Genomic DNA, 115,343 nt, shown 5'->3' on the forward strand with positions numbered 1-115,343 from the left:
TGCAGGTCATCCCCGCCGTATCCGGCGGCATGCCGGGCTACGCGTTCACGGACACGCTCCGCTTACCGCTGGTCTGGGTTCCACATGGCCACAACGGGTGCAAACAGCATGGCCCGGACGAGCATCTGCTGATCCCCATCGCGAGAGAGGGGGTCGCGGCGTTCGTCGGGTTGTGGTGGCGCCTTGGGGATTTGGACGGTGGCGACACCGCAAGCACGAGCGCCCCGGGCTGAAGGGGCGCGTCAGGTAGTCGGCGCGGACAGTGCGTCGACATACTCGAAATTCTCCAACCATCTGCTCAGTCGATAATTTTCACGCGCGTGCAGCCTTGTCTGAACGAAATCGGCGCGCGACAGGGCGTATGGCCGGATACCCATCGAAACACGCGACACAGCAGTGATTACAACAGCATAGAGACAGGAAAATTCTTCGCTATATTCAGGACGCGATCGAAATTCTTTCCTTGGCGACGACTTACGTCTGTAGCCATGCTCACGCGATTGGCTACGACGGGGTCTGCGCCTGCCTTTTGCCACATATCGCGTCAGTTTTATGGCTGGACACCTCATTACCGACGCCGCAAGAATGAAAAGCCACACGGATCGTTCGCCACTTCAGCCGTTGTTATGAACCTGGACAGGCGTGTCGATATTTTACTTCCTCGCGATCGGCCTCAGCGCAGTCTGCTTCCTCCCACCGCTCGGGCCCGCCTCATACGGGCGACAACGCCGCTGGAAATATCTTTTCATTTGGAAATCGGCGTCTGTAAATAATTTACAGAAATACATCATGCGCCGCTGTTTCAGCCTTCCAGCCCTGCGCCAATACCGTTAAGCATCTGCCAGTCACGCTTCCACAGAGAAGGGAAACCGCCAGATGTCATACCAGGATTCGGCAACCGCGAAGCTCAAGCAGATCATTCAGGCTCAGAACGGCGCGTGGGATGCGATCGACCCCGAGTATGTCGAGCGCATGCGCTCGCAGAACCGGTTCCGGACTGGTCTCGACATCGCTCGCTACACGGCCGGAATCATGCGCCGCGACATGGCCGCTTACGATGCCGACCCCACCCAGTACACCCAGTCTCTGGGCGCCTGGCACGGGTTCATTGCACAGCAGCAGATGATCGCCGTGAAGAAGCACTTCGGATCGACGAAGCGCCGTTACATCTATCTGTCAGGCTGGATGGTGGCGGCCCTGCGTTCGGAATTCGGCCCGCTTCCCGACCAGTCGATGCACGAGAAAACCTCCGTGCCCGCTCTGATCGAAGAAATTTACACGTTCCTGCGTCAGGCCGACGCGCGCGAACTGGGCATGCTTTACCGTGATCTCGACGCCGCCCGCGAGGCTGGAGAGACCGGTCGTGCGGCCGAAATTCAGGCGACGATCGACGGGCACCAGACCCATGTCGTGCCGATTATCGCAGACATAGACGCGGGTTTCGGCAACGCCGAGGCGACGTATCTGCTCGCGAAAAAGATGATCGAGGCGGGCGCCTGCGCGCTGCAGATCGAAAATCAGGTGTCCGACGAAAAGCAGTGCGGCCATCAGGACGGCAAGGTCACGGTACCGCACGAGGACTTCCTCGCGAAAGTGCGCGCCATCCGTTACGCCTTCCTTGAGCTGGGCGTCGAAGACGGCATCATCGTCTGCCGCACCGACAGCCTTGGCGCTGGCCTGACCAAGCAGATCGCCTTCAGCCGCGAGCCGGGGGATCTTGGCGACCAGTACAACGCTTTCCTTGATTGCGACGACGTAACCTCCGGCGGAAGGCAGGACGGCGACGTCATCATCGCCCGTGAAGGCAAGCTGCTGCGTCCGAAGCGTCTGCCGAGCAACCTGTATCAGTTCCGCCCGGGCACCGGCGCCGACCGTTGCGTGCTGGACTGCATCACAGCGCTGCAGAACGGCGCCGACCTGCTGTGGATCGAAACGGAAAAGCCGCATGTCGAGCAGATCGCCAGCATGATGGACCGCATCCGCGAAGCCGTGCCGCACGCCAAGCTGGTTTACAACAACTCGCCGTCCTTCAACTGGACGCTGAATTTCCGCCAGCAGGTTTACGACACATGGAAAGAAGACGGACGCGACGTCTCGGCCTATGACCGGGCACGCCTGATGTCCGACGCCTACGACTCCACGCCGCTGGCGGAAGAAGCTGATGCCCGTATTCGCACGTTCCAGCACGACGCCGCCCTACGCGCTGGCATTTTCCACCATCTGATCACCCTGCCGACGTATCACACGGCGGCGCTGTCGACCGACAATCTGTCCAGCCGCTACTTCGGCGAAGATGGAATGCTGGGCTACGTTCTGAACGTGCAGCGTGCGGAAATCCGTCAGGGCGTCGCCTGCGTCAAGCATCAGAACATGGCTGGCTCTGACCTCGGGGACGACCACAAGGAGTATTTTGCAGGAGAAGCGGCCCTTAAGGCGGGCGGCAAGCACAACACCATGGGACAGTTCTCCTGATCAGGAAGTCCTGACCGTCCAATAACGGTCAAGGACGGCGGCTAATAAAAATAAAAACAGAGTCGCCGGCCCGAAACCCGGTCTTCCGCGTGAAGACCGGGTTTCCTGTCGTTTGCATAAACGACGAACGGAGCTGCATGCACGCCCATACCTGACGGTATGCGGCGTACCCTCGTTTTACACGCCGCATTCCAAAGCACTTGCAGCATACATGTGTCCCACGCTGCCCGGATGCCCGCGCACCACCAGCCCCCCCTGTGCGCTTACCCCGCAATACCTTCGAGAAAAGCAAAGGCGCTTTCGGGAAGAACGATAGACGCCGCTGCGAGATTCTCCCCCAGATGACCGGGCGACGATGTGCCGGGTATCAGCAGGAGGTTCGGCGCGCGCGCCAGAAGCCATGCGAGCGCGACCTGCATCGGCGTCGCGCCAAGCTGTTTCGCCACATCATGCAGCTTATCCGACTGAAGCGGGGAAAAGCCGCCCAATGGGAAGAACGGCACGTAGGCGATCCCCTGCCGCCCCAGCTCCGCAATAAGCGGCTCGTCCCCACGATGCACGAGATTGTAATGGTTCTGCACACACACCACTGGCGCGATTTTCTGCGCCTGAGCAACCTGGGCCGCCGTCGCGTTACTGAGGCCAAGATGCCGGATCAGTCCCTTTCTCTGCAGGTCAGCGAGAGTCGTGAATTGCTCTTCAATCGAACCCTCAGCAGGGCCATGAATGTCGAACATGAGCCGCATGTTCACGACGTCCAGCACGTCCACGCCAAGATTGCGCAGATTGTCGTGAACTGCATCGACCAGTTCCGCCGGACTCCGGGCGAGATTCCATGAAGCGTCGGAGCCCCGTTTGGCGCCGACTTTCGTGACGATCACGAGATCGTCCGGATAGGGTGACAGCGTTTCGCGAATCAATTGATTGACGACATGCGGGCCGTAGAAATCACTGGTGTCGATATGGTTGACGCCCGCTTCCAGCGCGGCACGCAGAACGGCTCGGGCAGTTTCGACATCCCTGGGCGGGCCGAACACACCCGGCCCCGCGAGTTGCATCGCCCCATACCCCATACGGAACACCGGGCGGTCGCCCAGCATAAATGTTCCAGAGTTTTTGATATCCGTCATTTTTGTCTCCAGACAAGAACGTGGAGAAAACTATGCTTTCTTTCCGATTGCTCGATAATACGGCATAACACGCACGGGCTGTACGGAAATCAGGACAATGACGACCGAACTTCAGGACTTGCAGGCGTTCGTGACAATCTGTCGGGCAGGAGGATTTCGTGAAGGCGCGCGCCAAAGCCGCCAGTCCGCTTCCTCCCTTAGCGAAGCCATCCGTCGCCTTGAAGACCGGTTAGGCCTGCGGTTACTGCACCGGACGACGCGCAGCGTAACGCCGACCGAGGCGGGCGGGCGCCTCCTTGAACGCCTGGCCCCGGCGTTGGGAGAGGTCGAAGCGGCGCTTGACGGACTCGGCAGCTTTCGGGATCGGCCGGCCGGGACCCTCAGGCTCAATGTTCCCGCCAGTGCGGCTCGCCTGATTTTGCCACAGATCATAACGCCCTTCCTGAAAACCTACCCTGACATCAAGCTTGAGATCATCGTCGAGGAAAGCTTCGTGGACGTGCTGGCGGCGGGATGCGACGCAGGCATTCGCTATGACGAGCGTTTGGAGCAGGACATGATCGCCGTGCCAATCGGCCCGCGCGCCCAACGCGTGGCGACGGCTGCGTCACCAGCCTATCTGGCGGAACGCGGACGCCCTGAACGCCCGAGCGACCTGCTCGGCCACGCATGCTTGCGCGGCCGTTTTCCGAGCGGCCACACTCCATTATGGGAATTCGAGAAAGACGGCGAAATCGTCACTATCGATCCGAAAGGACCTCTGCTCGTCCAGATCAGTGGCGGCGTTGACCTCGCTGTCGACGCCGCCGTGCGCGGGCTTGGCGTTATTCATTTTTTCGAAGACTGGCTACAACCATATTTCGACAACAAGACTCTGGCGCCCGTTCTCGAACCGTGGTGGCAGAGTTTCAGCGGCCCCTACCTCTACTACCCTGGACGGCGGCGCCTGCCTCCGCCTCTTCGCGCTTTTGTCGACTTCATTCGTACGGGTCCGTGCGGATCACGTTAACGCCCCCGTTACGAGGAATCGACAAATAACGTGGCGTCACGCCAACAAAGGCCGAGGTCCAATCGATATCGTCTTCGCGTCAATCCACACGCCTGGAGTCTCCGCATAATCTGAAAGAGAATACTGAAACAGTATCTTTCTTTCGACGGAAGACTTTATACCCGCCACTTTCCACCTGAGACCTCCTTCCTCATAAGCAACAGCACGAAGGTCAAAATGCCCACTATTTATAATCTCATCACCAGAGATTAATCGTACAAACATAAACCCCTTCCAAGGAGAGGGCAGGCAATAGTGAATCCATAACCAAAACGATATAAACGCCTTTGGATCATTAGAAGTGATATGCCCATGCAATGTGCCTATCAGGATATCTTTTCCGCTCTTCTCCGTTCGCACATCTTCGCAGCAAATAACGTTGCATTCTCGCAGCCTGATAAAATTTATCGACATCGATCACCGTTCAGGAGAACATAAGGACAATAACCTGAAGAAACCTCTCCCATAATAAATGCACATCAAGGACGGGTGTCAAAACCTTGGGGTTAGCGACCGACCTCCTCGCGTCTCAATCCACCCAAGCACCCGGCACGCACTTTGCCTTGCGGCAGATCATTCCCCCGACGATTTGAAACGGATGTCCGCCGCAAAAGCGTTTTCACAAGCCGGATGAGCGACCGGCTTTACAATTTTCTCGCTGCGTCGCGTATAAAACCAATGATTATCCCGGCAGGATGTACAGCAGCAAAGGCACGATGATCGCAGTCACCAACCCGTTCAACCCGATGCCCAGCGCCGCAAACGCCGCGCCAACCGGATCACGTTGCGCCACCTGCGCAGCGGCGATGCCGCTACCCGCTATCCCCGCAGCAAGCCCATGAGCGCGCCAGTCATGGATTCCAAGGCGACGTAGCGTCGTTTCTCCGATCATGGCCGCGATGATCCCGCCAAGGATAGCGAAGGCGGCGGTGAGTGCGGGCGTGCCGCCGATCTGCTGTGTGATGGCTATGGCTATGGGCGTTGTCACGGCTTTCGGCGCCATCGACAGCGCCACTTCATGGCTGCCTCCAAACGCGACGACCAGAAGAACGCCGCTGACCACAGACGTTACTGAACCAGCGAGCAGGGCCAACACCATCGCAGGCAGGCTTCGCGTCACCTGCCGGATGGAGTCCGCAAGCGGAATCGCCAACGCGACCGTCGCGGGACCGAGAAGAAAATGGATGATCCGAACACTGCGGAAATAGACGTCGTACGGAGTTTTCGTGATAAAAAGCGCCGTCGAAACGACAACTATCGCGAACAGCACCGGGTTTGCCCACGGCGCGCGTTTCAGACGGATCTGGATCCGCATGCCGACCACGAAGGCGACGATCGTCGCGCACAACCAGAACAGAGTCTCTGTGTCAGGAGATGGAATCGCCTGCGCGTAAACATTGTGAATGAATGCAAAAAACCTGTCCGCCATAAGTCAGAGCACCTGCCCGTCGGCATCGGAGACCCGCTCCGGCGCAGACGCATCATGCGTCGCCCGGTGCATGACGAAGGCCGTCACCAGCAGCCCCAGCACCGTCGAGCCAAACAGGGACGCTACTATCGGCACTGCGTTGACGCCCAGAACCGGAAGTTCGGTGACCAGACCGACCCCCGCAGGAACAAATAGCAAGCCAAGACAGGCAATCAGAGACCGCGCCAGCGCCGAAAGCGCTGGCGACGCAGCCGGAGCGTCAGCGGCAACCTCACCGTCTGGAGCGTTCTTCTGCCTCGCCTTGCGCCAGAGCAGCATCCCTGCAAGCAGAAACATCCCGATCACCGGTCCCGGTATCGGAAGAGCCAACGCACGCTGCGCGACGACGCCCAGAAACTGAAACAGGAGGAGGGTAAGAAAGGCTTCCGGCATGGACCATTTCACGGCTGACGTTGGCGTCCCGAGACCCGCTATGCGGCGCTCGACTGGCCCCACAGCCGAGCGATCACGACGGAAGCCAATGAAGTGACGAAGGGGCCTCCAGCACTGTCGCGCGACAGAGTCGCCAAGGCAATCGGAGAGGCCCCGCCTGGCCCCGACCAGCCGGAGCGATCAATCTGCGGCCGTCAGGTTTAACCTGCGGCGAACCCGACATCCTCGCGAGAAGTGGCCTCCAGAGCGTCACGACGTTTCGCCTCCCGGCGGCGGCGGTGCAGAATCGCCTCCGTGTATCCATTCGGCTGCTCCGCTCCGCGAAACACGAGGTCTTTCGCCGCCATAAACGCAGGCCCCTCGGCATTCGCCGTCAGCGGGCGATAGCCGGGTTCGCCCTCATTCTGCTGGTCGACGATGCGAGCCATGCGTGTGAATGCGCTGTCAACCTGCTCCTGCGAGACGACGCCGTGCATCAGCCAGTTTGCAACGTGCTGCGCGGAGATACGAAGCGTTGCGCGATCTTCCATAAGCCCGACATTGTTCATGTCCGGCACCTTGGAGCATCCGACGCCCAGATCCACCCAGCGCACCACGTAGCCCAAAATGCTCTGCAGGTTCGTATCGAGTTCGTGTGCGATCTCCATCTCGGACCACGACCGGCCTCCCGCCAGCGGCAGAGTCAGAAGCTCGGACAGCGGCGCAGCGGGCGCGTGCCGCAATTCGCGTTGCGCGGCGGCGACGTCGACCTCGTGGTAGTGCAGCGCATGTAATGTGGCGGCTGTCGGCGACGGCACCCAGGCGGTGCATGCGCCGGCGCGGAGCTGCGCGCCCTTTTGTTCAAGCATATCCTCCATGCGATCAGGCATGGCCCACATGCCCTTGCCGATCTGCCCGTGGCCGTCAGGACCGACGGTCAGGCCGCTTTTGATGCCGATCGCGACATTGCGCTGCTCATACGCCTTGATCCAGGCGGTGGTTTTCATGTCTCCTTTGCGGACGACGGGGCCTGCCTTCATGCAGGTGTGGATCTCATCGCCCGTCCGGTCGAGGAAGCCTGTGTTGATGAAGACAACCCGTTCGCGCGCGGCGTGCAGGCACGCTGCGAGATTGACGCTGGTGCGACGCTCCTCATCCATCACGCCCATTTTGATCGTGTTGCGCGGCAGCGACAGCATGTCTTCTATCGCGGCGAACACGCCATCGGACAACGCGACTTCCTGCGAACCGTGCATCTTTGGGCGCACAATGTAGATCGACCCGGCGCGACTGTTGCGCGTCGCGCGCTCACTGCGAAGATCGTGCAGGCCGATCAAAGCCAGCACAGCGGCGTCGATCACGCCTTCCGGCGCCTCGTCCAGTCCTGAATCCAGAACCGCGTCGGTGGTCATATGGTGTCCGACCGTGCGGGCGAGCAGCAGGCTACGACCCGGCAGCGTGAACGGCGCGCCGTCCGTGCCGATATAGGTGCGATCAGCAGCAAGTCTGCGCGTCACGACCTTGTCGCCGCGCGGCACGTCCGCGGTCAGTTCACCGCGCATCAGACCGAGCCAGTTGCGATAGACGTGAACCTTGTCCTCAGCGTCGACAGCGGAAACACTGTCCTCACAATCCATGATTGTCGTGAGAGCGGACTCCAGAATCACATCCGCGACGCCAGCCTTGTCCGTTTTGCCAACAGCCGAGGTTCGGTCGAAGCGCAGTTCTATGTGCAGCCCGTGATTGCGCAGCAACACAGCGGTCGGTTCGCCCGCCTCCCCTGCGAATCCCGCGAACTGGGTGGGGCTCCGCAGCCCCGTGGTGCGACCGCATTCGAGCTTCGCGTGCAGTTCGCCATGACGGACATAATAGCTCGTCACATCCACATGGCTTCCGAACAGAAGAGGCGTCGTCTCATCGAGAAACAGGCGCACGCGCTGCACAACTGCGCGGCCACGCAGTTCGTTATAGGCCTTGCCAGGAGTCAGCGGCGCTGACTGCGACAGCGCGTCGGTTCCATAGAACGCATCATACAGGCTGCCCCACCGCGCATTTGCGGCGTTCAGCGCGTAACGGGCGTTATTCACAGGCACGACGAGCTGCGGTCCGGCCACCCGCCCGATTTCATCATCGAGACTGTCTGTCGACACCGTAAAATCGTTGGGCTCGCGCTCGATATACCCTATCTCGCGCAGAAATCCGATCTGACTGTCGGCCTCGGCGTTAGGGTTCTCCCCCAGGAACGCATCGATTTTGTCCTGCAATTGATCCCTGGCATCGAGAGCCTCCCTGATTTTAGGCCCGAAGGTCTCGACCAAACCAGCCAACCCGCTCCAGAACTCCGCCGCCGAAACGTCGGTTCCTGGCAGGACTTCGGTGTTGATGAAGGCGTGGAGCCCCTGGTCCACGCTAATCGAACCGATCTCGATACGGGTCGTCATGTCAGATTCTCCCACTGACAGCGCTGGTTTCGTGCGCCGGAATTCAAAAAGCCATTGAAACGGTTACCGACCGACCCCGCTGGGATCGGCCGGACCGGGATGCAAAGACACAAATTTCACCCCCCACCGCGTTACACGGAACGCAAGCAGGGAGGGCGCTCCGTTAGTCCGGAGTCTTGTCCTTTCCGGATGCAGCCTTCCTGCGAAGTCGACCGCTTCCGATGGAGCCATGCATGACGGATGTCCAAGACGTTCCGCCGCTGGCGATTGTGGCGACCGCGTCAAGTGGGCCATCATGGATTCTGCGCATGCAGTGCATCGTTATGCCGTCCATGACGCCGCCGCCTATTCCTGCCCGCCACGTGGCCGGATCGCCAGCCCGCGACCTTCCACGTAACGGTTTCGGCAAGCGCGACGCGCCTGCCTGCGCAAAAGTTCGTCCAACCTCAAGGAAGCCTGCGACTCCAAGCGCGTTGCCTGCGGCATGGCCGACGCCTTGCCCCAGATCATCCGCCCAGACCTTGCCACTCTGGATCGACATGACAGCCGCTCCCCATTGATCGTTCGTGACGTCAGTTAGGATGAACGCGGCGAATACTTCCAGATAGAAAGGTCATTTGGTCCGTGAATGTTGTAAACATCTTTACAAACAACCCTGAACATTTGTAAATCAACCCATGAGCAGCAGTCCCGGAACACGCATCGGTCGCATCGTGCGACGCCTTCGTCTCGAAAGAGGATTATCCCAGCAGGCGCTCGCCGCACGCCTGGGCATCTCCGCCAGCTACCTGAACCTTATCGAGCACGACCAGCGTTCCGTAACCGCGTCGCTGCTTATCAAGTTCACCCGCGCGCTCGACGTCAACATCGAAACCCTTTCGGGAACAGAGGAACAGAAGGTCGAGAACCTTCTGCGCGAAGCCCTGTCAGATCCGGAACTGGGCACCGATCTGGAAGGCTCCGCCCACGAGATCACGACCCTGGCGGCGCAGCCGACAGTCGCACGTGCGGTGTTGACTCTACATCAGGCGTTTCGCGCCGCGCGACACGATGCGGAGTCGATCTCACTGCCCGGGGGGCGGCGCGTCATTCTTCCTCAAGACGAAGTTCGCCGGATCTACGACGAACGGATGAATTATTTTCCCGAACTGGAAGCCGTGGCGGAGGCCGTTCGCGCCGACATGGCCCGTGAACTTGGCTTCTCTGCGGGAGAAGCGTTACCCCAGGCGGAAACTAACCACGCCATAGCGACCAGACTGCGCCAACGCCACGGCGTCATCGTCCGCGTCCTTCCCGTAGACGACGTGCTGCGCCGATACGACCCCTCTTCACGCGTCCTGATCCTTTCCGACCTCGTCCCCCGCGAGAGCCGCGGGTTTCACCTCGCCTTCCAGATGATGCTGTTCGAAGCGCGTGAAGCGATCGAGAGCGTCATAAAGGATGCAGCGCCAAGCTCCGAGGAGGCCCGAACCTTCCTGCACATTGGCCTTGCAAACTACGCTGCTGGCGCGTTGCTGATGCCATACACAGCGTATCTGAATGCTGCGGTCTCCCTCCGTTACGACCTCGACATCCTTACGGTGCGTTTTGGCGTTTCGTTCCAACAGGCGGCGCAAAGACTGGCCAGCCTGCAGCGGCCAGGCGCACGCGGCGTACCGCTCTTTTTTGCGCGCCTCGACCCCGCAGGCAACATCACGAAAAGCTTCTCCTCATGCGGCTTTCCTATGCCTCGGCAAGGCAACCCCTGCCCTCAATGGAATGCCTGCACGGCCTTTTCGACGCCTGGAGAAATTCAGGTTCAGATCGGCTCCTTCACCAATGGCATGAGCTACCTGTCCGTAGCGCGCACCATCTCCAGCGGCGTATCCCGTTGGGGCGAACCCAGGCCGAGGCAGACCGTCGCCATCGGCTGCGATGTCTCCCGCGCCAAGGAACTGGTCTATGGAGAGCGCCTCAATCTGGAGGCTAAAGCGACGCCAATCGGCATCTCCTGCCATCTTTGCGACTGGGTGGATTGCCGTTCCCGCGCCTTCCCGCCCCTCGCGCACAGGTTGACGCCGGACGTCAACCAGCGAGCCGCGCTGCCTTTTCCATTTGAGGAAAAATAGAGGCATACAAGACGATCGCCTTCGCGACCTGAGGGCAGACCTGCAATTTCATTTCCGAAAACACAAAAACTCTCTGATCAACTCCAATATTTTATCTGCAGTCAGGTGCGATAGCGCATAGTTTCGACAAACGCTGCGAAAGCGGGAGAGTGTAGTTTTCGACTGGGATAATAGAGATGGTAGCCCTCATAGTCGGGGCACCAGTCCGATAACGCTTCCATAAGTCTGCCATCGTCCAGATAAGGCTTGGCCAGAATATAAGGAACGTATCCGAGGCCCAGCCCATCCAGGGCGCCTTGCAAGACCAGCATAGCGTTACTGAAAGTAGCCTGCCCGGAAACACGCAATGCGAAATCTTCGCCTTCGGGACTACGAAATTCCCATCTAAGGTTTCCTCCAGCAGTCGCCATCCGCATGTTAATGCAGTTGTGGCTCCCAAGCTCTTGTGGTGTTTCTGGCGCAGAGCGTCCTTCAAAATATGTCGGGGCTCCGACGACGCAGAAACGCCAGTCAGGACCGATACGCGTAGCAACCATGTCGCGTTCTATGGATTCACCTATGCGCACGCCAGCGTCGAAACGCTCGGCAACAATATCGACGAACGCATAACTCATGCTGATTTCAACACTTATGTCGGGATACTGCCGAAGAAATTCAGCCAGCCTTGGACGAAATATGAGCTCAATCGCCACATCGTCGCAGGTGATCCGAATGACGCCTGCCGGCTTATCGCGAAGCGACGTAATTGAATCGAGTTCGGCCGACACCTGCTCAAACAACGGTCCCAGTCGCCGCATCAACCGTTCACCAGCGTCAGTGGTGGCCACATTTCTTGTCGTGCGAGAGAGTAGCCTAAGCCCGAGTTTTTCCTCTAAACCTCTGACGGTATGGCTCAGGGCCGAGGGCGTAACGCCTAATTCGGCGGCAGCTCGCGTGAAGCTCCTCTCCCTGGCGACGGTCAAAAAGGCAGTGATTTCGTTTATATGATCGCGTGGCATTGCTGAGCTTATTTCAATGATTCGTAAACCTTATCGGCCCTAATCACGGACCACAAGCTGCGCGTATTTTCCTGTCCACAAGCCGTTTCATCCGCATGAGACAGACAGGAGGACAAGATGGAAATTTTCCGCGCCGGGCATAAGCCTTCAATGAAAGGTCCGACCGACTGGTTTACGGGTACCGTCCGCGTTGATCCCCTTTTCAATCCCGCAGCCCCGGATCGAGTGCAGGGAGCAACCGTCACTTTCGAGCCCGGCGCGCGTACCGCGTGGCACACGCACCCGCTCGGCCAGACCATCGTCGTCACGTCGGGCATCGGGCGCGTGCAGCGCTGGGGCGGCGCTCTCGAAGAGATTCGTCCGGGCGACGTCGTGTTCTTCGCGCCCGGAGAAAAACATTGGCACGGCGCCGCGCCTGCCACAGCCATGACCCATATCGCCATTCAGGAAGTCGAGAATGGCAAGGTCGTCGACTGGCTGGAGCAGGTTTCGGACCAGCAATACGGCGCCTGACAAGACAATTTTCGCGAGATAAAAAACATGATTGAAAACAAGGTCGTCGTAATTACGGGAGCGTCTTCGGGCATTGGCGAAGCAAGCGCCCGCCTCCTGGCGCGTCAGGGGGCGAAAGTCGTGCTCGGCGCCCGGAGAGAAGATCGCCTCAAGGCTATAGCCGAATCTATCAAAGCCGAAGGCGGCGTGGCCGCCTACGCCGCCATGGACGTGACCAAGCAGACTGACAACGACGCGTTAATTCGCCTCGCTGAAGAGAAGTTTGGCCGTGTCGACGTCATCTTCCTCAATGCGGGCCTGATGCCCACGTCGCCGGTTTCAGCCTTGAAAACGGACGAGTGGAACGCATGCGTCGATATCAACATAAAGGGGGTGTTAAACGGCGTCGCAGCTTCCATGCCCCTCTTTCTGGCGCAGAAATCGGGGCACGTCATTGCAGTTTCGTCTGTCGCAGGCCTCAAAGCCTATCCGGGTAGCGCTATCTATGGAGGCGCCAAATGGTTCGTTCGCGATTTCATGGAAGTACTTCGCATGGAATCAGCCATGGAAGGTTCCAACATCCGCACATCGACCATCTACCCGGCAGCGATCAATACGGAACTGCTGGGCGGCATCTCTGACCCAACCGCGGCCGCAGCGATGAAAAGTCTTTACAGCCAGTACGCCATCTCTGCCGAACGGGTTGCAAGTGTGGTTTCGTTTGCGATCGACGCGCCTGAAGACACCAACATAAACGAATTTACGATCGGTCCGACCAGCCAACCCTGGTGAGGTGATTTATGCCGCATATCATTGTGAAACTGTGGCCCGGACAATCCGAGCAAAAGAAGCTGCGGCTCGTCGAAGCCATAACGGAAAATGTGACCACCATCCTTGGTTACGGAAATGACGCGGTGTCAGTCAGCTTCGAAGAGGTTCAGCCCCCTGATTGGCGCGATCAGGTTTACCGGCCTGACATCGTTCAGAAGGCAGGCAATCTCTACAAAAAACCTGGCTACTCCATGTAGCCGGGTTTCAGAACATCATAGCGCCCTCTTTTGCAAGGGCCTGAAACAGCCTGCCATCGAGCCGCTTAGGACCAATTGCCGATTACGAGCCAAGCCATTCCTTAAACCTTGCCGACGTCTTGCGCCGCTCACCAGATAACGGTCAGCGGCGTTAAAAGACCCTGTACCACCGTCTGATGCACGTGACGGAACAGAGCCGACTCCGCCCGTCCGGCGCTACGTGCCAAAACAAGTTATAGAATTCCGATGACTTTCACGCCCAACACTGCCGCGTTCGGAATACGGCTTGTGCCGCCAGGTCGAAAAACATATTCGAATTCTGGCTGAACCAGCAAGCCATGCATGGCGTCAATGCCGTAGTTCACCTCGATCACCGATGTCGTTTTTTGCGGCCCCGCGACGGTGGCGCCCAGACTGAATCCTGCATCCTCACGAATACGCTGGCCGGCCTCCAGCCTCGGGCTGACTCGATAATAGTTGTATAGTACGCCGAGGCGATCGTGATTTCGTCCCGGGATCAACCCGGCGAACGACGCTCCTGCCCACGCTTCATCCGAATAAATCGAGTTACGGGGCGTGTTGTGGACATACCCGGCCAGAACATAGGCGCCGTCCATCTGCGTCACGCCACCGCTGCGATAAATCATCTGGTCAAACAGCACCCAGACCGAATCTCTTTGCGATGTCCGCGCGAACACACCATTCGCCTTCGCCAGAGCGGGCGAAAGTTTCCCGATGTTATCGGCATAGATCGAGGTGTCGTGCATATAGCCGACCTTGTAATGCCCGACGAGTTTTTTCGAACCGAAAAACGGTTGCCACGTGAATTCGACGGGGAACGCCGCACCGGTAGTCTCTTCGCCAGCCCACGCCCAACCGCTGATGTCGCTTGCGGTCGGGCGCACCTGATACGCGCCGAATTGAAGAACTGTATCGCGCGTCGGACGCATCCGAATACGCGCGCCCCATGACGCTTTCGGATAGACACTGAGACCCGCGTCGAGCTTCAATGCAACCGGAGCAGAGCAGAGCAGCATGAAGGTGCAGATCAGCGGAGACGTCGCAAAATCGGTGCTAAGCGGCATGCGGCCAAAAATAATATCTACCCGATTGTTCAGGAACCGTTTTTCGGCGTAGAGAAACCCAAGATGCGCCACCGAATTTCCTGAAAGACCGTATATCTCTCCATAATTTATGTAATAATCGCCGAGCTTTTGCTTGCCGACAGAACGTCCTGCGCGCTCCAGGATCAGGCCATGTACGGACCAGCCATCGAGGCCCAGCATTTTCTTTAAATCGAGGTCCACACGAAAATTGACCTCGTGTATATACTCCATGCCACGTTCTTTACCGCCGCTGGCGACGCCAAGCGCCTCGGCCTTGTAAGACATCTGAAATCCGACGCCGTAATTGCCCAATCTCTGCCTGAATCCGTTCAAAGACGGCAACAGATGCTGGGTCGTCGGAGACGGCGCGAAATACTGGTCTTCCAGCAACGTATTGCGGTGCGCATCCCATTGCGGCGGAAAAAATCCCGAAAAAACTTCGGGAGAAAACATGGGAGCCACTTCAATTTTATTCGGCGGTTGCCCCGGCGTGGTCGACGGAATCGTAATGATCCGCGTGACGCGCTCTCCGGATAATGTTCGTGCCGGGCTGGCTGGATCATGATCGACAGGGCCGGTAGCCCATGAGGTGTGAGCATGCACGGCAAGGTCCGTGCTTCGACCTGCGACGGGGACTGCCCCCTGCGCCTCTGCGGCTCCTGCGAATAGCCCCATCGCAGCTACGACGGTTTGGATAAAACGCGGACGTGCGAGAACACTGCGATCCGGCTGCTGGCTCGCCGGATACGGATCTCCAGCGGCGAGGACACCGATTTCCGTTTTCATTTCTGGCCTTGCGCCCATTTTTTGGGCTTGTTGCTTGTTAACTATTTTTCCGCATACGTCAGATAAAGTTTCATCTCAATTGCGTGATTGCGTTGAACATCCATCCACATTACGTATATGTAATGGCGTCACAGCCGCCCCACTTATAAAGTCAAAAATCTGAAATACTTTGACGTAAATATGACAAATATAGAAAAATTTACTTCCTTAAAAATAAACCGTTTTGACTCTCTTACCCGCTGGCGATTGAACAGACCCAAAACCATCTCTTCAGGCGCCGGAAGGTGAACTTCCTGCAGATGGATCATAAGCAGCTGCTTCCCCCCCGCTCGAAAATCTATTTCCAGGGCCTCATTGACCGCGTTCGTTCCGTGCAAGGCGCACACGAAGCCAACGACCGCGCATAATGATCGCCCCATCTGGAACGGGAAGCTTTACTGTCTGCTTGCAGCTTCAAGACTTACCCTCAAAAAAATCGAGCGATTTACCCGCTCCACCCGCGCGGCGGATACAACTCTGTTTTTAATAACCGTCATTCAATCGTGCGACGCCGTATGATCGGGTAAATCTCTACAATGTAGCAGCGACAATTCGATGCAATACCAGTCGCTGCGACAGATCGATAGTTTCCGAGACGTCTCCGATCAGCGAAACGACCGTTGCCTCATCGGCGCTCAATATCTGAATCCTTACAATCCGCGGAACGACGCCCTCGCCATGTAAAAGCGCGCGATCTCCCGAGTGCAAAGCGGCGTCGGGCGCGATGACGAGTAAGCTGCTGTCGCGAAATACCGGCTCATAATCTACCGTGTTCAGGCGCACTGCGTAATCGTGGGGGCCGCAACCAGTGATCGGCGCAGCGATCTCACCCCATGGAGAGGCAGACGCGTCAAGCCGACGACGCGCCACGACACTCCCACGAGGCCGCCCTGCAGGCAGAAACGCGCGATCAAAAAGTCCTGTGACCGCGAGATGCGAGAACGACGTCGCGCGCAGCAAGGCGTATTCCGGCAACGCGGTCTGCGCGCCTGGCTTGACGTTTCCTCGCGCCGCACCTTGCTCCATTGCTTCGGCGAACCTCGCCAAGGAGATCTCCGCGATATCGAGCAAGCGAAACACCGTATCCATCCGCAACCAGCGTCGGCGGCCATCAGGGGCAAAACGCTTTGACGGATTCAACGCAGTGGCGTCCAGCCCAGCGGCCTTCGCCAGGCCAGACACGCTCAGTCCACATTCAGCCGCCGCCAGATCAAGCAGCTCCCAGAACGCCTCCCAGCGTATGTCTTCCGCCGCCTGCGGGATCTCGTCTCTCTCGCATTCTCCGGCGCTGCTCCCGAGCCGCCGTTCGGTCATGAAGCGAGTTTCAGAATTTCGGACCGGCGCCGGGCCTCGCCCTCAGGCGTGACATGAAATCGTCCATCCGCGTCTGTGCACGCGAATCCGAGTCCCTCAAGGCGCTCAAGACAAGGCTGGTCCCTCAGACCAGTCGGCCTCCCCAGAGAACCGGAGAGGCAGAGCCGATGCAGCGCCGATCGGCAACAGGTTTCAAGGTAAGGTTCGTCCCACATGCCCGGAACATCCGAAATCATACGGCGATAGGCAACTGGCAATCTCGCCGCGCCAACTTCCGGATGAGGGTCGTCTCAAAATTAAATATAAATTACAACAAAACATGTCAAACTTGGCGCGGAAATAGCAGTTGATAGTGTAAAACCGTCAGCAGACCCTCCGGCGTGGAGCCGTCGCGGAAGGAAGGGAGCCACTCTCCGTGCTTTCAAAAACATCTCTCAAATCTGTTCACCCTGGAGCGGTCGCCGCTCTGGCGCTGGGCCTCGCCACGCTCGCCGCCTGCGCCTCCCCTCAGGAAATCGTCTCTTCCAAGGAGGACCACCTTTCGGCCGCAGGATTCATCGACCAGCCTGCGAACACGCCTGAGCGACAGGCGATGCTGCGCTCGTTACCGAGCCACCGGTTCGTTCGCCGCGCCAAAGGCGATTCCGTGTTTTACGTCTATGCCGATCCGACCGTCTGCGCCTGCCTGTATGTTGGCAGCCAGGACGCCTACGGGCGTTATCGCCAGTTCCAGCAACAGCAAAATCTGGCCGATGAGCAGGCGATGTCGGCGCAGGAATACAACGACGCCAGTTGGAACTGGGGCGCATGGGGACCTGGATTTGGTCCGGGGTTCATGTATGGCCCCGGCTTCGGCTGGTGACGACGACCAGGCGCCCGTCATGCCTGACGGGTGCCGTCAGACGTCCCCGGCGATATCCCGCCAGGCCCGCTCAAGCTCCTTCGCGAAGCGCCTGAGCACGTAACGCTCGGTCAGAAGGCCAACAATCTCTCCTCCACACGGCCCGCCCAACACCACGAGCGCTGGCGCGCGGATGCGTTCAAAGGTCGCAAGCGCATCGCGAACAGGCTCATGCGGTCTGAGCACGACGCCCGGATCTGTAAGCAAAAGCCCCAGCAACTCGCTTTCCGGCAGGCCGATCGCGTTGTAGGCGTCCGCTGCGACAAGCCCCGCATATTTTCCGAGTTCGTCCGTGACGACGACATGTCGGGGCTGAAGCCCCTCAAAACGTCGGCGCGCTTCGCCAACAGACGCGGTCATGGCGATAACCGGCGGGACTTTCTGCATGACGTGTTCGACGGTCAGACTGCGCACCCGCCCCACGTCCACGGCGGAGCGGATGCTCTCGCCCCGCAGATGAAACCGCCAGGTGGCGAATGAATAACCAAACCAGCGCCGGGTTGCGAAAGATGACGTCAGCGCCGAGATCAGCACGGCGACGGTCAAGGGAAAGCTACCGGTCGTCTCCAGAGCCAGAAAGATCATCGTCATCGGACCACCGATGACGGCCACTGCCAACGCGCACATCCCCGCCATTGCACAGACCTGCACCGACACCGGATCGATCCCGATCAGGGCCAGGACGTCGCCATACATCGCGCCGTTCAGCACGCCCAGATAAAGCGACGCGAAAAACAGCCCGCCGCGAAACCCCGAACCTATGGACACCGCCGACGCCAGAGCTTTCAGAAGAAACAGCCACGACGCTCGCCCAAGCGTCAGGCTCTCCATCAATCCGGCTCGCATGGCCATGTGACCGGACGACAGCACCGTTGGCGATAACAGCGCCAATCCACCAATGACCGCGCCGCCCAGCGCGGGGCGGCTCCAGACGGGCAAACGGGTCCGGTTGAACCCGCTCTCGATCAGCGTAACCACACGCATCAACGCAATGCCAGACAGCGCGCAGAACGCGCCCAGACCGGCGACGGGCAGGCAATCGCGCAGCCGCAGCGCCGACGGCGGCGCTAAATGTAGTGGAGGAATGACGCTGCACGCGACCGTCGCAACGCCTGTCGCGCATATCGACGCAAGCGCCACAGGAGCGAGATTGGCCATCGTGTAGCTGCCGATCACCAATTCGAACGCATAAAATGCGCCAGCCAGCGGCGCGTCGAATGCGGCGCCTATGGCGCCAGCCGCACCGCACCCGACCAGCAGCCGCATATCCGCCCGATGCACACGTAAAAAGCATCCCAGCCGCGCGCCCGCTGCAGAAGCCAGTTGGGTGAAACCGGCTTCCAGCCCGATCGAGGCGCCCGCGCCATTGGAGATAATTGTCTGGATCGCGATCAGCACACTCTGTCGAAGCGACATCCTGCCGCCATGAAGCGCGTTCGCTTCGATGGGATCGACCGGGCGCAGCGGCAGGCTCCGCCTGATCGCCATGCCGAACAGCCCGAGACCCAACCCGCCGACCGCCGGGACAAGGCAACGCCATGGCGCCAGCGCCGTCAACCCGGATAAGCGTCCTCCCGGCGCCCCGAACAGCACGACGTGCGCCAGCAACGTCGCATGTGTCATCGCCGCGACGACCAACCCGGCCAACGCCCCGACCACCGCCGAGAGAGCAAGCAACCAAAGGGAATCGACGCGCACCAGACATCGAATATTGCGGAGCGTACGGGCGCCGGGGACGAAGTAAACACCAAGCGTACGCTGCGCCGCGCCTGAGCGTCGGCCAGGACGACCGGCCGAAGGCCCGATCGAACTCTGGCAGCTCTCTTCCTCATGCAGAAGGGCCGTCGCGTCGCCTGCCTCTGTTCCAACCTTCGCGGCCATACCCGCTGCTTCCCCGCACTGCATTCGCGGGCCATCTCAATTGGAGTTCGTAATGATGGCCTCCGCCCGGCTCCTCGCCGCGCACGCCACCCCTCACATACACTCTCGTTCTGACGGACGCACCTTGTTGTTGATCCTGAACGGGTTAGCGTCCCGGCGAATGTACAATGACGCTCCGTTTATGTGACGTGACATATGCTCCCGGAGAGGCACAATCGCATCTTCGCCCAAACGAGAGCTCCGGGTTTTCGACGATTCCTTACCGCTGACCGGCAGGACGCCTGATCATGACAGCCACTCCCACCATCCCCCCGACCATGCAAGCCATCGTGCTCGACCAACCCGGCGGCCCGGAAGTCCTGGATCTCGGAGACGAGCCTGTTCCGACGCCTCGCCCCGGCGAAGTGCTGGTGCGCGTGTTCGCCAGCGGCGTGAACCGACCGGACGTCATGCAACGTCAGGGCATTTATCCGCCTCCGCCGGGAGCCAGTCCCCTGCTCGGCCTCGAAATCGCAGGCGAAGTCGTAGCGCTCGGACCGACTGCGGACGATGCCCCGCCCCCGACGCTTGCCATCGGCGACCGCGTCTGCGCCCTGGCCAATGGCGGTGGCTATGCCGATTACTGCGCCGTTCCGACCGGTCAGTGCCTGCCCTGGCCCAAAGGGTTCGACGCAGTGCAGGCCGCTGCCCTGCCAGAAACGTTCTTTACGGTCTGGACAAACCTGTTCATCACAGCAGGGCTTCGCTCTGGAGAGCGCGTTCTGATCCATGGCGGCTCCAGCGGCATCGGCACCACAGCGATACAAATGGCGCGCGCTTTCGGCGCGGAGGTCTACGCTACGGCTGGCAGCGCTGAAAAATGCGCCGTGTGCGAAACGCTCGGAGCCAAGGCGATCAATTACCGCAACGAAGACTTCGTTGAACGCATCGGCGCACTGACGGGTGGAAAGGGCGTGAACGTCATTCTCGACATTGTCGGCGGCTCGTATCTCGATCGCAACCTGCGCTGCCTGTCAGAAGAGGGACGGATCGTAATCATCGCCCTTCAGGGCGGAGCAAAGGCGTCGGAGGTCGGGCTCGCCCGCTTGATGACAAAGCGCCTTACCATCACCGGCACGACGCTTCGCCCCAGAGATTCGGCGTTCAAGGCGCGCGTAGCGCAGGAATTACTGAAAAACGTCTGGCCCAAACTTGACGCGGGCGAAATCGCACCGCTGATACATGCGACATTCCCGCTCGCTCAGGCGGCGGCGGCGCACAGGATGATAGAAGACGGAGCACATTCCGGAAAAATCGTCCTGCTGCATGAAACGGAGTCCTGAGAACCATGCTGCTTGACGTCATCGAACGGAAACCTGAATCAGGCGACGGCTTGTCTAAGCCTCCGGTCGTATTTCTGCACGGGTTGTTTGGGCGCGCCAGAAATTTCGGCTTTTTTCAACGACGAATAGGGGAATTCAAACGAACTCTGGCGCTCGACCTGCGCAACCACGGCGACAGCCCCCACGGCCCCGCAAATTATCCCACGATGGCCGAAGACGTCTTCGAGACGCTGACGGCGCATGACGCAGTGCCCGCCGTGATAGTCGGACACTCGATGGGTGGCAAAACGGCCATGATGTTGGCGCTTCGCCATCCAGCGGCCGTCGAGCGCCTGCTTGTGGCGGATATCGCCCCAGGCGCAGGCGGCTTTCAACAGAGCCACACGCTGGCTGCGGATCTGGCTGCCCTGCCCTTTCCCGCATCGTTGAACCGGGCCGAAGCAGACACGCTTCTGTCCCGTGTCATTCCGGAAGCCGATGTGCGAAATCTTATGCTTCAGAATCTCCGTTTGGGTGAAAACCCGGGATGGACGATCGGGATACATGAGATCGCGTCAGCCATGCCCGAGATCGTCGGATGGCCATCCATACCGGAGGAGACGACCTTCACGGGACAGACGCTTTTTGTCGCTGGCGGCAGATCCCGTTATATACAGCCGACGAATTACCCTGAAATGAAGCACCTTTTCCCGCATTATCGTCTGGAAACCATTCCAGAGGCAGGGCATTGGCTTCACGCTGAAAAACCAATAGAGTTTTTAAGTATTCTTGAAAATTTCCTGAACGCACCCTCTCCCTAACGCTTCATGTATTCCAAAATCGGAGCCCCTACCGTTCGAGCTATATACCTCCGCCGCGTTGCCCCCCTTGTCCGTTCAAACCGGGTCGGGCGGTAGCGGCGCAGCACTTGGCACGGGGCGTCAAGTCCCGCGCAATGCTCCTTCCAGGGGTGTTCCGATGAGGCTTGTGTAGCCACTTTTCAGCGATCTACGCAGATCGGTTCGTGTCGGTAAAAACATAGCGTATTCAAATAGCCCCTACGTGAACAAAGAATATAAGCAGAGGGAAGCGGCTGTCGTCTTTGCACGCGGTTTCACGGTCTAGGACACGACCCTGCGCAGGCAGCTTTCGCTCTTCCGAGAGAGAAAGCCCTCAACATTTTCATCAATTACATGAATTTTTACGTTGTTTCGGCCAGCACGTTTTGCTTCATACAAAGCGCTGTCGGCTTCTGTGTACAAACGCTTGATATCACTCGACAGAGCGCCCGGCGTCAGCCCTATACTCACTGTCGCCCGAAGTCTTCCTGACATATTGTCGCGACAGTGGGTTTCAAAATTTTTGCGAATTTTTTCGCAGATTCCGTAGGCTTCAGGGATAGTGACACCGTACATCAAAATCGAAAACTCTTCTCCGCCGAACCTCGCAGCGATCCACCTGTCGTATAGAGTATCACGCACGACGCAGCCGAACGCCGCAATAACCGCGTCGCCGACGCCATGGCCAAATGTGTCGTTAATCCGCTTAAAATGGTCCAGATCCGCTATCACTAGCGCGATTGGTTCATCCTTGTCTCTCTCCGCGTCTCTCAATGTCTGCAAAGCGTGATCAAACCCGTGTCGATTCAGAAGACCAGATAACTTATCGGTATTCGCCTCTCGCCGAAGTTCCATCATCTGATCAACTGCGATGGCAATAAGAAGATTAAGCGCCACTGCAACTGAAATCATAATTTGGGCAAAAATAGTTGTTGCCCAGTATAGAGATTCATGAAATGCAGAAAAATTGTCCGAAAACAGCACACTCAAAAGAACTGGGCGAATAAAATAGTTTGCTGAAACCAGGAAACACAAAGAGAACAATATATTATCTATGACATGCCTTCTTTGAGCTTTACTCATCTTGAAAGCCGTCAATAAAGAAACAGAGCCTAACGCAAAGTTCACGTCGTAAAGCCTGCAAGGCAAACAATTATCAACAAATGACACCATAGAATAAGAAGAAACCATCAACGTAAATATCAGAGAATATAAAAAAAATGGTATTCCAACTTCGTATCGAATTATTATAGACGCCGACATAAGTACAGATGAAAGAAGAAATCCTATATTTGCCACGAAAGACAGAACGCGATACTCTGGGCCAATCAATTCTGCCAAAACAAATGCCGCCGTCATTACGGCGTAGCAATATGCTGCCAATTTGGGGTATAGCTGTGAGCGGTTATGTCTCCACAAGAGGCCGAATGCTACGGCGAGCAGGAGACTTACGCCAGGATTCAAAAGTGAGGCGAAGAAATGTGCCCCAAGGCTAGGTGGCATGGCCGGACTGTGCTCCTGCAGAACAAGCCCTAGACACACGCTTCATGCCCAAAGCGCAAGGCCGAAAGCGGCACGGAATGTCAATACGTTACAAATTCAAATCTAAAAATTCCAAATTTATATAATAAGCAAATAATATGAACTTTGATGCGATAAGATTTTATTTTCGATTATCGTGAAAATAAATACGAACAGATAGATAACAGAAAGAAGTCGGTGCAACCTGATTCTGCTGCATTTTGTCTGAATAAAATTACACGCTCAAATCGAAAAAAGCTCAATATAAAAAAGCGGCGCATCGTAATGCGCCGCCCCAAAATCCATAAAAAAACAAAGCGAATGTCACCACCAGAACATTAAAAATGAAGCGCTCCGTCGTAGGCCGCCAACACCGCCTCGTGCATGGATTCTGAAATGGTCGGATGCGGGAACACCGTTTCCTTCAACTCCGCTTCCGTCAACTCTCCACTCCGAGCAATCACGTAGCCCTGAATCATCTCGGTGACTTCCGCTCCGATCATGTGAGCGCCGAGAAGTTCACCCGTCTTCGCGTCGAACACAGTCTTCACCAGCCCGTCGACTTCGCCCATGGCGATCGCCTTGCCGTTACCGATGAATGGGAAGCGGCCGACCCGGACCTCATAGCCCGCCGCCTTAGCCTTTGCTTCCGTGTAACCCACTGAAGCGATCTGCGGCCGGCAATATGTGCAGCCAGGAATTTTCGTGGCGTCAATCGGGTGAACATGGCGACCGGCAATCGCTTCCACACACATCACCGCCTCATGGCTGGCCTTGTGCGCAAGCCATGGCGCACCCGCGACGTCACCGATGGCGTACACGCCCGGCTCGCCAGTCCGGCACAATTCGTCGGTGACGATGTGTGTTTTCTCGACCACGATCCGGGTGCCGTCAACGCCGATATTCTCGACATTGCCGACAATTCCAACAGCCGAGATCACGCGATCGAAGGTCAGGCTATGCGTCTTGCCGCCCGCTTCGATATCGACGCTGACTTCCGAAGCGCCCTTCTTCAAAGGCCCAACCTTGGCGCTCGTGAGAACCTTCATTCCCTGTTTTTCGAAAGCCGTGCGCGCCAGCTTGCTAATCTCTTCATCCTCGACAGGGAGAATGCGATCAGCAACCTCGACCAGCGTCACCTCGGAGCCCATGTTGCGGTAAAACGACGCGAATTCCGTGCCGATCGCACCTGAGCCGATAACCAGCAATCGCTTCGGCAACTCATCCGGCACCAGAGCCTCACGATATGACCAGACGAACTTGCCGTCGGGCTCCAGTCCCGGCAGCGCGCGCGCGCGCGCGCCCGTCGCAAGAATTACGTTGGTCGCCGTCAGAACGGCTTTCGCGCCGTCCTTCAACGTTACTTCAATTTTGCGCTTTTTACCAGAAACGCCTGAAAGCTTTGCAAACCCGTCGAAAACGGGAACCTTCGCTTTCTTCAACAGATGAGCCACGCCTCCAGAGAGCTGCTTCGACACAGCACGAGAGCGCGCGACGACCTTTTGGAAGTCAAAGCGAGGATTGTCCGCGGCGAACCCGAATTGCCCAAGGTCATGCAGCAGGTGGTTGATTTCTGAAGCGCGTAGCAGCGCTTTCGTCGGGATACAGCCCCAGTTAAGGCAAATGCCCCCGAGGTGATTGGCCTCCACAACGGCGACCGACAGTTTCAGTTGCGCCGCGCGAAGGGCCGCGACGTAACCGCCGGGGCCGCCGCCGATGACGACAAGATCGAACTCGGTGGTGCTCATGCCTGTTTCCTGGCTGCTTCTTGAGAAAACGGGATCGGTTGATATCCCTGCCCCGGGCGTCGCTTACAGCACGACGCCCGGGGCCACTTCATGTTCAGATGACGAGCGCAATCGGATTCTCGACGATCGAACGCAACGTGGACATCCATTGCGCTCCCAACGCCCCGTCCACCACACGATGGTCCGCGGACAGGGTCGCCGTCATGACCGTCGCGACAGCCAGAGCGTCTCCCTTGACCACGGCGCGCTTTTCACCGGCAGCAATCGCCAGAATTCCAGCTTGTGGCGGGTTGATGATTGCAGAGAACGACGTGACGCCGAACATGCCCATATTGGAAATCGAGAACGAGCCTCCCTGAAACTCTTCCGGTTTCAGCTTGCCTGCACGGGCGCGGGCGACAAGGTCCTTGGTCTCGTTGCTGATCTCGCGGAGAGTCTTTTTATCAGCCTGCCGAATGATCGGAGTGATCAGACCGTCAGGGATCGAAACCGCGATCGAGATGTCGACGTCATTGTACTGAATCAACGCATCTTCCGTGAAGGACACGTTCAATCCGGGAACACGACGGAGCGCGAGAGCCGCCGCCTTCACCAGCATGTCGTTGACCGACAGCTTGAACGCATCCGGCCCATCCTCTGGAGAGGCCTTGTTCAACTGCGACCGCAGCGCTAGGAGCGCGTCAAGCTGCATGTCGATCGACACATAGAAATGCGGAACTGTTGTTTTCGATTCAGTGAGCCGTCGCGCAATCACCTTACGCATCGACGACAGTGGCGTGCTGGTGAAACCACCAGGCGCGGCAGGAGTGGCGGCCCCTTTTGACGCCGCGACCGGGGCTGCTTTCGCAGATTCAACGTCACGTTTTACGATGCGTCCGTTCGGGCCGGAGCCCTTCACGCTCGCAAGGTCAATTCCAGCGTCTTTCGCAATCCGCTTCGCCAGTGGCGACGCAAAAACCCGCCCCTCAGGAGCAGATTTCGCGGGCGCGTTCGACGCAACCTGCGGTGCCTTGGCCGCAGGCGCCGCAGCCGCCTGCTCAACGACAGGCTTTTCTTTTGGAGCCTCGGCCGCAGCGTTGCCCGACGGCGTACCGTCGGGAACGGCTTCGCCGTCGTCTACGAGAATAGCGATCGGCGCATTCACCGCCACGCCTTCGGTGCCGGCCGGCACAAGGATGCGGCCTAGCACGCCCTCGTCAACCGCCTCGACCTCCATCGTCGCCTTATCGGTTTCGATTTCCGCGATAACGTCGCCAGAGGAGACCTTGTCGCCCTCCTGCTTAAGCCAACGCGAAAGCTTGCCCTCCGTCATGGTCGGCGAGAGGGCCGGCATCAGGATATCGGTAGCCATGATGTCTCCTCAGACCAGCTTGCGGACGGCGTCCACAACCCAGTCAGGCTGCGGCAGCGCGAGTTTTTCCAGATTGGCGGCGAAAGGCATCGGCACATCGACTCCCGCAACGCGCACCGGCGGCGCATCCAGCCAGTCGAACGCGTGCTCGATGATCTGCATGACGATTTCCGCGCCGATACCTGCGAAGGGCCAACCTTCCTCCACCGTCACCAGACGGGAGGTCTTCTTCACGCTCTCCACGATGGTCGCGATATCCAGCGGACGGATGGAACGCAGGTTGATGACCTCCGCATCAATCCCCTGTTCAGCCAGAATATCCGCCGCAGCCATGGCTGTTCCAACGGAGATCGAGAAACCGACCAGCGTGACGTCCTTGCCGGGCCGCTCGATTTTCGCCTTGCCGATCGGGAGAATGAAATCCTCATCGACGGGGCACTGGAATTTGTGCCCGTAGAGCATCTCGTTTTCCAGCACGATCACCGGGTTCGGATCGCGAATGGCCGCGCGCAGCAGACCTTTCGCATCCGCCGCCGACCATGGGGCGACAACTTTCAGGCCAGGAACATGCCCGTACCAGCTCGCATAACATTGCGAATGCTGTGCGCCGACGCGCGACGCGGCGCCGTTCGGAGCGCGGAAGACGATGGGACAACCCATCTGTCCGCCTGACATGTACAGCGTCTTCGCTGCGGAATTGATGATGTGGTCGATGGCCTGCATCGAGAAGTTCATCGTCATGAACTCAACGATCGGACGCAGCCCCGTAAGCGCCGCGCCCGTCGCCATGCCCGTGAAGCCGTGTTCGGTGATCGGCATGTCGATGACGCGCCCTTCGCCGAACTCATCAAGCAGTCCCTGCGACACCTTGTAGGCGCCCTGATACTGGCCGACTTCCTCACCGATCAGGAACACGTCCGGATCGCGTCGCATTTCCAGCGCCATGGCGTCGCGCAGCGCTTCGCGAACCGTGATTTCACTTGTCTCGCCCCAGTCCTTTTCAGGTTCAGGCGCTGACGGCGCAACCGTAGCGGTTGCGGGTTTGGACGACGTGGCGGACTCTGCCGCAGCTTCGACTTTCTCCGGCGCGACAGAGGGCGCAGCTGACTGTGCGGCGCCACCGGCTTCGGGAACGCTCTCCCCGTCGGCGACCAGAACGGCGATCGGCGCGTTCACAGCCACGCCCTCAGTTCCTTCAGGCACAAGAATGCGGCCAAGCACGCCTTCGTCGACAGCCTCGACCTCCATCGTCGCCTTGTCGGTTTCGATTTCCGCGATCACGTCGCCAGACGATACGGCGTCGCCCTCTTTCTTGAGCCAACGGGCAATCTTGCCCTCGGTCATGGTCGGCGAAAGCGCCGGCATCAGAATATCGGTGGCCATTACGCTTACGCCTCTACCAGCACGTCTGTGTACAGTTCCGCCGGATCAGGCTCCGGGCTCGTTTTCGCAAATTCCGTGGCGTCAGCGACGACGGCCTTGATGCCATCCTCTACGGCCTTCAGTTCGGCTTCCTCGACGCCCGAAGCCAGCAACTGGCTACGAACGTGGTCGATCGGATCATGCTTCTGGCGAATCTCGTCGACTTCGCTGCGCTGGCGATACTTCGCCGGATCGGACATGGAATGACCGCGATAGCGATACGTCGACATCTCCAGCAGGTACGGCCCATTGCCTGCCCGGCAGTAGGCGACAGCCTCCCGTGTCGCTGCGTTGACGGCGGAAACATCCATGCCGTCAACCTGCTTTCCCGGAATACCCCAGGGTTCGCCATTGCGCCAAAGATGCTGAGACGCCGCCGAAGACCGCTCGACGCTCGTCCCCATGCCATAGCGGTTGTTTTCGATCACGAACACGCAAGGCAGTTTGTGCAGGGCGGCGAGATTGAAGCTTTCGTACACCTGCCCCTGATTGGACGCGCCTTCGCCGAAATAGGTCATCGAGACCTCATCCGTGCCACGATACTTGTTGGCGAAAGCGAGACCTATGCCCAGCGCAACCTGCGCGCCCACAATGCCGTGGCCGCCGTAAAAATTCTTCTCGCGCGAGAACATGTGCATCGAGCCGCCCTTGCCGCGCGAATACCCGGTCGCGCGGCCAGTCAGCTCCGCCATGACGCCGCGCGGGTCCATGCCCGCCGCGATCATCTGACCGTGGTCACGGTACGACGTGATAATCTTGTCGCCTTCCTTGAGCGCCATCTGCACGCCGACGACGACCGCCTCCTGCCCGATATACAGATGGCAGAATCCGCCGATCAGCCCCATGCCGTAAAGCTGGCCAGCCCTCTCTTCGAAGCGACGAATCAGAAGCATATCGTGGAAGGCGCGCTTGAGACCTTCCGTGTCGAGCGAGGGGTCGTTCCGTCCCGCTGCCAGGTTGGACGTGGGGGTATCAGCCATAAAAAACGCTCCACTCGTCAAAATATATCGTGCGGGCGACGCAGCACGCCGCCCGCCTGTCGGGATTTTCAGGAACCCGTAAAATCGCCGGACCGTCCGCCAGATTTTTGCACAAGACGTATATCGCCGATACGCATTGAGCGATCCAGAGCCTTGCACATGTCATAAACTGTTAGTGCGCTGACGCTTACGGCAGTCAGTGCCTCCATCTCGACCCCGGTTTGACCACAAGTTTTGGCCGTCGCCTCGATTTCAACTGCCCCCGACATTACCTCAAGCGTCACCTTAACCGAGGTCAACATTATGGGATGGCAAAGCGGAATCAGGTCCGAAGTGCGCTTCGCAGCCATCACACCTGCGATACGGGCCGCCGCAAGCACGTCGCCTTTCGGCATTTCACCCGAAGACAAAAGCCGCGCGACTTCCGACGCTATGCTCACCCGGCCACGGGCTACCGCGACGCGTACGGTCTCCTGCTTCCCTGAAACGTCGACCATGAGAGCCCGCCCCTGCGCATCGAGGTGCGTGAACCCGTCCGGGTCAATCCCGGATTCGGAATGATCTGAAGACATTACGCCAGCGCTCCGCCTGACGGGATCTGGGCGACGCCGCGCCGGTCAGCCCTGACCAAGCAACGCTCGCGCGGCGACGCCAGGATCCTCGTGACGCAACAACGATTCACCTACGAGGAAACCGCTGGCGCCAACCGATCCAAGACGGACGACATCCTCATGCGTGCGGATGCCGCTTTCCGACACGATAATCTTGTCAGGGGGCACCAGCGGCGCAAGCCGCATCGTCGTTTCCAGATCCGTGCGAAGCGACTTGAGATCCCGATTGTTGATCCCGATCAGGGAGGTGTCGAGAGCCAGAGCACGGGTCAACTCCTCCTCGGAGTGCACCTCGACCAGCACATCAATGTCGAGGCCGCGCGCATGATCCACAAGGTCGGCGGCCTCGACGTCCGTGAGGATCGCCATGATCAGCAGTACGCAATCGGCGCCGATCAATCGCGTCTCGTAGATTTGCCACGGGTCGAAGATGAAATCCTTCCGCAACACCGGAAGGTCGCAGGCCGCCCGGGCGGCCTTCAGATCCTCCATATCGCCGTGAAAGCATGAGCTCTCCGTGAGTATCGAAAGGCACGCGGCACCCGCCGCTTCGTATGACCTGGCGATGGCGACCGGGTCGTACGGATCACGCAACAGTCCGGCAGACGGCGACGCTTTCTTGATTTCAGCGATCAACCCCGGAAGCTGGTCCGCCGTCTTCTCCTTGAGAGCTCGACCAAAACCGCGAGGCGCAAATTCCGCCTCACGCGCCTTTGCCGAGATGTCTTTCAGCGACATCAACGTCGAACGATGCGCCACCTCAATCCGGGAGCGCGCGACAATGCGGGCCAGAACGTCTGGCAGTGAGGAATTACCCTCCCCCGACGCCTCAACAGGCGCCTCATTCGGCGTCTCGTTCATCATGTCCCTGATCTCGCATTTGAAACTGTAATTCGGGCCGAGCGCGGCACGAAACCGCTCTCCCCCATAGCGAAAGTCGCGTCACCAACCGTCACGAACCGCTCCCGCTCCGGTCGCTGGCGGCCTCAGCCCCTCCGTTACGGGCAGCCTGAAGCCTGGATAACGCCGCGCCATTGTCGATCACATGCGCCGCAAGCGCAACGAGTTCCCGTAAAGCCTCCGGGACTATGCGCCCTGCCTGCAGCGCCACGCCACGCCCCGCCACATGCAAGGCGCACGCCGCGTTGAGCAAAACAGTGTCCCTGTAAGGCCCGTGCGCGCCCTTGAGCAACGCTAACAACGCTTCCGCGTTTTCGACCGGACCACCGCCAGCTATCGCTGATATGGGCGCCGAAGGCAGACCCGCCATATCCGGCGTAAGAATCGTGCGAATAATTTCGCCGTTCTCCAGAGCCGCTATCTCCGTCGGCCCTGATAGCGTGACCTCATCGACGCCTCGCGACGGAACGCCCGGCCCGGCGCCCGTGACCTCACCGCAAACAGCCCATACACGCTCCGACCCAAGGTCACGCAGGGTCGTCACGACCGGCTCGAGCCACACAGCCTCGGGAACCCCGACGAGTTGCCGCGTCACGCGCGCCGGGTTGGCGAGCGGTCCGACGAGATTGAACAGGGTTCGCACGCCGAGCGCCCGCCGTGCTCCTGCGGCATGACGCATGGCCGGATGGTGGGATGGCGCCGCCATGAAGATGAGCCGCCGCTCGCGCAGTTCCGCCCCGAGAGTCGCGCAGTCGCTTTCCAGAGGCACTCCGAGCGCGCCCAATACGTCCGACGCGCCAGACAATGAGGACAATGCCCGATTACCGTGCTTGGCGACGGGAACGCCCAGGGCCGAAACGACGAACGCAACAGCCGTGGATACGTTAAGCGTCCCGTGACCGTCCCCGCCGGTGCCGCATACGTCGATGGCGCCCGGCGGCGGCTCCTCGATCGCCAACATTCGCGATCGCACCGCAAGAACCGCGCCGAGCAGTTCCTCCTGACGCTCCCCGCGCACCCGCAGCCCCATCAGGAACGCTGCGATCTGCGCCTCGCTCGCCGCGCCATCCATGATCAGACCGAAGGCGTTTCGCGCCTCGTCCACGGAAAAGGGGCGCCCGGTGGCCACGGCGGCCAAAACCGGGCGAAAGGGATCGGCGTCCGTGGCCACAACGTGAGTCGCGCCGCTCATGCAGGTTGCACGATGACGGTTCGCCGGGATCGAAACTCTGACATTACCCGCGCAGCCTCACGCCGCCTTCCGCGTCGCGCGCCATCCGCGCGCAGACGCGAGAAAATTCGCCAATATGTCGCGGCCATGTTCCGACGCGATGCTTTCGGGATGGAACTGCACGCCATGGATTGGCAGCACGCGATGGCGCAATCCCATGATGACGCCGTCGTCAGTCCACGCGGTTTTTTCAAGCGCGTCGGGGAACGTAGCCGGATCGACGGTCAGGCTGTGGTAGCGGGTCGCAAGGAAGGGGCTGGGCAGGCCTACGAACACATCGGCCCCGTCATGAAACACCTTGCTCACCTTGCCATGCACCGGGCTCGGAGCCCTGACGACGTCTCCGCCGAAGACCTGACCAATCGCCTGATGGCCCAGACACACGCCGAATATGGGAATCACGCCCCCGGCCTGACGGATCAGGTCGCAGCAGACGCCCGCTTCGTTGGGGGTGCACGGACCGGGAGACAGCACGATCGCCTCCGGCGCCAGCGCAATCGCCTGCTCGGCGGTTAGCGCGTCGTTGCGGCGGACGTCGCAGACTTCACCCAGTTCGCCCAGGTAATGGACGAGATTGAAGGTGAAGCTGTCGTAGTTGTCGATCAACAGGATCATGCCTTTATGATGGCGATCCGTCGGCCTCCGGTCAAACCCCTCCCCAACGCAGCGCACGTCATGCCAGAGGTTGACAGAATCTGATCAGGCGATCGCATTGATTGGGATCACCTGCTTCGGAAATGAGTCCCCCCGCCGTGCCGACGAAACCTAAATCCACCAGTCACCGCCCCCGCGTGTACCTTGCAGGCGATCTCGTCTTCCGCCCCGCCCCGGAGAGCCTGTTCGCCACCCTGAAGGCGGTATGCGCGGCGCACGGCCTGGAAGGCGTGGCGCCACTGGACGGACAGATCGACCTCAGCGGGCTACCTCCCGGACTGGAAACGACGCTGTCCATCGTCACAGCCGATCGCAATCTCATGGATTCATGTGATGCGGGGATATTTTGCCTCGACCCGTTTCGCCGCGCCGCCGACATGGACCCCGGCACCGCCGTCGAGATCGGCTACATGGCGGCGCAGGACAAAGCGCTGGAAGGCTATACCGTCGACGGCAGATCCTATCCCGATAAAGTACGGGACTACTGCGCCCGAGCATGGGGCGAAGGCCTGCGCCTGCGCCAGATCACGGGGGGCAGCGGGTCATTAGAGGATGCTGACGGCCTGATCGTGCATTCGGAAGGGATGGTTCAGAACGGCATGACGGAAGGCTTCATTCGCCTCTCCGGCGGCTCCGTTCATGTCGCCACAACGCTTCCGGAAGCGTTGGCTCTTGCAGCTGCCGCCCTAGCGAAGCGCCTTGCAGGCTGACCAAACGTCGATACGATCTTACAACAGATTATAGCCGGTATGTATAAACCGATTATCTGTCATTGAAAAATTTCATATAAATCCTGATGCTCCTGCGCCGTCGGCTGGCGGAGGATCAGCGCGGATTTTTAACAAATGACCACCGCTCAGGACGACATCCCAAGAGGCCTGACGCTCTGCGCCCTTGGCTATCTGTGTTTTTCCATGCAGGACGCGACCGTGAAGTGGTTGGTCGCCACATACTCGGTGCCGGAAATCCTGCTCTTTCGAAGCTTCGTCGTCGTGGCGATCGCCTGCATCATCGGACGACGGCAAGGCCTAGCGCTGCTCAAGCCCCGCAACCCGAGCGCCATCCTCGCCCGCGCATCGCTTATGCTGATGGCGTGGTTCTCATACTACTCGGCAGCACGATCGCTTGGACTCGCAGAACTGACGACGATCTACTTCGCCGCGCCAGTCATCACGGTCGCGCTGTCGGTCTTTGTGCTACGCGAGCATGTCAATGCAGAGCGATGGGCGGCCGTGCTCGTCGGCTTCGCTGGCGTTCTGACGGCCGCAGCGCCGCATGGCGACATCTCCGGCCTGAAGCCAGCGCTGGCTGCGTTTTTCGCAGCGATCTGCTGGGGCATGAGTTCGATTTTGATCCGCGTCATCAGCCGCTCTGATTCGACGGCAAGCCAGATCGCCCTTACGAACGGCTTCTTCGCAGTCACATGCGCACTTGCACTGCCATGGATGTGGCGGACGCCGGACCTTGCGGCTCTCGCCATGATGCTGGGCCTTGGCGTTGCTAGCGGCTTCGGCCAATTCCTTCTCTACGAAGGCTTCCGCTACGCGCCCGCGTCCGTGGCCGCCCCTATGGAATATACGGGACTGATCTGGGCGTTCATCTACGAGTATCTGATCTGGAACGACGTTCCTCACGCCAACGTATTTGGCGGCGCACTGTTGATCGTCGGCGCGAGCCTGACGCTGGTATGGTCAGAGCGCCAGCGCAAGCGCGGCTTTCGCGGCGCGACGGTATCCAGTCCTGACACTGCGCCTCAATGAGGCGTTTTTCGTTTCATCAGACACGGGCCTGGGGGCGGCGCACGGTCAACCATTGGCGGCAAATCGACGCAACCGCGTCAATGACCGTTGCCCTCTGCCTAAATTATTTTTCCACGCAAATTAAAGCTGAACTGACAAACGCCTTAGAGCGAAGCATAATGCCGCACGGAATCAGCACCACATCCATAATGAAAATCAACCTGTGCTATACTAGGAATGTACCGACACTCTCGCACTCTTTCATTCAGTCAGTGCAACCATCATCCAGCATAGCCATCAAAATTTCCAGTTACGGGAAACGCGGAGTGATAAGGCGAAAAGCAGCCTTTAACTTTCTCAATCGCACATCGTAGTGTTCGCTGAATACGATCATTCGCCTGACGAATTACGTCAACGCTCTATAAACGCCCACACACTTGAATGTTTGACGGAATTTTATAAGAAATCGCTGAAAGAAATATAAAACTTAAAAACAACCAACTACCGCGCCTACATTGACGCCCAAGCCAAACCACGCGCTTAAGCGCGTCACAGCTTTCAGAACGCCAGAGATTATTTCTCACTATATTTCGAAAAATTCACGCTACGCCAACATCTTCCGTCAGGGAGACATAGCGAACCAGCACGCACTCCTCTATCAGGAGCGGAGTGAAGCCCCGCCCCTGCAAGCCATGACGGGCGCGTCAAGATCCCCCGTAACAGGAAATGCTGTGAAGGCACACAAACTATCTCATCATCCCGAGGGGGATTGTTGAATGCGCCCACTCCAGCGCCACACGTCAAACGATCCGGATCGACGAAGTAGCACAACCTGGCAACAATCGCGTCTGCCGCAGCCCCTCCGGGCTGGACCTCACTCCTGAACAGCCGTGGCGGGCGCGCGCTCCAGAACGGCGGCAAAAAACCCATCAGTGCCGTTCATGCCCGGCGACAGGGACAGGATAGGCGACCCCGCCAATACGTCCGGCACATCACGCGCATCGGGAGAGATGAGACGGAACGCCGGATTGCGTGCGAGAAATGCATCGATCTGGTCCTGGTTTTCAGCATCCAGAACCGAACATGTGGCGTAAACCATACGCCCGCCCGGTTTCACCAGAGCCGCAGCGCGATCAAGAATCTCGCGCTGTTTCACAGTCAACTCGGTAAGGTCCGCCTCTTCCAGCCTTACGCGAGCATCCGGGTTGCGCCGCCACGTCCCCGTCCCGGTGCATGGCGCGTCCACCAGCACGCGGTCGAAACTCGCAGCCCGACGTTTCGCCCACTTGTCGCCCGGGACAAGCAGATGTCTCTCGACATTATGCACGCCGGCGCGACGCAGGCGACGCACCGCCCCCTCCAGCCGTGGCTCGGAAACGTCGCACGCCACGATGTGCCCCTTGTTCGCCATCGTCATGGCGATGGCCAGCGTCTTACCGCCCGCGCCCGCGCAATAGTCGAGCACCCGCATGTCCGGCCCGGCTCCGAGCATCGCCACGACAAGCTGACTGCCTTCGTCCTGAATTTCGACAAGCCCATCCTTGAAGGCGGCGCTGCTCGTTACCGGCAGACGGCCCGGCAAGCGAAGGCCCCACCGAGACAGTTCGGTCGGGTCAGCATGCAGCCCGTCTCGCGCCAGCGCCTTGCGCGCGGCCTCCCGGTCGCCCCGTAACGTATTGACGCGGAGGTCGAGCGTCGCCTCCCGCGCCATCGCAGCAAGCTCCGCCTCAAGCGTATCGCCGAACCGCTGCTCCAGATGCGGCAGCAGCCAGTCCGGAATTTCAAGCCTTACAGCGCGCGGCGCATTCTCAAGCGGCGCGGCGGCGGGCTGCGTCAGCTTGTCCAGCGCGTGGCGTTCGTCCGCGCTCAAGGCGCCGGGCGCGAACCGTCCCTCGACGAAGCCCTGGGACAACGCGCCAAGGCTGTCCCCCTGTTCCATCCGCCGGACGGCGACACGCAGACGCGGCGTCGCAGCAGCCCCAACCTGTTCAAGGCGCCAGGCGACGCGCCGCCAATGCCGCAGCACGTCCCACACGATCACGGAAATGGCACGCCTGTCTCCCCCGCCGATAAAGCGACGCTCGCGAAAGAACGCGTTGGCGACGGCGTCCGCCGGACGGCGCGGCGTGGCGTCCATGGCGGTCAAAAGATCAATGGCGGCGGCGAGCCGGGCGGAGGGAGTCATGAATATCCTGCAACAGAAACTGGCGCCGACGCCACAAACGTCAGAAACGCGGCCAACGCGCGTCCCGCAAAACCCGGTTTGTCCGCGCGCGCCCTACAAGACGCCGCGCGCGGACGCGGAAATCAGTCGCGCCGGTAATTGGGCGCTTCACGCGTGATGGAAACGTCGTGGACGTGGCTCTCGCGCAGCCCCGCTCCGGTGATCCGACGGAACCGCGTGCGCGTCTGAAGGTCCCGTAGATGGGCTGAACCCGTGTAACCCATGCCCGCCTTCAGGCCGCCGACGAGCTGATGCACCACCGCACCCATCGCGCCCTTGTAAGCCACCCGCCCCTCGATGCCTTCCGGCACCATCTTGTGGGTGTCCTTGACTTCCTGCTGGAAGTAACGGTCTGCGGATCCACGCGCCATGGCGCCGAGGCTACCCATGCCGCGATAGGATTTGTAGGAACGCCCCTCATAGAGGAACACCTCGCCCGGCGCCTCTTCCGTGCCGGCGAGCAGAGAGCCCACCATCACCACGTCAGCGCCCGCACCGATCGCCTTGACCAGATCGCCCGAGTTCCGGACGCCGCCGTCGGCGATGGCGGGCGTGTCGCGGCCATGACAGGCAGCCGCCGTCTCCAGCACAGCAGAGAACTGCGGCACGCCAACGCCTGCCACAATACGGGTCGTGCAGATGGAGCCCGGCCCGATGCCAATTTTCACGCCGTCAGCGCCGACGTCGATCAGCGCTTCAGCCGCTTCCGGCGTCGCGACGTTGCCCGCAATGACCTGAACCGAGCTATCAACGGACTTGATCCGTTCGACCGCGCGCAGCACGCCCGAAGAGTGACCGTGCGCGGTGTCGACCACCAGCACGTCCACGCCAGCCTCTATCAGCAGCCGCGCACGGCTGAACCCGTCCTCGCCCACGCCCGTCGCCGCAGCGCAGCGCAAACGGCCGAGACCGTCCTTGATCGCCAGTGGATGAGCGACCGCCTTGTCCATGTCTTTTACGGTGATGATGCCGACGCAACGGTTGGAATCATCAACCACCAGCAGCTTTTCGATCCGATGCTTGTGCAGGAGCTGACGCGCAACGGCGGGGTCCGCGCCATGCCGCACCGTGACCAGATTTTCATGCGTCATCAGCTCGGCGACGCGTTGCTTGGGATCAGTCGCGAAGCGCACGTCGCGATTGGTCAGAACGCCGACCAGAACCTGCGTGCCGGGCTCAACCACAGGCAGGCCGCTGATCCCGTTGCGCGCCATGATCGTCCGCACTTCTGCGAGCGTCTGCTCGGGACCAACCGTAACCGGGTTGACAACCATGCCGGACTCGAACCGCTTGACGCGGCGGACATGCTCGGCCTGCTCTTCGGGGTCCAGATTCTTATGAATGACGCCAAGACCGCCTTGCTGCGCCATCGCGATCGCCATGGCCGACTCCGTAACCGTGTCCATCGCGGCGGAGATCAGCGGGATGTTCAGATCGATGGTGCGGGTAAGGCGCGTGCGCGTGTCGGCGTGCGCGGGCAGCACGTCGGAGGCCGCCGGAACGACGAGCACGTCGTCGAACGCCAGCGCCTCGGTGATACGGTCATAGAGTGAGCCGAATTGTGTGCCTCTGGTCGCCATGGCGCGGGAACCCCTCTGAGTGAAGCGGGCGACCCAACTGCATGACAGGCCCAAGCCTGCCGCCCCGTGCGTTCGGAAAGTCGATAGCGCAAAACACGCCGCTCGTTTCCGGACGTCTCTTCAAGGGCAGGCCGCTTTTACGGCTCGCCTCGGGTCCCCGACCGTTGGCGCACCCTCATAAGAGCAAGCGGGACGCCTGACAAGCAGAACCATGCGGATGACTGCGTAGCAGAGCCAGAAATGTAGAAGTCGGAGCCGGAACAAATAACAAACCGCAAGCAAAGCCACTTGCGGCGCGCCCCTCGGCGCTGAACTTCACCGACGTCGTTTTTACCGACCGAGCAACTGCCGCGACAGCTCGACATGGCGGTCGGCGTAGACCTGCGAATTCACGACCGTCTTCATCCGCGCCTGCGCATTAGCCACCATGCGCACTCGCAAACCGGGGTCGGCCGCGATCTCGTTGATCGCAAGAGTGAGTTCATGCGCGTCGCCTGGCTGCACATAACGAACTGCGGTCTCGTCGAAATATTCGCGCAGGCCGCCAACATCCGTCGCAATGACCGGGAGACCCATCAACGTCGCCTCCTGAACCACCGTACAACCGGAAGCGTGCAGGTTCGGCAGCAGCGGCACGACGACAATGTCCGCCCACTCGTATTGGGCCCACAATTCGTCGTTGTTCTGCACAGTCACGACCGACGCGCCCGCTGTGCCGGCGACCGCGTCAGTCGCCGTCTTCGCCCGCGACACGATCCTGACCTCACCCGGGATTCGGCGTCCGGCCGCAACGAGCGTTTTCCAATCCCGGTGCTCATCGTTGCCGAGAGACAGGATGCGCACGTCACGCGCAACCTCCCTGAACGGGTGCGAGCGCACCGTGTCGGCGTTGATGCCGAAGAGAACCACCTCCGTGCGGCGGGTCGGAAACATCCGGGCCGCCACGGAACGGTTGTCCGGAGAATGGAAAGTCAACAGGTCCGCCCTGTTAAGCAGAAACCGATACAGAGCTTTCTGAAGGCTATTGCGCTGCGGCCACCGATCCACGAGCCACACCGACTGGGCGAGCAGACGCGGCTTGTGTCCACGCGACAGCAGCAAAACCATCGCCGTGGCGAGACTCTGGGCCTCCGTATGCGTCCAGACGATATCCGCCTTGCGTATCCCGTGACGATTGCGCCAGGCGTGCACGAAATCGAATCCGAGAAGCAGCCGCGCTACATATCGGACTGCCTTGGACGGCAACGTTTCGACCAGATCCTCTGATTGTTCGATGACGACGTCCGGCCCGGCCGCGCGGTAATATCCATAGGCGTATTTTTCGTTGACGCCGATGACCTTGCCCCGGGTCCAGAGGTCATGCCAAACCCGCGCGCCATAACCGTAACTCAGTTGGACAAAAACCTGCATCGCGCTCTCGATCATCTGCCACGCGCCACGCCGGCCGCGCCGTAAGGTCGCACATAGGTAATGTCGAAAGGTCAAAAAAAATCAATAGCGCCAATAATTGGACTTGCGTTCGATCGCCTCCGGATTTTCCGCGAGATTAAAACCTCGCGCTATGTCACATTACCGATCATCGACCCCGAACGACGACGATAAAACAAAAGCAGCGACAAAAACGACAACCCAGGGCGCGAGCCCGGAACGGGGCGGAGATTTCAGAGTGACGAAGCTCTTTCACGATCGGAACCGCAGCAACGAACCGACGCTGCCGCCTGACCGACCCGACGCCCTGATCGGCGTCGTTCTCGCATCCGCGCTCGACACCGCAGCCGATGCAAATCCGGCGCGTCAACGCGACCGTGAACAGGCGATCGTGGACCTCTGCCAGACCGCACATTTCCGGCCCGTAGGACTTACCGGACCGTTCATTCTGCACCTTTCCGTCAGCGGCCATCAGGGACTGGTCTTCGACGTCCGCAGCGAGGAAGACGAACCCCTCCACGCGCAGCTTATATCCCTGACGCCGTTCGGTCGGCTTCTCAAGGATTACGCGCTGATGATCGACAGCTTCGAAGCCGCCATGGAAGAGGGCAATCGCAGCAAGGTGCAGGCGATCGACATGGGCAGACGCGGCATTCATGACGAGGCGGCCGATCTTCTGATGGAGCGCCTCGACGGGAAAATCGCCATGGACCGCCCCACCGCCCGACGGCTTTTCACGCTGATCTGCCTGTTGACCCAGCGCGGCTGATTTCCACGTTCAGTCCGGAACGGTCGGAACACCGCCGCAGCGGTTCCTCGACCTGATGGCCGCGCCGACCGGGCTGGATCGGGTTGCGCCAATTCGCTAGAGCATCGTCCGACCGGACGGAAACGTCTGACAAGACAAAGATATTCGCCAAGACAGCAGTTTACGGCGTGATCTGTGCGACTGGACGAAACTCTGACGCCGCTTAGCCGGTTGCGTTGGCCAGACCTGAACCCGGCGGAGAACTTTATGACTGTGCAACGGCCTGACGGGCCTCCTGCGCCGGACAAACGGGAAATCCCGTATAACGAGGCGCTCCTCGGCGACACCGAGACCGAAACGCCATCGTCCGGGGCGGACGCCGAAGACGACGCGTGGTTCCCCCTTGTCCTGCGCCTCGGCGGCGGCGCCCGCGCCCTTGTGGTCGGCGGCGGCGCCATAGGCGCGAACAAGACAGCGCTGCTCGTCGCCGCCCGCGCGCATGTCGTCGTTCTGGCGCCTGAACTCTGCCCGGAACTCGCGCGACTGCATCGCGACGGACGCATTGAGCACGTCGCGCAAGCGGTCAGCGAAACCCTGCTGGAATCTCTGCTTCCCGGCTCCCGCGTCGTCTTCGCCGCCACCGATGATCGCAGTGTCAACCGTATGGTCGCCCGGATCGCCAGCACGGCGAATATCCCTGTCTGCGCAGTGGACGACCCGGAGGCGTCAACCTTCATCACGCCCGCCATCGTACGGCGGGGGCCAGTGCAGGTCGCGATCTCCACCTCCGGCGCAGCGCCGGTTCTTGCGCGCCGTCTGCGCGAAAAGATCGAGGCGATGTTGCCCGGCCGCCTCGACGCGCTCGCGCGATTCATGCGCGCCCGCCGCCCCGCGATGAACGCCCTCCATCCCGCAGCGGATACGCGGCGACGCGTGTGGGAGGCGTTTCTCGACGGGCCGGGAGCCGAGCAGGCGCTCGCCGGACAGGAAGACCTTGCCACGCAAACGCTGGAGCGGCTGGCTCGTGGCCAGGGCGAGCGGATGGGCGAAGTCTGGCTTGTCGGCGCCGGGCCGGGGGACCCGGACATGCTCACCCTCGGCGCCCTTCGGCTGATGCAGAACGCAGACAGCGTGCTCTACGATCGCCTGCTTCCGCCCGAAATCCTTGAACGCGTGCGACGCGACGCCGAGCGAATCTTCGTCGGCAAGGCGCGCAGCGACCATGTGCTGCCGCAGGACCAGATCAACGAGGAACTGGTGCGGCGCGCCCGCACCGGAGAGCGCGTCCTTCGCCTGAAAGGCGGCGACCCGTTCATCTTCGGACGCGGGGGGGAGGAAGTTGAGGCGCTGATGGCGGCTGGCGTCCCGTTCAGGATCCTGCCCGGCGTGTCGGCTGCGAACGGATGCGCTGCGACCGCTGGCATTCCCCTCACCCATCGCGATTGCGCACAGTCCTGCCTGTTTCTGACGGGACACGCCCGCGCCGACGGCGAACTGGATCTGCCATGGGACACAATAGCCCGGCATGGACAGACAGTCGTGATCTACATGGGCCTCGGCGGCCTCGCCTCCCTGTCCACGCAGTTGCAGACGCACGGCCTGCCGGCAAGCTGGCCCGCCGCGCTGGTGGAGAACGGCACGCGTCCAGAACAGCGCGTGATCGTCGGCGACCTCGCCACCCTTCCCGCAAAAGCTATCTCTGAAAATGTGAAGAGCCCGGCGCTGATCATCGTCGGTGAGGTCGTACGCCACCGCGTCGTGTCGCCGCATGGCGAGGGCGATCGCACATCCTGAAACCAGCAGCGAACGCTAACGAGGAGCCGCCGCGCCCCCTTAATCTTTTCAAGGCTGTTGGCTAGAGTACGGCGGCCGCTCCAATGGAGCGGAGTCAGCACCGGAGCACGATTATTTCCGACATGTTTTCCCTCGCCGCCGTCACCGCTCTCGCTCAGGTGGTGATGATCGACGTCACGCTCGCTGGCGATAACGCCATCGTCGTCGGCCTCGCCGTTCGTCGCCTCGCCGCCGAACAACGACGTGTCGCGGTCATCGTCGGCGTCGCGGCGGCGGCCGTCATTCGACTGGGCCTTGCCCTCATCGCCACGCAGATGCTTGCGATCATCGGCCTGCGTCTGGCCGGAGGATTGCTGCTGCTCTGGGTCTGCTGGCGTATGTATCGCGAATTGCGCGGCCCGGATCATCATACTGACGACGCGGCTCCGGCGCCCGGCGCTCTACGATCGGCAATCTTCCGAATTATCGTCGCCGACCTGTCCATGAGCCTCGACAACGTGCTCGCGGTCGCAGGCGCCGCAGCGGAACATACGTGGGTGCTCGTCACCGGCCTCGCTTTTTCGGTCCTGCTGATGGCCGTCGCGGCGTCCCTGATAGCACGCCTGCTTGAACGTTTTCGCTGGATCGCGTGGCTGGGACTGCTGGTCGTGCTCGGCGTGGCCATCGAACTAATTATCCGTGGCGGTAACGACGTGTGGGGCGTGGTGCATTGAAGAAATTTTTTCTTCGCGCCGGGATAGCCAGCGCGGTCCTTCTGTCGTCCTGCGCCGGGGCGCCCGACCCCGCTGATCCCCCTGCCTACTCCGCTCCCGCCGTAACGCCCCCGACGACAGCTTCGACGCCGCCTGTCGCTGCCGTGTCGATGAAGCTGACAGATCGTCTGACCGTCTGGCGGCAGCTTGTCGCTCCGTCTCCCGGGGAGATTCCCGCGACGACGTACGCGCAGTTTCTCGGCACCAGACCGGTCTGGCCGCATTGGAAGCTGATCGAAACGCGCTTCCAGAAAGCGCTGGCCGACGAACCCGACGACGGCGTCGCCCGCTCGCTCTGCGCCTCGACCTCACTCAACGCCGCCCGCGCCCTGTCGCGGTGCGTCGCCGTGCTGGGCGTGACGCCCGCATTGCGGACGGCGGGGCGCGCGGCGTGGCGCGATGCGAACGACGGCGCGCAGGACGCGGCCTTGCTGCGATCCCTCTTCGCGACCGACCTGTCGGCGCACGATAGCTGGGCTCGGTTTCAGCGCGAGGAAAGAACGGGGCAACTGACGGCGGCGAGCCAGACGGCGCAGCTTCTTCCCGCCGACCTGGCGGCGCTTGCGACCGCACGGGTCGCTTTCCACCGCAACGATCCCGGCGCGGAGGCGCTGCTCGCCAACGTGCCCGCAGCAAGGCGCAGCGACCCGGTTCTCGCACTCGACCGCCTGCGTTGGCTGCGTAAGGCAGAGCGCCTCGACGATGCGTTGGCGCTGTGGAAATCCGAAGGCATGACGGCGGAGCGTCGCGCCAGCGAAACCGGCGCAACGACAGCGTTCTGGACTGAACGAGACGCCCTCGCCCGAGCGCTGCTGGCGCAGGGCCGCGACGCCGACGCTTTTACGGTCGCCGACGACGCAATGCCCGCGACGGACGTCCACAGCGCTGACGCGGCATTCCTGAGCGGCTGGATCGCATTGCGACGACTCCACGACGCGACGACGGCCACACAGCACTTCACGACCGTCGCGCAGTCTCGATCGCTGATCGTTCGCAGCGGAGGCTATTACTGGCTCGGCCGCGCGCGCGCGGCGGCGGGCGACGCTGCGGGAAGCGAGGCAGCATGGCTGCAGGCGTCGCAATGGCCGCAGACGTTCTACGGACAGATGGCGATCTCGGCGCTGGCCCATGACGGCGCCACCCTGCTTTCTCCCGGCTCCGTGCCCGCGTCCGTCAAGACGGCCCTGCAGCGGTTCGATGCGTCCGGAGATCCGGTTGCGTCGTCCGTCGCCGTGCGGACAATCGCCAGCAGCGAGCTGGCGCAGGCTGCGCGCATTCTCGTCGCATGGGGCGACAAAAGACACGCGCGCGAATTTCTGACGATGCTGCTCGGGCAGACGACGAATGCTGGAGAGCGCAGCGCTCTGGCCGCTTTCGCGACGCGGTTCGGGTTGCAGGACGTGGCTGTCGCCGTGGCGCGGCGGGACGGACGAGAGGGCCTCGCCCTTCCCGCTCTGGGCTGGCCCGCGCCAGTGACGCCGCCGCCCTCCTCCCTCCCCCCCGGTTTCGCGCTGGGCCTGATGCGGCAGGAAAGCAGCTTCGACCCTGAAATCGCCAGCGGTTCCGGGGCTATCGGCCTTATGCAGCTTCTGCCCGGCACGGCGCGCGACATGGCGCGGCTTGTCACGCGCAACGGCGGCGGTTCGATCGCCGTAGACGGCGGCACTCTGCGCGACCCATCGGTCAATATGCAGCTTGGCACGACATATCTCGGGCAGATCTACGACAAGTTCGGCGGGGTCGCGCCTTACGCCGCCGCCGGTTACAACGCTGGTCCGCACCGCGTCAGCCAATGGCTGGAATCGGCCGGAGACCCGGCGCGAACGGGCGGCGGTCAGGACGAGATGCTCGACTGGATCGAGACCATTCCTTACGCGGAAACGCGCGGCTACGTCATGCGCGTGTGGGAAAACATGACGATATACGCGGTCAAGAACCCGGCATGAAATCACCGCGCACGACACGGGCCGCTCAGGAGGCGGTCATGGCGGAAGCTGACGTTCAGACCAACGCCGAGACGGAAAACGCAACGCAACGTTCCGGTCGACGGGCCTCAAGGCGTCCCTCCGAACAGGCCGACGACGACGCCCCCGACCATGCGCGTGAGGACGTCCCACCGATGACGCGCCACCCCGGCCGCCCAAGCGCCGAGGGCGCGTCGCCCGCGATGGCCCAGTGGTTCGCTCTGAAGTCTGAAAACCCTGACATGCTGCTGTTCTTTCGCATGGGGGATTTCTACGAACTGTTCTTCGACGATGCGGCGGCAGCGGCGGCGGCGCTGGATATCGCGCTGACCGCGCGCGGCTCCCACGCAGGCGCGCCTATCCCCATGTGCGGCGTGCCGGTCGGCGCGGCGTCGGCCTATCTGTCCCGGCTGATCCGGCGCGGCTTCCGGGTCGCCATCGCCGAACAGACGGCGGAAGCGCCCAAAGCCCGCGCGGGCAAGACGCCCGCCCAGAAAGGCCCGCTGCCTCGCGCAGTCGTCCGTCTGGTGACTCCCGGCACATTGACAGAAGACGAACTTCTGGAAGCCGGGCGCTCGAACCTGCTGGTCTCGCTTGCGAGCATCGCCGCTCGCAAAGGCGCCGCCACGTCCCAATGGGGTTCGGCATGGATCGACATTTCAACTGGCCAGTTCGAAACCGCCTCATGCGATGCCACGGATCTGGAGCATCTTCTGGCCCGGCTCGACCCAGCGGAAATCCTCGCCCCGGCTGATCTGTCCCTTGGCGATTACGAAGCGCGCCGCGCCAGCGCGTTCCCTGCTCCCGCCGCACACACCGCGCGGGCGCGGCTCGCTGAAGCCTTCGGCGTAGCCAGCCTCGACGCCTTCGGGACGTTTGGAGACGCCGAAGCCGCCGCCGCGATGGCCGCCGTCGATTATATCCGCCGCTCGCAGGCGGGCGCCCTGCCCCGCCTCGGCCACCCTGTTCCACAGTCCGAACGCGGGTCCCTTGGCCTCGATCCGGCGACGCGCGCCAGCCTCGACCTGCTGCGCGCGCGCGACGGCGGGCAGGAACATACGCTCTTCGCTGCGGTCGATCGCACCGTCACCGCGCCGGGCGCCCGCCTTCTCTCACAGTGGATCGCATCGCCGCTGACCGATGTCTCGTCGATATCCGCCCGGCAGGAATGCTGGGACTGGATGCGCCACGCCACAGGCAAGCCCGAAGCATTTCGCACCGTCCTGCGCGGCGCGCCCGATATCGACCGCGCGCTTGGCCGCCTTTCTGTGGGGCGCGGACAGCCACGCGATCTGGCCGCCCTGCGCGACGGCGTCCGCGCCGCGCACGAGGCCGCAACCCTGGCTCCTGAAAGCAAAAGCGCAGGAAAGACCGTTCCGCCGCTGCTTGCCGAAGCGTTCAAAGCGATGCGCGGATGCGTCGCGCTGTTCGAACGGTTCGAAGCCGCGCTGTCGGAGGAGTTACCCGCGCGGATCGACGACGGCGGCTTCATCGCCACCGGATTCGACGAAGAGCTGGACGCCCATCGCAGCCTGCGCGACGACTCACGGCGCGTCATCCTGTCGTTGCAAAACGAGTATGCGCAGCGTTTCGGCGTCGCCAGCCTGAAAATCCGTCACCACGCCCAACTGGGCTACGTGATCGAAGCGCCCACCGCTGCAGCCGCGAAACTGCGCGACGTGCCGGAACTCTCATTCCGGCAGGGCACGGCGAGCGCCGCCCGGTTCTCAACAGCGGAACTGGCCGACCTCGACTCCCGCATCTCCGAAGCCGCCGAGCGCGCCGCCGCACGGGAGCGGCAGATTTTCGCCGCCCTGACGCAGGAGGCGCTGACCGATCCGGGCCTGCCAGCACTCGCCGCAGCACTCGCCCTGCTCGACGTCGTTCAGTCCTGCGCCAGCCTCGCCGCTGGCGGCGCATGGAGCCGGGCGAAGGTCGAGGACGGAGAGGCATTCGAACTCGAAGCGTGTCGCCACCCGGTGGTGGAGGCGGCGCTGGGCTCCGGCGTCCGCTTTACGGCCAACGCGTGCTCCCTCGCTCCGGAACGCCGGGTCATGCTGCTGACCGGCCCGAACATGGCGGGCAAATCGACCTTTCTGCGCCAGACGGCGCTCGCGGTCATACTGGCGCAGGCCGGGTTGCCCGTTCCCGCGAAATCGGCGCGGATCGGCGTCGTCGATCGTCTGTTCTCGCGCGTCGGCGCCGCCGACGACCTTGCGCGCGGACGATCAACTTTCATGGTCGAGATGACCGAGACAGCGGCGATTCTGAATCAGGCAGGCCCACGCTCTCTGGTCGTGGTGGACGAAATCGGACGCGGCACCTCCACGCTGGACGGCCTGTCCATCGCCTGGGCTGTGCTGGAGGCCATGCATTCCACGCTGCGCTGCCGTGCCATTTTCGCGACGCACTTCCACGAACTGGCCCAGCTCGCGGAGACGCTTCCGCGTCTTTCCCCGCACACCATGGCCGTGCGCGACTGGAAGGGAAACGTCGTGTTCCAGCATGAAGTCGTAGCCGGAACCGCCCGTAAAAGCTGGGGCGTCCACGTCGCGAAACTGGCCGGCGTGCCCGGCCCCGTGGTCGACCGCGCGGCCCGGCTGCTGCGTGAACTGGAGCAGGATCACTCCGTCGGGCAGCGTCCCCTGCCTCTGTTCGAAGACCTTTCGCCGACGCCCGCAGCCCCCCCGGCCAGTTGCGAGGACGACGACGAAAGGGCAGATGAGGTCCTCGCGTTGCTGTCGCGGATGGACCCGGATTCCATGAGTCCGCGGGAAGCGCTGGACGCTTTATACGAGATCAAGAAAGCAATGCTTGAAGCCAAGGGCCATTTGACCCGAGGATAACTTTCCACCGTGCGCACCGGGCATTCGCCCACCCCCGCCGATAGCCCGAGACCGATCCCACCTTGACGTCGACCTCCCTGAGCGATCCGTTCCCAGTCGCCGACATTGCGTCGGCCGCCCGCGACACGCTGACCCCGCAAAGCTTCGCCGCTGGCCTCGCCTCGGCCTTGCGCGAGGCTGCGCCTGGCGAACAGGCGACGCCCGGCCGCGAAGCCGCGCTGGCGATCTTCCGCCGCCATCTCGGCCGCTATCAGGCCGAGATCAGGACGCGGTTCGAAAGCCGGGAAATCAAGGGCGTGCCCGCCGCGAAACAGCTCGCGGCGTACGCCGACGAACTGGTGCGCGCGCTCGCACGCTTCGCCAGCGAAACACTGGCGCCGGACGACGACCTGCTGGGGCAGATCGCCATCACGGCCACTGGCGGCTATGGCAAGCGTCTGCTGGCGCCGTTCAGCGATATCGACCTTCTGTTCCTTACCCCCGAAGCGCCGTCGCCCGAAGTGCTCGCGCTGGTGGAATACGTCCTCTACTTCCTGTGGGATCTCGGTCTGAAAGTCGGGCACGCCACACGTTCGATCCAGCAATGCATCGAACAGGCCGAAGCCGACACAACCGTCCGCACCGCCCTGCTCGACGCGCGCCTGCTGATCGGCAATCCCACGCTGTTCGCGATGTTCGAAGCCCGCTTCATCGTGGCCTGCGTCGAGGCCGGGTCCGCCCGCTTCGTCGCCGACAAACGCGCGGAACGCACCGAACGCCACCGCCGGTTCGGCGACAGCCCTTACATGGTCGAGCCGAACATCAAGGAAGGTCGCGGCGGCCTGCGCGACATGCAGACGCTATACTGGATGTGCCGGTACAGCTTCGGCACGCGACACGTCTCCGACCTGCTGGCCCCGGACTTCACGCGCCTCGGCCTGCTGACGGAACAGGAAGCCGCACGCGCCCGCCGGTCGTGGGACTTCCTGTGGACCGTGCGCCTACACCTACACTACGTCGCCGGGCGCGCCGAAGATCGCCTCACTTTCGACATGCAGCCCGTCGTAGGCGGGCGCATGGGATACACGCGCCACGGCCGCCAGAACGGCGTCGAGCGCTTCATGCGCCACTACTTCCTGACCGCGCGCGAGGTCATGCGGCTGACCCACGTGCTGGAGCCGACGGTCATGCGCCTGTCGCTCGGCCCCGCCGCCAACACCATGAAGGCGGACGAGGCGATGCGCGACGCCGGGTTCACGTTGCTGGACGGGCAGATTCTGCCCGCGAAAGGCGTGTCCTTCGACGAAGAGCCGATCCGGATGCTCGAACTGCTCGAATGGTCGCGCAATCGGCATATCCCGATCCACCCCCTCGCCCGGCAGCAACTGATCCGCTGGGAGCGCCGCGCCGCGTCGCTGCGCGAAGACGCACACGCCTCTGACATTTTTCTTACGCTGCTGTGCGGCGACAGGCCGGACGAGCGCCCGCATCGCGCCCGACGCCCCGGCGCAAAAGAAGAAACACCGGATCAGCCGGAGAAAAAGCAGCTCGACCACGCGCACTGGCTGCGCATCCTCAACGAAACCGGGCTGCTCGGCGCGCTGATCCCGGACTGGTCGCGCATCGTAGGCCAGATGCAGTTCGACACGTACCACGTCTTCACCGTGGACGAGCACACGATCGAGGCGATCCGCATCCTCGGCTGCCTCGAACGCGGCAAGATGGCGGACGAAATCTCCGTCGCCTATGACCTTGCGCGCGATATCCAGTCGCGCCGCGCGCTGTATATGGCCGTTCTGCTGCACGACATCGCCAAGGGACGCGGCGGCGACCACTCGGAGCTTGGCTCCGAAGTCGCGCTGGAGCTTTGCCCCAAGCTGGGACTGTCGGGCGAGGAAACCGAAACCGTCTCCTGGCTGGTCCTGCACCATCTGCTGCTGAGCCACACTGCGTTCCAGCGCGATATCGACGACCCGAAAACCATCCTCGACATTGCCGACGTGGTTCAGTCGCCGGAGCGTCTGCGCCTGTTGCTGCTGCTGACCATCGTGGACATGCGCGCCGTCAGCCCCCGCGTGTGGAACGCATGGAAAGCCACCCTGCTACGTGAACTCTACACGCGCGTCGCGGAAGTGCTGGAAGGCGGCCTCGCCACGCCCGAGCGCGATGCCCGCGTGGCCCACAGCAAGGCGATGCTCGCCGAGCTGATGGAAGAAGACGGCGTCTCCCAGCCTGATATCGAGCACTTCCTCGGCCTCGGTTACGCCAGTTACTGGCTGTCCTTCGATCAGGAGACGCAGCTTCGCCATGCGCGCCTGATCCGCGAAGCCGACGCATGCTCCGCCCCCTTCGTCATCGAAACACAGCCTCTGCCCGCGCGCGGCGTGACGGAAGTGACGATCCACACCGAAGACCACCCCGGCCTGTTCTCGCAGATCGCAGGCGCCATGGCGCTGGCGGGCGCGTCCATCGTCGATGCGCGCATCCATACGCTGACCAACGGCATGGCGCTCGACACGCTGTGGATTCAGGACGCGTCGGGAGAAGCGTTCGACAAGCCGGAGCGTCTGGCGAAGCTGTCCCACAGCGTGGAGCGCGCATTGCGCGGGGATCTGGACATTCGCGCCGCCATCGCCGAGTCCGCGCCCGCGCAGATGCAGATGCGAACCCGCGCCATCCATGTGCCGCCACGCGTGGTGATCGATAACCGGGCCTCGAACTCCTACACCGTTATCGAGATTAACGGGCGCGACCGTCCCGGCCTGCTGTTCGACGTCACCGGCGCGCTGAATGAGCAGAAATTGCAGATCGCGTCAGCGCATATCACGACCTACGGCGTGCGCGCGGTGGACGTGTTCTACGTTAAGGACCTGTCGGGCATGAAAGTGACTGACGAGCGGCGCCTGCACGATATCCGCGAGCGGTTGCTGACGGGATTGCGGCATGTGGAGGCGAAGCTGACCACGGGGTATGCGGCTTATGATATGGTGCGGGCGATGCAGGCTTGAAGGAATACCAGCGTCTGTTATTTGAGGACGATCCTTCATTCTCAAAACATAAACCATGTGATCCAACCAAGAAGAATACGACCCAATGATGGCTAAAATACCTACGAGCATCATCGGATTATTAAGTCAGATTTTTCCAAATCACTACACACAGGCAGAAATCAACTCCTTTTTTTGTATTGCGGCGCTCCAGAACCCATCCCCGACCAGAGCAAAGCCAACAAAATTCAATCATGGCTACGAGCCATCAACACAGAATCAGAATCTCCTTTAAGAATATTAGAACTAATAATCAATGATTTCATGGAAAAGACATACTCAGAAAAACCGTTCTGGGCGAGTGGAAATACGGACTTCAGTCAAAAATTGAATGAAGAAAAACAGAAAATCAAAGATACTCTCTCACGAGAAGGATTAACATATACTTGCGGTAGTTTACTTGTTAATTCTTGAGCATCTTCTACGATGTCCCTCGAGGACACCGTAAAGCGGCTTGGCTTATCTGGTGTGGACACTGAAATACGACGCGCCCTATCACAAGTAGAAACCGATCCTCATGCCGCGGCGCAATATGCCGCCAACGTCTTGGAAGCCACCCTCAAAGCTTATCTTGAAAAAAAGAAAGAAACGTTCAATAGCAATGATACCTTATCTGATTTATGGAAAACAGCCTCCGGGCTAATCGGTTTACGTCCAGTCGACTGGGACAATAAAGATCTAAAGAAAATTGCGTCCGGATTAAATAATATTGTCGATGGAATCATGCATCTTCGCAATAAAAAAAGTACCGCACACGGAAGATCCGAAGAGGAAATAAGAAATTTCGTTATAAAGCCACGACATGCACGATTGGCCATACACTCCGCTCACACTGTGTCGGCTTATATATTAGAGTTAATGTAAAAAATTGATTATAGTTTTGCCTTTCTAAGTTAACCAGATTTGAAAAATTTTACCATTCTTTGAATAAACGATGGAGGAGGCGATGGAGTTACAGACGGGAACTCCGCAGCCTCATATGCTAACTGCTCATCGGTGACATCATATCTAAAAGCGATAGATTGACGCCATTCAGGTGAAGCCTCCCAACGGTCCAGATATTCATCCTTCTGCGCTCTCGTTAATTGTCGCCAAAAGACAATCCATTGGCTCATATATGCATCTGCCAATCCCTGAGTTGTCGGATCATCCGGCCCCAACCGGGGCACAGCAATCCAAGGCGGGGGATATTCTGTGTCACTCATTAGTTTTCTCCAACTACCTTGGTTGCAGCGAAATACCCCGCGGCGCCGCCAATCACACCGCCGACAGTCGCACTAATGAGTGCGCCCGGCCCCGTTTCAATTCCTACGGCGGCGCCAGCCAAAATCCCTGTTTGCATTCCCGACCATGCGCCTAGCCAACCGCCAAATTGGCGGGCTGTCTCGTGTGCGAGAGGCCTAATTGAGTGTGTTTTATACGACTCTTTAGTCGCCACGCCCAAATCTACTGCGGTAATAACAAACGAAAGAAACTGAACGACTTGCATCGCACGCGTTGCGCGCATCAACTCTATGCTTTTGATTGCCGAGGGCTCTACGCGACGCTCAATCAAGTATTCTGAGTCTCTTTTAACGTCAAGCATCGCCTTTTCTATCTTAGCCAGGCTCGAAGGGTCAGAAAGTTTAAGTTTTGTTATTTCCAATTCTTTAAGAATATCTTCTGTCGTGTATATCTTGCCACCAGACGCCCTCACACGCGCAGCATCGATCCAAAATGGCTCTCCTACAAATCGATCCGCCCCACGGGGTCTCAAACTGGAAGCGGAAATATAAATACTATTATTCATTCCGCTGACATGACGCCATATTTTAACATTTGAATTTAAATCGTGCCCAGAAAATCCAAGTTTCTCCGGCCCAGGATGTACCCTTATACTTCTTCCAAGATCATCTGCCATCTTGCGAGCAATTTCTGGGTCGACAATAACACGTCGGATTATTTTTTGTCGGAAGGGATCAATTTCATCTGCAAGTATAAATACGTGCAGATAGCCCGGAACTTGTGTCAAATCTTGTGATTTATTTTGACTCTGCGAATCGCTCATTTTCAATCAACACCACAAAACGACCACTTAGTCTTGTATATAAAAAATACATCGTCAACAAAAATAGCATTGTACGAGTTTCTATCCCTAATTCTTCACAACACACCATCAATAATCACAAGAAACTCGAGCCCCCACAAACCGGGTCTCACCCGGCGTATACATATACACCGTCAGCGCCTGCCCGCCGGTCTCGTAATAATGCCGGTTCAGGATATTGCTGGCGTAAACCGTCGCCTGCCAGCGCCCGGACGCCGGGCGGAACGTGGCGTGCGCGCCCAGCAGGAAATACGGCGGCAGGCGATAAAAGCCCGTGCCGCCGGGCGTCATCGCCTGACTGCCGCGATATGACCAGTCCGGGCCAAACTCCAGCGCGTAGTCACGCGTCAGTTGCTGCCGCCATTCCGCCGAGCCGTTCAGCGTAAGCTTCGGCTGCCCCATGTCCACGCCTGAAAAATTGTCGTTGATAGCCTTCCACACGCCGTATTTCTTGTAATAGGCGTTGGTGGCGGCGCGGTTGGTCGTCGGGAAGTTCTGGAACGTTCCGCGCTGCCAGCCGATATTCTGCGTGATGAACAGTTGCGGCAGAGGCCGCGCCTCGATCGTGGCCTCGAACCCCCAGCTTTCGGATTTCGGCGCGTTGGTGATCTCGCTCAGCGGCCCGTAATCGGGAATCAGCACCGTGCCCAGAATCTGCTGGTTGTGATAATCGTTGTAGAACGCGGCGGCGTTGATGCGCAGCCTGTTCGGAATCGGATCGCTCTTGATCCCGACTTCATATGTCAGAACCGTCTCCGGCTTGAACGGGTCGAGCTGCGCCTGAATCTGCGTGTTGTTCGCGGTGAAACCACCGGGTTTGAAGCCCTTGCTCATCTTGTAATAGAGCATGGCGTGGGCTGCGACCTGCCATGACACGCCGACCTGCCCTGCGAACTGGTTGGACGCCGTGTTCTGGCTGTGGAAGTTCAGCGTGCTTCCACCTGCGCCATAGATGACGGATTGCAGGCCGGTGACGCCCCGATCATCCAGCGCATGCAGCAGCCCGGCCCATATTTTGACGCCGTGCGGCAGGCGATAGCTGACATTGCCGAATTCCGACGTGCTTTCCTGATTGATGCCGAAGCTGGTGCCGGACATATAACCGCGCGCGGAATAATCCGTGTAATCGAAGAAAAATTCCTGATTCATCCGGCTGCGCTGATAGATCGCGCCGACGACCCATTGCAGCCGGTCTTCCGGGTGGGAGGATTGCAGACGCGCTTCCTGCGTGAAGGTGTTGGCGTCGATGTTGCGATAGGTGTCGCCCTCCGCCCGCATCGTCGCGTCCTGATCGGTGTACTCGCCCTCGCGTTCGGTCTCGAACGCGCTGATCGTGGTCAGGGTGACGGGGCCGAAATCGTGGACGATATGCAGGTCCGCGCCCCAGAACTGATCATGTTCGCTGGGCTTCAGGCTGGCGCTGCGCCCGACCAGCTTGGCGAAGGCGGGGCGGATGTCCCACTCCGACTGTTTCCAGCCGACATTCGGCAGGGAGCCGGAGCCGAGCAGGCGGTTGATCGGGATCGCGCCGACGACCTGGCTGTCGTCCTGCGTGAAGTGGCCGGACAGGGTGACGGTCGTGTGGCTGTCGGGTTTCCATTGCAGCTTGCCGCGCAACGCCCACAGATCGGCGTCGCCCAGATGCGCGCCGTTGACCGGGTTGGTCTGCCAGCCGCCGCCGTGCTGCGTCTGTCCCGAAAGACGGAAAGTCAGGCCTTTGGCGAGCGGCCCGGAGATATAGGCCACGCTGCGGCTGCGGGCGTAGGAGGCGATGTCCTCGCTCGCCCCCGCGTGCCATGTGCTGGTGGGGTCGGCGGTGCGGAGCATGACCTCGCCGCCTGTATCGGACAGGCCATGCGTCGTGCCGACCGGGCCGGGCGTGACGGTGGCGCCGGCCAGGTCGAACATCATGCCGTTCGTCATGGTGGAATAGATGAACGGCACGTCGTCGTAATAGGTCAGGACGGGGCCGGTGTTGTTCTGCGTGAAGTCGTTGAAGCCGACGCCGCGCAGGTAGAAATTGGTGGAAGCCGTGCCGTTGATGCTCTGGATGGTCAGGTTCGGCGCGACGCGCTCCAGCCCGCGCAGGGTGACGACGCCGCGTTCGATCAGGCGCGCGGCCGTCAGATGCGTGGAGGCGTCTGCTTCCTGCTGCGCTTCGGGGTAGTTGAAGTCGCGGCGCTGCCCTGTGACCTGCACCGCTTCGTGCGCGGGCGGCGCGTGACGGGCGGCCGTGGCGGGCTTTATGGCGCGGACTGGCGATTGCGTCTGTGCGGCGCGGGTCGTGGGCTGGCTTATCGGTCGCCGCGCTTCATGGCTGCGGGCCGCGTGCCTGTTGACTGCCTGAACACGATGGACCGAGGCGCTCGGCGATGCTGCATCAGGGCTCGGGGCGCCTTGGCTCGCCACGCTTTGGGCCGCTGCCCCCATTGTGATCAGGGGCGTCCCGGCGAAGACCGCAGCCGTCAGGAACAGGGCGTGACGCCTCAGGTTTTTCTGGCGGGCGGGCGTGACGGAGCGGCGCCGCTCGTCCTCAATGCGATAGGGCGCTGGCGTCACAGTTTTTTTGTCCTTTTTCACCGCTCGAAAAGGCGCGTTGCGCGCGCGTGTCGGAGCGGCCTTAGAGCCTGTCTGGAAATGTGCGCCGGGAGCCAGTGCGGCCCGCCTCCGGCGCGTGTTTCCGGGCATCGGAGCGGAGCGGCCTTGAGGGCCGCACGCACCGAAGCACAGGAAACGCGCGCTGGATCGCCACCAGCGTGCATTTCAAAAACGGGCTCTTACACCATATCCGGCGAACCGTCAGCGGCGCACGCTCACTATGGCGCCCAGGTGTCGCATCTCTGCCTCGGTCGGATCAGAAATCGACGGTCATGGAGAACTTGAACGTTCTGGGCATGCCTTGCAGCAGGTAGCCGTTGAAAGCGGACGACCAGTAGCTTTTGTTGGCGATGTTATCGACGCCAAAGCGCGCCGTGATCGGTTTTTTCCCTGCGAGGAACGTGTAGCGCGCGGCGACGTCGAATGTCGTCCAGACCGGCAGATGCATGGTGTTGCCGACATTGACCATCTGCTTGCCGGTGTTGACCACGCGCCCGACGACTGTCGCGCCTTTCAGGAACGGCAGGTCGTATTCGATGTTGCCGTTGATGGTGTAGTTCGGCACGCCGATGGCGGTGTGGCCGTTGTTCGCGCCGTTCGCCGTGCGGCGCAGGTCCGCGTCGGTCAGGGTGAGGCCGCCGTTGAAGCGCAGACCGGGGAGAATTTCGCCGTTCAGCATCAACTCCATGCCGCGATTACGCTGCATGCCATCGACGCGGAAAATGTTGTAACCCGTGTTTCCGTAGGCCTCTGTGTACGAGTTGGGTTGCGATATCTGGTAGAATGCGATGGTCGCGGCCAGACGGCCGATGTCGTATTTCGCACCGACTTCGTACTGCACGCTCTGATACGGCGAAAAGACCTGCCCCAGATTGATCAGGTTCGTGCCGGTCGCCTGCGGCCCTGCGGACAGTCCTTCGATACGGTTGAAGTAGATAGCAGTCTGCTTCGTCGGGTGGATCACAAGCCCTACGACCGGCGTGAACGCGCCCTTGTCGTACCCCGTGGCGAGACTACCGTTTCCTGCGTAGCTGTAACTGTTTTCAAGAATGTCCTGATAACGAAAACCAGCGGTCAGGGCGATACGGTCATGCCAGAACGTCATCGTGTCTGAAAAATACAGGCTGTACATCTTGGTCCAGGCCGATTTCAACGGGTCCGAGATGTTGCCGCCGACCAGATTCTCTCCGGGTTGGGCTATCTGCTGCGTGGAGTACAGATTGCTGCGCAGGGGCACGGCGTTATTGTAATACATGGCGTAGGCCGTGTTTGCCTGCTCCCAGAGAGCCGAACCGCCTGCGTTGATCTCATGGTGAATCGGGCCAGTGTCCACATGGGCGCGCACACCGGCCCGGGTGCTTTCATTCTGTTCCTGATACGGCACGTACATGCTGCCGATCGTGCCTGCGCCCGTAGTTGCGTCCGTGACTGTCAGTGACGAGTAGTTTCCTTTCTCACTGCTGCCGAGAGACCCGAAAGCGCCATATACGGTCACATGTTTACCGAAATCGTGTTCAATGTTCATCATGCCGAACAGGTAATTCAGGTCCGCATATGTCCAGCGCTGGCCGAAATTATGCGACGCCTTCGCCGGGCGCGGAACCGACGTCACGCCGGAGCCAAGAAACACGCCCCCCCTGCCCCACTGCACGTTCTGGTTCTGGAACGCCATGTCGAGCGTTATGCGGGTAGCGTCGTCATGCCAGTCAAAATCGCCGCCGACGACAGCGTCATGCCGGTGTTCGTGGTCGATGGAAGTCTGGCCGTCCATGCCTGCGGCGTTCAGACGAAACCCATAGGCCTGATCGCGCCCGAACCTGCGACCGAAATCGACCGCGCCGCCGCCCTGCCCGCTGCTGGTGTAATCGGCGGTCAATCTGTTCAACGGCGCGACCTCCGCGTGCTTGAACATCAGGTTGATGTTGCCGCCGATCGCCGATCCGCTCGGCGCCGCGCCATTCAGAAACGCGCTGGCGCCGTTGAGCACCTGCACCTGATCGTAAAGCTGCGGGGAGACGAGCTGCCGGGGGATGATGCCGTAGAGGCCGTTCGCCGCCACGTCGTCGCCGTCCACAGGAAAGCCGCGGATGACGAACATTTCGGAGAAATTGCCGTAGCCCATGGTGGTGCGGACCGACGGGTCATTTTGCAGCACTTCGCCCAGCGTCTGCGACTGCTGATTCAGAATCAGACTGGAGTTATAGCTGCGGATGTTGAACGGAACGTCGATGCCCTTCTTGTTCCCCAGCGCGCCGAGTTGCCCCCCGCTGCTGACCAGCATGCGGTTGCGTCGCTCCGCCGTCACGAGAATGTTCTCGCGAGCGGTCGCAGCGACGCCCGCGCCCGCCGGGCCGCCCACAGGAATTGCTGCAGTCGAGACGTTCGGGGACGGGGCGTTCGTTGGCGTGACGGCCGCGGGAACAACCCGCGCTGGCGCTGCTTTCGCCGCGTGCGTCTTTGATTTCGCGTGATGATGATGCGTATCAGCGGCCCATGCCTGCGTGACGCTCGCTCCTGCGAGCAGAAGGCTCGACAGGCAGAGGCGTCTCAGGGTGCTTCGGCTGGACATCGTGGACATGACTCGACGCGCTTTCGGAAAGGGGACCAATCTGCGCGATGCGTTAATAAGAATAACTCTCACTTGCAAGCGCAGTCTGACCCATATCCGACCGGCGACGTCCGCAGTCCTGCGTCTGCGGCATGAAGGCAACACTTCCCGCGCTGGTTGGACCTCACTTTTCGAAGGCTCGGCGCCCGATGTGCGGCGGCGACGTTATTACCGGATACGTTTGAGGCCAATGCGGCAAGCTTCTATGAACCGGGTGACGTCTTGCATGACCGCTGCGACGGAAACCCTCACAAATCGGGAAAGGCACCCATCACCATGGCAAAAATGATTCACTCTATGATCCGAGTGCTCAACGAGCAGGCGTCCCTCGAATTCTATGACAAGGCATTTGGTCTAAAGGTCGCTGAACGGTTCACATTCGACGATTTCACCCTCGTCTACCTGTCAAACGACGAGCAGAGCTTCGAACTGGAATTGACGATCAATAACGACCGCGACCGCCCGTACGAACTCGGCGATGGTTATGGGCATCTCGCGGTTTCAGTCGCTGATCTGGAGGCAGAACACGCACGCATAGAAGGCGCCGGGCTGCAGCCGTTGCCCATCAAGGAGCTTTCCTGTGGCGATCGGTTCGTCGGGAAATTTTTCTTCATTTCGGATCCCGACGGCTACAAGATCGAGGTTCTGCAACGCGGCGCACCCGGGCGCTCACTCTGAGAGCGTAATTTCCGTCATGGCGCTGCTTCAGGCCTCAATCGCGAGGTCTGAAGCATTCGGCACTCCCGTCGAACAGGGAGACTACGTCACGCGACCAGCGGCGGCTATTCCTGCCGCCTGACAAATGCGCCCACTCAAAACTCGGCTGACAGAGTAAAATGATAGACGCGCGGCAGTCCGGCGTAGAGGCTGGAGGCCGCGCCAGACGTGCCGCTCGGCGCGCCGGTGTAAACGGAAGCCCAGTACCGTTCGTTTGTGACGTTGCTGACGCCGAAGCGCACGACCCACGGGAAACGATACACGTTGAAGGCGTACCGCGTGCCCAGTTCCAGCGTCGTGTAAGATCCGGTGTGCAGCGTGTTGGTGACGTTCGCCGCGCGGTTGCCCATGTAGTGGACGCCAGCGTTGAAGGCCCATCCGGATGCGAAGGCGCCCAACGAGGCGGGCAGTCGATAATCCAGCAATATACTGGCCTGAAGCGGCGCAGCGCCGACGATTTCTTTTTTGTTGAGAGACGGGGACGACGCCTTGACCAGTTCGGCGTCCAGCCAGGTCATCCCGGCAAGAACGGAGAGGTTAGGCAGCACTTCGCCGGAAATCTGGGCTTCGACGCCGTAATTGCGTTGCGTGCCGCCATATTCGTACGTCTGGCAATTGCTCCCTGCCGCGCAACCCGTTGGGTTCGATGCGGAAACATACAGGGCGTAAGGCGACGTCATCCGAAAGCCGTCAATATTGACCTGCATGTTCTTGTATCGAAGCTTGTAGCCAACTTCGTATTCTTCGGAATGTGCGATGGGGAGAGCGATGTTCGTATTGGTATAGCTGGCGCTGTTCGGCGTGACGGGACCGGCTTCAACCGATTTCCCATAGGTGAAATAGAAGGTCTGATTTTTAGTCGGCTTGTAAATCAGGCTGGCTGTAGGGCTGAAAGCTGCGGAAGTATCAAACGTTTTCCTGAGCGCGCTCTGGGCGTTAAGCGCGCTTTCCTGATTGATCCAGCTCCACGAAAGGGTGCCCATGATCGACCAGTGTTCATTGAATTTAATAGTGTCGCCAACGATAAAAGACTGGCTGGTCACGCTGCTGGATTTATAGCGCCCACGATAATACGGCTGAGAACCCCTGTTCGCCGTGGTCTCGTACAGGTTTCCAAAACCCAGGTTCTGCGCGCTGGTCACCCCGGCCACCGGGTTGTAATTCCCCATCATGTAGCCGTTGGTGCCTATGACGAGGTCATGCTGGATGGGACCAGTGTGAACGCGCCCATTAATATAGGCCATGTTGCTGCCGACACGAAAATCATCCGCAGTGGTGGTGGCGGTCGCCCTCGAACTGTACCAGCCATCGCTGCCTTTTCGTCCGCCGCAGGTGCTGCTGCCGTCGCACAACGTGTCGGTTACGCCGAAAGACTGCCGCGCCGCATCCTGATAAAGGCCGCCGAGCGTAAAGCTCCAGTTCTCATTGAATTCATGCTTGATTTTGGCAAGAAAGGTATTGGTCTCCATGTGATAGCCGCTCCAGTCCGGAGCCAGACGCTTGCTGAGGTCCGGGGCCTCAGGCAATTTATCTCCACCAACGCCTGTCGCCAGAATGCCGAACGCGGGCGCCCCGCCGCGCTGATCATACGTGTAATGACTGGCGTCAATTTCAATAACTGTTTTTCTGTCAAGGTGAATATCGAAATCACCGCTCACCATGTCGCGACGCAGCCAACTGCCCTGCGCGTATGACGTGCCGTTCGCGTGCAGCAGGTTCAGACGATATCCGAACCAGCCGTTCCGACCCACGCGGCCTGAGATATCTCCATTGACCGTAGGCGTTCCGATGGAATCCACGCCAATCGAGAACCGTTCCGTGCGACGGTCGGTAGGGCGTTTCAGCGTATATTCGAAGACGCCAGCCGGATTCTGGGGTCCGTACATGGCGCCGGCGAGGCCATTCAGAACTTGCAGGTTATCGACCTGCTCAGCCGGATATGGCGTGGTGGAAACCACGTTCAGGCCGTCAAGCCGGGAGTTGGCGACCACATCAGCCTCAAAACCGCGCGACTGCGGACGTGAGGTATTGGGGTCGCCTCGGATCTCCAACTGCACGGACGGCAAATATTGCGCAATGTCGTTCAGGTTGCGGATTTGCTGATTGATGATGACGTCGTGCGGGACGCCCATGACGGAATAAGGCGTATCCAGCGTGTCGCGGTTACCCAGCGGTCCCAGATAGACGGTTTTATTCATATACCTGGCGTGGGCGCCGTCGGCCACATGATGACCATGAACCGTGACCGTTTCGCCGCCTGAACCGTCAAGCGTCCCCGCGATCGGGGTCGTGGAAGCGGATTTTGGTCCCTGGGCGGCCTTGTTCACGCCGACTTTTGCCGTGGCTGACTTGGCTGGTTGTACCTTCTTTTCAGGAGCGGAAGCAGGAGCCGGCGCAGCAGCCAGCGCTGACGTTGTCAGCAGGAACGTGGCAAGCATGCCGATACAAAACGGATTGTAAGAACGGTCGTGCATAAGTGGGCAGAGTCCGCGACTGAGCTGGGAAAGGAACAGTTCAACTCTCTGCCAAGCGCGCCTCGGGATGTCTATATACAAACAGACACATTTCTGTATCGGACCGTATACAACCGTAGGGTGATGCAAAAATAATACAGCCGACCACACGTCTCTTGAGACGTGCGTCGATTCATTTCGGCGAGAGCCCCGACGGGCTTTGCCCCTGCCGAAAGGTTGTTTTCTGGGCGTAGCGATGTTCCGGCCCCCTCGGGTTAACAAGGAAACGCTCATTGATTTTCATATCTTACAAAGCAGCGAGATATTTTTCCGAAGATTCCCGCAGTCCGTTTTTGGCGCAATAACCGCTTTGTCCGCCGCTCCCGAAGCTTATCAACAATAAGTTCGTCGCTCTGCCCCTTGCCAGCGACGACGGTCAGAAACCGACTTCATCACGTGAAGCCCGGCTTTCATGAGGTCCGCCCTCAGACCGGCGGGCAGCGACGCCGCCTTCCGCGCCGTCGACAATGACACAAATTTCCGACTTTATTTCGATATCGCACACGGACAGATGTCGTTGTCGCCTGATGAGACAGGCCTCATTCCCGACGCGCGTTAGCCGACCAGATACGTCATCCAGAATGGATGCTTCGCTAGGTCAGATAACACCCGGAAACCACAGACGGGCGAAAAACGCCGCCGTCACGAGAGCAGTCGCAACAATGGTCATCGCGCGAACGACGCCTGACGGCAGACGACGCCCCAACCGTGCGCCCAGCACGCCACCCAGCAATCCACCAAGCAGGGCTACAATCACGCCGGGCCAGCTTATGGCTCCCGCAACGATGAAGGCCGCAATGGCGGCTGTGTTCGCCAGCGTGACCATTAAGGTTCGCGGTCCGTTAAGCGATTTGATGTCCCGCTCGCCAAGCAACGACCATGCCGCCAGCATCATCAATCCGACCGCGCCCCCAAAATAGCCGCCGTAGACGCCCAGCCCGAACTGAATCAGCAGAATCGGACCGCGACGCAGTTTGCCGTGCAGCGCGTCCCCCACCCTCCTGCCAAAGGCCAGCGCGAGCGTCGCCAGAAGCAGCAGCCACGGCACGATCTCGTCGAACGCCCTACCCGGCGTGAAAAGCAGCAACAGACCGCCAGCCAATCCGCCGACAAGGGTGACGGGCGCGAGGCGCTGGAGCGAAACCCCGCACACCGGATGGAGCCCGGCGCGATAGGTCCATGCGCTGGCGACTCCTCCAGGCCACAGGGCGACCGTGCTGGAGGCATTGGCGGTAACGGGCGGAAGTCCGGCGGCCAGAAATGCGGGGAACATGACGAACGAGCCGCCGCCAGCCAGCGCATTCATCGCGCCAGCAAGCGTCCCCGCAATGAACAACAACGAAAGATGGTCCATCGCCCGACGCTGCGCCCGGCGGAAACGCGGTTCAAGATCGCGCAGATCGGACGCGCGACAACGTGAAATCCGCGATCAGCGATCCATCTTGAGGGCGGCGAGGAATGCGCTCTGCGGGATTTCGACCTTGCCGAACTGCCGCATACGCTTCTTACCCTCTTTCTGCTTCTCCAGCAGCTTGCGTTTACGCGAGATGTCGCCGCCGTAGCACTTGGCGGTGACGTCCTTGGACATCGCGCCGATCGTCTCGCGCGCGATCACCCGCGAACCGATCGCCGCCTGAATAGCGATCTTGAACAACTGGCGCGGGATCAGGTCTTTCAGGCGTGCGCAGATCGCCCGCCCCCGGCTTTCCGCCGCCGAGCGATGCGCGACGAAAGACAGCGCGTCCACCGGCTCCTGATTGACCAGAATAGAGATGCGGACGAGATCGCTCTCTTCGTATCCGTCCATCTGGTAGTCGAAGCTGGCGTAACCACGCGTCAGGGACTTCAGACGATCGTAGAAGTCGAACACCACCTCGTTCAGCGGCAGGCGGTAAACCGCCATCGCGCGGTTGCCGACATAGGTAAGGTCGACCTGCGTCCCGCGCCGCTCGGAGCACAGCGTCAGGACCGACCCCAGATACTCGTCCGGAACCATGATCGTCGCCTTGATCCAGGGCTCGTCGATCCGCTCGATCAGCGACGGATCCGGCATGTCCGCCGGGTTGTGCAGATCTTCGGTTTCCCCGTTCGTCCGCGTGATGTGATAAACGACGGACGGCGCCGTCGCGATCAGATCGAGGTCGAACTCGCGCGACAGACGCTCCTGAATGATCTCCAGATGCAGCAGCCCAAGGAAGCCACAACGGAAACCGAACCCGAGCGCGGCTGACGTCTCCGCCTCATAATGGAACGACGCATCGTTCAGGCGCAGCTTCGCCAGACTGTCGCGCAGCTTCTCGAAATCGTCGGCGTTCACAGGGAACAGGCCGCACCACACCACAGGGATGGAAGGCTTGAAGCCGGCCAGAGGCTCATCGGCAGGTTTGCGGTCGTCCGTGATCGTATCGCCGACATTGCAGTCCGCGACGGTTTTGATCGCAGCGTTGATGTAGCCCATCTCGCCCGGTCCGAGATCATCCACCGCGACCATGCGCGGGGCGAAGACGCCGACCTGATCGACCATATGCACGGCGCCGCTGGACATCATCCGGATACGCGCACCCTTGCGCAGGCGGCCTTCCTTTATGCGGACCAGAATCACGACGCCGAGATACGGGTCGTACCAGCTGTCGACCAGCATCGCCTTCAGCGGCTTCTCCGCGTCGCCAACCGGCGGCGGCAGGCGCGTCACGATGGCTTCCAGCACGCCTTCGATATTCAGGCCCGTCTTGGCGGAAATCTCGACCGCGTCGTCGGCTGGAATGCCGATCACTTCCTCGATCTGCGCCTTCACCTTCTCCGGCTCGGCCGCCGGAAGATCGACCTTGTTGAGGATCGGCACGATCTCGTGGCCTGCGTCGATGGCCTGATACACGTTGGCCAGCGTCTGCGCCTCGACGCCCTGCGAGGCGTCGACGACCAGCAGCGATCCCTCGCACGCCGCGAGCGACCGGCTGACCTCATAGGCGAAGTCGACATGGCCAGGCGTGTCCATCAGGTTGAGGACGTACGTGTTGCCGTCCTTCGCCGGATAGGTCAGGCGCACGGTCTGCGCCTTGATGGTGATTCCACGCTCGCGTTCGATGTCCATGTTGTCGAGGACCTGGTTGGTCATCTCGCGCGCGGACAGGGCCCCGCAGGCCTGAATCAGACGGTCGGCCAGCGTCGACTTGCCGTGGTCGATATGGGCGATGATCGAAAAGTTACGGATCAACTGGAGCGAGGTATCGGTCATGCGCGTCCCATAGGCGATAAACCGGGAAAAGTCAGCCATCCAGATGCGCAAAGATTCACCTGCTGAACCCATGCCCGGCTCCTCGCGAGCAAAGTAATGAAGAGGCGCCCCGCCGCGTGGTCTCGCCTCCTGTTTGAGGCCGCGCTACAGTTCCCGCATGGCTTATGAATTTTCGCGCCCCCATCGCGGATCGACCGCTGACTCCCGCTTCTCTCCAGACGGCGCGAACGGCCCGTCGGCGCGCCTGAACGACGGCGAACCGCCGCGTTGGGACCTTTCCGATCTCTACGCCGCCCCCGACTCGCAGGAACTCGTCGCCGACAGGACGCGCGCAGCCGAAGACGCCCGCGCGTTTCAGGACACCTATCGCGGTCGCGTCGCGAGCCTGAGCGGCACGGAACTCGCAGCGGCGATCGAGACCTACGAAGCCATCGACGAGACCCTTGGCAGGATCGGCTCCTTCGCGTCCCTGTCGTTCTCGGCCGACATGTCGAACGCGGGCGTCGCCAAATTCAACCAGTCGGTGACGGAGACCCTGTCGGACATCTCCTCCAGCCTGCTGTTCTTCACGCTGGAACTGAACCGGATCGAGGACGCGGAACTCGAACTGAAGCTTCAGACGCCGGAGTTGGCCCTCTGGCGTCCCTTCCTTCGCGATCTGCGCATGTTCCGCGCCCATCAGCTCGCCGACGACATCGAACAGGTGCTGCTGGAAAAATCCGTCACCGGCGCGAGCGCATGGCGCCGCCTTTATGACGAACATCTCGCTGCCCTGCGCATACCTTTCGACGGCGCCTCCCTGACGCTCGGCGATGCGCTCAACCGCATGTCCGACCCAAGTCGCGCCGTGCGTGAGCGGGCCGCCAAGGCGGTCGGCGCCGCGTTGCAGGACAACCTGCGCCTGCTCTCTCTGGTCACCAACACGCTGGCCAAGGACAAGGCGATCTCGGACAAGCTGCGCGGTTACGCGCGCCCCGAATCCTACCGCAACGTCTCGAACATGGTCGAAGACGAAGTCGTCGACGCCCTGGTCTCCGCCGTCGTCGCCGATTACCCGCGCCTCTCCCATCGCTATTACGCGCTCAAGGCGAAGTGGCTCGGGCTTGAGAAGCTGGAGCATTGGGACCGCAACGCGCCGCTGCCGGACGTGAATGAGAGCGACATTTCCTGGCTCGAGGCGACGCGCATCGTGCGACAGGCGTATGACGGCTTTGATCCCCGGCTTGGACGGATCGTCGGCGAATTTCTCGACAAGCCGTGGATCGACGCAGCGCCCGTGCCGGGCAAATCCTCCGGCGCCTTCGCGCACCCGACCGTGCCGTCCGCGCATCCCTATATCCTGATGAATTTCCGCGGCCGCACCCGCGACGTCATGACCCTTGCGCACGAAATCGGACACGGCGTGCATCAGACGCTCGCCGGGAAGCAGGGCTATTTCATGTCCGCAACCCCACTGACGCTGGCCGAGACCGCCAGCGTCTTTGGCGAGATGCTGACGTTCCAGCACCTGCTCGACGCCGAGAAAGACCCGACGCAACGACGGCTGATGCTCGCGTCCAAGGTCGAGGACATGCTGAACACGGTCGTCCGGCAGATCGCCTTCTATCGCTTCGAGAGCCTCGTGCATAACGAACGCCGCGACGGGGAGCTTCTGCCGGAGCGGATCGGCGAATTGTGGCGTCAGGTGCAGACGGAAAGCCTCGGCCCGGCTTTCAACTTCACGTCGGATTACGACACGTACTGGTCATACGTCCCGCACTTCATCCATTCGCCGTTCTACGTCTACGCATACGCGTTCGGCGACTGCTTGGTGAATGCCCTGTATGGCGTGTATCGCGAAAATAGCTTCGGTTTTCAGGACAAATACGTCGACATGCTGCAAGCAGGCGGCACGCTGCGTCACAAGGAGCTGCTCGCGCCGTTCGGACTGGACGCCAGTGACCCTGCGTTCTGGCGCAAGGGGCTGGACGTGATTTCCGGCTTCATAGATCAGTTGGAGAACGCCTGACATGGCCGGGCGCGATCTCGACGATAGCGGCCTTTTCGGCGAACTGCGGCGCATGGTGCGCACGACCGGCACGGTCGGCGGCATAGCCGCGCGGATAGCCGGTCACCGCATCGGCATCACCGGCGGCAGCGCCGCGCACGCAGAAGATCTGAAAGGCGTTCTCGGCGGCCTCAAGGGGCCGCTGATGAAAGCGGCTCAGCTTCTCGCAACGATTCCGGGCGCGCTGCCTGACGATTACGCGCTTGAACTGTCGCAACTCCAGTCAAACGCCCCGCCCATGGGGTGGAGTTTCGTACGTCGCCGCATGAGCACGGAACTCGGCCCGAACTGGCAGCAGCGCTTCAAACAGTTCGGACAGGAAGCCGCAGCCGCCGCCAGTCTGGGACAGGTCCACAAGGCCGTCCTGCCTGACGGAAAAATCGTCGCCTGCAAGCTGCAATATCCAGACATGACGACGACGGTCGAGGCCGACCTCAAGCAATTCCGTATGGCGATGGGCGTCTACCATCGCCTCGACAACGCCATCAGACAGGATGACGTCATCGAGGAGTTGACCGAGCGCCTGCGCGAAGAGCTGGACTACACACGGGAAGCCGCGAACTTGCGGCTCTACGGCGTGATGCTCCGGAACTCCGAATCCGTCACCATACCACGCACAGTCCCTGATCTTTGCACACGGCGTCTGCTGACCATGCAATGGGTGGATGGACGCTCCCTGCAGTCGGTGCTCGACACAAACCCGTCACAGGAAGAGCGCAACGCCATGGCGCGCGCGTTGTTCGAAGCCTGGTATGTGCCGCTCTATCGCTACGGGGTGATTCATGGCGACCCGCACATGGGCAATTTCACCGTCCGCGACGATTTCGGATTCAATCTTCTGGACTTTGGCGCAATTCGTGTGTTTCGTCCGCGCTTTGTCCGCGGCATCATCGAACTTTGCGAAGGTTTGCGGGTCGGCGATCTCGATCGGACCGCGCACGCTTATGAGATGTGGGGCTTCCGCAATCTGTCGCGTGACACAATGACTGTGCTCAACGAGTGGGCCAGCTTTCTCTACGAACCCCTGATGCAGGATCGTGAGCGCGCCATTCAGGAGGACGAGGGATCGATCTTCGGTCGTGATATCGCCGCACGAGTGCACGCAGGATTGCAACGCACGGGCGGCGTGAAACCGCCGCGTGAATTTGTTCTGGTGGACCGGTCGGCCATCGGCCTTGGCTCGGTGTTCATGCGTCTGGGCGCAAAGCTGAACTGGCACAGAATGTTTCAGGACCTGATTGCGGATTTCAATGAAGATGACCTCGCACGTCGTCAACAGGCGGCGCTTCAGGAGGCTGGCGTAAAAGTCGGCGCGTAAGCCAGTGTGCTCAGACATACACGACTGTCTTTTGCCTGCTCCTGCGGCGTAGTGCCCGCACGTCCATCCGTGGCGCACGTGCATAGCCTCCGAGTTAACGCCCCCCCAAAGTTGCACTCGCGAACGACCCGGCTGACGCGCGTTCGGAGTATACCGTCTCCACCGCCATCAAGCGCAATCGTCGCTCTGGCCGGGCCCCAGCATTTTTCATCTCCGAAACCTAGGCTGCTGCCCGTACGCTTGTGCGACGCGCCGAAACCGTTCGTAACGCGTCAAAAGCAAAATATGTGATATACAGAGCGCACAGGACATTCCTGTTTGTCTCCCATAACAGGATAAACCCGATGAACGCCCTCCGGACGTCGACTCCCGGCGCGCTACCGTGCCGCCCGGCTCGGCGCGCGCGTCCTGATCTCTCCAAAAATTCCCACAAGCATCGTGTGAAGTCATGAGTTCGGATATCGCGTTGCCCCGAAGTCGCCGCTTCCGGGCCTATATGACGGAAATGAGTTTCAATGGAGCGGTCGGTCTGATGCGACTTATCGGTCCGGCTCATGCCTCTTACGTCGGCGCGAAACTTGCCGGATTTATTGGTCCTTTTCTCTCATCGACGAGAACCGGGATGCAGAATCTGGCAATCGCCTTCCCTGACATGGAAGACAGGGAGAGAAGGCAGGTCGTTCGTGGAGCCTGGGACAATCTTGGCCGCGTAATCGGAGAGTTTTCCCACCTCCGAAACTTCGCTCGCACCTCCAGCGGACCGGGCTGGGAAATCGCGGGAGAGGAACACATCGCAGCCGCGTGGCGGAATGGACAGCCTCCGATTTTCTTTTCTGCCCATGTCGGAAATTGGGAAATGATTCTTCCGATTGCTGGCGCTTTGGGATTGCCGGTCGGCGGGGTTTATCGCGCGGCGTCGAATCCGATCGTCGAGCGCCTCGTTCAGGGCATCCGCCATGAAGCGGGGAATGGAACGTCTATGTTCCCCAAGGGATCGCGCGGCGCCCGATCCATCGTCGGACACATGGCTTCAGGCGGGACAGTCGGTCTTCTTGTCGATCAGAAAATGAACGATGGCATCGCCGTCCCTTTTTTCGGCAGGGATGCGTGGACCGCGCCTGCCCTCGCGCAGTTGGCAATGCGCTTCCAGCGCGACATCGTGCCCATCCGCGTCGTACGGCTTGGCGCCGCACGTTTTCAGCTTATTTGTGAACCTGCCCTGACAATTACAAAGACAGGGGAGCGCGCGGCGGACGAGCTCTCCATCATGAAGCTTGTCAACGCGCATGTTGAACGGTGGGTCGCGGAAGAGCCACATCAATGGCTGTGGTTTCACCGCAGATGGCCCAAGCACGAGACCACTGCAACATCACACTGAGGGACGCGACCACCCATTCACTCTTTCGCTTACATGAGCAAATTTTTTGTACAGCCGCTTTGAAAAACTCCAGCCCGCGTTTGCGGCGGAGCGTTCTCACGCGTAATCTCGACGGACTCTGGGCCCGCTGCATCCTGCCAACATCAGGCTTTAATTCAACTGACGGTCTCTGCCCACGACCCCGCACGAGAGAGCTCAGACAATGGCTTTTTCAGACGACGCCATCGAACATCTCGCCCGACGATTGCTCGATTACAGCCTTCCAAAACAGGAGTGGACGCATGAAGCCCACTTTGCAGCAACCTTGTGGCTTTTGAGAAAACGTCCTGACCTCACGACCCCAGACGCGCTACGCACCCTCATCACCACTTATAACGACGCCACCAACACACCGAACACCGATGTCAGCGGCTATCATCACACCATCACGCAGGCGTCCCTGAGAGGCGCGCGGCATCATCTGACGACACACACGCCGGACACGCCCCTGCATATCCTGCTCAGCCACACCATGGCGTCGCCCCTCGGACGCTCTGACTGGCTTCTGTCCTACTGGACACGCCCGGTTCTTTTCAGTCCAGTCGCCAGACATACCTGGGTAGAACCCGACTTTTCCCCTCTTCCTTTTTGAATTCCACTTCGCGTCAAGCGCCGCTAACGCGGCCGCTCTCATTTTCTTGATCTCACTCTCCTGTTTCGCAACTTGTTTAATTAGACGATCGTCTACAATATTGCGCCATGGACGCAACCGCCCCTATTCGACGCAGAGGACGCCCCCCTGGACGTTCCGACACGCACGCAGCCACGCGCGAACGACTTTTGCGGGCGGGCGTGGCTGCGCTGACTGAACAGGGGTTTCTTGGGACAGGTCTGGACGCGATCCTTAAAGACGCAAGCGTGCCTAAAGGTTCTTTTTATTACTACTTCGACAGTAAGGAGGCGCTGGGGTTGGCCCTGATCGACTCCTACGCCGACTATTTCAACGCCAAACTCGACAAATGGCTGACAGACAGAGATGCCCCTCCCTTGGAGCGGGTGGAGAATTTTGTCGCCGACGCAGCCGCCGGCATGATGCGGCATGACTTTCGGCGCGGTTGCCTGATCGGGAACCTCACGCAGGAATTCTCATCCGTTCCCGAGAGCCTCCAACTGGCGTTGCAGAACGTCATGCGCGAGTGGGAACGACGCCTTGCCGTCTGCCTCGCAGAACTCGACGCCGGACGAGCCCAAATCTGGGCGACATTTTTCTGGATCGGATGGGAAGGCGCCGTGCTCCGCGCACGTATGGAACGTTCGTCTCACCCTCTCGACATTTTCTCAAACGGCTTCTTCGCGCTCGTTCGCGGCGAACCATCGCCATTCGACCAGACAGCCGACGCTTCACCAGCTTTCTGAAGGGGATTCTCCAATGTTTGACGCCCTGTTGATAGAAAAATCTCCTGACGGACAGCAAAGCGTTCATGTCCGGCAAGTCGATGAAACGTCTCTCCCCGACGGGGACGTAACCGTTCGCGTCGAATGGTCGACGCTCAATTACAAGGACGCGCTCGCCATCACAGGGCGGGGACCCATCATTCGGCAATTCCCCATGGCGCCCGGCGTCGATTTCGCGGGCGTCGTCGAAAAATCGTCCAGCTCCGCCTACGCCCCCGGCGACCGCGTGCTGCTCAATGGCTGGGGAGTCGGAGAGAGGCATTGGGGAGGACTCGCGCAGAAGGCCCGCGTGCCCGCCGAGTGGTTGACGCCGCTTCCATCTGCGTTCTCCACCCGCTCGGCCATGGCGTTGGGAACAGCAGGTTACACGGCAATGCTCTGCATTCTCGCGCTTCAGCAGCAAGGCGTTACGAAGGAAAGCGGACCTGTGCTCGTCACGGGCGCGTCCGGAGGCGTCGGAAGCGTCGCGGTCATGCTTCTTGCCCGCCTTGGCCATCACGTCGTCGCCGTAACTGGACGGGAGACAGAACGCGACCACCTTACGCAACTTGGCGCTGCTGAGATTCTTCCCCGGGAGGACTTCAGCAAACCCGGAAAGCCACTGGAGAAAACGCGGTGGGCTGGCGCTGTCGACGTCGCCGGCGGTCAGGTTCTGGCCAATGTCTGCGCTTCCATGAAGCCTGGCGGCGTAGTTACGGCGTGCGGCCTCGCCGCAGGAATGGATTTTCCGGCGACCGTCGCCCCCTTCATCCTGCGCGGCGTCACTCTTGTCGGCATCGACAGCGTGATGTGCGATCATGGCCGCCGGGTGAAAGCATGGGACGCGCTTGCGGAACTTGTCGACATGGAGAAACTCGACAGCCAGACAAAAGAAATTACGCTACGGGATGCAGCCGAAGCGGCGACGGCGCTGCTTGACGGAAAACTGCACGGCCGGGTCGTCGTGAAGCTGGACTGATAGCGGCGTTTTTTGCCAGCTTATCGTCCAGACACTCTAGCAGTGCAGACGGCAAAAGGCGATAAGTCCCCCCTCTCCCGCCAGTTCAGCGTAGACTGATATCCAGCAAAACTCGACCCGCCGGGATCGTCCCCCGGCAGCAGGCAAGCGGCAGGACGCATCGTAACTTTATTCCCTAATGGACTTCAGGCACACAGATCGTCGCAAGCGCTTCTCATCGATAGCCAAATTGAACGCACGAGCGTTACAATCGTGCGCCCGGTAAGGAGCGCCGTTCGTGCATCGCGCGCATAGTTACAGAGATGCGCTTTGCAACTATGGTCGTGTGTGTTGTTACGCAGTTCTTCTTGCCCACCCCCCTCTGGCTGAGCTTTGATCCGCGCATGAATTCCCGCCTCGCCCTGCCGACACTCGCACTCGCCGCACTCCTCTCAGCGTGCGCGACCACTCCGGATGGTCCGTCCGTTCCCGTGATGCCGCCACCGGGTAAAAGTTTCGCGCAGTTTTCGCAGGAATCGGGCTTCTGCAAATCCCAGGCGACGAACGCCGTCCATGGACAGGCGGAAAACGCAAACCACCGCGCCATCGTCGGCGCCCTGATCCCTACCGCTATCGGAGCCGGCCTGGGCGCAGCAATCGGATCGGCTTACGGAGATCCGTGGCATGGGTCCTATGCGGGCACCGGCGCAGGGATCGGCGCAGGGTCTGGCGTCGCCGTTGGAGGCGCCATGGGCATGGCCTCGTCCAGCCGGGCCCAGGGCGGTATTCAGCAGCAGTATGACAACGTCTACGCAGCATGCATGCTGACTTACGGCAACCTAATCCCCGGCATGACCCAACGGCCGTCCTACACACCGAGCGGCGCAGCCCCTCCCATGGGACCGCCCCCCGGATCGGCGCAGCCTTATGGCGGTTATGGCTATGGCGGAGGTCCAGGGGGCTACTAGCCTGCTGGATCGAGACTGTGGCGGCGAGTTGAGGCCGACTCAGGCGGACTGCTCGCGTAAAGCACGCGCAAGATCAGCGATACGCTGACGCGCAGAGGGTAATGGGCGATGGAGTGGGCCAAACACGTCACGCCATAAAAAATGTCCCGTGAGCCGCAAACCTTCGCTCCATTGCTCCGGCGTTCCAAAATCCGACGGGTCCATGAACAACGCCGGCAACGGTAGAAGCCGCTGTGCCCATATCCCCGCTGCGTCCCGCGATACCGCGCGGCCCGTGCGTGGAGAGACGTAGGCCAACCCCTCTCGCTCGCCCGTTGCTGCGCAAGCCGAAAGATCGAGCGCAAACCCCAGGTCAGCCAGAAGCGCCATTTCCCAACGGAGCAGATTTGCAAATGCGTCTTCCTCCCGAGGAAGAGCGGACAGCACCGCTACCGTATCGTCGAACAGATGCGGATGCGGTTGCCGCTCCGGCAGCGCCAGATCCGCGACGGCGCAAATAGAGGATAAGCATGAGAGGGCGATACGGGACTGGATGGCGCGGCCCGCGATTGCCGCGACGGCCTCACCAACAAGCGAACCGAGTTGCTCGGCGGAACGCGCCCGCCATTGCGCATGAACCAGATTGCCCGGTTGCCACATGGCCGCATTGCGCCGGGCGCCGCCGCCACGCGCAAGACCATGCACGACACCATGTTCTGCTGAAAACAGGTGGACGAGAAGATCGGCCTCGCCAAACGGGGCCGTAGAAAGAACAAGGGCGGGCGCCTCCCATTCCAGGGAAGCCCCGCCCTCCTTCGTCACCGGAGAGAGACCGACCTCAGCCGCCAGCAGCCTTAGCCACTTCTGCGGCGAAATCGCTCTCCTCCTTCTCGATGCCTTCGCCGAGGTGGAAGCGGTCGAACGCAGCGAGCTTGACGCCAGCCTTGTCGAGGATCGCTTTCACGCGGCTCTCGCCGTCATGCACCCACACCTGCTCCAGAAGAACGACTTCCTCGTAGAACTTGCGGATACGGCCTTCGATCATCTTCTCAATGATCGCTTCCGGCTTGCCGGACTCACGCGCCTGCTCCTTGAGAACTTCACGCTCACGCTCGACCGAAGCCGGGTCGATGCTGCTGATATCCAGCGCAGCCGGACGGGTCGCCGCGACATGCATGCCAACCTGACGACCCAGAGCGACGATCGCGTCGCCAGCCGTCGGCGCTTCAACCGCAGCCAGAACGCCGATCTTGCCGAGGCCCGGCTTCAGGGCGCCATGGACATAGGTCGCGACCTCGCCCGACGGGACTTCCAGAACGCGCACGCGGCGGATCGACATGTTCTCGCCGATCGTCGCGATCAGGTGCGTCAGCTCTTCGGCGACCGTACGACCGGTCTCCAGAGCAGCGGCCTTCACGGTCTCAAGGTCATCGCCAACCTTCAGAGCGACCTTCGCCACGGACTCGACAAAGCCCTGGAAGGCCTCGTTGCGCGCAACGAAATCGGTTTCGGCGTTGACTTCGACCATCGCGCCACGACGGCCTTCCGACACGACGCCGACAAGGCCTTCGGCCGTGACGCGACCGGACTTTTTCGCTGCCGCGGCGAGGCCCTTCGTGCGCAGCCAGTCGATGGCGGCTTCAATGTCGCCACCCGCCTCGTTCAGCGCCTTCTTGCAGTCCATCATGCCTGCGCCGGTCTTCTCGCGAAGATCCTTCACCAGCGCTGCGGTGATTTCCGCCATAGTCCCATCTCCAGAATAGCGGCAAGCACGTCGCCATTGCGGGACGTGCTTGCGTTCATGCTCAAAATCGTGCGCGCTCCGGATTATCCCGGAGCGTCGTCATCAGGCTGCGGGAGCAGCCTCTGCGGCGGCCAGTTCGGCAGCTTCGATCGCGGGATCGATCGGCGCTTCTTCGGACGCGCCGATGTCGCGGCCAGAGGCGCTCAGCTCGGCGGAAATGCCGTCAAGAACGGCGCCCGACACGAGGTTGCAGTACAGCTCGATCGCGCGGATGGCGTCGTCGTTGCCCGGGATCGGGAACGTCACGCCTTCAGGGTTCGAGTTGCTGTCGAGGACCGCGATGACCGGGATGCCAAGCTTGTTGGCTTCCTCAACCGCCAGCTTCTCCTTCGTCGTGTCGATGACGAACAGGATGTCCGGAAGGCCGCCCATCTCCTTGATTCCGCCGAGGGAGCGCTCAAGCTTCTCCTTGTCGCGGGTGATGTCGAGGACTTCCTTCTTGGTCAGACCATGGGTGTCGCCAGCCAGCATGTCTTCGATCTGACGAAGGCGCTTGATGGAGCCCGTGATGGTCTTCCAGTTCGTCAGCATGCCGCCGAGCCAGCGGTGGTTGACGTAATACTGGCCGCAACGCTGCGCAGCTTCGGCGACCTGATCGGCCGCGGCGCGCTTCGTGCCGACGAACAGGACACGACCGCCGCCAGCGACGGTGTCACGCACGGCCTTCAGGGCGCGGTCGAGAAGGACCACCGTCTGCTGCAGGTCGATGATGTGGACCTGGTTGCGCACGCCGAACAGGTACGGCGCCATGCGCGGGTTCCAGCGGCGGGTGTGGTGACCAAAGTGAACGCCGGCTTCGAGGAGCTGACGCAGGGTGAAATCGGGCATCGCCATGATGCGGTATCCTTAGGTTCCGGTTATTCCTCCGCAGCGCATCGGCCCGACAATGCCGGACACCAGGAATCGCGCCGCGTGCGTAGTCCCGCGCGTCTCCACGCGGACGCGCCGCATATGGCGGTTTCAGGCCGAAAAAGCAACCCTTCGCGTCACTCCGTCTGGCGTCGGACATGACGAGCCTGCGTCACCGTGTCAGAGGGAGGTCCTGACCGTCGGGACGCCGGAGCAGATCAACAGATCCCTCAGGTTGCGAACCACCGGAAACACCTCGACATTATGGTCGCCTCCCAGTTCGCGCCACGCCTGCTGCTCCATCTCCACGACTTCCTTGTCTTCGTGGAAAATCCGATCGGTGAATACGCCAAGAACCGGCCACGCCAGATCCAGCAGAAACTTCCACTTCGGGCGCTTCACGGACAGCAGGCCGAATGTCTGCGTTGTCAGTTGATCCTGCCCCTGAGGCACGTAGGCAACCCAGAGATCCATCACCAGATCCCCATCCTTGTCGTGAATTTGCAAGGTCTGGTAGGGGTAAGAGGTTCGCACGGTCACGATTTCGTCGACCGGCTGCTGGCTGACGTCGATATCCTTGTGCTTGCCAAACAGCAGACGCTCCGCGAGCGGCTGGTCGCCGCCCTTGCGTGCAAAGCTGTAACGCGCCTCGACAAAATCCTCGCCCTTGCCCTGCCCCATGAAACGCGCAGTGATCTGCCCCATCTGGCGGCGGTGCAGGAACTGATGGTTCATATCCATCAGGTTCTCGTGCATGAAGCTGTAGTGACATTCCACGCGCGGATCGAAACGACGCGTCCTGAACTCCGAATTGTCCACCTGACATGGCTGAGGCACAGGCGTGCGGGCTGCAAGTTCCGGATTTCCGGGAAACACGAACACGAGCCCTCCGCTCTCGCGACACGGATACGCACGCACGCCACGTCCGTTTCCGGGCTTATTGAGATAAGGGACCGTGACGCAGGACCCTTTCCGATCAAAGGCCCAGCCGTGATAGCAACACCGGATCGTCTCGCCTTCGATCTTGCCTTTGCTCAGCGGAACCTGACGGTGGGCGCACCGATCTTCCAGCGCATAGAGCGGACCAGTCTCAGGGCGTATGAGAACCAGAGGCTCGCCCGCATAACGCGCCGCGAACGGCCTGCCCCGCCTGACCTGATGCGACCAGGCCACGGGGTGCCAAAAGTCGGGATTGAGATCGATACGTCGAAGATCGGGGCCGCTACGCGCGATATGATCGCTGGTGACGCCTGAACGTGGATCGTTCGGCGCATCAAATTGACGACTTTCCTGCAGCATGGCTTCAGATGTCCCTCCACGCGACGTCACGGCGCTAAAGGGTGAGGATCGAACCTGTTACAGGATGTTGCAAGTGCGCCGGGGCATGGCAGCCACGTAAAACATTCGAAGGCCGATGGAACGACTACCTATACAGAAAAATTCAGGACGCCTGATGCAGTCCGTAGAGACTGTACTGCTCCATCATTCTGGCGGTCGGGTACTGGTCTTCGACAACGCCGTTCGTACCGTAGGTCTCGACAACCACGATGCCTAGCGCCGGGTCGATATGAGAGGCCGGATTGAAAAGCGGCGTGTCTGCGGAAACCGACGTCTTTTTCTCCGCAGCTACGCCTGAAACATGCGCCGTCACATGGCCCTCGGAACCCTCATAGGTTGTAGACGTCGTCTTGGCTAAAGCGTTGCTTAAGATTTGCATGTCACACCTCGGACAAATACAACCATAAAAATATTATTTTGGCAACAATTTTTCAACCCTGGATTGAAGACCCAATTTCCACTTTCGTAACACCCATCACGCTCTTCAGCGCCTGCCCCACCACCGGACTGACGCGGTAACCGCCGCGCAGGCGAAGCTCCACGTCCCTGCTGTCTCCGATCGCCGGAACCAGCACCACCCTCCCAACGCCGCCGCGTTGCCGGGACAGGATCGCCTGCACGCCGGACACCGCGTCTTCACGATCCAGCCAGATCCGCATCTCTCCACCGGCCTGCGAGGCTACATCCTCCAGCGACTGCAGGTCGGTGGCCGTTATCCGAACGGCTTCCCCCTCGACCTTGAGTTCGGCAGTCACCATCACCGCCTTGCCCGCGACCAGCAATTCTCGGGTCCGTCCCAGAATTTCGGAGAACAACGTCACTTCGCATCCGCCGGTGGCGTCCGACAGCCGCACCCACGCCATCTTGCCTCCACTACGCGTCGGGCGCTCCTTGCGATCGATCACGCAGCCAGCAATTTTCGCGCGCGTCACCCCGCTCTCCGCCGAAGTCGTCAAGCGGGCCATCGGAATTGCGCCAAGACGGCGCAGCGTCGCTCGATATGCGTCGAGCGGATGGCCAGACATATGGAAGCCGATCGCGTCGGCTTCGTAAGAAAGCTTGTCGAACTCCGGCCATTCAGGGTCCTGGCTCAACCGCAATGGCTCTGCTTCCGGCGCATCTCCGAACAGTCCGACCTGCCCGCTCGCTGCTTCCTGCGCGCGCATCTGGGCGCGACGCAGAATGCTCTCGACCGACCCGAAAACACGCGCCCTGTTGGGCTCCAGCGTATCGAAAGCCCCTGCCCTGGCCAGATTTTCCAACTGCATCTTGTTAAGTTGCTTCGGATCGACCCGCGCTGCGAAATCAGCGAGGCTTTCGAAGGCCTTGCCTCCACGCGTGTCCACGATGCCGCACATGGCCGCGAGACCGACCTTCTTCACAGCCGCCAGAGCGTATCGAATGCCGAGTTTGCCGTCAGGCAGATGCTCAACGGTAAAATCCGGTCCAGACCGATTGATGTCCGGCGGCAACACCGCAATGCCCAGACGCGTCGCCTCCTGCCGCAACGCCGCCAGCTTCTCCGTACGCTCCCGCGCCAGCGACATGCACGCGGCCAGGAAGGAGACCGGGTGATTCGCCTTCATCCACGCAGTCTGGTACGACACAAGCGCATAGGCTGCCGCATGAGACTTATTGAAGCCGTAGTCAGCGAATTTCGCCATGAGGTCGAAAACTTCGACCGCCTTGTCCTTATCGACGCCTCGCCCCGTCGCACCCTCGGTGAAAATCTCGCGCTGCTTGTCCATTTCGGCGCGGATTTTCTTGCCCATCGCACGACGCAACAGATCGGCGCCGCCCAGGCTGTAGCCCGCCATCTTCTGGGCGATCTGCATGACCTGCTCCTGATAGACCATGATCCCGTAGGTCTCTTCCAGGATATCGCGGATTTCCTCGTGCGGCGGCTCCCACGCCTCTCCATGTTTTCTGCGGCAATAATCGGGAATATTCGCCATCGGCCCAGGGCGGTACAGCGCCACGGCGGCGATCAGATCCTCAAGCCGCGTAGGACGCATCTGCTTGAGGACGTCGCGCATGCCCGCGCCTTCGAACTGGAACACCCCCGCCGTATCGCCACGCGACAGCATTTCGTAAGTCGGCGCGTCGTTAAGGGGAATTTTCGAAAGATCGACTTCTACGCCAAGACCTTTCAGGAAGTTCACGCCGCGCTGCAGAATGGTGAGCGTCGTCAGGCCGAGAAAGTCGAACTTCACCAACCCCGCTTGCTCGACGAACTTCATGTTGAACTGCGTGACCAGCATGTCGCTTTTCGGATCGCGATACAGCGGGACCAGTTCGACAAGACGCCGATCGCCGATCACGACGCCCGCGGCGTGGGTCGAAGCGTGTCGGTAAAGCCCTTCAAGCTGCTGCCCGATCTCGAGCAGACGCCGTAGCGCCTCGTCCGTATCGCGCATTTCCTGCAAACGCGGTTCGCCGTCCACCGCCTGCTTCAACGTCACGGGGTTCGCCGGATTGTTCGGGATCAACTCCGCGACCTTGTTGACCATGCCGTAAGGCAGACCGAGCACGCGCCCGACGTCGCGAACAGCTGCTCTTGCCTGCAATTTTCCAAACGTGATGATCTGTGCAACCCGATCCGCGCCGTATTCCCGACGCACATAGGCGATCACTTCGTCCCGACGGTCCTGACAGAAATCGATATCGAAGTCGGGCATCGACACGCGTTCCGGATTCAGGAAGCGCTCGAATAGAAGGTTGAACGGAATAGGGTCGATGTCTGTGATCGTCAGCGCCCACGCGGCAAGCGACCCTGCGCCCGATCCACGTCCCGGTCCCACCGGGATGTCGTGCGCCTTCGCCCACTGAATGAAGTCCGCGACGATCATGAAGTAGCCGGGAAAACCCATCTTCGAGATGATATCGAGTTCGAACTCCAGACGCTCCTCATACGTCCGACGCGTCGTCTCGTCAGGCGACAGAATCTCCATGCGCGAGGCCAGCCCCTCACGCGCCATGGCGCGAAGAGTCTCGTCCTCCGTCGAGCCCTCCCGCACCTTCGGGCAGATCGGCAGAAGCGGTTTGCGCGTCTCGACCTTAATGGCGCAGCACTGGGCGATTGCGAGCGTGTTATCGCAAGCGTCCGGCAGATCGCTGAAAAGCTCGCGCATCATGGCCGGAGGCTTGAACCAGTGCTCCGGCGTGACCTTCCAGCGATCCTTCTCCGCCATCGTCCGCCCCTGTGCGATGCAGATCAGCGCGTCATGGGCTTCGTAAAATTCTGGTTTGGGAAAGAAACATTCGTTCGTCGCGACCAGCGGCAATCGCATCCGGTCCGCCAGCGAGATCACGCCCGGCTCCACCGCCTGCTCTATCGGCAAACCGTGGCGATGCAACTCCACGGCGACGGAATCGCCGAACGCCTCACGCATCCGCGCGAGCCACGCTTCGGCCTCCGCCTCCTGCCCCTCCGCGAGCATACGGTACAGTGGGCCGCGCGTACCTCCCGTCAGCAGGAAAAGTCCCTCTGCATGATCGGCGAGAACGTCCAACGTCACGAACGGATCGCTGGCGTCGCTATCCAGAAACCCGGCTGAGGAAAGAAACTGAAGATTCGCAAGTCCGGCGGCGTTCCGCGCCAGCAGCGCTACGGGCTCCGACTGCGCGCCGGGGCGGTCGTCGCGCGAAGGCAAACCGATCTGGCAACCGATAATCGGCTGCACGCCCTTGCCGCTGCAATATTGGGAAAATTCAAGAGCGCCGAACAGGTTACCCGTATCGGTGATCGCCACGGCGGGCATGTCCATGCCGCGCGCGAGGGCCGCCATCTCAGGGATCCGGATCGCTCCCTGACTGAGCGAGTAGGCTGAATGGACGCGGAGATGGACAAAATCGGCGTAGGGCATCCGGCAAGGATAACACGCCGTCGCCCATCCGACATCCGGTGAGGCGGCGATTCCGCCAGCACGACGAAACCCGCCCGGGCCTCAGCCGCCCCGGATACCTTCCTGGCAGAGGAACCGGGGCGGCTGCATGGTCACTGCAGCAACGCGCGGCGAACCGCGACGTGCCAACCGTCGATCATGGTCTTGCGTTGAGCCGCATCCATTTTTGGCTCGAACAGGGCGTCACGCTCCCAGGCGTTGGTGACGTCTTCCAGCCCGGCCCAAAGTCCGACCCCGATGCCAGCCAGATAGGCTGCGCCGAGCGCCGTCGTCTCGATCTGCTTCGGGCGCTCGACCTTGGCCTGCAACATGTCCGCCAGAAACTGGCAAAACCAGTCATTAGCCGCCATGCCGCCATCTACACGCAACGTATCCGCCGCGCCCCCGCCGTCCTGCGTCATCGCCGCAACAAGGTCCAGAGTCTGGAAAGCCACTGATTCCAGCGCCGCACGCGCGATATGCGCCTCCGTGGCGTCGAGCGTCAGGCCGCAGATCAGCCCACGCACGTCCGGCTCCCAGTGCGGCGCGCCGAGCCCCACGAAACCCGGCACCATATAGACGCCGTGGCTGTGCGAAATACGGGTCGCCATGTCGTCCGTCTGCGACGCATGCGTGATGAGATGCAGTCCGTCGCGCAGCCACTTGATGGCGGCGCCCGCGACGAAGATCGACCCTTCCAGCGCGTAAGCGGTCTTGCCGCCGATACGATAGGCGATGGTGGTCAGCATCCGGTTGCTGGACTTGACCGGCGTGTCGCCGGTGTTCAGCAGCAAGAAGCAGCCCGTTCCGTACGTCGACTTCGCCGTTCCCGGGCGGAAACAAGCCTGCCCGACGACTGCGGATTGCTGATCACCCGCCATGCCAGCGACTGGGATCGCCTCTCCGAACAACGCCGGGTCGGTCTCCCCGAACACGCCGCTGTTGTCCTTGACCTCTGGCAGAAGGGCTTCAGGCACATTGAAGAGCTTGAGAAGATCCTTGTCCCAGACCTGCTTGTGGATATCGAACAGCAACGTGCGGCAGGCGTTGGTGATGTCGGTCGCATGGACCCTCCCACCAGTGAGGCGCCAGAGAAGGAAGCTGTCGATCGTGCCGGCGGCAAGTTCGCCCTTCTCCGCGCGGGCGCGGGCGCCGTCGACGTTGTCGAGAATCCAGGCCAGCTTGGTGCCTGAGAAATACGGATCGAGCAGAAGGCCCGTTCGCTCCGTCACCAGAGCTTCCGCGCCTTCCTTTTTCAATTGCGCGCACAGTTTGGCGGTGCGGCGGTCCTGCCACACGATGGCGTTATGGATCGGCTTGCCGGTGGCCCGATCCCACACCACGATGGTCTCGCGCTGGTTCGTGATGCCGATCGCAGCAATACGGTCGACGCCGCCGGATCGCTCGATAGCTTCTACCGCGGTGCTCTTCGCGTCTTTCCAGATATCCTCCGGGTCGTGCTCCACCCAGCCCTGCTGCGGATAGTACTGGCGAAACTCTTCACGCGCCACGGACAACTCGGCGCCAGTAGCGTCGAAAACGATGCTGCGGGTGGACGTCGTGCCCTGGTCAATGGCCAGGATGCGATCCTTCTTGATCATCTTTTCAACTCCTTTTGGTCTCAGAGACGGTTCGGCTGCTGGCCGATCACGCGACTGGGCGGGGCATGAAGGGTTTCAGAAGCGACTGGTAAAGTCCGGCGCCGACCAGACCGCCAATCAACGGTCCGGCGATCGGCACCCACCAGTAGTTACCGGGAGAGGGGATGGCCGCAGGGCCCCAGCCAGCCAGGTAGCAAAACAGACGCGGTCCAAAGTCACGGGCGGGATTGATCGCCCATGCGTCAAGATAACCGGCGGAGGCGCCAATGATCGCGACCAACAGGCCAATGATCAGCGCGCCCGCATTGGCCTGCGGCGCCATGGTGTTGAACTCGCAGGTAATCGCGAAAATTCCAAACACCAGAATGCCCGTCAGCACGATCTGCACGAAGAACGAATGCATCGGCGTCACGTAATCACCCGGATGGGTGAAGAACACGCCCGCGGCAGCGCCGTCATGCATGAAGTCTAGATGCTGCGCCGCCGCGAAATGCTCAATGACCGGAGCGAACAGGGCGTAGACGACAGCGGCTCCGAGAAAACCGCCGATCACCTGCGCGACGATATAGGGAGCGACCTTACGCCAAGGGAAGCCCCGGAAGGTCGCAAGGGCGACCGTCACGGCCGGGTTCGCGTGCGTTCCGGAAACAGCGCCAGTGGCGTAAATTGCAACAGTGACGCCTAAACCCCAGACAATGCATACGCCCCAATAGGCGGTCTTGTACGGGCTGGGGTCATACAGGCTGTACATTGCGGCGACTGAATCGCCGAAGAGGATGATGATAAAGACCGCCACGCACTCGGCGATCAACTCTCCCAGATACTTTTTCTGCTCGCTCATGACAGGTCCGCTTTTCATTATTTTGTTTCGGAAACCTTGAACGACGACGCAACACCCGGCGAAACCCCGCTTCAGTGCTGACGATCGGCGATATACCTCTCCACCTTCGTCCTCTGTTCCTGCGTCATATGCAAGCCCAGCTTGCTACGACGCCAGAGTACGTCCTCCGCCGTGACCGCCCACTCGTTGTCGATCAGATAATCGACCTCCCGCGCGGTAAGATCAGCGCCGAAATTCTCTCCCATATCCTCCAGTGTTCCAGCCGCTCCCACAACGTCGTAGGCGCGCGAACCATAGGCCCGCGTCAGACGCCACGCATGCGTCAACGACAGGAACGGCGCGGCGTCGCGCAGGCGCTTCAACGCCGCCTCGAACCCGCCGACGCCGAGATCGCCGCCCGGCAGGGCGGCATCCGCTGTCCAGGATTGACCGGCGAGAACCGGCATCTCCGGGATCAGCTTCTCGATCGCATGCTCGGCCAGCTTGCGATACGTCGTAATCTTGCCGCCGAAGATCGACAGCAGCGGCGCGCCGCCCGTCGTATCGAGATCGAGCACGTAATCGCGCGTCACGGCGGAAGCATTGGCCGCGGCGTCGTCATACAACGGACGCAGACCAGCGTAGGACCACACGACATCGGACGGCGAAACCGGCTTTTCGAAGTAACGGTTCACGCTCTCGCAGAGATACGAGACCTCTTCCGGCGAAATTTCCACACGCCCCGGCGCCTCGCCCCACGCTTCGTCCGTCGTTCCGATCAGCGTGAATTTCCGCTCATAAGGGATCGCAAAGACGATGCGCTTGTCCGGGTTCTGGAAAATATAGCACTGCGGCCCCTCGAAAACGCGAGGCACCACAATGTGGCTGCCCTTGACCAGCCGAACCGACTTGGAGTGCGGCACGGCGAGTTCGTCGGACAGCAGGCGCGCGACCCAAGGCCCCGCCGCATTGACCACAGCTCGGGCGCGAACGGTGCTCGTCTCGCCCGAACGCTTGTCCTCGATCTGCGCTTCCCACACGCCGTCCACCCGCTTCGCCGCAGCGAGGCGCGTGCGAACGCGAATGTCCGCGCCCCGCGCCGCCGCATCCATCGCGTTCAGAACGACGAGGCGGCTGTCTTCGACCCAACCGTCCGAATAGACGAACGCTTTGGAATATTCAGACTTCAGCGGCTTGCCCGCGGAGTGATTGCGCAAATCGATGCCGCGCGATTTCGGCAACTTCATATGAGGCGCAAGGTGATCGTAAAGGAACAACCCCGCTCGCAACATCCAAGCCGGGCGCACCAGCTTCGAGTGCGGCAGCACGAAACGCAGCGGCCACATGATATGCGGCGCGATCGCCAGCAGGCGGTCACGCTCTATCAGCGCCTCGCGCACAAGGCGGAATTCGTAATATTCCAGATAGCGCAGGCCGCCATGGATCAGCTTCGTGGACGAAGAGGACGTGTAGTTCGCCAGATCGTCCTGTTCGACGAGAAGCACCGAGGCGCCGCGCCCGCTTGCGTCGCGCGCAATGCCCGCCCCGTTCACGCCGCCGCCGACGACCAGCAGGTCGAACACATGCGACGACTTCTGTTCCTGAGCGACCATACCTCGCACCCCCGTCCGTAAGATGATGACGCCGCATATTCGTATCCGAACATGGCGACATTTAGCAATGGCTCCCTATATCCAAGAACCATACCTCGTCATCATTATTACGTCACAACGTTATGTTCGTTTCCGAACATTCGTATCAACCACATGCAGCCCCACCCCACTTGCCGCCAGCATGTCGCGAATGCCGGCAGGGGGCGGCGCATCGGTGAAGAAGGCCGTAGCCTCGTTGATATGACCGGCACGCACGAGCGGCCGACGCGCGAACTTGGTATGGTCTGCCAGCAGAAAGACACGCCGCGAGTGTCGGCGAATCGTTTGCGACGCCAGTATTTCCTCAGGGTCGAAATCCAGCAGCGTCCCGTCGTCATCGACGCCGCTTATGCCAATCACGCCGTAATCGGCCCGGTACTGCTCCAGCATCGATTGCGCCGCCAGCCCGAGAATGCCGCCATCGCGCACCCTGACAGCCCCGCCCGCCACGACGACGCGGCACCCGTCCCCTCCCGCGAGCAAAGAGGCGACGTGAAGATTGTTCGTGATGACCCGCAGCCCCCGCCGCCCGATCAGTGAGCGCGCGAAGGCTTCCGTCGTGGTGCCTATATTGATGAACAACGAGGCCCCGTCCGGAATTTCGGCGGCGGCGCGGCGGCCGATCGCCTCCTTCTCCCGATGATTGAGAATCTGCCGTTCGGAGTAGGCGATGTTCTCGACGGAGGACGGCGCGCTGGCCCCGCCGTGGTGGCGCACAACCTCCCCCGCATCGGCCAGACGACGGATGTCCCGGCGGATCGTCTGCACGGCGACGTTAAACGTCCGAGCAAGATCCTCGTTCGCGACATAGCCGTGCTTGCGAACAAGCGCCGCGATCTCCATCAGCCGGGCGGACGGTCCGTCCTCGCCCGAAACGCCGCTCACGCCGCGCGTCCCACATCCAACAGCGTGCGCAGCACGGCCTCTCCATAGCGATCGAGCTTGGAGCCGCCGACGCCTTTCACGCGCCCCAGCTCGGCAAGAGAGCCGGGCTGCTCCAATGCGATGTCGCGCAACGTCGCGTCGTGGAAGATCACGTAGGGAGGAATCTCCTGCTCCCGAGCCTCCGCCCGGCGCCAGAGTTTCAACGCGTCAAAAATACGACGCGCGTCTTCCGGCAGGTCGTCCGCAGGGGAATCATTGCGACGCTCCCCTTTACGCCCACTCTCCGCCTCGATCGCGTCCTCGCGCAGCATCACCGGCTCGTCGCCACGCAGGATCGGGCGTGCGACCTCGTCGTTCAACGCCAGGCCGCCATGTTCGTCGCCCATCCGCAAGGCCCCGCGTGCAATGAGCTGCCGCACAACGCCACGCCAGAACGTCTCGCTGCTGTCCCTGCCGATGCCCCAGACCGACAGCTTGTCATGGCCATTGCGGCTGGCGGAATCCGACGCTTTGCCGCGCAATACGGAGATAACGTGAAGGGCGCCGAACCGCTGCCCCGTGCGATAGACGGCGGACAGCAGCTTGCGCGCAGCCTCGGTCCCGTCAAACGTCGGCGCGGGAGAGCGGCAATTGTCGCAATGGCCGCACGGCTCGGGCAAGACCTCCCCGAAACACGCCAGCAGCGCCCGCGTGCGGCAAGAAGTGGTCTCGGTCAGGGCGATCATCGCCTCCAGCCGCCCCTTCATTACCCGCTTCTCGCTCTCCGGAGCCGTCGACTGGTCCAGCCAGTAGCGCGCGCGGGTCATGTCCTCCCCGCCATAAAGCAGCAGCGTGTCAGACGGCAGGCCGTCTCGACCCGCGCGACCGATCTGCTGGTAATAAGCCTCCGCCGAGGACGGCATGTCGAGATGAACGACCGCCCGCACGTCGGGACGGTCAATCCCCATGCCGAAAGCGATGGTCGCAACCATCACGATCGGTTCGCCAGAGCGAAAACGATGCAACGCCGCACGCTTTTCCTGCGGAGAGAGCCCCGCATGGTAAGCGCAGGCAGGGAAACCCTTGTCCCGCAACGTCGCAGCCGTGCGTTCCGTTCTAGCGCGGGAGCCGCAGTAGACGATGCTCGCGTCGCCGCGCCGCCTGTCCAGAGCGGCGATGAGCTGCTTCGTCTCGCCGCCCTTGGGGCGTGCGGAGATTATCAAATTCGGTCGGTGAAAACTGGCCGAGAGGACCTCAGCATGCGGCATCGCCAGCGCCGAGAGAATGTCGTCGCGGGTGCGGGGGTCAGCTGTGGCGGTCAGCGCGATGCGCGGCACGCCGGGAAAATTACGCGGCAGACTTTCGAGGGCGCGATACTCTGGACGAAACTCATGGCCCCAGGCGGAAATGCAATGAGCTTCGTCGATCGCGATGACCGAAATGGACTGCCGTGTCAGCCGGTCGAGCGTCCCGGGCGAAAGCAATCGTTCGGGAGATACGTATAGGATGTCCAGACGACCGTCCGCGAGATCGGCGCGAATCTGGAACGCCTCGTCCTCGCTCAGCTCCGAATGCAGCGCCGCAGCGTTGACGCCAAGCTGTCGAAGGGCGGCGACCTGATCGTCCATCAAAGCAATCAGCGGCGATACGACAAGCCCCATGCCCCGACGACACAGGGCGGGGATCTGGTAGCAGACGCTCTTGCCTCCGCCGGTCGGCATCAGGACCAGCGTGTCCGCGCCAGCCATCATCCGCGCAACAGCGTCGCCTTGCAGACCGCGAAAGGCCGGAAAGCCGAACACGGTCTTCAAGACGTCAAGCGGCTCAGCGCCGACGAAACGATCTCGCCCCCCTACGGATGGCGCATCGCTCCCGCCCTCCTCATCACGAAAGTCCGGATCGTAGATGTCGTCGTAGGAGATATCCTCATATGGAATATCCGCGTCCGGTACGCCCCCGACCGGCGGCGCTTCCTTCAACCCGGACACGTCGAATGTCCGAGCAGCAACATCAGCGGCTTCTGAGCGTACGTTGACGGCTTCGTTCCCAACATCCCTGCCTTCAGTGTGAAACGAACTCGATCTCCACGCGACGAGCGCCGACCGTGCCATCCGCATTAGAGGGCGCGCGCGGGTGCTGAGAGATGCGACTCGCTGCGACGCCATCGTCGGAAAGTTGCTGCGCGACGAGCTTGGCGCGGTCGATCGCCAGCGCAGAGTCGGCGGAAAGGTCGCCGTTGGCTCGGGCGTAACCCTCGACGCGCACGTCCGCCTGCGGATACTTTGCAGCCATCGCCGCCGCTTCCGAAATCACGTTCTTCGACGCGTCATCGAGTGTCGTCGAGCTTTCGCTGAAAAACACGACATATTTTCGCCCGGGTCCCGTGGTGCAACCGGCGAGCAGGCAAAGAGCTAAGGCAGGAAACAGGCGGCGCATCAGGCGAACTCCGAAAAAACGCGAATCGTCGTCCCGATCAGGATGTTCCGGGACACGAACCTGAAAAATATTTCGTGCCCCCATCGGTCGGGCTCCGTCAACTGCGCAGAACTGTCCAGGCGCTCAGGCGGTGGCCGCTGTCGCCTCTCCGCCCGAAATTCTCCACACCCGATCCAGCTCCTCCACCCCTGTGAGACGATGGGCGATCAGAAGCACTGTCCGATGTGCGGCAACGGTGTTGAGCGTCGTCAAAAACTCCTGCTCGACAGTCGCATCCAACCCGGTTGTCGGCTCGTCCAGCACGAGAATTGGCGCGTCGGCAAGCAGCGTTCGCGCCAGCGCGATGCGACGCCCCTGCCCGCCGGAAACCTTGACCCCGCCCTCGCCGAGCCAGGTGTCCAGCCCCTCCGGAAGAGCGCGCACGAAATCGCCGATAGCGGCGTCGTCCAGCGCGCGCCAGAGCGCCGCTTCGGGCGCGTCGGGGTTAGACAGCAGCAGGTTGCTGCGAATGGTGTCGTCGAACAGATGCGTCGCCTGCGACAGCCACGCGACCCGGCGACGCAACCATTCATCGGGGATCGTCGCGATATCGACGCCACCAAGCAGCACGCGTCCGCCCTGTGGCCGCACGGCCTTGAGAAGCAGCGCCGACAAGGTGGATTTGCCAGCGCCGGACGCCCCAAGCAAAGCGACCCGGCTCCCTTCAGCGATATCGAGCGAAAACTCTTCGAACACAGGGGCGCGATTCGAAGCCCAACGAAAATCGATCGCCTCGAACCTGATGTCGAAACGCGTCGGAAGCCTTGTCGGGGAAGACGTCTCGCCTGATGTGGCGGACGACGCTTCGACCGTTGAAACGCCCGCCGCCGACACCACGCGCGACGCGGCCGCGCCCATGGCGCCCGCCAGCATGCCCGCACGGGTCAGACCCGCCACACCTTCGAATGCCGTCAGTGTCAGAAACAGTAACCCCACGCCCTCGACCGCCGGTATCCGCACAAAACCGGCGCCCACGACAGCGGCAAGCAGAAACAATACGGCCAGTTGCGTGCAAAGCTGCGAAACGCCGCCGACGAGGGCCATGCGTGCAGCCAGCCGCGTCTGGCGACCGACCAGCGTGTCATTCGCCTCCTGCACACGCTCCAGCATCCTGCCGCCAGCGCCAAAGGCTCGAATTTCCCGCATGCCGCCGATCAGATCGAGCGCGTCAATCCGCAGCGCAGCCAAAGCACGCAGCAGCCCGTCACCGGACTCCCTGCTCAATCGGGCGGCCAACGCAGGCGCCAGAAACGCCGCGATAACGAACAGTGCGCCAACCAATGCGGCAAGCAACCCGTTCGCCCGCGCAAGAGCGATCAGCAGCACGGGGAGGGAGATGCAGGCGCCTGCGAGAGGAAGCAGCAGCCGCAGATACAAGCCGTCCAACGCTTCCACGTCAGAAACCAGACGCGACAGCAGATCCCCCGCCCGGCGAAACCCGAGGCCCGCCCCCGCGCCGCTTGCAAGAGAGCGGAAGAACCAGACACGCAGCGTCGCCAGCGCGCGGAACATGGCGTCGTGCGCGTAAAGCCGCTCGCTATACCGCAGCAGCACACGACCGCCGCCGACGAGCCGCAGGGCGGCGGTCGTGACGACGACGGCCCCGAGCACAGCCCCCGCAAGCCGAAGCCCGGCGCTGCTCATCATTGCGAGCCCGGCCAGAACCGCCAGCACGGAAAGCAGGAGCCCGACAAACAGGCGCGGCGCGTGCGGACGCCATACGGCCAGAATACGCTTCATCGCCGCGACATCGTCGATCGGCGCAGTCTCCGCCGTCAGAGGGACCGCCGCCCACTGGTCGTCTGTCGAACGCTCCGCGCGCCTTGCCGAGCTGCTCATGCCACGCCCTGCCTTATCTTGACGCGACCATGAGAGAGGTCGACCCGTCGCCCGTTGAACATGTGAACCGCAGTGGAATGGCTGGCCAGCAGCACCGTGCGCTTTAGCGCCAGACGCCTGAGGCTCTCGAACACATCGGCCTCGGTCATCGGGTCGAGATGGGCCGTCGGCTCGTCAAGCAACAATATCGGCGCGTTCTTCAGGTAAGCCCTTGCGATCGCAATCCGCTGAGCCTGCCCGCCCGACAGCCCGAACCCGCCCTCGCCAATGCGCGTCTCCAATCCTTGGGGCAACTCGGCGAGAAAACGGTCAACGGCCGAAGCCCGGGTCGCCGACGCCAGATCCTCATCAGTCGCGTCAGGACGAGAAAAGAGGATGTTGTCGCGAATCGTGCCCGCGAAAAGCACCGGCTTCTGCCCTATCCAGGAGGTCATCTTCGCCAGCGCATCGGGCACTACGGTCGCAAGGTCCGCGCCGTTGAAGGTGATGCGCCCGCTGTCCGGCCGCGCGAACCCGAGCAGCAATTCCATGATCGTCGATTTGCCGGAGCCGGACGGACCAGCCAGCACCACCGTCTCTCCGGCCGGGACGACGAAAGACACATGATCAAGAGCCTGGCCACGCGACGCGTCCCACGAAAACGAAACGTCCTCGAACGCTATGGTCACGCCATGCGCCTCGACCGTGCGGATCGGCAGCGCCTCGGATAGCGGCGGCGGCGGCGGCAGGGCCAGGATGTCGGTCGCCGCGCCCTGGATATGCGCACGATCCTGATAGGCGAGAGCCAATCCCCTGAACGGAGCGAAAAACTCCGGAACGACCAGCAGCGCGAACAGGCTGCGCGCGACAAAAGAAGAGAAATCCGCAGAGGCGCCGCCATCCACGGCGGCAAGCGCCGCATGTCCGTCCATGACCGCGATGACGATCAACGCCACGATCATCGCGATATCGATGGAGGCCGAGGACAGGAACGCGACGCGCAGGATCTTCATCGTCCGCCGCCGCAGATCGTCAGCCGCCTCGGCCAGACGCGCGGCCTCGTCCTCGGCGCGACCTGCCAGAACGATGGTGGCGATCCCCCGTATGCGATCAAGAAAGCGCGCCTGAAGCCGTGTCATGGCCAGAAACTGGTTGCGCGACGCGACGGCCGCGCCAATGCCGAAGACCGCCTGCAGAACGGGCACGGCGGCGCCGCAAATGGCCAGCACAACCGCCGCGCGAGGCTGCGCCAGCGCGACGAGCGCCAGAAGACAACACGGAACAGCCATCCACAGCACGGACGCGGGAGCCCAGCGCGCGAAATACCCGTCTAACGCTTCGATCCGATCAACCACCAGCGCAGCAAGAGCCCCGCTATGCGTCTGCCTCAGCAATGCCGGACCACCTTCGGTGATGGCGCCCAGCACCTCTCCGCGCAGGCGCGTTCTGGCCCGGGCGCTGGCGCGCGCCGCAAGCGTCTCGCCGCCAATGCCGACCGCGATCCTGAGCGCGCCAAGGGCGGCGAAGGCGATCAGCGCACGCCAGACGTCGGACGACGCTGACATGGCCGGAGCCTCAGACGTCTCTGCAGCAGTCAACGCCTGCCCGAGCAGCCAGGCTGCGCACCACATTTGCGCCGCGCCCGCCAGCCCGGAAAACACGCCGAGAGCGATCGAAGGCCGCGCCGCGCGCAAGCCGCGCCGCGCCTGGGCGCGCACCCATGTGCGGGTGGCTTCCTTGGTTTGTGTCATGCCTCCCTATAGCCGAGAGACACATCCTGAAACAGCCCCGCAAGGAGAAGTCGCTACACGGCAGGCGCATAGGCGGCGCCGGGCGAGACCTCGCTGGAAAAACCACCCTCCTATCCAGTCTCCGCTCCACGGCCCCCCAATGTCGTCCTCACCGTGTAACGGGTTCCTGCCCCTTCATCGATTTGCAAAACGGCGCCCATCTGCCGGGCGAACCCGCGGATCAACTGCAGACCAATTCCTTCGCGGTCGTTGATGCCCTGCGACGCGGACAAACCAATCCCGTCATCGGCGACGACAAGTGTAACTTCCTCGCCGGTTTGCGTGAGAGAGATAAGAATCGTTCCTGGGCTCAGATTCGGGAACGCGTATTTTAGCGAATTGGACACCGTTTCCGAGACGATCAGAGCCATGGGCGTAGCGAGGCTGGACGGGAAAACAATGTCGCTCGCCTCGACCTGCAACGTTATGAGAGCGCGCGTTTCTTCTCCCTCCGCCTCCATCAGTTGAGGGCCCAGTTCGGCGAGGAAACGTCCCATGTTGAGACTCTCGACCTCGCCTTCCACGTAGAGATGGCGGTGCAGCGTCGCGAGCGTGCGCACGCGGTCGCGGGCCAGCATGAACTCCTCCTTCATGTCGGCAGCGCGAATGCGGGCGCCCTGCAGGTTCAGCAGAGACGCCACGATCTGAAGGTTGTTTTTGACCCGGTGATGAATTTCGCGGATCAGCAGGTTCTGGCGGGCGATCGAGCGCTCCAGTTCCGCCTCCCGCCGCGCCAGACGCCCGGTCGCCCGACGAAATACCTTGGAGAGCGTCCGAAATTCCACCGGCGTGGAGCGCGCGTTAACCGGCTCGAACCCGCCGCCCTGGTCCCACATTTTCACTTCCTGCGTCAGTTGTCTCAACGGGGAGACAACCAGCCGGTGCGCCGCAACCATCACGCCGATCAGCCCCGTGACAAGCAGGCCGAAGATTGTGAGTATCCACAAACCAAGCATCCAGAGCGAGTGAGTCTCGCTTGGAAGGCGCGTCGTCGCCACAAGTATCGCGCCAACTCCCGCAACCGGCCCATACGTGTAGGACGAATACGCGGTGATCAGAGACGCTGTCTCGGATTTCGTTTCCCGCGCCTCACGCATGAGCGACGCCACGACTCTTTTCGGAGGCCTGGACCAGGCGCACTGAGCGCATAGTGGCGAAAGCTCCCCGCCGGGAGCTACGTACCACGCCGTTGCGTCCGCGAGCACGTCGCCGCCGGCCGAATCAAGGGGGCCCGCCAGGCTCACCGCCTGAGCCAACGGCTCCACGGCGACAAGAAAGCGCGCTCCGGTCGAAAAGCGTGGAGCGCCCCCGCCCTCCGCGGCTATTGGCGCCACGACGCGCGCATAAGCGCGCTCTCCGGATGTCACTACTTCTGCGAACGTTTTGTCGCCCGTCGGGCGTCCGCCGACCCCATCGCATCCACCCCCGGACGTCGCGGTGGACGTGACCTGATTGACCACCCCTCCGGCCTGATCAAGTTCGGCGAGGAAACAATACTTCATCCCGCTGGCGGACTGAGCCAGCGAAAGGAACCGCATCGTGTGGTCCCCATCGGCGTCCAACTCGCCAGTTGTTTCCAGCATGGCCGTCGTTCGATCGATATCGTGCCGGAGGCGCCTGTCGGCTGTCAGCCTCACGCTCTCGCCACGCCGCAAGCTGGCTTCGGACAGATGGACGTAATCCTGCCATACCAGAACGCCGCCGAGCACCGAAACAGGCGCAACGGACCCCAGAATAACTCCACCCATCCGTGCGCCGACAGAGTCGAAAATCCGCCGGAACTGAAGAAGGCGATTACTTAAATCGCGCAGCATCTGAAGAATTTTTCCATCGGAAACACGAAGCATGGCGGCAGGCCAGGCCGCCCCTTATCCTGAGGAAAAGTCCGGGGAACTCGAGAAACCGTCCCCCCGCGACGTCGTCGATACAATTCAAGATCACATGGGGTCGGAGACTTCCTCGTTAACGCGAGCAAAACGACTGACAGCGAAGTCTCTGAAACTGCGTCGACGGACTGTGGGCAGCCCGGCAGCGCTACGGACCTCCGGCCCGACACAACGCTACGCTTCCCGCATCATGGTTGTAGTCTCGTCTTTCTTTTTTAAGACCCGCACGACGAAGTTTACGTTTTTCGTCGCAAAAATCCACCCCTCGCCACAAAACGTTATGAAGCGGAAACAGACGCGCGCTCGGCGCTGCAGAGGATCGGAATCAGGTATCCCGGTCCTCTTCAATCAATCTGAGCAGCTCCTCGGGAATCGGCTCCTGCGCCACGTCGTCGAAAAGCTGATGAAGGCCGCGCTTCAGCCAGATTTCGAACGCATCTTCCCGCTTTCTTCTTTCCTTCCTTGCGGAACCGGACTTTGCGTCCTTGGCCGACATCCACAACCACCACGGGATTTGTTCATAACAGTCCGGGTTCGACGCCGGCGGCGAATTGATCGTCACAACCTCACTCGCCCCCGGATGCGCAGCCCACAACGATTGCTAGCGTGGCTCAACCAAGAGCCGCGCCGGAACCATTCGATACGCCTGCCCTGGCGAGGGAGGTACGGCGGTTGGCCTCGTCACGCAGCGCCACAGCGCGCTGACGCAGCTTGTCATCCGCCGGAAGATCACCAACCATCCAGGCCTCCAGCTGACGCCGGGCGCGGAAAACCCGGCTTTTCGCCGTGCCAACCGCGCAGCCCGTAAGTTCGGCAAGCTCCTGATAGCTCATCCCCTGAAGAACCACCAGCACCAGAGCCTCACGTTGATCCTCCGGCAGACGCGCCAGCGCAAACGCCAGATCTTTCACCGCGAGCCGGTCCTCATGATCGGACTTGGTGCTGAGGAGCGAGGCAGGCACGTCCTCAATGTCCGTCACGTTGCGTTGCTTGCGCAGATCCGAAATGAAACGATTTCTCAGAATCCGGTGCATCCATGCCCCAAAATTCGTTCCGGGCACGAAGCTCTCACGAGCGCTGAGGGCATTGCAGACCGCGTCCTGCACCAGATCTTCCGCAGCGGCTCGGTTACGCGTCAGCGCCAGCGCCTGCACGCGGAGTTTCGGCAGGATTGCGATTACCTGGGTATGAAACGTATCAGCCATGTCGCTTTTCCCCTTCTTTTGACCCACCAATGAACGGGGACGAAAAATGGTTGCATACGAATTGCGCCGGACGATCACGAAAAAGCGAGGACATCGCCGCCACGCCGGCGAAGGGCCGCATCGCGCCCGACGCTGGCCTCAGCCTTTGGCGGATGGCTGATCGTTCTTCATCTGCTGATCAAGAGCGCTACGTGCGCGTGAAACCCGGGCCTTGATCGTCCCGACCGCAACGCCGCATACGACGGCAGCCTCTTCGTAAGACATGCCGTGTGCGCCCACGAGCGTCAGCGCCTCCCGCATCAACGGAGGCAGGGACCAGAGCATCCGATCAAGGTCCCATATTTGCGAAAAATCGGCGGAAGCAGCGGCGCCGCCGACGTGGTCCGCGCCATATTCGTCAAGAACTTCTCTCTCGCGCTTGCGGCGTCGCGACTGCTCGTAAAACAGGTTGCGCAATATCGTGAAGGTCCATGCGCGGAGGCTGGTGGCGGGATCGAACTGATCCCGCGCGGCGATGGAACGAACCACAGTTTCCTGAACAAGATCATCGGCCCGCACGCGGTCTCTGCAAAGAAACCGCGCAAACGCCCGCAGGTCGGGCAGCAACGCCACGATTCCGCCGCGCACCGCGACCTCTCCGGCAGATGCCGTCTGTCCGTCCGATTGTTGCGCGAACGCCCCATCCCGGCGGTGGTTGCGCTCGTTCAGAGTTCCGCCCCTTTTCGTGAGGGGCTTCGCCATGCCATCGTAACGATGCTTGTCATTTCGGTTTCCGCCGCGAAGGATTGTCCTCTATGCCCGATTCGCAAAGAAGCGAACTGATCCGCGCCCTACCTTATGCGCGTCGATACGCTCGGGCCCTGACCGGAAGCCAATCCCGGGGAGACCTGCTGGTCGCAGAGAGCCTGCGCGCCCTCGCCATCCGTCCAACCGACAGGCTTCCCGCACGCCTCAGTCTTTATCGCGCCATTTCCGAGAAAGCGGCAAGCCTCGCCGACGGCGACGTCCCTCACTCTCTCAGCCTGCTGCAACGGCAACTCCTGCTTCTGACCACACTGGAGGACGTTCCCGTCGAACTCGCAGCAGACGTGCTTGATCTGCAACCGGAGGCAGCGGCGATCGAAATCGCCAGCGCGCATGAAGCGCTGCGATCGTCGGCGCAGACGTCGATTCTCATCGTCGAGGACGAGCCGATCATCGCCATGGACATCGAAGACATCGTGGCGCGGTGCGGGCACACGATCGCGGGCGTCGCCCATACGCAGGCGGAGGCCGTGACATTGGCCAAAAGCACGAAGCCCGGCTTGATCCTGGCGGATATCAACCTTGGCGAAGGTGGAGACGGAATGGCCGCCGTCGCGGAAATCATGCAGAGCATGGACGTGCCAGTCATTTTCGTCACCGCGTATCCAGAGTGTCTGTTGACCGGCAATACGGTCGAGCCGTCTTTCGTGATTACCAAGCCGTTCGAACCGCTAGCCCTCGCCATCGCTACTTATCAGGCCACGACCGGCGGCGTACCAACGCCCTGAAATTCCGACCAGACCGAATCAGGAGGACTTTCACGCCATTCTTCACGCCGCGACTTGCATCCTAGGCCGCGCCGACACAGCATCCGCGCCATGGCCACCCCTCCCCTTCTCCTTCTTCAGGACATCACGCTGACGCTCGGCGGCAAACCGCTGCTCGATTCCGTCGGCTTCTCAGTCTCCGCCGGCGAACGGCTCTGCCTCGTCGGCCGAAACGGTTCCGGCAAGTCGACCCTGCTGCGCATTGCGGCAGGAGAGATCATGGCCGATTCCGGCACGCGTTTCCTTCAGCCGGGGTGCAATTTGCGCTACCTGCCTCAGGAACCCGACCTCACCGGCTTCGCCACCGCGTATGACTATGTCGTCGCCGGGCTGACGGACCCCTCATCCGAATGGCGCGCGACCGCCATGCTGTCGGAACTCGGCATGAGCGGGCAGGAAAACCCCGCGACGCTCTCAGGCGGAGAGGCTCGCCGTTGTGCGCTCGCGCGGGTACTCGCCGCCGAGCCTGACGTGCTGCTGCTGGACGAGCCGACCAACCATCTCGACATGCCGACCATCGAGTGGCTGGAAAAGGAACTGCTGTCGCTCAGGACCGCCATGGTCATCATCAGCCATGATCGCCGCCTTCTGGAGACCCTGTCGCGCAACGTCGTGTGGCTGGATCGCGGCGCCACGCGCAGGCTTGATCAGGGCTTCGCCCGTTTTGAAGCGTGGCGCGAGGAAGTTCTGGAGCAGGAGGAACGGGACGCGCACAAGCTCGACCGCCAGATCGCCCGTGAAGAAGACTGGATGCGCTACGGCGTGACAGCCCGACGCAAGCGCAACGTCCGCCGCGTGGCTGAACTCGCCGCGCTTCGCACCGCGAAGCGGGAGGCCGTGCGCGTGCAGGGTTCCGTCACCCTCGCCGCGCAGTCGGCCGGCTCGTCCGGTAAACTGGTCGCCGTCGCGGAAGGCGCGAACAAATCATGGAGCGATCGCCGGATCGTCAGCGATCTTGATTTGCGCGTATTGCGCGGAGACCGCCTCGGCGTGGTCGGAGCCAACGGCGCGGGCAAGACGACACTGCTGCGCCTGCTGACCGGCGTGGACCAGCCTGACAGCGGCACGGTGTTCATCGGCCCCTCCGTCGCAATGGTGACGCTCGATCAGCAACGGCAGGCGCTCGACGCCACGCGCACACTCGCCGACACACTGACGGGCGGCGGCGGCGATATGGTGCAGGTCGGCGAAGAAAAGCGTCACGTCATCGGCTACATGAAAGACTTCCTGTTCCGCCCTGAGCAGGCGCGAACGCCGGTCGGGCAACTGTCGGGCGGCGAACGCGGACGACTGATGCTCGCCTGCGCGCTGGCGCAGCCGTCCAATCTGCTCGTGCTGGACGAGCCGACCAACGACCTCGATCTGGAAACTCTCGACCTGCTGCAGGAAATGCTTGCGTCTTACGCAGGCACCGTTCTGCTGGTCAGCCATGACCGTGACTTTCTCGATCGCGTCGCGACCTCCATCCTCGCGGCGACGGGCGGCGGCGTCTGGACGGAATACGCGGGCGGCTACAGCGACATGCTGGCGCAACGCGGCGGCGAGGCGCTAGCCGAGCGCTCGGTCGATACGCCGGTTGTATCGTCCCCCGTCGCGACGCCTGTCGCAACGCCCGTAAAGGGCGGCGCGACAAAAAAACTCAGCTATAAAGACCAGCACGCTCTTGAGAAGCTTCCCGGCAAGATCGCAGATCTTGAGTCCAATATCGTCAAGTTGCGCGAAAAGCTCGCAGATCCGGGTCTGTACGCCAGAGATCATGCAGCGTTCATGCGTCACACTGCAGCTCTCGAAGCCGCCGAACGCGATCTGACGGACGCCGAGGAGCAGTGGCTGGAACTGGAGGTCAAGAGGGAGGGTTTGGGAACCGGTTAAAGGAAAACCAGTTTCGCGCGTGAGCCTTTGTGTCGACACTCACTCCTAACAGGCTCACGATCGGTCGCCGTCGGCAATGGCCTCACTGACCGCCTGAGTGCGCAAGTGACGCGCCATAGCGTCCCCTACGGCACGTCCCACTTGTCCCCTTGCTCAGGCACTACGAATTTCACGCCCAAATCATTTCCTTCGCGCAACTGCCGAAGGATCAGTTTCCGATATGCCGCTTCTCCACCTACTGGGTATTTGACGTGCGACACAATCACCGTCACGCCCAGCAAAGCATTCGGTCGGCCGACCTCCTCCGCAAGGTCCCGCAACGACGCAATTAGATATTTGGGCGTCATGTGGCCAAACAGTTGCGATTCGGTTCGGGGGTCGGCGTAAGACGCCTCGGTGATGATCGTGCGAAGCTGCCCCGACCGCACGAGAGGCGCCAGAGCCCGCCATAACTGATGTCCTCTTCCCTCGCCAGACGCGCCATCAGGACCGTGATCGCCCAGACAGGCAACGGCGGAATTTCCCGCCTGCACCAGGAACGCCGTGGACTCCACGCCCCCATGCTCTAGCGGCCACGCCGTCGCTGTCATCGCAGTGCCTGCCACCGGGGTAGCGACGCCAGGCGTCATGTCGCGCAGATGCAGACTGCCAAGCCGCGGCGCTTTTCCCCTGTCGGAAAAATTCGGCCACGCCGCCCAGTTCAGATAATCTTCGCCGAGAACTTCATTTGTTGACGGAAGCGCATACACCGCGTTGCCCGGATAATCTGTCGCCGCCACAAGCATGCCCGCTACATGATCGAGATGAGCGTGCGTGATGAGGAACGCCTTGATATCGGATCCCAGCGTCTGATCCGGCGTCCGCCCGCCCAGATTGCCGCGCTTCGCCGCGACCAGCAGACCGTTGCCCAACGTGCCTGCGTCACACATGAGGGATCGGAGATCGCCAGACGGATGAATCAGAAAAGCGGTGAGATCGCCATCGACAATCCCGCCGCGAACGCCAAGAGCCACGATTTTCAGACCGGACGGAGAGTCTGCAGCGGACGACAAGGCGTCGGGTGCGCAAACGAGCGGCAAAAGGCAGGAAAGAAACAAAACCCTCGCCGCCCGCGAGAGATGTTTAAGGCGGACAGATATCTTCGCGTTGGTCACAGTCGAAGCCTTCGAATCATCCGGCGACCAACCGCCCGCCCTTCAAAGCGTCCTTGAAGGCACGCCAGTCCGCTTCGCTCTGACCGGCATAGGCGACGGAAAAACCTGCTATGGCGTCAGCGAACACGCCGCCTTTGCCAATATAACCCGTAAGCATCGCAACATCCGCCGAACGGACATGCGCGCGCGCCAGCGTGCGGCCGCACAATGCGGCGTAGAATGGCAGTTCGTCCTGCTGCATCACCGTTCCTATCTGCGCCAGACGCGCATCCTTGACGCGACGGACGTAAAACTCCCGTCCAGCGGCGTCGCTTTTTCCCGCCTCATTCGTATGGGTCCAGCCGAGGAAACGATCCGGCGTGACCTGCATCACGCGCTGCCCCGTCACGACGCGTTCTCCGGCGTTGGCGTAACCGGACCTGCCCGCATAGGGAGCAAGGACGGAATCCTGCGCCTCCTTGATCTGCAAAAGCAATGTCTCGCCATCCGCGTTTGCGAACAGGCCAATCGCGCAGAACGTGCCGACGCTGCCAACGCCCACGACCTTGAAGATCACGTCTTTCAGGCGATAACGCGCAAGCAGCACCGCGCGCTCTGCAGGTTGCGCAGCAAGATAACGGCCGAACGCAGCACGAATTGCATCGTCATGGTCAGGCAGTCGCACGATAAGCGGAGGCTTTTCCCGCAGGCTCGGCCCCTTGCTCTCCGTCGTCACGAGACCAAAATTGCCGCTGGCGCTTTCCAGCCGCGCTTCCAGGATGCCGCGCACGCGCTCCCGCACTGATTTTTTTTCGATGGCGTCGATGGTCGCAAGCAGATCGACCTTCTCGCTCCACGCCTGCAACGGCGTCATACGATTCAGTCGTTGCAACTCGTGCTGGTAGGCCTCGGCGGCGCTCACAGCCAAAGCGCGGCAAGCCCCGTCACCGAGATCGTTTTCCCGCCCGGCCAGCACCAGCGACGTCCCCAGCCGTTTGATGTCCCACTCGAAGGGGGCGACGCTCGTTTCATCAAAATCGTTGATGTCGAAAACAGGTATCCCGTCAGATGACGCGAAGCTGCCAAAGTTGGCGAGGTGAGAGTCGCCACAACTCTGTACGCGCAATCCCGCCGCAGTCGTCACGGAAAGATCGGCCGCCATGACCGCCGCAGCGCCGCGCAGAAAAGCGAGAGGCGACGCCGCCATCCGCTCGTAACGGATCGGCAGGAGGCTTGCGATCCGACGCTCTCCCTGCGCGATAAGAAGCGCTATGGGGTCGGCCCGGCGCAGCGCGGGATTCCACTCGGCCTGACTGCTGCGTTTCGCGTTCTCGCGCAGCCGTCGCCCGACGGCGTGGCGTTCCTTGCGCGTGGTCAAAGCGGATGCGGCGGCCTCACCGGTCGCAAGAAAGGACATGAACGTCATGTCCGCTTTTTACGCGGTTTACGCGCTCCTGCCCATGACGAAGAAACGGCGCTTCCCGCAGAAAGCGCCGATGAAACAGGCCACCATCGAGAGAAACCGATGGGTGACGTAAGACTTTCGGATAAACCGCGTCGCGACGGATTATCCCACCGCGACGCGCCTTCAGCTTTAAGCCTGCGCCGCCAGAAGCGCCGTCAGGCGTTGCGCGAAGGCAGCCGGGTCTTTCGGCGCCTCGCCGTCCTGAATGCGGGCGATATCGAGCGCGACCTGCGCGAGTTCCGCGATAGGCTCTTTCTCGGCGGCGCGACGGGCCAGCGTGCGGATCAGCGGATTACGCGCATTCACCTCAAGGATCGGCGCGGTGTCCGGAATCTTCTGCCCGCTGCGGCGCATCAGCTTCTGCAACTGCAGATCCGGTCCATGCTCCGGCGCCGCCAGCACCACGGCGCTGGACACCAGACGATCCGTGCCACGAACCTCCGACACCGACTCGCCCAGAGCTTCCTTGAGCGCAGGGATCAGGATGTCGAGATCGGCGGCGTCGCCAGCATCGGCTTCACCCTCGATCGCGAACTTTTCAAGGTCGGCGTGGCCCTGCGTCACGCTGCGCAGCGTCTTGCCCTCGAAGCTGGACAGGCGCTCCGGCCAGAACGCGTCGACCGGATCGGACAGCAGCAGCACTTCGATCCCACGCGCGCGGAAACCTTCGAGTTGCGGCGACTTCGCCAGCGCGTCCTCGTTGTCGCCGGTCAGGAAATAGATCGCTTCCTGCTCCGGCTTCATACGCGCGACGTAATCGCCAAGCGTCGTCCAGCCTTTCGCCGCATCTTCCCCATCCGTCGGGAGCGCGCTCGAACGGAAGCGGGCGAGACCCGCCAGTTCGGTGCGGTGCTCGGCGTCTTCCCAGACGCCCTCCTTCACGATGGCGCCGAAATTCTCCCAGAACGGCAGGAAGGTTTCCGCGTCCTTCGCGCGATTCTTCAGATCGGTCAGCACGCGGCCCGTAACAGCCTTGCGAATGCGGGCCAGAACCGGTGTCGCCTGCAACATTTCACGCGAAACGTTGAGCGGCAGGTCTTCCGTGTCCACCACGCCCTGCACGAAGCGCAGCCAGGACGGTACGAGGTTCGCATCGTCGGTGATGAACATCCTGCGCACATGCAGACGAATGCGGCTTTCGCGCGACTGCTCGCTGAACTCGAACGGACGCGATCCGGGAATGAAAAGCAGCGAGGTGAACTCGATCGTGCCTTCCGCGCGCCAGTGCAGCGTGGCCCACGGCGTGTCGAAATTATGCGTGACGTGACGGTAGAAGTCGTTGAGCTGCTCTTCCGTGACCTCGCTCTTCGGCTTGCGCCACAGAGCCGTCCCCTCGTTGGCCGGGCTCTCGCCGTCTTCCTTCAGGATGGTGATCGGCCAGGAGATATGGTCGGCCCATTTGCGGATGATCGCCTGCAGACGCCACGTATCAAGGAACTCGTCAGCGTCTTCCTTGATGTGCAGCGTGATGTCTGTGCCGGCCTTCTCGCGCGTCGCAGGCTCAAGCGTGTACGCGCCCTTGCCTTCCGACGCCCAGCGCCATGCTTCATCAGAACCTGCGCGACGAGAGACGACCTCGACACAATCCGCCACCATGAACGCGGCGTAGAAGCCGACGCCGAACTGTCCGATCAGGTTCGGCTTGTCTTCCGGCTTTGCGCTCTCAAGCTGCTGCCCAAAGGCGCGCGTGCCGGAGCGCGCGATGGTGCCCAGATTGCTGACCAGTTCTTCCCGGCTCATGCCCGAGCCGTCGTCGCTGATGGTCAGAAGACGCGCTTCCTTGTCCGGGTTGATGCGGATCTTCGCGTCTTCCGGCAGCGCGCGCGCACCATCGGTCAGCGCCTCGAAACGGCGACGGTCCGTGGCGTCGGCGGAGTTCGCAACCAGTTCGCGAAGGAAGATTTCACGCTCGGAATAGAGAGAGTGAACGACAAGATCGAGCAGACGCCCGACTTCTGCGCTGAATTCGTGCTGTTCGGTTCCGCCCTGCGGCGCGGAGGACTGGGTGCTGCTGGTCTGCTCGGTCATTGCCGACGCTGTCCTTTTCAACGCTCTGGAACCATTCCTCCGCCGCCCGTCGGCGGCGCGGTCAGGTTCCCATATTATCGACAAACGACGCCTCGAGCCCGCCATATGGCCGGGTCTGACGTCGCCCTCGCCGGCCATCACTCGGCCCGGCGTTACGGTGTCGTCATATTGGCGTCCACGTCGACGATTTCAACCGGCGTAACGATGTTCACGCACCCAGAAAGACGCCGCCGCTTTCTTCCGGCGAGAGCCGCCTTACGCAAGCGCCATGAATCTGTCTTACGTTTTTTAAGCAAAGCCCCTGTTCCAACCTCAACCCTGATCGCCGCCAGGAGGCGCATCCCTTCTGATCCGGGTCTACTGGCGGCTAACAAAACCGGATTCCGTAAACGGTCGAAGCGCGCCCTGCAGGAGGCTGTTAGCGTAATCTTCGTCCACTTCTCGCTTCGATCTGGCGAAGCCGCTGAAAACGGTGTCGGATGTCATCCCCAGTCACGATCGTTGTCAGCTCCCGGCAGCGACGTCGTTGCCCGTCGGAGACCGATGATCATGTCCACATCGCCATTCACCAAACAGCTGGCGAGCCGCTTCGCGCGCATCGCCCTTGGCCATGTGCGGCGCGAATACCCCAACAAGCCCGGACATGTGCTGAGCGCCGACGCCGACGCCCGGACGCCATCCGCCCTGCACCCTGTGTTTTACGGCAGCTTCGACTGGCATTCCTGCGTCCACAGCTACTGGCTGCTCACGAGAGTATTGCGACGCTTTCCGACTGCCGACGTAGCCCACGATATCAAAACTCTGTTCGACGAGCAGTTGACGCCAGAAAAAGTCGCCGGTGAATGCGCCTATTTCTCTGAACCGGCGGCCCGGGGGTATGAACGTCCCTATGGCTGGGGATGGCTGCTGAAGCTCGCCGCGGAATTGGGCGCGCTGCGGGAGAACCCGTGGCGAGACGCAGTCGCGCCTCTGGCCGACGTCATCGTCGCACGCTTCACCGATTTTCTTCCGCGCGCGACCTATCCCGTGCGCGTCGGCACGCATTTCAACACAGCGTTTGGTCTGCGGCTCGCAGCCGACTACGCCGCCACAATGCCGGACAGGACCTTCGCCGCGCTACTCTCCGATACGGCGCTGCGTTGGTATGGCGAAGATCGAGCCTGCCCCGCCTGGGGCGAGCCGAGCGGCGACGACTTCCTGTCATCGGCGCTGATCGAAGCCGAGTGCATGCACAGCGTCGCACCACCGGCGATGTTTTCAGGCTGGTTCGACGCGTTCCTTCCAGAACTCCGGGCAGGCATGCCCGCGACGCTGTTCCTCCCGGCCACGGTCAGCGACCGTTCGGACGGCAAGATCGCGCATCTGGACGGATTGAACCTCAGCCGCGCCTGGTGCTGGCGGGCGTTGGCGGGCGCTCTTTCCGACGATGACCCGCGCAGGGAAATCATGAATGAAGCCGCCGCACGTCATATCGACGCGGCGCTGCCGCATCTGGCGGACGATTATATGGGCGAGCACTGGCTCGCCAGTTTCGCTGCGTTGGCGCTGGACGGAGCGTAACGCCGCCGCCCAGCGCCTTCAGCTTACGCGGCGCTCTTGTTCTTGAGCGCTGCGAGCACATCCTCCGGACGGATCGGCTGGTGACGCAGGCGAACGCCAACCGCGTTGAAGATCGCATTGGCAACAGCAGCGCCAACGACCGTCACGCCCGGCTCGCCCAGACCCATCGGCTTTTCCGTGCTTTCAATGAACTCAATGTCCATCTCCGGCACGCTTGCGATGCGCAGCGGCGTATAGGTGTCGAGGTTACGATCCTTGCAGGTCCCGTCGACGATCTCGCTGCCTTCGCACAGGGCCATGCTCAGGCCCCAGAGCGCGCCGCCCTCGGTCTGCGCCAAAGCGCCGCCCGGATCGACGATGGTGCCTGCATCCAGTACCAGCCAGAGCTTTTCGCACGTCACAAGACCTGTCGCCCGGTCCACATGAACCCGCGCCGCGCCTGCGGTCCAGGTCGGCATGCCCCGCTCCTGTCCGAACGTCGTCGCGATCCCGAGACCGGTGTCTTTCGGCAGGGGCTGACCCCAAGCTGCCTTTTCGGCAAGGCGCTTGAGGACGGCGGCCTGACGGAGAGCCCCGCCATTAGAATCCGGCGCCTCCCCCTTGTTGCGCCCGTCAGGTCCCTCGCCGTTGAGCATCGACAGGCGCAGCGCCACCGGATCCTTGCCGGTTTCATGCGCCACCTCGTCCCAGAACGCTTCCAGCGCCCAGCTCGTCCAGCCGGCGCTGACCGAACGCAGCCAGCCCGGACGGAACGTATCGTTGGCCAGGTCATTGCTGATCGCCCGCACACGAAGGGGACCACAGTTGTACCAGTGATCGGCGCCCGCGATCGCGAACTGGTCATACGGCTTGCCGTCGACGCCCTTGGACATCGCCGCAGCGGCCATGACCTGCGTCGGCCATCCTGCCGCCGCGTGATGCTGCATACCGTGGAACGTGTCCTTGCCGGTCATCGCGACGCGCAGGGTCTGCACCGACGGAGAACGGATGGAATCGAACATCATGTCGTCGGAACGCGTCAGGATCAGCTTGACCGGCTTGCCGCCCAAAGCCTTCGACGCCAAAGCCGCCGGAACCGCGTAATCGCCGTTCAGGCGACGCCCGAAACCTCCGCCGAGCATATAGGTCATCATCCTGACCTTGCCCGAGGCGACGCCCAGCGCCTTTTCGATGACCGGCAGAAACAGGCTCTGCCACTGGTTGCCACAGTGGATTTCCCAGACGCCGTCATTCAGACGCGCAAGCGCGTTCATCGGTTCGAGCTGGTAATGCATCACCGAAGCGCAGGTGTAGGTGCGCTCGAACACTGTCGACGCCTTCGAGAACGCGTCGTCCACGCCATGATCGTTCACGACCATCACGCCAACGCCCTTGTCGGCGATCAGCGAGCGTGCGTGATCCTGAATGTCCTTTTCACTGACATGCGCGGTCTTGCCCGGCGTCCACTCCACCTTGAGCCTGTCCGTCGCGCGGATGGCCGCCGGGTAAGACGACGCAAGCACGACGACCCAGCCGGGAACCGTGTCCGACGGATCCTCAAGCACAATGTAACGCAGGTAGCCCGGCACCTTCTTCGCCTCGGCGTCATCGACCGAGACAACCTTCGAACCATATCGGGTGGGCGGCATTTTCGGGCGGCCATAGACCATCCCGTCGATTTTCGCGTCGATGCCATACATCGCCGTGCCGTCGATCTTGGCCGGAATGTCGAGCGCCTTGACGTCCTTGCCGACCATGCGACGTTCGGACGCAGGCTTGAGCGGAAGCTTCGTCAGTTCGTCAGGCGTGAAGCTGCGCGTCGGGCGCGCCTGCCCCACGATGTCGCCATAACCGAGGGAGCGGTCGCCCGCCGTCACCACACCGTTGCGCGCAACGCATTTGTCCGGCGTCACGCCGAGAATTTTGGCGGCCTCTTCGACCAGAACGGTCCGCGCGGCGGCGCCAGCCTGCCGGAAAACATCCCAGGTCTGCCAGACGGACCAGGATCCGCCCGTGACCATCATTCCCCATTTCGGATCGGTGTCGACGTGGGTGATCTTCACCTTGTCCCAGTCGGCTTCCATTTCATCGGCGATGATGCGCGCCAGCGCCGTTCCGACATGCTGGCCCATCTCGGCGCGGATGATGTTGACGTTGACCTCGCCATCCGAACCCACCGAGCACCAGATTGTCGGCTCGAACTGCTCCGGCGGCAGTGGCGCGCCAGCAGGGAAAACCTGCGTCGCGCGCGCCTGTCGGGCGAAACCGAACAGAAGCGCCCCGCCGACGCCCGCAGAGAGAAAGCCGCGACGGGAAAGTCCCGTCGCGCTGGCCAGCGCCCGATCCTGTTCGGCGGCGATGCGCTCGAGCCTACCCATTGGACGTCTCCCCGGTCTTGGCGGATCGCATCGCGACGGCGGCCTGTTTGATGGCCTTGCGGATGCGGATGTAGGTCATGCAGCGGCACAGGCTGCCGCCCATGACCGCGTCGATATCCTCGTCGGTGGGCGACGGGTAATCCTTGAGCAGGCTGGCCGCCTGCATGATCTGGCCCGACTGGCAGTAGCCGCATTGCGGCACCTGAAGGTCGCGCCACGCCTCCTGCACAGGATGCGCTCCTGCCGGGTCGAGGCCTTCGATCGTCGTGATTTCAGCACCTGCAATCGCCGAGATCGGGGTGATGCAGGATCGCGTAGCCCGCCCGCCGACATGCACGGTGCAGGCGCCGCACTGGCCGACGCCGCAGCCGAACTTCGTCCCGGTCAACCCGAGATCGTCACGGATCGCCCACAGGAGCGGCGTGTCTTCCGGCCCATCGACCGAAACGTCACTGCCATTGAGTTTGAACTTGATCATCATCCGGCTCCGTGACCGCGGCTCAATGGGAGGAGTTCACAGGAGGAATCTCGACAAGCTTGCGCGCTTCCGCAGCCTTCTTCTCAAGATCCGTCCACGGCGGCCGCGTCGTCCGTGTGCGGCGCAGATAGGCCGCGATGCGGGCCATGTCGTGGTCGCTGAGAGCGTTATAGAAGCTCGGCATCGCGACGCCGCTCTGCCCCTCTGGCGCGGTGAGACCACGCAACATCACCATGAACAGGTCGTTCGGCTCGTCGAGCCAAAGGGCGCTGTTCAACGCCAACTCAGGCCGACCGAGCACCGGAGACGGCGCGGCGTTGTAATGGCAGGCCGCGCAGGCGCCCTGATACAGCGTGGCGTCGGCATCCGTCGTCGGGCCAAGCAGATCGCGCTTGGACTGCTGCATGGCGAGTTCAAGAGCAGCCTTGTCGCCCGAGACGCGCTGCGCCGCGTGGTCGATGTCGGCGAAGTAGTGCGCTATGGCGCGAACGTCGGACTCAGGAATCTGCGACAGGAACTGGTGCGGCACCGGCGACATCGGGCCGCCCGCAGGACCGTGCAGCGGCGCTACGCCGTAACGCAGATACGCGAACAGTTCATCCTCGGTCCAGACGACCGGCGTCGGATTATGCTCGTTAAGCGGCGGAGCGATCCAGCCGTCCACGACGGCGCCGTCGTAACGGGAGCCGGATTTCTCGGCGCCCAGCAGGTTGCGCGGCGTATGGCAGGAGCCGCAATGGCTCGCGCCCTCGGCGAGATAAGCCCCGCGATTCCACTGTGCGTCATGATTCGGGTCCGGCTTGAAATCGCCGGGGCGGAAGAACAGCATCTTCCAGCCAGCGAGCACGATGCGCGGCGTGATCGAGAGCGGGAACGTGTTCTCGCGATGCGTCATGTGGACCGCAGGCTGCGTCATCAGCCACGCATACAGGTCCGAGATGTCGCTGTCGGTCATCTTCGTGAAGTGATCGTACACGAAAGCAGGCAGCAGATGCGCGCCGGAGCGCGACACGCCTAGCTTCATCGCACGAGCAAGCGCCTCTTCGGACCAGCCGCCGATGCCCGTTTCTGGGTCAGGCGTGATGTTCGGAGAATAGATCGTGCCGAAGGGCGACTGCATGGCGTAATCGCCAGCAAGAGTCGGACCGCCGCCGAGATCCTGCCGCGTATGGCATTCCGCGCAATAACCTTGCGCCGCCACGATGCGGCCACGTTCTATCTGGGCGGCTGAAAACTGCCCTGATTTCGGCAACGCGACTTTCGGCAAAGCCGGGTACCACGCGTACCAAAGAAAGCCGAGGCCGCCGACAACTGCCAGTCCGACAACGGCCGCGAGTATGCGTTTGATCACTGCGCCCCCACTACCCGAAAACCAGAGTCTCGCGACCGTGATCGACGACAACCGCCGCCGTACACGCAATCGCGAGCGCCCTGAAGCGATGCATTAAATGCATATCAAAAGGGTAAAAACCACGAAAACGACATATGATTTATGTCATGGCGGAAATGGTAGCAACAGACTCACCACTTGCCAGCCTTGTTTAGCAATCGAAAGCATTATCTATATTCATTCATATACAGACAATGCTTATTCAGTTACTGAGAACTGTTCTTATTTCCATAACATTCGCATGAAAGAGACGCCCGAAGAACAAAGACTTATCTTCAGGCGTCTACCCCTTAACCGATCACCCCTGCATGTCGGCCAGAACCTTCGCCGCTCCGCGTTCACGAATATCTTTACGAAACGCGACAAACCGGGAAGCGAACGACTCGCTGCCAGCGACTCCCCAACCGTCAAAAAGCGTCAGCGAGAGCGGTGCCGCCAGATCGTCAGCGCGCAGTGTCGCCAGATCCGCGTCGCTGGCGTTTGGCTCACGCAGGTCAAACGGCGCGCCCTTGTCGTCGACGTTGGCTGCATTCTCCGCCCAGCAGGCAAGCGTAAACGCTTCCAGACTGATGTCGCGCCCGGCGTCGATCAATTCGCGCACAGTCGTCCCCAGAAAGACCGGCAGCTTGGCAAAACTGTCGGAGGCGATGCGTTCAAGCTGGTCGCCTACCGCTGCGCTTCGAAAACGCCGCAGCACATTGCGCGCATACTCGCCCACATCGACATCATCTGGTGGCGTGAGAAGCGGCGCCACATCGCCATCCAGAAAACTTTCCAGCAAGCTGACGACACGCAGATCCTGCATCGCGGCATGCACGGTTCTGTAACCAATACGAAGCCCTATATGCGACACCACCGTGTGGGCGGCATTCAACATCCGCAGCTTCACCTGCTCGTACGGCGCGACGTCCACCCGAAGTTGAACGCCCACGGCTTCGAATTCCGGCCTGCCAGCGCAGAACGCGTCTTCGACCACCCATTGCCTGAAGTCTTCCGAGTAAACCGGCGTCAGGTCTTCCACGCCGCTCGCATCGTTCAGGCGCGCGACATCCGCATCCGTAACCGACGGCGCGATGCGATCGACCATGCTGGATGGAAAAGACACGTTTTCGCGTATCCACGCGCCCAGCGACGGGTCGCGCGCCTCCGCGAACCCGCAGAACGCGCTCTGCGCCGCCGTCCCGTTATGCTGGAGATTATCGCAGGACAGGACCGTAAACGGGCCAACGCCCTCATCGCGCCGCAGGCGCAGCGCCTCGCACACAAGGCCAAACGCGCTTTGCGGGATGTCCCGCTTCAAATCTTCAGCGATGAACGGATCGTCCAACATGAACGCTCCGTCAGCGTCGATGAAATATCCACCCTCGGTAATGGTCAGGGTCACGATCCGGATCGCGGGGTCGGCGAGGCGACGAATCAGCGCATCATAGCCTTCGTTGCAACTGACATAGTCCACGATCGAGCCGACGACGCGAACGACGGCCGGGTCGTCCGGCGAAAATTCCGTCAGCGTGAACAGGCCGTCCTGTTTGTGGAACGCCTCGGCGCGCCCGGTCTCGCGTTTTCCCTGCCGGATGCCGACGCCCAGAATTCCCCAGGCTTCCTGGCTAGGGAGCGCCAGAATGCGATCCAGATAGAGCGCCTGATGCGCGCGATGAAAATTGCCGACGCCGATATGTGCGACGCCTGCCGAGACCTTCGTCCTGTCGTAATCCGGCGTGACCACGGTCACGGGCAGTTTCTCAAGGGTCGCGTTCGACAGGTGGGTCTTCATACCCTGACTCCTAAAAATTATATGTAGAACGAGAGGCCCGATGTGTCGGGTGAGCCTCAATGCGCGCAAAACGCCCCGTGTTATGAGGCGTTGCCGGAGAATGTCGGGGTCGAAACGCCAACGTGCGAAAACCGGACTTGAAACCGGAACGGCGGTTGGGTATGACCGCCGCTCATTCACGCGCCCGGGCCTGTGGGGCATGCCCGGCCGTGCTCTGCCTTTCCGCCATGCGGAGGGGCCATTCGTCAAGGAGACCGAAATGCCCAAGATGAAGACCAAGTCGTCGGTCAAGAAGCGGTTCAAAATCACCGCGACCGGTAAAGTGCTCTGCGGCCCTGGCAACAAGCGCCACGGCCTGATCAACCGCCCGCAGAAGATGAAGCGCACGAATCGCGGCCCGCAGACCATGACGGACATGGATGCGAAGACCGTGAAGCAGTGGGCCCCCTACGGACTGGCTTGAGGAGCATCTGAACTATGGCACGTGTTAAGCGCGGCGTTACGTCGCACGCCCGTCACAAGAAGGTCCTCGAGCTCGCCAAGGGCTATCGCGGCCGGTCATCAACGAACTACCGCATTGCGCTTGAGCGCGTCGAGAAAGGCCTTCAGTACGCCTATCGCGACCGTCGCAACAAGAAGCGCGAGTTCCGCGCCCTGTGGATCCAGCGTATCAATGCCGCTGTCCGCGAGCATGGCCTGACCTACAGCCGTTTCATCAACGGTCTGGACAAGGCTGGCATCGAAATCGACCGCAAGGTTCTCGCCGCCATCGCTTTCGATGACGCCGCGACCTTCGGTGAAATCGTGAAGAAGGCCCAGGCCGCTCTCGCAGCAGGCTGAAGCCGGTCTGGCCCTTCAGGACCAGACACACAAAAAAGCCGCCTTCGGGCGGCTTTTTTTATGCGGGTTTTTCATACCCAAATCACGCGGCAGCAAGCCCGCCGCCTCAGCAAAGCCATCGCGTCGGGCGCCAAGTCGCCAGGCCGCGCGATCTGACGGGGATGATCCGGGCGAGTCGGCGCTTCCGGCCGGTCGTGTATTGCCGCCCCTGAGCGCACTCGCGAACCGTAGACAAGCCATTCCCTCCCTGCGGCACAGCAGGAGCGTCATCCGGCCAGACGAAATCGGCTGATCGGATAAAGGGGCTCGCCAAAACAATAAACCAGAGCAATATCCGTGAAGCCGTCTGAACGGATACGGCTCTAGCCGGGACTTGGCGACACCAGCGGCAGAAAAACATCCTCGACAATCTCACGGATCGCAGTGTCCGAGAGCGGGGCGAACGTCATCAGCAACTCGTGGCGAACAAGGTCCAGAGGCAACGCGGCGATCCGGGGCGTCAGCCGTGTCGGGTCGATCTCCCCGCGCTCCACAGCCCTCGCCAGAACGGCGCGAAACTGATGTCCGTCCACGATGCACGCGTGCAGATCGGCAAAACTGGATCTTTCGGCTGCAAGATCCCGCTGCATATCGAACACCAGTTGCAGCCCGTCTCCCCTGGAGCGATCCGACATGAAGCGGAGAAGCAGGCTGAGTTCCTCGCGCAGACTGCCGAGATCAGGAATGACGATGGTGTCCCGCGCGAATTGCCGCGCCAAAGCAGCCGTCACCAAAGCCAGACGGCCGGCCCAGCGCCGATGCAGCACAGGTCGACTTGTTCCGGCCCGGCGAGCGACATTTTCCAGTGTCAAACCTGCATAGCCGCTTTCAGCAAGCTCGGCCCATGCCGCGTCCAGGATGGCCTCCTCCAACGCAACGCCGCGTCGCCTTCCCCCGTTTTGAGCTGTCATCATCACCTCTTTAGATGCCTGAAGAATCTTATTGTTTTTTAGATCGCAGTATATAAGATACACAAAGAATCTTATTTCTCGGAAATAGCATGACCGCTGAACAGACCACAGCCAGAAAACGACGCGTGCTGATTTCAGGCGCGAGCATCGCTGGACCGACGCTGGCGTTCTGGCTCGACCGCTACGGCTTCGACGTCACCGTCGTTGAACGCGCCCCCACCATCCGCACTGGCGGTTATCCAATTGACGTGCGCGGCACGGCGATTGACGTGATCGAACGGATGAATTTGCTGCCCCAGGTGCGTGCTGCGCACGTCGAAAGTCGCATGATGACTTTTGTCGACGCTCAGGGCGGCATAATCGGCTCCGTCCCGATCTACGAAGCGATTGGCAGCGACGTTTCACGTGACGTCGAATTGCCGCGAGGCACTCTTGCCAGCCTGCTTTATGACGCCACCCTCGGCGGCGCGATCGATTATCGTTTCAATGAGTCCATAGAAACGCTGCGTGACGATGGCGACGGAGTCGATATCCGTTTCACCAGCGGACGGCAGGAGCGATACGACATCGTCGTCGGAGCGGACGGGATGCACTCGCTCACCCGACGTCTGGTTTTTGGGCCGGAGGCGCAATTCACACGCTTTCTGGGCTTTTCCTTTAATATTTTTACTCTGCCGAATGACAGGGGACTATCCCACGGCGGCGTGTTTCACGCCGAACCCGGCAAAGTCGCAGGCCTGTTCGCCGTGAAGGAAAGCGATCAGCTGTTCGCCTTTCTTACATTTGTTGCAGACGACGCGTCGATCTCCGGCAACCGGGATCCGCAAGAGCAGATCAGACGAACGCGGGCGGCGTTTGCGGGCATGGGATGGGAGCTTCCACGCCTGCTCGATGCCATGGAAGAAGCCGACGACTTATATTTCGACACGGTGAGCCAGATTAAGATGCCCGCGTGGTCGAGCGGCCGCGTGGCGTTGCTCGGCGACGCTGCCTACGCTCCGTCGTTTCGTTCAGGTCAGGGAACAAGTCTGGCGCTTGTGGGCGCGTATGTGCTGGCGGGCGAACTGGCCACGCATGACGATCCGACAGACGCCTTCAACACTTATGACCGCCTTATGCGGCCCTTCGTAGAAGCGAATCAGGCACTGGCGACTGACGGGCATGGCGAATTCTTCCTGCCCCGCACCCAGCAGGATATCGAGGCGCGCGACCGGATGCTTGCCGAAATTGCCAAAAACGGAATGGCAAATCTGCGCGGCGGGGGACGGCCGGAGGCGCATGCCGCGTTGCAACTGCCGGATTATCCGCTGCAACCTTTATGAACGCATATCTCGACGGACTTCGCTCTCGGTCCCCGCAGAGCCATTTCGGGCTTTTCTCCGGGTTGTACGGTAAGGGGATGTTCTTCCCTCCTGACGCCTCCGCCTGGGCGGAGTTTTTCAACGAGAGGTCGGCGTAGAAACACTCTTGTTCTTTGTTTCTACAGACACTTCCCGTTCCAATAAGTCCATTTGGACGGAGTGTGCCCATGCCGCCGAGCTGGCGTCACGCGCATGACCAGAAACTCAGCCGCGGCCTCGCCAAAACCTCGGACTTCTGAATGTTTTACTCCGCGCCGGCGCTTTCATCCTGAACCACCGGCGTCGGACGGTTATTCTCGTCAAGAGCCACAAATACGAACCGCCCGCGCGTGACCATCTGGGTCTCAGGCGTGTGCCGCAGGCGGCGCCACGCCTCAACATCAACCGTGATCGACGTGCGCCCTACCCTCTCGATCTTGGTATAGACTGAAAGTTCATCCCCCACAGTCATGGGCGCCAGAAAGGACACCTTGTCGATCGCGACTGTGGCGCACTTCACCTGAGCAAGCCCGGAAGCCGCCGTGCTGGCCGCGAGATCCATCTGCGACATGACCCAGCCGCCAAACACGTCGCCAGCGGCGTTCGTGTTGCTCGGCATGGCGATCACACGAATGGTCAGCTCGCCGGTCGCTTCCTTGGCTTCGTTATGTAGCATCAAATCATCGTCCCAAACTGCTCAAACCGATTGATCCGACCATCGCCCAAAGCGCCGACGCCAACAAATCACATGCTGGGCGCCACGCTCCGTTAGCGAGCCCCTTCAGTGCCCGGACGCGCCGTATAACTGCTCCGGAGAGACTTCCGGTTCCGAGATAATTTTCAGGCCGTTTTCATCGAATGAGCGAAAAAAGCAGGACCGGCGCCCGGTATGACAAGCCACGCCAGACTGATCGACCAGCAGCAGCACCGCGTCTCCGTCACAGTCCAGACGCGCTTCGACCAGACGCTGGACCTGCCCGGAGGTCTCTCCTTTTCGCCACAATTTCTTTCGGCTGCGCGAGTAGTAGCAGACCTGGCCTGTCGCCAGCGTCTCCCTCAGCGCCTCCCGATTGAGCCACGCGACCATCAGGATCTCGCCTGTGTCCGCCTGCTGCGCGATGCCGCAGATCAGACCCGACTCATCGAACGCCACAGACTCCAGCGCCTTTTCGATCGCCTCAGGAGGCAACCCCTCCATCCCCTGCGTCGTCATGATCCCGCTTCGTCTCCCTTCGCCGCTTCCGGCTCCTGTCCCGCTCTCAGAGCCTCACGCAGCCATTCGGGCGCGCGCGCAGTAATCGTATGCCCCTCGACCGTCATCGGCGTCTCGCCAGATGCGAGAACGGCGGCGGGGCGCAGCATGGCCAGTCCACAATGGTCGCGGCTTGAGCGAACCTGCCCGACCTCCACGCTCCCCGCCATCACCGGCGCGCCGGGCGTCAGCGACGGCACGACCGACGCGAAAGGAACCAGTCGGCGTTTCACCAGACCGCGATAACGTGTCCGCGCCGTCAACTCCTGCCCCATGTAACAGCCCTTGGTCCACGATACGCCGTTCAGCAGATCGAAATTGGCCTCAAGCAACAGCGTCTTGTCCGCCTCGCAATCGCGCGGACCATCAGGCAGACCCAGCGTCAGGCGATGGAGATCGTATGCAGCGGCGTCCGCACTGGCCTGTTGCGCCACGTCGGGCAGGAGCAGCCTCCACCCCGCGTCCGGCAGACGCGGATCGGCGAAGACGATGGCGTTTTCGACCGTCGCTGCGTCAGGGAGTGCGCCCCAGGCAGCGTGCACCGCAAAATTGGCCGGAACCAGCGCCACGTCGGAGCGCAGGCGAAACCGCTTGAGCGTCGCGATCACCATCTCCACCTGAGACGCCGGGCAGTCCAGCAGAAGCTGTTCCCCATCGGGGTCGGCAACCATGAAGAAATCGGCTTTCCACCGGCCCTGCGGGGTCAGCAGCGCCGCCCACACGGCTTGCCCGTCACGAGCCTCGGCCACGTCGTTGGAGACCAGCCCCTGCAGGAACTTGACCCGATCCGCGCCGCTCACCGCGATGACGGCCCGATCGGGTAGATGCGCGAAATAGGACATCGACATTGCTCCTCGCCCAAGGACGGAATCCGAAGGCGGGCAATCTAGAGCATGGCCGGTCTCGAAGGAAAGCTGGCGACGGCTTCGTCTTATTCCGCCGACACAGGGGCCGAGGCGCGACGACGCTCGCTCTCTGTCTTGAGCTGCCCGCATGCGGCCAGGATGTCGCGGCCGCGCGGCGTGCGGATCGGCGATGCGAAGCCCGCGTCCATCACGATCTGCGCGAATTTCGCCTGCTGCTCGCGCGTGGAGGGCTTGTAGTCGCTGCCGGGCCATGGGTTGAACGGGATCAGGTTCACCTTCGCGGGCAGCCCGCCGATCAGACGCACCAGTTCGCGGGCGTCGGCCTCGCTGTCGTTGATGCCGCGCAGCATGATGTATTCGAAGGTGATGCGCCGCGCGTTGCTGGCCGACGGATAGCGGCGGCAGGCCGCCAGAACCTCA

92 protein-coding genes (2 of these 92 running past the window's edge) are annotated in these 115,343 nt (G+C 61.4%); 33 read left to right on the forward strand and 59 right to left on the reverse strand.

What is annotated here, in order from left to right:
• On the forward strand, nucleotides 1-233 hold the final stretch of the coding sequence (locus G442_RS21605) for a M20/M25/M40 family metallo-hydrolase (RefSeq protein ID WP_035376405.1). Its footprint begins 1,216 nt before the window's first position; 233 of the gene's 1,449 nt are visible here — the last part of the coding sequence; the start codon falls outside the window, past its left edge; the stop codon is at nucleotides 231-233.
• Between the two features lie 643 nt (nucleotides 234-876).
• Complete coding sequence (locus G442_RS0109315; protein ID WP_026397786.1) at nucleotides 877-2,472, forward strand: isocitrate lyase; 1,596 nt, start codon at nucleotides 877-879, stop codon at nucleotides 2,470-2,472.
• Between the two features lie 263 nt (nucleotides 2,473-2,735).
• On the opposite strand, the gene G442_RS0109320 is transcribed toward G442_RS0109315, so the two are convergent.
• On the reverse strand, nucleotides 2,736-3,602 hold the full coding sequence (locus G442_RS0109320) for an aldo/keto reductase family oxidoreductase (RefSeq protein WP_026397787.1): 867 nt from the start codon (nucleotides 3,600-3,602) through the stop codon (nucleotides 2,736-2,738).
• Nucleotides 3,603-3,699: 97 nt separating this feature from the next.
• Between G442_RS0109320 and G442_RS0109325 the strand changes: the two genes are divergently transcribed.
• On the forward strand, nucleotides 3,700-4,611 hold the full coding sequence (locus G442_RS0109325) for a LysR family transcriptional regulator (RefSeq protein WP_026397788.1): 912 nt from the start codon (nucleotides 3,700-3,702) through the stop codon (nucleotides 4,609-4,611).
• 721 nt (nucleotides 4,612-5,332) lie between these two features.
• Here the strand turns inward: G442_RS0109325 and G442_RS0109330 are convergent.
• The 4 genes from G442_RS0109330 to G442_RS0109345 form a co-directional block, all read right to left on the reverse strand.
• A complete protein-coding gene (locus G442_RS0109330; protein ID WP_026397789.1) occupies nucleotides 5,333-6,079 on the reverse strand; it encodes an LrgB family protein in 747 nt (248 codons plus the stop codon).
• A 3-nt stretch (nucleotides 6,080-6,082) separates the two neighbouring features.
• The gene (locus G442_RS0109335) at nucleotides 6,083-6,511 is read right to left on the reverse strand and encodes a CidA/LrgA family protein (RefSeq protein WP_026397790.1); all 429 of its coding nucleotides are present in this window, start codon (nucleotides 6,509-6,511) and stop codon (nucleotides 6,083-6,085) included.
• Between the two features lie 200 nt (nucleotides 6,512-6,711).
• Complete coding sequence (locus G442_RS0109340; RefSeq protein WP_026397791.1) at nucleotides 6,712-8,931, reverse strand: malate synthase G; 2,220 nt, start codon at nucleotides 8,929-8,931, stop codon at nucleotides 6,712-6,714.
• Between the two features lie 163 nt (nucleotides 8,932-9,094).
• A complete protein-coding gene (locus tag G442_RS0109345; protein WP_026397792.1) occupies nucleotides 9,095-9,472 on the reverse strand; it encodes a hypothetical protein in 378 nt (125 codons plus the stop codon).
• Between the two features lie 136 nt (nucleotides 9,473-9,608).
• Between G442_RS0109345 and G442_RS0109350 the strand changes: the two genes are divergently transcribed.
• The gene (locus G442_RS0109350) at nucleotides 9,609-11,039 is read left to right on the forward strand and encodes a helix-turn-helix domain-containing protein (protein WP_026397793.1); all 1,431 of its coding nucleotides are present in this window, start codon (nucleotides 9,609-9,611) and stop codon (nucleotides 11,037-11,039) included.
• Between the two features lie 101 nt (nucleotides 11,040-11,140).
• Here G442_RS0109350 and G442_RS0109355 read toward each other — a convergent pair whose 3' ends face one another.
• A complete protein-coding gene (locus G442_RS0109355) occupies nucleotides 11,141-12,037 on the reverse strand; it encodes a LysR family transcriptional regulator (protein ID WP_026397794.1) in 897 nt (298 codons plus the stop codon).
• 117 nt (nucleotides 12,038-12,154) lie between these two features.
• Here G442_RS0109355 and G442_RS0109360 point away from each other — a divergent pair, with 117 nt between their 5' ends.
• From G442_RS0109360 to G442_RS0109370, 3 genes are read left to right on the forward strand one after another with little or no spacing between them, the layout of a single operon-like run.
• Nucleotides 12,155-12,550, forward strand: a complete 396-nt coding sequence (locus tag G442_RS0109360) for a (R)-mandelonitrile lyase (protein ID WP_026397795.1) — start codon at nucleotides 12,155-12,157, stop codon at nucleotides 12,548-12,550.
• A gap of 27 nt (nucleotides 12,551-12,577) precedes the next feature.
• Nucleotides 12,578-13,321, forward strand: a complete 744-nt coding sequence (locus G442_RS0109365; protein ID WP_026397796.1) for an SDR family oxidoreductase — start codon at nucleotides 12,578-12,580, stop codon at nucleotides 13,319-13,321.
• An 8-nt stretch (nucleotides 13,322-13,329) separates the two neighbouring features.
• Nucleotides 13,330-13,557, forward strand: a complete 228-nt coding sequence (locus tag G442_RS0109370) for a tautomerase family protein (RefSeq protein WP_026397797.1) — start codon at nucleotides 13,330-13,332, stop codon at nucleotides 13,555-13,557.
• Nucleotides 13,558-13,790: 233 nt separating this feature from the next.
• On the opposite strand, the gene G442_RS0109375 is transcribed toward G442_RS0109370, so the two are convergent.
• From G442_RS0109375 to G442_RS26160, 3 genes are all read right to left on the reverse strand, one after another.
• Nucleotides 13,791-15,449 (reverse strand): carbohydrate porin, encoded by a 1,659-nt coding sequence (locus tag G442_RS0109375; protein WP_246789386.1) that lies wholly within the window; start codon nucleotides 15,447-15,449, stop codon nucleotides 13,791-13,793.
• 570 nt (nucleotides 15,450-16,019) lie between these two features.
• Nucleotides 16,020-16,802: a hypothetical protein gene (locus tag G442_RS23935; RefSeq protein WP_051292144.1), complete on the reverse strand. Its 783-nt coding sequence runs from the start codon at nucleotides 16,800-16,802 to the stop codon at nucleotides 16,020-16,022.
• Complete coding sequence (locus G442_RS26160; protein ID WP_084440483.1) at nucleotides 16,799-17,017, reverse strand: hypothetical protein; 219 nt, start codon at nucleotides 17,015-17,017, stop codon at nucleotides 16,799-16,801. The genes G442_RS23935 and G442_RS26160 overlap by 4 nt, the downstream gene beginning before the upstream one ends.
• A gap of 200 nt (nucleotides 17,018-17,217) precedes the next feature.
• Here G442_RS26160 and G442_RS0109390 point away from each other — a divergent pair, with 200 nt between their 5' ends.
• Nucleotides 17,218-17,664: a hypothetical protein gene (locus G442_RS0109390; protein ID WP_246789387.1), complete on the forward strand. Its 447-nt coding sequence runs from the start codon at nucleotides 17,218-17,220 to the stop codon at nucleotides 17,662-17,664.
• Nucleotides 17,665-17,700: 36 nt separating this feature from the next.
• Here the strand turns inward: G442_RS0109390 and G442_RS21615 are convergent, their stop codons facing one another.
• Complete coding sequence (locus tag G442_RS21615) at nucleotides 17,701-19,584, reverse strand: chloride channel protein (RefSeq protein WP_084440470.1); 1,884 nt, start codon at nucleotides 19,582-19,584, stop codon at nucleotides 17,701-17,703.
• A gap of 287 nt (nucleotides 19,585-19,871) precedes the next feature.
• Between G442_RS21615 and G442_RS0109400 the strand changes: the two genes are divergently transcribed.
• Together G442_RS0109400 and G442_RS0109405 are read left to right on the forward strand one after the other, a co-directional pair.
• A complete protein-coding gene (locus G442_RS0109400; RefSeq protein ID WP_026397801.1) occupies nucleotides 19,872-20,906 on the forward strand; it encodes an NAD(P)H-quinone oxidoreductase in 1,035 nt (344 codons plus the stop codon).
• 5 nt (nucleotides 20,907-20,911) lie between these two features.
• A complete protein-coding gene (locus G442_RS0109405; protein ID WP_026397802.1) occupies nucleotides 20,912-21,706 on the forward strand; it encodes an alpha/beta fold hydrolase in 795 nt (264 codons plus the stop codon).
• 300 nt (nucleotides 21,707-22,006) lie between these two features.
• On the opposite strand, the gene G442_RS24365 is transcribed toward G442_RS0109405, so the two are convergent.
• The 9 genes from G442_RS24365 to G442_RS0109450 form a co-directional block, all read right to left on the reverse strand.
• Nucleotides 22,007-23,227 carry a GGDEF domain-containing protein gene (locus G442_RS24365; protein ID WP_084440471.1) on the reverse strand — a complete coding sequence of 407 codons (1,221 nt, stop codon included), beginning with the start codon at nucleotides 23,225-23,227 and terminating at the stop codon, nucleotides 22,007-22,009.
• A 356-nt stretch (nucleotides 23,228-23,583) separates the two neighbouring features.
• Nucleotides 23,584-24,993 carry a dihydrolipoyl dehydrogenase gene (gene lpdA, locus G442_RS0109415; RefSeq protein WP_026397803.1) on the reverse strand — a complete coding sequence of 470 codons (1,410 nt, stop codon included), beginning with the start codon at nucleotides 24,991-24,993 and terminating at the stop codon, nucleotides 23,584-23,586.
• A 94-nt stretch (nucleotides 24,994-25,087) separates the two neighbouring features.
• Nucleotides 25,088-26,344, reverse strand: coding sequence for a pyruvate dehydrogenase complex dihydrolipoamide acetyltransferase (locus tag G442_RS0109420; RefSeq protein ID WP_026397804.1), 1,257 nt, complete (start codon nucleotides 26,342-26,344; stop codon nucleotides 25,088-25,090).
• A gap of 9 nt (nucleotides 26,345-26,353) precedes the next feature.
• On the reverse strand, nucleotides 26,354-27,727 hold the full coding sequence (locus G442_RS0109425; RefSeq protein WP_026397805.1) for a pyruvate dehydrogenase complex E1 component subunit beta: 1,374 nt from the start codon (nucleotides 27,725-27,727) through the stop codon (nucleotides 26,354-26,356).
• A 5-nt stretch (nucleotides 27,728-27,732) separates the two neighbouring features.
• Nucleotides 27,733-28,746, reverse strand: coding sequence for a pyruvate dehydrogenase (acetyl-transferring) E1 component subunit alpha (pdhA, locus tag G442_RS0109430; RefSeq protein ID WP_026397806.1), 1,014 nt, complete (start codon nucleotides 28,744-28,746; stop codon nucleotides 27,733-27,735).
• 68 nt (nucleotides 28,747-28,814) lie between these two features.
• Complete coding sequence (gene moaC / locus G442_RS0109435) at nucleotides 28,815-29,318, reverse strand: cyclic pyranopterin monophosphate synthase MoaC (protein WP_051292146.1); 504 nt, start codon at nucleotides 29,316-29,318, stop codon at nucleotides 28,815-28,817.
• Between the two features lie 45 nt (nucleotides 29,319-29,363).
• A complete protein-coding gene (gene trpC, locus G442_RS0109440) occupies nucleotides 29,364-30,218 on the reverse strand; it encodes an indole-3-glycerol phosphate synthase TrpC (RefSeq protein ID WP_026397808.1) in 855 nt (284 codons plus the stop codon).
• A gap of 91 nt (nucleotides 30,219-30,309) precedes the next feature.
• Nucleotides 30,310-31,449, reverse strand: a complete 1,140-nt coding sequence (trpD, locus tag G442_RS0109445; RefSeq protein WP_051292147.1) for an anthranilate phosphoribosyltransferase — start codon at nucleotides 31,447-31,449, stop codon at nucleotides 30,310-30,312.
• Between the two features lie 57 nt (nucleotides 31,450-31,506).
• The gene (locus G442_RS0109450; RefSeq protein WP_026397810.1) at nucleotides 31,507-32,103 is read right to left on the reverse strand and encodes an anthranilate synthase component II; all 597 of its coding nucleotides are present in this window, start codon (nucleotides 32,101-32,103) and stop codon (nucleotides 31,507-31,509) included.
• Nucleotides 32,104-32,225: 122 nt separating this feature from the next.
• On the opposite strand from G442_RS0109450, the gene G442_RS0109455 reads away from it, so the two are divergent.
• Both G442_RS0109455 and G442_RS21625 read left to right on the forward strand, forming a co-directional pair.
• Complete coding sequence (locus G442_RS0109455; protein WP_051292148.1) at nucleotides 32,226-32,852, forward strand: nucleoside 2-deoxyribosyltransferase; 627 nt, start codon at nucleotides 32,226-32,228, stop codon at nucleotides 32,850-32,852.
• Nucleotides 32,853-32,987: 135 nt separating this feature from the next.
• Complete coding sequence (locus G442_RS21625; RefSeq protein ID WP_051292149.1) at nucleotides 32,988-33,902, forward strand: DMT family transporter; 915 nt, start codon at nucleotides 32,988-32,990, stop codon at nucleotides 33,900-33,902.
• 853 nt (nucleotides 33,903-34,755) lie between these two features.
• On the opposite strand, the gene G442_RS0109465 is transcribed toward G442_RS21625, so the two are convergent.
• The 3 genes from G442_RS0109465 to G442_RS0109480 form a co-directional block, all read right to left on the reverse strand.
• The gene (locus tag G442_RS0109465) at nucleotides 34,756-36,066 is read right to left on the reverse strand and encodes an RsmB/NOP family class I SAM-dependent RNA methyltransferase (RefSeq protein WP_026397812.1); all 1,311 of its coding nucleotides are present in this window, start codon (nucleotides 36,064-36,066) and stop codon (nucleotides 34,756-34,758) included.
• A gap of 122 nt (nucleotides 36,067-36,188) precedes the next feature.
• Nucleotides 36,189-37,685, reverse strand: coding sequence for an IMP dehydrogenase (gene guaB, locus G442_RS0109475; RefSeq protein ID WP_026397813.1), 1,497 nt, complete (start codon nucleotides 37,683-37,685; stop codon nucleotides 36,189-36,191).
• Between the two features lie 330 nt (nucleotides 37,686-38,015).
• Complete coding sequence (locus G442_RS0109480; protein WP_026397814.1) at nucleotides 38,016-39,095, reverse strand: glycosyltransferase family 4 protein; 1,080 nt, start codon at nucleotides 39,093-39,095, stop codon at nucleotides 38,016-38,018.
• A gap of 256 nt (nucleotides 39,096-39,351) precedes the next feature.
• Between G442_RS0109480 and G442_RS0109485 the strand changes: the two genes are divergently transcribed.
• The 7 genes from G442_RS0109485 to G442_RS24370 all read left to right on the forward strand — a co-directional run bounded on the left by G442_RS0109485 (nucleotide 39,352) and on the right by G442_RS24370 (nucleotide 51,107).
• Nucleotides 39,352-39,882 (forward strand): UPF0262 family protein, encoded by a 531-nt coding sequence (locus G442_RS0109485; protein WP_035376443.1) that lies wholly within the window; start codon nucleotides 39,352-39,354, stop codon nucleotides 39,880-39,882.
• A gap of 246 nt (nucleotides 39,883-40,128) precedes the next feature.
• The gene (gene cysG, locus G442_RS21630; RefSeq protein WP_084440472.1) at nucleotides 40,129-41,655 is read left to right on the forward strand and encodes a siroheme synthase CysG; all 1,527 of its coding nucleotides are present in this window, start codon (nucleotides 40,129-40,131) and stop codon (nucleotides 41,653-41,655) included.
• 83 nt (nucleotides 41,656-41,738) lie between these two features.
• A complete protein-coding gene (locus G442_RS0109495) occupies nucleotides 41,739-42,368 on the forward strand; it encodes a YjbE family putative metal transport protein (protein WP_246789389.1) in 630 nt (209 codons plus the stop codon).
• Nucleotides 42,365-44,353, forward strand: coding sequence for a lytic transglycosylase domain-containing protein (locus tag G442_RS0109500; protein WP_035376407.1), 1,989 nt, complete (start codon nucleotides 42,365-42,367; stop codon nucleotides 44,351-44,353). Before G442_RS0109495 ends, G442_RS0109500 begins: the two co-directional genes overlap by 4 nt.
• A gap of 173 nt (nucleotides 44,354-44,526) precedes the next feature.
• Nucleotides 44,527-47,217, forward strand: a complete 2,691-nt coding sequence (mutS, locus tag G442_RS0109505) for a DNA mismatch repair protein MutS (protein WP_026397818.1) — start codon at nucleotides 44,527-44,529, stop codon at nucleotides 47,215-47,217.
• Between the two features lie 104 nt (nucleotides 47,218-47,321).
• Nucleotides 47,322-50,204 carry a [protein-PII] uridylyltransferase gene (locus G442_RS0109510; RefSeq protein ID WP_371863399.1) on the forward strand — a complete coding sequence of 961 codons (2,883 nt, stop codon included), beginning with the start codon at nucleotides 47,322-47,324 and terminating at the stop codon, nucleotides 50,202-50,204.
• A gap of 465 nt (nucleotides 50,205-50,669) precedes the next feature.
• Nucleotides 50,670-51,107: an abortive infection family protein gene (locus G442_RS24370; protein WP_084440473.1), complete on the forward strand. Its 438-nt coding sequence runs from the start codon at nucleotides 50,670-50,672 to the stop codon at nucleotides 51,105-51,107.
• Between the two features lie 29 nt (nucleotides 51,108-51,136).
• On the opposite strand, the gene G442_RS25040 is transcribed toward G442_RS24370, so the two are convergent.
• From G442_RS25040 to G442_RS0109530, 4 genes are all read right to left on the reverse strand, one after another.
• Nucleotides 51,137-51,448 (reverse strand): hypothetical protein, encoded by a 312-nt coding sequence (locus G442_RS25040; protein WP_146882220.1) that lies wholly within the window; start codon nucleotides 51,446-51,448, stop codon nucleotides 51,137-51,139.
• A complete protein-coding gene (locus G442_RS25045; protein ID WP_146882222.1) occupies nucleotides 51,448-52,290 on the reverse strand; it encodes a hypothetical protein in 843 nt (280 codons plus the stop codon). The genes G442_RS25040 and G442_RS25045 overlap by 1 nt, the downstream gene beginning before the upstream one ends.
• 108 nt (nucleotides 52,291-52,398) lie before the next feature.
• Entirely contained in the window at nucleotides 52,399-54,759 is a 2,361-nt protein-coding gene (locus G442_RS0109525) for a TonB-dependent receptor (protein ID WP_161628348.1), read from the reverse strand.
• Between the two features lie 424 nt (nucleotides 54,760-55,183).
• Complete coding sequence (locus tag G442_RS0109530; RefSeq protein WP_026397821.1) at nucleotides 55,184-57,496, reverse strand: TonB-dependent receptor; 2,313 nt, start codon at nucleotides 57,494-57,496, stop codon at nucleotides 55,184-55,186.
• 315 nt (nucleotides 57,497-57,811) lie between these two features.
• Here G442_RS0109530 and G442_RS0109535 point away from each other — a divergent pair, with 315 nt between their 5' ends.
• Complete coding sequence (locus G442_RS0109535; protein ID WP_026397822.1) at nucleotides 57,812-58,213, forward strand: VOC family protein; 402 nt, start codon at nucleotides 57,812-57,814, stop codon at nucleotides 58,211-58,213.
• Between the two features lie 134 nt (nucleotides 58,214-58,347).
• Here the strand turns inward: G442_RS0109535 and G442_RS0109545 are convergent, their stop codons facing one another.
• The 3 genes from G442_RS0109545 to lepA all read right to left on the reverse strand — a co-directional run bounded on the left by G442_RS0109545 (nucleotide 58,348) and on the right by lepA (nucleotide 64,000).
• Complete coding sequence (locus G442_RS0109545; RefSeq protein WP_026397823.1) at nucleotides 58,348-60,726, reverse strand: TonB-dependent siderophore receptor; 2,379 nt, start codon at nucleotides 60,724-60,726, stop codon at nucleotides 58,348-58,350.
• 637 nt (nucleotides 60,727-61,363) lie between these two features.
• Nucleotides 61,364-62,119 carry a sulfite exporter TauE/SafE family protein gene (locus G442_RS0109555; protein ID WP_026397824.1) on the reverse strand — a complete coding sequence of 252 codons (756 nt, stop codon included), beginning with the start codon at nucleotides 62,117-62,119 and terminating at the stop codon, nucleotides 61,364-61,366.
• 75 nt (nucleotides 62,120-62,194) lie between these two features.
• Nucleotides 62,195-64,000: a translation elongation factor 4 gene (gene lepA, locus G442_RS0109560; RefSeq protein ID WP_026397825.1), complete on the reverse strand. Its 1,806-nt coding sequence runs from the start codon at nucleotides 63,998-64,000 to the stop codon at nucleotides 62,195-62,197.
• A 157-nt stretch (nucleotides 64,001-64,157) separates the two neighbouring features.
• Between lepA and G442_RS0109565 the strand changes: the two genes are divergently transcribed.
• From G442_RS0109565 to G442_RS21645, 7 genes are all read left to right on the forward strand, one after another.
• Nucleotides 64,158-66,008: a M3 family oligoendopeptidase gene (locus G442_RS0109565; protein WP_035376408.1), complete on the forward strand. Its 1,851-nt coding sequence runs from the start codon at nucleotides 64,158-64,160 to the stop codon at nucleotides 66,006-66,008.
• A gap of 1 nt (nucleotide 66,009) precedes the next feature.
• Nucleotides 66,010-67,365: an ABC1 kinase family protein gene (locus G442_RS0109570; protein ID WP_026397827.1), complete on the forward strand. Its 1,356-nt coding sequence runs from the start codon at nucleotides 66,010-66,012 to the stop codon at nucleotides 67,363-67,365.
• Between the two features lie 448 nt (nucleotides 67,366-67,813).
• A complete protein-coding gene (locus G442_RS0109575) occupies nucleotides 67,814-68,743 on the forward strand; it encodes an LpxL/LpxP family acyltransferase (RefSeq protein ID WP_026397828.1) in 930 nt (309 codons plus the stop codon).
• A 202-nt stretch (nucleotides 68,744-68,945) separates the two neighbouring features.
• Nucleotides 68,946-69,374 (forward strand): hypothetical protein, encoded by a 429-nt coding sequence (locus G442_RS0109580; protein WP_026397829.1) that lies wholly within the window; start codon nucleotides 68,946-68,948, stop codon nucleotides 69,372-69,374.
• Between the two features lie 107 nt (nucleotides 69,375-69,481).
• Entirely contained in the window at nucleotides 69,482-70,138 is a 657-nt protein-coding gene (gene acuR, locus G442_RS21640) for an acrylate utilization transcriptional regulator AcuR (protein WP_051292152.1), read from the forward strand.
• 13 nt (nucleotides 70,139-70,151) lie between these two features.
• Nucleotides 70,152-71,135 carry an acrylyl-CoA reductase (NADPH) gene (acuI, locus tag G442_RS0109590; protein ID WP_026397830.1) on the forward strand — a complete coding sequence of 328 codons (984 nt, stop codon included), beginning with the start codon at nucleotides 70,152-70,154 and terminating at the stop codon, nucleotides 71,133-71,135.
• Nucleotides 71,136-71,518: 383 nt separating this feature from the next.
• The gene (locus tag G442_RS21645; protein WP_456303704.1) at nucleotides 71,519-72,082 is read left to right on the forward strand and encodes a glycine zipper family protein; all 564 of its coding nucleotides are present in this window, start codon (nucleotides 71,519-71,521) and stop codon (nucleotides 72,080-72,082) included.
• Nucleotides 72,083-72,121: 39 nt separating this feature from the next.
• Here G442_RS21645 and recO read toward each other — a convergent pair whose 3' ends face one another.
• The 18 genes from recO to G442_RS0109685 all read right to left on the reverse strand — a co-directional run bounded on the left by recO (nucleotide 72,122) and on the right by G442_RS0109685 (nucleotide 94,788).
• Nucleotides 72,122-72,859: a DNA repair protein RecO gene (gene recO, locus G442_RS0109600; RefSeq protein WP_026397831.1), complete on the reverse strand. Its 738-nt coding sequence runs from the start codon at nucleotides 72,857-72,859 to the stop codon at nucleotides 72,122-72,124.
• A gap of 40 nt (nucleotides 72,860-72,899) precedes the next feature.
• Entirely contained in the window at nucleotides 72,900-73,805 is a 906-nt protein-coding gene (gene tsf, locus G442_RS0109605) for a translation elongation factor Ts (RefSeq protein WP_026397832.1), read from the reverse strand.
• Nucleotides 73,806-73,907: 102 nt separating this feature from the next.
• Complete coding sequence (rpsB, locus tag G442_RS0109610; protein WP_035376409.1) at nucleotides 73,908-74,699, reverse strand: 30S ribosomal protein S2; 792 nt, start codon at nucleotides 74,697-74,699, stop codon at nucleotides 73,908-73,910.
• A 195-nt stretch (nucleotides 74,700-74,894) separates the two neighbouring features.
• The gene (locus tag G442_RS0109615) at nucleotides 74,895-76,013 is read right to left on the reverse strand and encodes an aromatic ring-hydroxylating oxygenase subunit alpha (RefSeq protein ID WP_026397834.1); all 1,119 of its coding nucleotides are present in this window, start codon (nucleotides 76,011-76,013) and stop codon (nucleotides 74,895-74,897) included.
• 142 nt (nucleotides 76,014-76,155) lie between these two features.
• Nucleotides 76,156-76,431 carry a hypothetical protein gene (locus G442_RS25755; RefSeq protein WP_051292153.1) on the reverse strand — a complete coding sequence of 92 codons (276 nt, stop codon included), beginning with the start codon at nucleotides 76,429-76,431 and terminating at the stop codon, nucleotides 76,156-76,158.
• Nucleotides 76,432-76,483: 52 nt separating this feature from the next.
• Nucleotides 76,484-79,918: a DNA polymerase III subunit alpha gene (dnaE, locus tag G442_RS0109625; RefSeq protein WP_026397835.1), complete on the reverse strand. Its 3,435-nt coding sequence runs from the start codon at nucleotides 79,916-79,918 to the stop codon at nucleotides 76,484-76,486.
• Nucleotides 79,919-80,049: 131 nt separating this feature from the next.
• The gene (gene glpK, locus G442_RS0109630) at nucleotides 80,050-81,537 is read right to left on the reverse strand and encodes a glycerol kinase GlpK (protein WP_026397836.1); all 1,488 of its coding nucleotides are present in this window, start codon (nucleotides 81,535-81,537) and stop codon (nucleotides 80,050-80,052) included.
• Between the two features lie 46 nt (nucleotides 81,538-81,583).
• A complete protein-coding gene (locus G442_RS0109635) occupies nucleotides 81,584-82,378 on the reverse strand; it encodes an MIP/aquaporin family protein (protein ID WP_026397837.1) in 795 nt (264 codons plus the stop codon).
• A gap of 71 nt (nucleotides 82,379-82,449) precedes the next feature.
• Nucleotides 82,450-83,970, reverse strand: a complete 1,521-nt coding sequence (gene glpD, locus G442_RS0109640) for a glycerol-3-phosphate dehydrogenase (protein ID WP_026397838.1) — start codon at nucleotides 83,968-83,970, stop codon at nucleotides 82,450-82,452.
• Between the two features lie 120 nt (nucleotides 83,971-84,090).
• The gene (locus G442_RS0109645) at nucleotides 84,091-84,852 is read right to left on the reverse strand and encodes a DeoR/GlpR family DNA-binding transcription regulator (RefSeq protein WP_084440485.1); all 762 of its coding nucleotides are present in this window, start codon (nucleotides 84,850-84,852) and stop codon (nucleotides 84,091-84,093) included.
• 38 nt (nucleotides 84,853-84,890) lie between these two features.
• Nucleotides 84,891-86,684: a DNA helicase RecQ gene (recQ, locus tag G442_RS21655; RefSeq protein WP_035376450.1), complete on the reverse strand. Its 1,794-nt coding sequence runs from the start codon at nucleotides 86,682-86,684 to the stop codon at nucleotides 84,891-84,893.
• A gap of 250 nt (nucleotides 86,685-86,934) precedes the next feature.
• Entirely contained in the window at nucleotides 86,935-87,309 is a 375-nt protein-coding gene (locus G442_RS0109655; RefSeq protein ID WP_026397840.1) for an OmpA family protein, read from the reverse strand.
• A gap of 123 nt (nucleotides 87,310-87,432) precedes the next feature.
• Entirely contained in the window at nucleotides 87,433-89,088 is a 1,656-nt protein-coding gene (gene cydC / locus G442_RS0109660; RefSeq protein WP_051292169.1) for a thiol reductant ABC exporter subunit CydC, read from the reverse strand.
• A gap of 95 nt (nucleotides 89,089-89,183) precedes the next feature.
• Entirely contained in the window at nucleotides 89,184-90,917 is a 1,734-nt protein-coding gene (cydD, locus tag G442_RS0109665; protein ID WP_026397842.1) for a thiol reductant ABC exporter subunit CydD, read from the reverse strand.
• 110 nt (nucleotides 90,918-91,027) lie between these two features.
• A complete protein-coding gene (locus G442_RS21660) occupies nucleotides 91,028-92,803 on the reverse strand; it encodes a sensor histidine kinase (protein WP_051292154.1) in 1,776 nt (591 codons plus the stop codon).
• Between the two features lie 364 nt (nucleotides 92,804-93,167).
• Complete coding sequence (locus tag G442_RS25760) at nucleotides 93,168-93,338, reverse strand: NepR family anti-sigma factor (protein ID WP_246789399.1); 171 nt, start codon at nucleotides 93,336-93,338, stop codon at nucleotides 93,168-93,170.
• 115 nt (nucleotides 93,339-93,453) lie between these two features.
• Nucleotides 93,454-94,047: a sigma-70 family RNA polymerase sigma factor gene (locus G442_RS0109680; protein ID WP_026397843.1), complete on the reverse strand. Its 594-nt coding sequence runs from the start codon at nucleotides 94,045-94,047 to the stop codon at nucleotides 93,454-93,456.
• Nucleotides 94,048-94,185: 138 nt separating this feature from the next.
• Nucleotides 94,186-94,788 (reverse strand): sigma-70 family RNA polymerase sigma factor, encoded by a 603-nt coding sequence (locus tag G442_RS0109685; protein WP_084440475.1) that lies wholly within the window; start codon nucleotides 94,786-94,788, stop codon nucleotides 94,186-94,188.
• A 53-nt stretch (nucleotides 94,789-94,841) separates the two neighbouring features.
• On the opposite strand from G442_RS0109685, the gene G442_RS0109690 reads away from it, so the two are divergent.
• Both G442_RS0109690 and G442_RS0109695 read left to right on the forward strand, forming a co-directional pair.
• Nucleotides 94,842-95,579, forward strand: coding sequence for a PhyR family response regulator anti-anti-sigma factor (locus G442_RS0109690; RefSeq protein ID WP_026397845.1), 738 nt, complete (start codon nucleotides 94,842-94,844; stop codon nucleotides 95,577-95,579).
• Between the two features lie 90 nt (nucleotides 95,580-95,669).
• Entirely contained in the window at nucleotides 95,670-97,490 is a 1,821-nt protein-coding gene (locus G442_RS0109695) for an ABC-F family ATP-binding cassette domain-containing protein (RefSeq protein ID WP_026397846.1), read from the forward strand.
• A 125-nt stretch (nucleotides 97,491-97,615) separates the two neighbouring features.
• On the opposite strand, the gene G442_RS0109700 is transcribed toward G442_RS0109695, so the two are convergent.
• The 3 genes from G442_RS0109700 to htpG all read right to left on the reverse strand — a co-directional run bounded on the left by G442_RS0109700 (nucleotide 97,616) and on the right by htpG (nucleotide 102,116).
• Nucleotides 97,616-98,542: an MBL fold metallo-hydrolase gene (locus G442_RS0109700; RefSeq protein WP_146882224.1), complete on the reverse strand. Its 927-nt coding sequence runs from the start codon at nucleotides 98,540-98,542 to the stop codon at nucleotides 97,616-97,618.
• A gap of 118 nt (nucleotides 98,543-98,660) precedes the next feature.
• On the reverse strand, nucleotides 98,661-100,040 hold the full coding sequence (locus tag G442_RS0109705; protein ID WP_026397848.1) for a DUF2252 domain-containing protein: 1,380 nt from the start codon (nucleotides 100,038-100,040) through the stop codon (nucleotides 98,661-98,663).
• Between the two features lie 177 nt (nucleotides 100,041-100,217).
• Nucleotides 100,218-102,116, reverse strand: a complete 1,899-nt coding sequence (gene htpG / locus G442_RS0109715) for a molecular chaperone HtpG (RefSeq protein ID WP_026397849.1) — start codon at nucleotides 102,114-102,116, stop codon at nucleotides 100,218-100,220.
• 549 nt (nucleotides 102,117-102,665) lie between these two features.
• On the opposite strand from htpG, the gene G442_RS0109725 reads away from it, so the two are divergent.
• On the forward strand, nucleotides 102,666-103,676 hold the full coding sequence (locus G442_RS0109725) for a DUF2891 domain-containing protein (RefSeq protein ID WP_026397851.1): 1,011 nt from the start codon (nucleotides 102,666-102,668) through the stop codon (nucleotides 103,674-103,676).
• 23 nt (nucleotides 103,677-103,699) lie between these two features.
• Here the strand turns inward: G442_RS0109725 and G442_RS0109730 are convergent, their stop codons facing one another.
• The 4 genes from G442_RS0109730 to G442_RS0109745 all read right to left on the reverse strand — a co-directional run bounded on the left by G442_RS0109730 (nucleotide 103,700) and on the right by G442_RS0109745 (nucleotide 109,675).
• Nucleotides 103,700-106,033, reverse strand: a complete 2,334-nt coding sequence (locus G442_RS0109730; protein WP_026397852.1) for a xanthine dehydrogenase family protein molybdopterin-binding subunit — start codon at nucleotides 106,031-106,033, stop codon at nucleotides 103,700-103,702.
• On the reverse strand, nucleotides 106,026-106,511 hold the full coding sequence (locus G442_RS0109735; RefSeq protein WP_026397853.1) for a (2Fe-2S)-binding protein: 486 nt from the start codon (nucleotides 106,509-106,511) through the stop codon (nucleotides 106,026-106,028). The genes G442_RS0109730 and G442_RS0109735 overlap by 8 nt, the downstream gene beginning before the upstream one ends.
• Before the next feature lie 22 nt (nucleotides 106,512-106,533).
• Nucleotides 106,534-107,862, reverse strand: coding sequence for a c-type cytochrome (locus G442_RS0109740; RefSeq protein WP_026397854.1), 1,329 nt, complete (start codon nucleotides 107,860-107,862; stop codon nucleotides 106,534-106,536).
• 337 nt (nucleotides 107,863-108,199) lie between these two features.
• On the reverse strand, nucleotides 108,200-109,675 hold the full coding sequence (locus G442_RS0109745) for a mannitol dehydrogenase family protein (RefSeq protein WP_035376412.1): 1,476 nt from the start codon (nucleotides 109,673-109,675) through the stop codon (nucleotides 108,200-108,202).
• Between the two features lie 259 nt (nucleotides 109,676-109,934).
• On the opposite strand from G442_RS0109745, the gene rpmI reads away from it, so the two are divergent.
• Entirely contained in the window at nucleotides 109,935-110,138 is a 204-nt protein-coding gene (rpmI, locus tag G442_RS0109750) for a 50S ribosomal protein L35 (RefSeq protein WP_026397856.1), read from the forward strand.
• Between the two features lie 14 nt (nucleotides 110,139-110,152).
• Nucleotides 110,153-110,515 (forward strand): 50S ribosomal protein L20, encoded by a 363-nt coding sequence (rplT, locus tag G442_RS0109755; protein ID WP_026397857.1) that lies wholly within the window; start codon nucleotides 110,153-110,155, stop codon nucleotides 110,513-110,515.
• Nucleotides 110,516-110,877: 362 nt separating this feature from the next.
• Here the strand turns inward: rplT and G442_RS0109760 are convergent, their stop codons facing one another.
• Complete coding sequence (locus G442_RS0109760; RefSeq protein WP_026397858.1) at nucleotides 110,878-111,465, reverse strand: TetR/AcrR family transcriptional regulator; 588 nt, start codon at nucleotides 111,463-111,465, stop codon at nucleotides 110,878-110,880.
• Nucleotides 111,466-111,554: 89 nt separating this feature from the next.
• Here G442_RS0109760 and G442_RS0109765 point away from each other — a divergent pair, with 89 nt between their 5' ends.
• On the forward strand, nucleotides 111,555-112,787 hold the full coding sequence (locus G442_RS0109765) for an FAD-dependent monooxygenase (RefSeq protein ID WP_026397859.1): 1,233 nt from the start codon (nucleotides 111,555-111,557) through the stop codon (nucleotides 112,785-112,787).
• A 283-nt stretch (nucleotides 112,788-113,070) separates the two neighbouring features.
• Here the strand turns inward: G442_RS0109765 and G442_RS0109775 are convergent, their stop codons facing one another.
• The 4 genes from G442_RS0109775 to rlmN form a co-directional block, all read right to left on the reverse strand.
• Nucleotides 113,071-113,481 carry an acyl-CoA thioesterase gene (locus G442_RS0109775; protein WP_026397860.1) on the reverse strand — a complete coding sequence of 137 codons (411 nt, stop codon included), beginning with the start codon at nucleotides 113,479-113,481 and terminating at the stop codon, nucleotides 113,071-113,073.
• A 105-nt stretch (nucleotides 113,482-113,586) separates the two neighbouring features.
• On the reverse strand, nucleotides 113,587-114,003 hold the full coding sequence (gene hisI, locus G442_RS0109780) for a phosphoribosyl-AMP cyclohydrolase (RefSeq protein ID WP_026397861.1): 417 nt from the start codon (nucleotides 114,001-114,003) through the stop codon (nucleotides 113,587-113,589).
• Between the two features lie 11 nt (nucleotides 114,004-114,014).
• Nucleotides 114,015-114,899: a CAF17-like 4Fe-4S cluster assembly/insertion protein YgfZ gene (gene ygfZ / locus G442_RS21670; protein ID WP_051292171.1), complete on the reverse strand. Its 885-nt coding sequence runs from the start codon at nucleotides 114,897-114,899 to the stop codon at nucleotides 114,015-114,017.
• Between the two features lie 89 nt (nucleotides 114,900-114,988).
• Nucleotides 114,989-115,343 carry the end of a 23S rRNA (adenine(2503)-C(2))-methyltransferase RlmN gene (rlmN, locus tag G442_RS0109790; RefSeq protein ID WP_051292156.1) on the reverse strand. It continues 872 nt past the right edge of the window, so 355 of the gene's 1,227 nt are visible here — the last part of the coding sequence; its start codon lies off the right edge, out of view; its stop codon occupies nucleotides 114,989-114,991.

Origin of the sequence: Acetobacter nitrogenifigens DSM 23921 = NBRC 105050, from assembly GCF_000429165.1 — a bacterium.
In the GTDB taxonomy this organism is placed as follows: domain Bacteria; phylum Pseudomonadota; class Alphaproteobacteria; order Acetobacterales; family Acetobacteraceae; genus Acetobacter; species Acetobacter nitrogenifigens.

Bases quoted from the DNA above. Each gene is read 5' to 3' on its own strand.
- cysG (WP_084440472.1), top strand. From the start codon at position 40,129: ATGACTGTGCAACGGCCTGACGGGCCTCCTGCGCCGGACAAACGGGAA.
- G442_RS0109565 (WP_035376408.1), top strand. From the start codon at position 64,158: ATGGCTTATGAATTTTCGCGCCCCCATCGCGGATCGACCGCTGACTCC.
- trpC (WP_026397808.1), bottom strand. From the start codon at position 30,218: ATGAACGAGACGCCGAATGAGGCGCCTGTTGAGGCGTCGGGGGAGGGT.
- glpD (WP_026397838.1), bottom strand. From the start codon at position 83,970: ATGGTCGCTCAGGAACAGAAGTCGTCGCATGTGTTCGACCTGCTGGTC.
- G442_RS0109530 (WP_026397821.1), bottom strand. From the start codon at position 57,496: ATGTCCAGCCGAAGCACCCTGAGACGCCTCTGCCTGTCGAGCCTTCTG.
- G442_RS21615 (WP_084440470.1), bottom strand. From the start codon at position 19,584: ATGGCCGCGAAGGTTGGAACAGAGGCAGGCGACGCGACGGCCCTTCTG.
- G442_RS0109360 (WP_026397795.1), top strand. From the start codon at position 12,155: ATGGAAATTTTCCGCGCCGGGCATAAGCCTTCAATGAAAGGTCCGACC.
- G442_RS0109690 (WP_026397845.1), top strand. From the start codon at position 94,842: ATGCCCGATTCGCAAAGAAGCGAACTGATCCGCGCCCTACCTTATGCG.
- G442_RS0109525 (WP_161628348.1), bottom strand. From the start codon at position 54,759: ATGGGGGCAGCGGCCCAAAGCGTGGCGAGCCAAGGCGCCCCGAGCCCT.
- G442_RS0109655 (WP_026397840.1), bottom strand. From the start codon at position 87,309: ATGCGCCGCCTGTTTCCTGCCTTAGCTCTTTGCCTGCTCGCCGGTTGC.
- G442_RS25755 (WP_051292153.1), bottom strand. From the start codon at position 76,431: ATGCAAATCTTAAGCAACGCTTTAGCCAAGACGACGTCTACAACCTAT.
- ygfZ (WP_051292171.1), bottom strand. From the start codon at position 114,899: ATGTCCTATTTCGCGCATCTACCCGATCGGGCCGTCATCGCGGTGAGC.
- acuR (WP_051292152.1), top strand. From the start codon at position 69,482: ATGGACGCAACCGCCCCTATTCGACGCAGAGGACGCCCCCCTGGACGT.
- G442_RS0109535 (WP_026397822.1), top strand. From the start codon at position 57,812: ATGGCAAAAATGATTCACTCTATGATCCGAGTGCTCAACGAGCAGGCG.
- G442_RS0109575 (WP_026397828.1), top strand. From the start codon at position 67,814: ATGAGTTCGGATATCGCGTTGCCCCGAAGTCGCCGCTTCCGGGCCTAT.
- guaB (WP_026397813.1), bottom strand. From the start codon at position 37,685: ATGGCGACCAGAGGCACACAATTCGGCTCACTCTATGACCGTATCACC.
- G442_RS0109320 (WP_026397787.1), bottom strand. From the start codon at position 3,602: ATGACGGATATCAAAAACTCTGGAACATTTATGCTGGGCGACCGCCCG.
- G442_RS0109570 (WP_026397827.1), top strand. From the start codon at position 66,010: ATGGCCGGGCGCGATCTCGACGATAGCGGCCTTTTCGGCGAACTGCGG.
- G442_RS21660 (WP_051292154.1), bottom strand. From the start codon at position 92,803: ATGCTTCGTGTTTCCGATGGAAAAATTCTTCAGATGCTGCGCGATTTA.
- G442_RS26160 (WP_084440483.1), bottom strand. From the start codon at position 17,017: ATGTGGGACGAACCTTACCTTGAAACCTGTTGCCGATCGGCGCTGCAT.
- G442_RS0109695 (WP_026397846.1), top strand. From the start codon at position 95,670: ATGGCCACCCCTCCCCTTCTCCTTCTTCAGGACATCACGCTGACGCTC.
- G442_RS0109345 (WP_026397792.1), bottom strand. From the start codon at position 9,472: ATGTCGATCCAGAGTGGCAAGGTCTGGGCGGATGATCTGGGGCAAGGC.
- dnaE (WP_026397835.1), bottom strand. From the start codon at position 79,918: ATGCCCTACGCCGATTTTGTCCATCTCCGCGTCCATTCAGCCTACTCG.
- G442_RS0109455 (WP_051292148.1), top strand. From the start codon at position 32,226: ATGAGTCCCCCCGCCGTGCCGACGAAACCTAAATCCACCAGTCACCGC.
- G442_RS0109760 (WP_026397858.1), bottom strand. From the start codon at position 111,465: ATGACAGCTCAAAACGGGGGAAGGCGACGCGGCGTTGCGTTGGAGGAG.
- G442_RS0109705 (WP_026397848.1), bottom strand. From the start codon at position 100,040: ATGTCCTTTCTTGCGACCGGTGAGGCCGCCGCATCCGCTTTGACCACG.
- G442_RS0109400 (WP_026397801.1), top strand. From the start codon at position 19,872: ATGACAGCCACTCCCACCATCCCCCCGACCATGCAAGCCATCGTGCTC.
- G442_RS0109545 (WP_026397823.1), bottom strand. From the start codon at position 60,726: ATGCACGACCGTTCTTACAATCCGTTTTGTATCGGCATGCTTGCCACG.
- G442_RS24370 (WP_084440473.1), top strand. From the start codon at position 50,670: ATGTCCCTCGAGGACACCGTAAAGCGGCTTGGCTTATCTGGTGTGGAC.
- G442_RS0109340 (WP_026397791.1), bottom strand. From the start codon at position 8,931: ATGACGACCCGTATCGAGATCGGTTCGATTAGCGTGGACCAGGGGCTC.
- G442_RS0109405 (WP_026397802.1), top strand. From the start codon at position 20,912: ATGCTGCTTGACGTCATCGAACGGAAACCTGAATCAGGCGACGGCTTG.
- G442_RS0109615 (WP_026397834.1), bottom strand. From the start codon at position 76,013: ATGCTGCAGGAAAGTCGTCAATTTGATGCGCCGAACGATCCACGTTCA.
- hisI (WP_026397861.1), bottom strand. From the start codon at position 114,003: ATGGAGGGGTTGCCTCCTGAGGCGATCGAAAAGGCGCTGGAGTCTGTG.
- cydD (WP_026397842.1), bottom strand. From the start codon at position 90,917: ATGACACAAACCAAGGAAGCCACCCGCACATGGGTGCGCGCCCAGGCG.
- G442_RS25045 (WP_146882222.1), bottom strand. From the start codon at position 52,290: ATGAGCGATTCGCAGAGTCAAAATAAATCACAAGATTTGACACAAGTT.
- rplT (WP_026397857.1), top strand. From the start codon at position 110,153: ATGGCACGTGTTAAGCGCGGCGTTACGTCGCACGCCCGTCACAAGAAG.
- trpD (WP_051292147.1), bottom strand. From the start codon at position 31,449: ATGAGCGGCGCGACTCACGTTGTGGCCACGGACGCCGATCCCTTTCGC.
- G442_RS0109495 (WP_246789389.1), top strand. From the start codon at position 41,739: ATGGAGCGGAGTCAGCACCGGAGCACGATTATTTCCGACATGTTTTCC.
- glpK (WP_026397836.1), bottom strand. From the start codon at position 81,537: ATGATCAAGAAGGATCGCATCCTGGCCATTGACCAGGGCACGACGTCC.
- G442_RS0109350 (WP_026397793.1), top strand. From the start codon at position 9,609: ATGAGCAGCAGTCCCGGAACACGCATCGGTCGCATCGTGCGACGCCTT.
- G442_RS0109745 (WP_035376412.1), bottom strand. From the start codon at position 109,675: ATGAAGACCCACCTGTCGAACGCGACCCTTGAGAAACTGCCCGTGACC.
- G442_RS21625 (WP_051292149.1), top strand. From the start codon at position 32,988: ATGACCACCGCTCAGGACGACATCCCAAGAGGCCTGACGCTCTGCGCC.
- G442_RS0109465 (WP_026397812.1), bottom strand. From the start codon at position 36,066: ATGACTCCCTCCGCCCGGCTCGCCGCCGCCATTGATCTTTTGACCGCC.
- G442_RS0109335 (WP_026397790.1), bottom strand. From the start codon at position 6,511: ATGCCGGAAGCCTTTCTTACCCTCCTCCTGTTTCAGTTTCTGGGCGTC.
- G442_RS0109635 (WP_026397837.1), bottom strand. From the start codon at position 82,378: ATGAGCGAGCAGAAAAAGTATCTGGGAGAGTTGATCGCCGAGTGCGTG.
- G442_RS0109450 (WP_026397810.1), bottom strand. From the start codon at position 32,103: ATGATCCTGTTGATCGACAACTACGACAGCTTCACCTTCAATCTCGTC.
- G442_RS0109765 (WP_026397859.1), top strand. From the start codon at position 111,555: ATGACCGCTGAACAGACCACAGCCAGAAAACGACGCGTGCTGATTTCA.
- G442_RS0109315 (WP_026397786.1), top strand. From the start codon at position 877: ATGTCATACCAGGATTCGGCAACCGCGAAGCTCAAGCAGATCATTCAG.
- G442_RS0109330 (WP_026397789.1), bottom strand. From the start codon at position 6,079: ATGGCGGACAGGTTTTTTGCATTCATTCACAATGTTTACGCGCAGGCG.
- G442_RS25040 (WP_146882220.1), bottom strand. From the start codon at position 51,448: ATGAGTGACACAGAATATCCCCCGCCTTGGATTGCTGTGCCCCGGTTG.
- G442_RS0109735 (WP_026397853.1), bottom strand. From the start codon at position 106,511: ATGATCAAGTTCAAACTCAATGGCAGTGACGTTTCGGTCGATGGGCCG.
- G442_RS0109645 (WP_084440485.1), bottom strand. From the start codon at position 84,852: ATGGAGATCGCGGCGCTTGTTCGCAAGCACGGCTATGTCGCGAACGAG.
- G442_RS0109325 (WP_026397788.1), top strand. From the start codon at position 3,700: ATGACGACCGAACTTCAGGACTTGCAGGCGTTCGTGACAATCTGTCGG.
- tsf (WP_026397832.1), bottom strand. From the start codon at position 73,805: ATGGCGGAAATCACCGCAGCGCTGGTGAAGGATCTTCGCGAGAAGACC.
- htpG (WP_026397849.1), bottom strand. From the start codon at position 102,116: ATGACCGAGCAGACCAGCAGCACCCAGTCCTCCGCGCCGCAGGGCGGA.
- G442_RS24365 (WP_084440471.1), bottom strand. From the start codon at position 23,227: ATGCCACCTAGCCTTGGGGCACATTTCTTCGCCTCACTTTTGAATCCT.
- rpmI (WP_026397856.1), top strand. From the start codon at position 109,935: ATGCCCAAGATGAAGACCAAGTCGTCGGTCAAGAAGCGGTTCAAAATC.
- G442_RS0109365 (WP_026397796.1), top strand. From the start codon at position 12,578: ATGATTGAAAACAAGGTCGTCGTAATTACGGGAGCGTCTTCGGGCATT.
- G442_RS0109480 (WP_026397814.1), bottom strand. From the start codon at position 39,095: ATGCAGGTTTTTGTCCAACTGAGTTACGGTTATGGCGCGCGGGTTTGG.
- G442_RS25760 (WP_246789399.1), bottom strand. From the start codon at position 93,338: ATGTCGGCCAAGGACGCAAAGTCCGGTTCCGCAAGGAAGGAAAGAAGA.
- G442_RS0109555 (WP_026397824.1), bottom strand. From the start codon at position 62,119: ATGGACCATCTTTCGTTGTTGTTCATTGCGGGGACGCTTGCTGGCGCG.
- G442_RS0109370 (WP_026397797.1), top strand. From the start codon at position 13,330: ATGCCGCATATCATTGTGAAACTGTGGCCCGGACAATCCGAGCAAAAG.
- lepA (WP_026397825.1), bottom strand. From the start codon at position 64,000: ATGACCGATACCTCGCTCCAGTTGATCCGTAACTTTTCGATCATCGCC.
- G442_RS0109355 (WP_026397794.1), bottom strand. From the start codon at position 12,037: ATGCCACGCGATCATATAAACGAAATCACTGCCTTTTTGACCGTCGCC.
- G442_RS0109680 (WP_026397843.1), bottom strand. From the start codon at position 94,047: ATGGCTGATACGTTTCATACCCAGGTAATCGCAATCCTGCCGAAACTC.
- cydC (WP_051292169.1), bottom strand. From the start codon at position 89,088: ATGAAGCGTATTCTGGCCGTATGGCGTCCGCACGCGCCGCGCCTGTTT.
- G442_RS0109375 (WP_246789386.1), bottom strand. From the start codon at position 15,449: ATGAAAACGGAAATCGGTGTCCTCGCCGCTGGAGATCCGTATCCGGCG.
- lpdA (WP_026397803.1), bottom strand. From the start codon at position 24,993: ATGAGCACCACCGAGTTCGATCTTGTCGTCATCGGCGGCGGCCCCGGC.
- G442_RS23935 (WP_051292144.1), bottom strand. From the start codon at position 16,802: ATGACCGAACGGCGGCTCGGGAGCAGCGCCGGAGAATGCGAGAGAGAC.
- acuI (WP_026397830.1), top strand. From the start codon at position 70,152: ATGTTTGACGCCCTGTTGATAGAAAAATCTCCTGACGGACAGCAAAGC.
- G442_RS21645 (WP_456303704.1), top strand. From the start codon at position 71,519: ATGAATTCCCGCCTCGCCCTGCCGACACTCGCACTCGCCGCACTCCTC.
- G442_RS0109685 (WP_084440475.1), bottom strand. From the start codon at position 94,788: ATGGCGAAGCCCCTCACGAAAAGGGGCGGAACTCTGAACGAGCGCAAC.
- G442_RS0109730 (WP_026397852.1), bottom strand. From the start codon at position 106,033: ATGGGTAGGCTCGAGCGCATCGCCGCCGAACAGGATCGGGCGCTGGCC.
- mutS (WP_026397818.1), top strand. From the start codon at position 44,527: ATGACGCGCCACCCCGGCCGCCCAAGCGCCGAGGGCGCGTCGCCCGCG.
- G442_RS0109425 (WP_026397805.1), bottom strand. From the start codon at position 27,727: ATGGCCACCGATATTCTGATGCCGGCGCTTTCGCCGACCATGACCGAG.
- G442_RS0109420 (WP_026397804.1), bottom strand. From the start codon at position 26,344: ATGGCTACCGATATCCTGATGCCGGCCCTCTCGCCGACCATGACGGAG.
- G442_RS0109580 (WP_026397829.1), top strand. From the start codon at position 68,946: ATGGCTTTTTCAGACGACGCCATCGAACATCTCGCCCGACGATTGCTC.
- G442_RS0109775 (WP_026397860.1), bottom strand. From the start codon at position 113,481: ATGCTACATAACGAAGCCAAGGAAGCGACCGGCGAGCTGACCATTCGT.
- pdhA (WP_026397806.1), bottom strand. From the start codon at position 28,746: ATGGCTGATACCCCCACGTCCAACCTGGCAGCGGGACGGAACGACCCC.
- G442_RS0109725 (WP_026397851.1), top strand. From the start codon at position 102,666: ATGTCCACATCGCCATTCACCAAACAGCTGGCGAGCCGCTTCGCGCGC.
- moaC (WP_051292146.1), bottom strand. From the start codon at position 29,318: ATGTCTTCAGATCATTCCGAATCCGGGATTGACCCGGACGGGTTCACG.
- rpsB (WP_035376409.1), bottom strand. From the start codon at position 74,699: ATGGCGATGCCCGATTTCACCCTGCGTCAGCTCCTCGAAGCCGGCGTT.